A 115072-nucleotide genomic window follows, 5' to 3' on the forward strand; every position below is an offset into this window, starting at 1 on the left:
AGCGCTCGTCTGGCAGCTGCTGCTGATGATCAATCCCGGCGATGGCGATGCGGCCGGCGAGCAGTTCCGCGCCTGGCAGGAGGTCATGGCCGATGCCGACGAGGACCAGGCCGTGCCGGCGTTGCAGGATGCGATCGACTGGAAGGCCGGTTTCCACGTGCCCGAAGACGATCCGGGCACGCTGATCGACGCGCTCAACGAACTGGCCGCGCGCTACAACATCGATATCGACTGGGGCGTCGAGGATCCGACCGATGCCGCCTTCCTCGAGAGCGCCTCGCCGCATGCGCTGCTGGAAACCGCCTACGACCAGCTGCGCGTCGACGGCTACACGCTGTGGACCCGCGAAACCGGCGACGACACGGTAGCCGGCTGGTTCGCGGTCCGCGACGACGACGAAGGCATGCGCATGCTGTCGCACGCGCTGGGCATCGAGATCCGTCCCGGCGCCGGCTGAACACGCGTCGTCTTCGCACCGTCTTTCGCATCGGGTGCTAGCGTCGGCACGTCGATGCGGCACGGGAGGGTGCGATGGACATAGTGAATGGGGTGGCGCGGTCGCGCCGAAAACTGCCTGGCCTCCGGTCCGGCTGCGCCGCAGTGGCGCTGCTGGCCGCGATGCTGCCGGGCGTGGTCCTGGCGGGCGGGCCGGGCGCGAACATCGAACCGATGTCTCTGGCGCCACCGGCGTCGGCGCTCGCATCGACGGCGACGAACGACGCGCCGTGGCTGCGGCCGATCGCGCGCGACACGCCGATTTCCAGCGTCTCCGCGCTGCGGGCCGAGTACAAGCGCATCCGAGACGAGCGGCGTGCACAGCTGGAACCGGAATACGAGCGGCGCCTGCATGCGGACGGGGAGACGGCTGCCGAAGAATGGCGCGAGACCACGTTGCGCGACGTCGTCCGCCGCGATCGTCGCGACCTGCGGGCGCGCGTGAGCCGCTGACCCCGCACGGGCCGGCATTGCCGGCCCCGTTCAGCCCTTGACCGGCGCCGCCTCGGCGTCGTGCGCATCGGCGACGTCCATCGCGCCCTCCGCGTCTTCCTGCGCCTGTTCGTCGAGGTCGAGGCCGGCATCGGCGTCGTTCTCGCCAGGCTCGAGCGCCAGCTCGACCAGGATCGGGAAGTGGTCCGAACCGACAGCCGGCAGGCGTTCCATCGACACCAGCGTGAAGTGCTCGCTGTGGAACAGATGGTCGAGCGGCCAGCGCAATCCCGGCAGTTTCGCGTGGAAGGTGTTGAACATGCCGCGCCCGATGCGCGGGTCGAGCAGGCCGCTGACCTTGCGGAACAGCCGCGTCGTGCGCGACCACGCGACATCGTTGAGGTCGCCGGCGACGATGACCGGTCGCTTGGCTTCGTGGGCGGCGCGTCCCACCAGCACCAGCTCGGCGTCGCGCTCTTCCGGGATGCAGCGCGTGCAGCACCACGCGCTGGCCGTTGTCGAGTTCCAACACCGCGTGCGCGGACGGGATGTCGTCCTCGACCAGATAGCGGATTTCGGCGTCGTGGAGCGGCAGCCGCGAGTAGACGTGCATGCCGTAGAGGTTTTCGAGCGGGCAGCGGATCGCATGCGGGAGCTGGTCGCGCAAGGTCTCCAGGCGCGCTTCCCACCATGCATCGGTTTCCAGCGCGATCAGGATGTCGGGCTTGCGTTCCCGGACCAGGGCGAGCAGCGGCCCGGCATCGCGATTGGTCATCAGCACGTTGCTGGCGAGCAGCCGGACACGCGCATGGCCACGCGCGGGATCCTCGTCCTGGACTTCGACCGGATGCAGCCGGGTGTAGGGCAGGATCCACCAGGTCTGCCACAGCATGCAGCCCGCGTTGGCGGCGATGACCGCCACCGTCCACGGATCATCGACCGGATGGAACACCAGCTGCAGCACCAGCACCACCGCGGACGCGACGACCAACTGCAGGCGGGGGAAGTCGCAACCGCGGATCCACCACACGCCGCTGCGGATCGTGGGCAACAGCGTGACGATGACGAGCAGGACGGTCAGTCCGGCGAAGATCGGAGTCAACATGCGGCGAGTGGGCGACGGAAAGGCGAAAGAGTATTCAGCTTCGCACGGAATGCCGTCGTGAACGCGGGTCGCGTCACTCGCGCGGCGGCACGTCGGGCTCGTCGCGGCGACCGCCGTACCAGAGCTCGAGCGCATCGCGCGAGGTCAGCATGCCGCGACCACGGCGTGCGAACCGCAGCAGCAGGCGCAGATGGCCGAGCGGCGACAGGTGATGGAGCTTGCGGCCGGACGTGAACACCGGCGCGCGCAGGATCACGAACCGGCCCTGCGTGGCGAGCGCGCGACTCAGGGCGATGTCCTCGCCGGCATACCAGCGCTCGTCGAAGCCGCCGACCGCATCGAAGGCGACGCGCGTGCAGAACACGAAGCAGCCCGGCGCGATGCCGCGCCAGCGGAAGCCTACGCCCGCCGCCCACACGCCGAGCCGCACGTGCCACGGCGGCCGGCCTTCGAGCCGCACGGTCGCGCCGCCGCCGACGGCGCCGTCCGCCAGCGCGGCCAGCGCGGCGTCGAGCAGGCGCGCGTCGATGCGGGTGTCAGCATCGACGAACACCAGCACCTCGGCCGTCGTGGCCGCCGCACCGGCATTACGGGTCGCGGCGATGTGGCGATGCGCCACCGGCACCACGCGCGCCCCGTGCGCGGTGGCGATCGCCGCGGTGGCGTCGGTCGAGGCGTCGTCCGCGACGACGATGTCGGCAGCCAGGCCCAGCGCGGCGACGGCGGCGTGCACCGCGTCCAGGGTCGCGCCGATCCGGCGCGCCTCGTCGAACGCGGGGATCACGAACGCGAGCAGGGGCGTCGTCATGGGTGTGCGGCGGAAGACCGTCCGGGCCGACGGGATGCGCCGGGCCGGACGGGTCACCGGTTCAGCGCACCCATGCCGGCGGCCGGATAGCGCGTGCCGGCGGCGGCGTCGGGCGGGAAGATCGCATCGATGCGCGCCAGGTCGTCTTCGGTCAGATGCACGCCGAGCGCGGCGATGTTCTCGTCGAGATAGCCGATGCGCTTGGTCCCCGGGATCGGCACCAGGTCGTCGCCCTGCGCCAGCACCCAGGCGAGCGCGAGCTGGCCGGGGGTGACGTGGTAGTCCTGCGCGATCGCCTGCACCTGTTCGACCAGCGCGAGATTGCGGCCGAAGTTCTCGCCCTGGAACCGCGGCGCGTTGCGGCGGTAATCGTCGGCGTCGAAATCGTCGACGGTGCGGATGGTGCCGGTGAGAAAGCCGCGGCCGAGCGGCGAGTACGGCACGAAGCCGATGCCCAGTTCGCGGCAGGCGGCGAGCGTGCCGGTGGTCTCGGGATCGCGCGACCACAGCGAATACTCGCTCTGCAGCGCGGTGATGGGATGCACCGCATGCGCGCGGCGCAGCGTGTCCGCCGAGGCTTCCGACAGGCCGAGATAGCGGACCTTGCCCTGCTCGACCAGTCGCGCCATCGCACCGACGGTGTCCTCGATCGGCACGTTCGGATCGACGCGGTGCTGGTAGTACAGATCGATGACCTCGACCTGCAGCCGCTTCAGGCTGGCCTCGCACGCGGCGACGACGTACGCCGGGCGCCCGTCGATGCCGCGCACCTGCGGATCGGTCGGGTCGAGCTGGATGCCGAACTTCGTCGCCAGGAACACATCGTCGCGGCGGCCTTCGATCGCGCGGCCCACCAGCACTTCGTTGGTGTGCGGTCCGTACATGTCGGCGGTGTCGAGCAGGGTGATGCCCGCATCGAGCGCGTGGTGGATGACCTTGATCGACTCGGCATCGCTGTCGCGGCCGCCGTAGAACGCACTCATGCCCATGCAGCCGAGGCCGAGTGCGGAAACGCTGGGGCCATCGGGGCCGAGGGTGCGGGTCTTCATCGCGGTGTCACTCCGTCGGGAACTTCGGGCGGCCAGTCTGGCGAGGCGCGGTGTAAGCCCGCGTCGAGATCGGGCGTGTCGGCCGTCTCGGCGCCGGGCGAACGGGTGTCCGCATGGCGCGGCGGGGGTGTGCGTACCGTGGCGTCGTCAGCCCCGTCGGCGCGGCTGATCTCGTTGCGCAGCCGCGGCAGCGCCTCGGGATGGTGCGCGCCGAGGAAGGCCAGCATGCCTTCGCGCACCGCGCAGCGCAGGTCGAACAGATCGCCGGAATTGCGCGCGCTGACCAGCAGCCGCACCTCGATCGTGTGCCGGTCGGTCTCGGTGATCTGGGTCACGCAGACGCGCCCGTCCCAGCGCGGATCGGCCTCGCAGATGCGCTGCAGCTCGGCGCGGATCGCGGCGATCGGCGCGCGGTGGTCCAGCCACAGGAACGCCGTGCCCAGCAGTTGCGCGCTGGTGCGGGTCCAGTTCTGGAACGGATTGGCGATGAACCATTGCAGCGGCACCACCAGCCGGCGCTCGTCCCAGATGCGCACGACGACGTAGGTCGCGGTGATCTCCTCGATGCGACCCCATTCGCCTTCGACGATGACCACGTCGTCGAGCCGGATCGGTTGCGCGAGCGCGATCTGCAGGCCGGCGATCAGGTTGCCGAACACCGGCTGCGCGGCGACGCCCGCGACCAGGCCGATGATGCCTGCCGAGGCGAGCAGCGCGGCGCCCACCTGGCGGATCTGCGGGAAGGTCATCAGCGCCAGTGCGACGCCGACCAGCACCACCGCGCCCTGGATCACGCGGCTGATGACGCGCGTCTGCGTCTGCACGCGGCGCGCGGCGAGATTGTCTTCGACGTCGACCGGATGCTGGCGCAGGATGCGGTCTTCGATCGCACCGACCACGCGCGCGGCGAGCCAGGTCAGGCACAGGAGTCCGCCTATGCCAAGCCAGTGGCGCAGCTGGCCGGTGAGTCCGGCATCGAGCGGCGTGTAGCGCAGCGCGATCGCGAGGAACAGCAGGGGCAGCGCGATCGACGCGGGCACGGCGACGACGGTCGCGATCCGCGCGCGCAGCGACTGGTCCGCGCGCCGCGCCGCGACCCGTGCCAGGCCGCGCAGGCCCCAGTGCACGGCGATGCCGAGTACGAGGGCGACGACGAGCGGCCACGCGACGGCGGCGCTCTGGGTCCAGTCCAGGGACATGAGGACTCCGGTTGACGGCGAGAAGCGATCGATTGTGCGGTGCAGCAGGTCCAGAGTCCGTCAATGGCTGGGCGCCGTGTGCCGCGCCGCCGGTGTGGAGTCGACGCGCTCCTGCAAAACGGCGTTCCTGCGCGCCACTGCCCGCAGCGTCATCGCAGCCAGGCCGCGGCGAGCGCGACGAGCACGAGGACGATCGATGCGCCGATCCCGGCGCGTCGCAGGTGGCGATGCATCATCGAGCGGGGCTCCAGGCGAGCGGGCGGCGGACCATCGTCACACCAGCCCGAAGCGTTCGGAGTACAGCCGCTCCGACCCCACGCCGTGCCGGCGCAAGACCGGCTCGACCGCATCGGCCATGACCTCGGGACCGCAGACGTAGGCGCACCGGCGCGTGATGTCCGCCGGCAGATGACGCGCGAGCAGGTCCGCGTCGAGATGGCCGGTCTCGCCCGTCCAGCCGTCGTGGCCGGTCTCGAGCACGTGCACGACGGTCAGCGGCAGCACGCCGGCCAGCGCAGCAAGCTCGTCGCGGAACAGCACCTCGTCCCAGGCCGGGCTGCCGTAGAGCAGCAGCAGCGGCGCCGTCGCGCCGCGATCGCGCGCGGTGCGCAGCATGCTTATCATCGGCGTGATGCCGACGCCGCCGGCGAGCAGCACCGCGCCGTGTTCGGACACCTCCGGCCGGTAGGCGAACTCGCCGTAGGGCCCTTCGACGAAGGCGGTGTCGCCCGGCGCCGCGGTCGCCGCGAGCCGGCCGGTGAAATCGCCGAGCGGCTTGATCGTGAACGCCAGCGCCGCCTCGTCCGCGCTGGAGCTGATCGAGAACGGATGCTGTTGCAGGCGCCATGGCGTCGCACCGAGCGTGATCCACGCGTACTGGCCGGGCCGGAACCGCAGGCCGTCGTGGCCGCGCGGCTGCAGCGTCAGCGTGTGGCTGCCGTCGCGTTCGGTGGTCAGCGACCGCACGGTCCACGGCCGTCGCTGCAGGCGTCGGGGCCGCAGCACCCGGGTCTCGAGCACCGCGACCAGCGACGCGCCGACGACCAGCGCGAGTGCGGCCTGCTTCCACCACGGGCCGGTGTAGTGCCCGACCATCAGCGCATGGCCCAGGCCCAGCGTCACGACCAGCAACGCCAGCGCGCCGTGCAGCAGGCGCCAGTGCTCGTACGACAGGCCGAACGACAGCCGCCACAGCGACGTCGCCGCCAGCCACGTCACCGACAGCAGCACGGTCCACAGCGCCGACGCGCGCAGCCAGTCGGCGCGCGGATCCAGATAGTCGAGAAAGCGCACGTCGCCCAGCACCATCGTCAGCGGATGCGCGAACACCAGCCCCCAGCCGAGCAGGCCGGTCTGACGATGGAACTGCAGCACGTCGTCCTGGCCCAGTCCGCGCGCGACCCAGCGCTGGCGGCCCGAGGTCAGCGCCTGCGCCGCGAGCACGCCGAGCCCGAGCAGTCCGAGCATCGCGCCGGTCTCGACGAGCCGGCCGCGTGCCGCGGGCGGATCGCCGCTCAGCGCGATCGCCATCGGCAACAGCGCCATGCCGAGGTAGCCGCACAGCCACAGCGCCAGGCGCCACCAGCGGGTGTTCACGCGTCGCCGCCGGGGCGACGCGACACGGCGTGCGCACGCCGTTCGGTGCGACGGAACAGCGCGACCAGCAGCCACATGCCGACGGCCAGATACGGCAGCGCGCCCGGCACCCACATCACCAGCCCGGCCAGCTGCTGGTCGACTAGCGGATCGAGGCCGACCAGCATCGCGCGGTCGGTGTAGACCGGATACAGCAGCCGCGGCGCGAACGTCAGCAGGGCGCCGAGGAATCCCATCGGCATCATCACCGCGACCAGCGCCACCAGGCCCGAGGTCGCGCCCGCATCGGGCGCACGCAGCCGGCGCCAGACCGCGGCCCAGAACCACAGTCCCGCGAGCAGGAAGCTCGCGTGCATGGCCCAGTGCAGCGGCTCGCTGCCGAGCGCGGCGGTCGTCGCGCCGGGCAGGTGCCAGCCCCACATCACCGCGACGTGGACGATCGTCGCCGGCGTCAACGCACGCGCCAGCGCGGTCATCGGCCGATGCAGCCCACGATGCAGCGCATGCGCCGCACGCCGCGGCAGGGCCACGCTCGCGACGGCGAACGGCCGCGCGGCGAGCAGCAGCGGCGGCGCCAGCGCCAGCAGGGTCATGTGCTGGCCCATGTGCGCGCTGAGCGCGTATTCGCCGAAGGCGTCGAGCGGCCACACCATCGCCATGCTTATCGCGGCGATGCCGGCGGCGAAGGCCGCGACTTCGAGGCGGCTCACGCCACGCCCGCGGCCCGCGCGCGCCCACAGCCGCGCGACGCCCAGGGCGTACAGAGAGGTGCCCAGCAGCAGCGGCACGAGCAGCCAGGGCGAGAACGTCCACGACGTCGCCAGCGTCGGCGGGTCGCCTTCGGGCAGGACCGCGTGCGCGGCAGGCGCCAGGCAGGCGGCCAGGCCGGCCAGCAGGGCGCGGCGGAACGGGACACGGATCATGCGGCGACGGTAGCAGCGCATCGCGGGACATCGCGTCGACGGCCACGCCCGCATGCACCGCCCGTTGATGCGGGATGCGCCACACTGCGCCATCGATTTCCGGAGCTGCCGGTGTATTTCTGGCTCAAAGTCCTGCACATCCTCGCGATGACGATCTGGTTCGCCGGCCTGTTCTTCCTGCCGCGGCTGTTCGTCGCGCGGCACCGGCGCGAGCTCGATGCCGACGACGCGTTCTGGAATCCGGTCACCAACACGCTGTTCTTCTGGATCATGACGCCGGCGGCGATCGTTACGATCCTCGCGGGCATGGTGCTCATCGCCTGGAATCCGACCGGGGCGTGGCTGGTGCTCAAGCTCGTCGTCGTCGCGCTGGCGGTGCTGATGCACCTGTACTTCGGTCTGCTGCTGTACGAACTCGGCCAGGATCGCGACCGCCACGGACCGGTGTTCTACCGCGTCGTCGGCTGGGCACCGCTGGCGTTCCTGCTCGGCATCGCCGCCTTGACCGGTGCCAAGCCGGAGACCGTCGGCGATCTGCCGCCGCCGCCGACGCAACGTGCGGCCGATACCGAGCTGGTGCCGGGGCTGGAGGATGCGCCGACGCTGTGAGCCGATGGCTCGCGTCGCGCGTGCCGAGTCTTCGCCGCTGCGTTGATCCGGATTCGACGGGTGGCGCGGTGGTTCGTGTGCCTCGAAGTCCCGAACGAGCCGCCGTTGGGTCACACGCCATTCCCATGCGTCTGATCGCGCGACCGCCTTTGTAGGAGCGCGCTCGCGCGCGACCGGGCGAGCGGCCTCCGTCGCGCGGAAATCGGACATCGCAAACGTGTCGCGACGGGCCGCCGTTGTCGTTGCAGACGCGAGGTGGGGTGGCGGCGGCGTCCACCGTGCGCAACGCCAACGGCATCGCGCCCGAGCGCGCTCCTACAGGAAGCAGTGCGAGGCAGTGGATCGCGAAGCGCGTCCGCCCGATGCCGTCCTCGAATCCCGAAACGTCCGCGCCGGGATGACGCCGGCCGCTCACTCCGCCGGCGGCTTGCTGTCCTTGCCTTCCGCCAGCTCCGGGTCCTCGTCGCCGTAGACGCCGACGCCGTGGCGGAAGCTCAGCGTACCGCCGAGCCAGCCGGCCACGCCGACCAGCACCGCCATCATCGACGACGACAGCAGGCCCCAGGGCCAGACGGCCGCGACGTGGTCGGGCAGGCGCAGCCAGACGCCGAGCGCGGCCATCGCCAGCACCATCACCGCGACGATGAAGTGGTTCCACGCCGAGACGTGCCGGCGCACGACGCGGATCGACATCATGTCGATCGTGCCGAACACGCCGGCGATCAGGCCCATCGCCAGACCGGCGACGTTGAGCCAGAACGACAACTCGGCCCAGAACGGCGCCCGCAGCCACAGGAACAGCAGGTCGGTGACGACCACGACGCTGAGGAACGCGATGGGGAACGTCACCAGCATCGGATGGATCGGGTGCTTGGCGATCGCGACCACACTCTCGACGGTGTGGCTCTGCGTCTGCGGCACGGGTTGTTTCAGATCCTTGCGCATCGGGGTCTCGGTGGGGGCGAGGGCGTCGTCGCCGTCAGCAGGTGGGGAGCAGGGCGACCGGCACTGCGGTGAACACGACCGCGATCGCCGACAGCAGCGCGGTCAGCCCGGTCAGCGCGATCAGGAACAGGTCGCGCTGGGACGCGGCGCGACCGGTATCGGTAACGCGCAGACGACGCCAGCGCTGTCCTGCACGCAGGCCGAGCGCGGCGATCGCCGCCAGCGCCAGCACGGTGAGAAGCGACAGCGCCCAGGTGACCGGTTCCAGGCCGGCGACCGGCTCGCGCCAGACATCGCGCGCGCAGGCGATGCCCTGCAGGCTGTAGACCACGGTGAAGTGCAGCGCCCACACCGCGAGCGGCGCCGACACCTTCATCAGCGATGGCGCGCTGCTCACAGCCACCTCGGCAGCAGATGCAGCACCGCCAGTGTGATCACGCCCTGGCCGACGACGTAGCGCCACAGACCGGTCGCGATCCGCGGTTCCAGCGTGCGCACGCCACCGGCGCGGCCACGGTGGAGCCGCAGCGCGACGAAACCGCCGACCAGCAGCGCGACGACGACGTGCACGATGTGGAACCCGGCCAGCGTCCACACCACCGACGCATAGGCATGCTGCTGCGGCGCTGCGGTGGCGCCGGAGACAGCCACCAGCTGCAGCACGGTGAAGGCGATGCCGGCGCCGATCGCCGCCAGCGACCAGGCGATCGCCGTGCCGCGTCGCGTCGCCGCCGCGGCGCCCGGCACGCGGGTCGCCGCGAACCACGCGACCAGCAACGCCGCCAGCGCCGCCACGGCCACGGGCAGATCGGGGATCGTCGAACCCGCAGGCGGCCAGACCGGGGCACCGAGCCACAGGTAGAAATACGCGAACACCAGGGATGCGAACAGCGAGCCGTCGATCAGCAGCGACGCGACCAGCGCCCACCAGCCCGGCGCGTTGCGCGCGGAATACTGCGTCGGCAACCGCAGGCCCGGCGCGACCTCGATGTCGTCCGGCGCATCGCGATGGCCGGTGGTCCACGCCCAGCGCAGGAACAGCCCGAGCAGCGGCACCAGCATCAGCAGCGACACCCAGTACTGCGAGGCGATGAAGCCCGTCAGCAGCACCGCGATCATCAGCGCGCCGACCAGCGGCAGCCAGGTCGACTGCGAGATCCGGATCACCTGCTCGGGCTGCGCCGACTGGATGCCGGTGCCGAGCAGCTCGCGCTGGCCGTCGTGCGCTTCGCCGAGCAGGCCGTCGGTGCGGCGTGTCTCGTCGGCGATCGCCGGCCGGTCCCACAACGGATAACGGCCGTCGACGTGCGGCACCGATGCGAAGTTGTAGTTCGGTACCGGCTGCGGCAGTGCCCATTCCAGCGTGCCGGCCTGCCACGGGTTCTCGACCGCGCGACGTCCCAGGCGGAAGCACAGCGCGACGTCGATGAGGATCGCGATCATGCCGACCGCCATGACGAAGCCGGCCGCCGTCGAGAGCAGGTTGAGCCACTGCACGCCGAGTTCCATCGAGTAGGAATCGACGCGGCGCGGCATGCCCGCCAGACCGGTGATGTGCATCGGCAGGAAGGTCAGGTTGAAGCCGATGAACAGCAGCCAGAAGCCGCTGCGGCTCAACGATTCGCTGGGCATGCGCCCGCTCGCCAGCGGCAGCCAGTAATAGAGCCCGGCGAACAGCGGGAACATCAGCCCGCCGATCAGCACGTAATGCAGATGGGCGACGACGAAATGGGTGTCGTGTGCCTGCCAGTCGAACGGCACGAAAGCCAGCATGACCCCGGTCAGCCCGCCGCAGACGAACACCACGAAGAAGCCGATGATGTAGAGCATCGGCACGCGCAACCAGGGTTTGCCCGCCCACAGCGTGGCGATCCACGCGAAGATCTGGATGCCCGTCGGGATCGCCACCGCCATGCTCGCCGCGCTGAAGAACGCCAGCGCCAGCAGCGGGATGCCGACCGCGAACATATGGTGCACCCACAGCCCGAAGCTGAGGAAGCCGGTCGCGACCAGCGCCAGCACGATCCACGTGTAGCCCACGACCGGGCGCCGCGCGAAGGTCGGAATCACCATCGACACCACGCCCGCCGCCGGCAGGAAGATGATGTAGACCTCGGGATGACCGAACAGCCAGAACAGGTGCTGCCACAGCAGCGGATCGCCGCCGCGGCCGACCTCGAAGAACGCGAAGTCGAACGCGCGCTGGATCTCGAGCAGGATGCTGGCCAGGATCAGCGGCGGAAAGCCGAACGCGATCATGAAGGCCGTGACCAGCACCGCCCACGCGAACAGCGGCATGCGCCGCAGGTCCATGCCCGGCGCGCGCGTGATCAGGATCGCGACGATCAGCTCGATCGCCGCGGTGACCGCCGCGATCTCGGCGAAGGTCACGCCGATCAGCCAGAAGTCCGGGCCCATGCCGGGCGAATAGGTCTTGTCGGTCAGCGGCGTGTACATGAACCAGCCGCCCTCGGGCGCTGCGCCGAACAGGAAGCTCGAATACAGGAACAGGCCGCCGAACAGGTAGCACCACCAGCCGAAGGCCGACAGCCGCGGGAACGGCAGGTCGCGCGCGCCGATCATCTTCGGGATCAGGTACATCGCGAAGCCTTCCATGATCGGCACCGCGAACAGGAACATCATCGTCGTGCCGTGCATGGTCACGAACTGCGCGTAGCGCTGCGGATCGAGCACCTGCGCGCCCGGCCACGCCAGCTGCAGGCGGATGAACATCGACAGCAGGCCGCCGATCAGCAGGAACGCGAAGCCGGTCGCGATGAAGCGGAACGCGATCGTCGAATGGTTCACCGCGGTCAGCTGGCCGACGAGGCCGCGGCCATTGGCCCAGACGCGGTCCAGCGTCGCCAGCCGCTCGTTGTGGCGCAGATGGTCGCCCGGCGTGGGAATCGTGTGGTCGGGACCGGTGCGGCTCACAGCACATCCTCGGCGGGGGCGTGGCGCGACGGCGCGCGGCCGGCCGGCGCGTCAGTGGAAGGGGGCTCCGCGGCGGGTGGTGGCGGGCGGTCCGCGAGCCAGCCCGCGATCGCGTCGGCATCGAGCACGCGCACCGGGAACACCATGCGTGCGTGTTCGAGTCCGCAGAACTCCGCGCACTGGCCGCGCATCGGCGTGCGCTGGTCGGCGCGCAGGCGCAGCGTGTTGACCCGGCCGGGGATCGCATCGATCTTGCCGCCGAGCCGCGGGATCCAGAAGCTGTGGATGACGTCGTCGCTGGTGATGCGGTACTCGACCATCCGCCCGACGGGCACGGCCAGTTCGTCGATGCTCTCGCCGATGACCTGGCCGTCCGCGTCGAGATAGCGGAAATGCCATTGCCACTGGCGCGCGGTCACTTCGACGACCGCGTCGACATCGCTGTCGTGGCCGGTGACGCGGGCGCTGGTCAGGGTGCCGTAGACCAGCAGCGCGGCGACGACGACGGTCGGCAGCACGAACCCGCCGATGATGATCAGCCGCCGCGGCTGCCGCAGCGCACTGTCCTCGTCGCGGCGGCGCAGGGCCAGCCACAGCAGCGCGAGCACGAGCACCCACACGGCGGTGAACACGGCGGTCATCAGCCACCAGCCCTGGGCGATCGCGGCCGCGGCGGGCCCGGCCGGATTCAGCGCGGACTGCGGGCCGCCGCAGCCGGCCAGCAGCAGGGACAGGCCCGCCACCGCCAGCGCCGGCGCGCGAAGTCGAGATTGCAGCATGGTCTTGATGGTGCGACGCCCCGGTCATTCGGGCTGCACGGAACGACAGACCCGGGTGCCACGCTACCGGGCGGCGCGGGCAGGCAATGTGAATGCGTCGCCGTGTCGCAGCGCCTCCAGCACGTTCATCCCCGATCTCACGGATTGAGACGGCCGTCGGGCAGCGTGCATGGGTGAACCTGACCGAAAAACTCGCCATCCTCGCCGACGCCGCCAAGTACGACGCCTCCTGCGCGTCCAGCGGCGCGGGCAAGCGTGACTCGCGCAATACCGGCGGCATCGGCAGCACCGAGGGCATGGGCATCTGCCACTCGTACACGCCCGACGGCCGTTGCGTGTCGCTGCTGAAGATCCTGCTGACGAACTTCTGCGTCTTCGACTGCGCCTACTGCGTCAACCGCGTGTCGAGCAACGTGCGCCGCGCGCGTTTCGCGACCGAGGAAGTCGTCAAGCTGACGCTGGACTTCTACAAGCGCAACTACATCGAAGGCCTGTTCCTGTCGAGCGGCATCATCCGCAACGGCGACTACACGATGGAGCAGCTGGTCGAGGTCGCGCGCAGCCTGCGCGAAGACCACCGCTTCGGCGGCTACATCCACCTCAAGACGATTCCCGACGCCGCGCCCGAGCTGCTCGCCGCCGCGGGCCGCTACGCCGACCGGCTCAGCATCAACATCGAGCTGCCGACCGAGGCCGGCATGACCGCGCTGGCCCCGGAGAAGACCCACGCGGGCATCCATGGCGCGATGGGCGAACTCAAGTGGCGCATCGACGAAGGCAAGGAAGCGCGCAGCCGCAAGCGCACGATCTCCAATGCGGTGCGGGCCAAGATTCCCCGCTTCGCGCCCGCCGGCCAGAGCACCCAGATGATCGTCGGCGCGGACGGCGCCGACGACCGGCGCATCCTCGAAGCCAGCAACCGCATGTACGGCACCTACCGCATGCGCCGCGTCTACTACTCGGCGTTCAGCCCGATTCCCGACGCGTCGAAGACGCTGCCACTGCAGGCGCCGCCGCTGCAGCGCGAACACCGGCTCTACCAGGCCGACTGGCTGCTGCGCTTCTACGGCTTCGACGTCGACGAGATCACGCCGGACGCATCCTCGGGCGCTGCCAACGACGACGATCCCGCGCGCGGCGCCGGCATGCTCGACCTCGACATCGATCCCAAGCTCGCGTGGGCGCTGCGCAACCCGGCCAGCTTTCCGGTCGACGTCAACCGCGCGCCACGCGAACTGCTGCTGCGGGTGCCGGGCCTCGGCACCAAGACCGTCGATCGCATCCTGATCGCGCGGCCGCACGGCGCGCTGCGGCTCGACGACCTGTCGCGGCTGCGGGTGCCGCTGAAGAAGGTCATGCCCTTCGTGCAGGTGCCCGGCCACCATCCGCGCCAGCGCCTCGACGATCCGGTGCGCCTGCGCCACGAACTGGCGCCGCAACCGCGGCAGGCGAGCCTGTTCTGATGCGGCATGCGGCGGCGTCGCACCGTCCGGTGCGGGTGCGCCCGTTCCCCGGTGCGCCACCCGTTCGCCGGCAGCCGCGTCTGCGGCACGACGGCGGAGACTGCGTGCCATCCACGCATGCCGGTTCGCATGGCTGGCGCGTCGCGCCTTGCGCGATCAACGGGCGTGGCGACATGGACCACCCGGTGCACGTCGCATGAGCCTGTTCCCGCCGGCGCCGCGTGGGCAGGACACCGTTGCCGCGTCCGTCGAACCGCCCTGGGACCCGGTCGCGTGGCGCACGGCGGCACGCGCGGCGCTGTGTGCCGACATCCCGCCGGACCGCATCGACTGGACCGGGGGCGCGCAGGGCTCGCTGCTCGGTGGCCTCGACGTCCGCGCGCTGCCCGCGACCCGGCCGGCGCCGCGCGTGCCGTCGGAATTCATGGGGCTCGCCGATGCGGTGCTGTGCCATCGCGATCCAGACCGCCACGGTCTGCTGTACCGGATGCTGTGGCGGATCGCCCACGGGGAGCGCGCGCTGCTGCAGCGCATGGCCGATCCCGACGTGCACCGCGCGCGCATCCTCGCGCAGGCGATCCGTCGCGACACCCACAAGATGAAGGCCTTCGTGCGCTTCCGCGCGGTGCCGGGCGCGGACGAGCAGTACGTCGCGTGGTTCGAACCCGACCATGCCATCGTCGACCGCGTCGCGCCGTTCTTCATGCGTCGCTTCACCGGCATGCGCTGGGCGATCGTGACCCCGTACCGCACCGCGCTGTGGGACGGCAGCACGCTGGCGTTCGCGGGCGGCGGCACGCGCGCCGATGCGCCCGCCGACGACGCCAACGAGGATCTGTGGCGCACGTACTACGGCCACATCTTCAATCCCGCGCGTCTCAATCCGACGATGATGCGCAGCGAGATGCCGCAGAAGTACTGGAAGCACCTGCCCGAGGCGGCGCTGCTGCCGACGCTGATCCGCGATGCCGGCGTGCGCGTGCGCGAGATGGCCGAGCGCGAACACGAAGCGCCGCGGCGGCGTATTCCCGACGCGCCCCAGCCCGCGCCGGTCGCGGCCGGCACGCTCGAGGCGCTGCGCGAGGAGGCGCGCGACTGCCGCCGCTGTCCGTTGTGGGAGCCCGCGACCCAGACCGTGTTCGGCGAAGGTCCGTCGGATGCGCGGACGATGATCGTCGGCGAACAGCCGGGCGACGAGGAGGATCTCAGCGGCCGGCCCTTCGTCGGCCCGGCCGGGCGCCTGTTCGCGCGTGCGCTCGACGAGCTCGGCATCGCCCGCGACACGCTGTACCTGACCAATGCGGTCAAGCATTTCCGCTTCGAGCCGCGCGGCAAGCGGCGCATCCACAGCAAGCCGGGTGTCGCCCACATCAATGCCTGCAACGGCTGGCTGCAGCGCGAGATCGCGCTGGTGCGTCCGGCGCGCATCGTCTGCCTCGGTGCGTCCGCGGCGCGCGCGGTGTTCGGCCCGGGCATTCGCCTGACCGAATCGCGCGGCGTCTGGCGCACCCGCGACGACGGCATCCGTGCGTTCGCGACGGTGCATCCATCGTGGGTCCTGCGCCAGGCCGACGACGCGGCGCGCGCCGAGGCCTACGCCGGCTTCGTCGACGATCTGCGGGAACTGCTGGACGCGTGATCGGGGCGGCGCGGGTGAATCGATGCTGACGCCGACCGGGCCGTATTCACTCCGGCATCGCAGTGCGGGGCCAAGACTCCGGCCACCCCAACGCAGGAGAAGTCCGATGACCCATGCAGCCGCAACCCGTGGCCTGGTGCTGGCCCTGTCGCTCGCCGCCGCCGGTGCCGCGTCGGCGCAGACCGCGCCGGCCGCCGATGCGATGACGAGCGCCCAGGTGCGCGCCGCGCTGACCGAAGGCGGTTACACCGAGATAAGGCCGACGTCACCGACGCCAACGGCAACAAGATCGACGTGCGCCTGGACCCGGCGACCGGCCGCGTGTATCCGGAGACCGCGGGCGCGACCAATCTCGGCGAGGCCGATATCCGCGCCAAGCTGACCGCCGCGGGTTTCACCCGCATCGAGGACGTCGAGTTCGACGACGGCATGTGGAAGGCGGAAGCGGATACCGCCGAAGGCCAGCGCGTCGATCTGAAGCTGGATCCGGAAGACGGCCGCGTCGTCAGCCAGTCGCGCGACTAAGACGCGCAGGCCGGCCGCGCGCTGCGCGGATCCGGTCGCTTTGAAGCACGACGCCCGGTCCAGGCCGGGCGTCGTCGTGTCCGGGGCGCGGTGGCGGCAACGAGCGCACGTCGCCGCAGGTCGCGCCGCGCTGCCGGCAGCCGTTTGCAGCGTCAGTCGGGCGTCGGCGTGACCGCGGCCGGCGCCGCTGCCTTGACGCATGTCGCGGCATCGCGCGGCGCATCGGGTGTCGCGACGATGCAGGCCGCCGCAGCCTGCGCCCAGATCGATGCACCGCTGGCGTCCTGCGCAGACAGCGCGTCGCCGGCGTCGATCCAGCGCGCGATGTCGACGATGCGCTGACGGTCCTCCAGCGATGCGGTCGCGTCGAGCGACGCCGCGGCATTGACGAAGCTGGCCGCGAAGGCCTGGGTCGCACGCGCGTGGACGAGGTCGGGTCCGGCAATGCCGTCGGGCGCCGCGATCAGCGCCTGCAAGGCGATCGCCTCGCGCGCCTTCAGGTCGCCGGCCGAACCGATGCTGGTGCGCAGCAGCACCGTCGTGCCCAGCGCACCGATGAACATGCCGGCCAGCAGCGCCAGGATGACGGCGACCAGCAGGCCGGTGCGGGATCGTTCGGACATGGCATCAAGGTGCGGCGCAGCCGGCGCGGCCGGCGGGCGCTCAGGCTACCACCGGCGCAGGCGGCGACCGCGCGACCGGATGTCGCACGGCGCGCGCGGGATCAGCGGATCCAGCCGCGCAGTTCCTCGCGGCTCAGACGACCGTCGCCGTTCGCGTCGACGCCGCCGAATTCCGACCGCAGCGTCGGATGCGACACCGCTTCGGCGCGGTCGATGAACCCGTCGCCATCGGCGTCGAGCGCCTCGAAGTGCAGGCGGTAGGCATCGGTCTGCGCGGACGCGGGCTCGTAGGAGCGCACGATGACCTCCTGGCCGTCGGCGTCGCCGAAGGTGACCAGTCCGGTCTGGCGACCGCTGGCTGGCGAGGTGACCGGGGCGGCATCGGATTGTTCGAGCGGCGAGGTGCTGACCTGCGCGGTGGCGGCACCAGCGCCGGCGAGCGCCAGCATGGCCAGCGACAGGGACGGGAAGAAGCGGAGCGATCGGGTCATGACGGCCTCGTCGGGGTGGGAATCAGGTGCGGGCGCGCAGGCGCAGCCACGCGGTCTGCAGGGTCAGCAGCGCCGCGAGCGCGACCGCGATCCAGGCGGACGTCGCGGCACCGGGCAGCTCGGCCTGCGACTGCCGGAGGTAGACGGCGACCAGGCCCCACCAGGCGATCGCCAGATACGCGACGTTGCCGCGCATGCGCGCGTTCAGCGCCAGCAGCACCACGGCGGCGGCGACCCACAGCGCCGCGCTCCACGCGAGCATGTCGCCGCTCGGCAGCAGGCGGTAGGCGACGACGGTCTGCGCGAGATTGAGGAACGCGGCCAGCGACAGCCAGCCGGCGTGGATCGACAGCGCCAGCCAAGCGAGCCGGCGGCCCGATGCCGCGCCCGGCCGCGAGAGCTGCACCGCGCACCAGGCCAGCGCCGCCAGCGCACCGAAGATCACCAGTACGCACAGCCAGAACAGCCCGGCCGAGAACAGCGGCATCCAGATCGCCGTCAGGAAGAATCCGAGCGCGGCCGCCGGCGCGATGCGCGCCAGCGTCGCGTCGCGACGACGCGCGCCGGTGGCCTGCCAGACGGCGTAGGCCACATCGAGCAGGAAGATCAGGCCCCACACCGAAAACGCATAGCCGGCGGCGACCAGCAGCGTGGGATAGCGGTCCGAGATCGTGCCCTGGTCCGGGCCGAAGGCACCGGTCTGGGACAGCCACGCGACCAGCGGCATGGCGAGCGACAGCAGCAGGACGAGCAGGCGCATGGAGCGACTCCGAAAGCGGTGGCGATACGGGACCGGGCGCAGCGGCGCTTGCCGCGGGACGGCCGGTTGCCCGTGGAGGACGGGCGCGAGGCTAGCACCGGGGTCGTGATGGCGTGGAGTGCCGGCGGTGCACGAGCACGCGCGCTGCGGATCGCACACCGGGGACGGCCGCCACGCCTTCGCTCGGCCACCTGACGCGGGGCAGGCCGCGCCGCCACGGGCGATGCCGATGCCGCTCCGGCCCGGCGTCCGCGTGCCGGACCGACGGCCCCGCGCGAGCCGCGGCGTCCGTCTGCCGCTGCTGCGGCGTCAGGCCGCCATGCCGCCATGGCGCAGCAGCGCGGCGAGGTCCGGGTCGCGGCCGCGGAACGCGCGGAAGTTCTCGATCGCCGGCCGGCTGCCGCCGCGCGCGAGGATCTCGCTGCGGAAGCGTGCGCCGGTGTCGGCCACCTGTTCCGGCGCTTCCTCGAACGCGGCGTACGCGTCCGCGCTCAGCACTTCGGCCCATTTGTAGCTGTAGTAGCCGGCCGCATAGCCGCCGGCGAAGATGTGGCTGAACTGGTGCGGGAACCGGTGCCAGGCCGGCGTGCGGTTCACGGCGACTTCGTCACGTACGCGTTCGAGCAGTTGCAGCACGTCGTCCTGCGCGGGATCGAAGCCGGCATGCAGCTGCATGTCGAACAGCGCGAACTCGATCTGGCGCAGCGTCTGCAGGCCGCTCTGGAAATTGCGCGCCGCCAGCATCTTGTCGAAGAGCTCGCTCGGCAACGGCGCGCCGGTGTCGACGTGCGCGGTCATCGCCTGCACGCGATCCCATTCCCAGCAGAAGTTCTCCATGAACTGGCTCGGCAGTTCCACCGCGTCCCATTCCACGCCGTTGATGCCCGCGACCGGCAATTCGCCGATCGCGGTCAGCAACTGGTGCAGGCCGTGGCCCATTTCGTGGAAGAGGGTGATCACTTCGGTGTGGGTGAACGTGGCCGGCGTGCCGTCGCCGCCCTTGCCGAAGTTGCAGACCAGCTGCACCAGCGGCGTCTGGCTGCCGTCGTCGCGCTCGCGCCGGTTGCGGCAGTCGTCCATCCACGCGCCGCCGCGCTTGCCGGTGCGCGCGTAGAGGTCGAGATAGAACTGGCCGACCAGGCGGCCGTCGGCATCGACCAGGCGATGGAAGCGCACGTCCGGATGCCAGGTCGGCGCGGTGTCGGGTTCGACCCGCAGGCCGTACAGCGCCTGCACGACATCGAACAGCCCGGCGAGCACGCGGTCCTCGGTGAAGTACTGCTTCACCGTCTGCGCGGAATAGCTGTAGCGCGCCTGGCGCAGCTTGTCGCTGGCCCAGGCGATGTCCCAGGGCTCGAGCGTGTCGAGCCCCAGCGTGTCGCGCGCGAAGGCCTCGAGCTCGGCGCGGTCCTGGCGCGCGTGCGGCGTCGCGCGCGCGGCGAGGTCGCGCAGGAAGGTCTGCACCTCGTCGGGCCCGGTGGCCATCTTGGTCGCCAGCGACAGCTCGGCGTAGCTGGCGAACCCGAGCAGCGCGGCCTGCTCGGTGCGCAGCGCGAGAATGCGCGCGATCAGCGGGCCGTTGTCGAGTTCGGCGGGGCCGGACTCCGACGCGCGCAGACCGAACGCGCGGTACAGCCGCTCGCGCAGGCCGCGATCGTCGGCATAGGTCTGCACCGGCAGATAGACCGGCATCTGCAGCGTCAGCTTCCAGCCGTCGACGCCGTCCGCCTGGGCGGCGGCGCGCGCGGCCGCGACGACATCGGCGGGCAGGCCGGCGAGCTCGGTGTCGCTGGACGCGATGTAGGCGAACGCGTCGGTCGCATCGAGCACGTGTTCGGAGAACTGCGCGCCCAGCGCGGCGAGCGCCTGCTGGATCTCGGCGAAGCGCGCCTTCGCGTCGGGCTCGAGCGCCGCGCCGCCCAGGCGGAAGTCGCGCAGGGCGTTGTCGACGACGCGCCGGCGCACGACGTCCAGCCCCAGCGCGTCGGCCTGGTCGGCCAGCGCCTGGTACTGCGCGAACAGCGCCGCATCCTGGCCCAGCGCGCTGAAGAACGCGGTGACCTTCGGCAACGCCGCGTTGTAGGCCGCGCGCAGGTCGGGCGTGTTGACCACCGCGTTGAGATGGCTGACCTGGTGCCAGGCGCGCGCGAGGCGTTCGGTCGCATCCTCCAGCGGCGCGACCACGGTCTGCCAGCCGACCGGCTGCATCCGGCCGGCGACGGCGACGGCCGCTTCGGCCTCGGTCACCAGCACGTCGATCGCAGGCTGGATGTGCGCCGGTTCGATCGCATCGAAACGGGGCAGGCCGGAGAAATCGAGCAGCGGATTGGTGGCGGGGGACATGGCGGTACCGGAAAGCGGAGACGAGGCTCGATTCTAGGCGCGCGTCGCTGCATGGCGCTTGGCTGGCGGCGCAGGTGGTCCGAAACCGCGGCTGTCCGACGTCGCAACCTGCGGGCGTCCGCGCGTCGGCGCCCCGCGGATCGGCGGCCGTCGGCGGTATCGTGGCGGCCGGGCCGCCGATGGCCTGCCAGGCAGCGGTGCGGGATGCATTCGATCGAGGTCGTGCTGGTGATGCTGCTGGCGGTCGTCGCCAGCGGTTACCTGGCCCGGGTGCTGCCGCGCTGGCTGCCGTTGCCGCTGCCGGTGGTGCAGATCGCGCTCGGCGCGACCATCGCCGGCGTCTTCGGCCAGGGGGTGACCCTGGATCCGCACCTGTTTTTCGTGCTGTTCCTGCCGCCGCTGCTGTTCCTCGACGGCTGGCGCATTCCCAAGGACGGCTTGTTCCGCGACCGCCGCGTGATCCTGCAGCTGGCGCTGGGACTGGTGGTGTTCACCGTCGTCGGCGCGGGTTTCCTGATCCACTGGCTGATCCCGGTGATGCCGCTCGCGGTGGCGTTCGCGCTCGCGGCGATCCTGTCGCCGACCGATCCGGTGGCGGTGTCGTCGATCGCGGCGCGCGCGCCGATCCCCAAGCGCGTCATGCACATCCTCGAAGGCGAGTCGCTGCTCAACGACGCCTCGGGCCTGGTGTGCTTCCGCTTCGCGGTCGCCGCGGCGATGACCGGCACGTTCTCGCTGGCGTCCGCGTCGCTGACCTTCGTCTGGGTCGCGCTGGCGGGCATCGCGGTCGGCGTGGCGCTGACGATCGCGATCAACCGCGGGCATGCGCTGATCTCGCGCCTGTTCGGCGAAGAGGCCGGCACGCCGATCCTGATCAGCCTGCTGACGCCGTTCGGCGCGTATCTGATCGCCGAACAGATCGCGGCGTCGGGCATCCTCGCCGCGGTCGCGGCCGGCATCACGATGAGCTACGTCGAGCTCAGCGGCCGCGCGCTGGCGACCACGCGCGTGCAGCGCGCCGCGGTCTGGGACACGGTGCAGTTCTCGCTCAACGGCATCATCTTCGTGCTGCTCGGCGAGCAGCTGCCGTGGATCCTGCAGCGCGCGGTCGCATCGGTGCGCGAGGCCGGCCATGTCGATCCGTGGTGGCTGGCGATCTACGTCGTCGCGATCTACGCCGGCCTGTTCGCGCTGCGCTTCACGTGGGTGTGGGTGACGCTGCGCATCGGCCTGTACCGCGCGCGGGGCGCGGGCCTGCCGCCGCGCAAGCCCGAATGGCGGCTGGTCGCGGCGATGTCGCTGGCCGGTGTGCGCGGCGCGATCACCCTCGCCGGCGTGCTGACGCTGCCCCTGCTGTTGCCCGACGGCGCGCCGTTTCCGACCCGCGACCTGGCGATTTTCCTGGCCGCGGCCGTGATCATCCTCTCGCTGCTGCTCGGCAGCCTCGCGCTGCCGCGCCTGCTGCGCGACCTCGACGTGCCGGAAGCGCGCGACGACGACCGCGAACTCGACCATGCCCGGCACGAGGCCGCGGTCGCCGCCGTCGCCGCGGTCGAACGCGCGCAGCACGCGCTGCCTGCGGCGACCGCCAATCCCGATCTCTATGCCAGCGCGGCGGTGCGGGTCATGGCGCTGTACGAGGAGCGGATCAGGCGCGACGGCAGCGGCGGCGTGGACGCCGCCGAGCTGCGGCGCGCCGACGACGCCGAACGCGCCCTGCGTCTCGCCGGCATGCAGGCCGAGCGACGGCGCGTCTACGAGCTCGCGCGGCAGCGGACGATTTCGGACGAGGTCGCACGGCGGTTGGTGCGGGAGCTGGATCTGCTGGAGGCGCGGTATCGGTGAGATGTGCTTCTGCGGGTTTTCGCAGTTGCGACTGATGCTGCAATGGGCTTGCGTGTGATGCCCACTAGTTTGGGCTCCGGCTCCGGCTCCGGCTCCGGCTCCGGCTCCGGCTCCGGCTCCGGCTCCGGCTCTAGCTCCGGCTCCGGCTTTGGCTTTGGCTTTGGCTTTGGCTCCGGTTTTGATGTTGCTTTGCTTCCGGCTTTACCGAGCCGTAAAGCGAGCCGAGCACCGAAGGCTGGCGCGGCCGAAGAGGCGCCCGTGTCTGAGCGAAGCGAGTTTGGGCGCCGTGCCGCGTCAGGCGGGGAGCGGAGGGCACCGATGCGGCTTCATTGCATCGGCGAGTGTCCGGCGATAGGACTTTTTGGTTCCTTTTTGGTCCTTCAAAAAGGAACTCGCGCGCGCAAGCGGGCGAAAGCTCTGCAATTGATTTCGCTCTTTTCTTTCCCTGCTGTCGCGCGAGTCTGCTGACCCGCGAAGAACAGAGCTTCCGCGCTGTTCGCGCGGCTTACTTTTGTCTTGGCAAAAGTAAGCAAAACCGCCGTCGCCGGACACGAGCCGACGCGGCTGCGCCGCGCCGGGCCCCTGCGCTTCTCGGTCCGCGAGGCACGCAGCCCAAACTCGCTGCGCTCAGACATGGGCTGCTCTTCGGCCTCGCAGCCCTGCGATGCTCGGCTCGCTTTACGGCTCGAGAGACCAACAGCCCAAGCCCAAGCCAGAGCCAGAGCCAGAGCGCATCGAAAGGCGGAGAAGCGAGCCCCGAACGCGCAGGCGCAACGGCGAGAGCACGCAAGCGCTATGCGGATAGAAAGCGCCGACCTCAGACCCCGTGCAACAGGCGTCACCGTTCCGCGCGCGACAGAGAGATCGACACCAAGCAGTGGCCCGTTGCCACAGCGTTGCTCGCATCAGGCAACCGGGACAGAAAGCACCGCGCCATGTGCATGGGCGGCAATCCATCTGGACGAACGTAAGCCCGCCGCGCCTCAGGGCGCCGTCAACCGCTCGAGCCGGTCGAGCATCGCGAACGCGATCTCCCTCGAATCGCCGCACATGTCCGCCGCGGGACGCAGCGACGCGCAGAACGCGGGACGCTCCGGCTTGCCGAACAGGCGGCATCCGAGCCGCTCGTCGAGCTGCACGCACGGCGTGCCGGCGGGCTTGCCGTGGGGCATGCCCGGGATCGGCGAGGTGATCGACGGCGCGATGCAGCAGGCGGCGCACCCGGGGCGACAATCCATCGGCTCAGCCCGGCGGGCGGCGGGTGATCGCCAGCGCGACGAGCACGAAGCCCGCAGCGGTCAGCACCGAGAACGCGATGCCGCCGGCGGTGAAGGTCAGTTGCATCAGATCGGGCGGCAGGTGCCCGCGCAGCAGCAGCACCTGCATCAGCCAGTAGAACAGCGACGAGGCCAGCGTCGTCAGGGCGATCAGGCCGAAGCCGAGCAGCCCCAGGCGGCCGGCGGCGCCGAGCGTCGCGCGACGCTGCGCGACCAGCGCCAGGGCGATGCCGAGGCCGATCAGGGTCGGCACCAGCACGGGCAGCTGCGACAGCAGCAGGAGCACTTCGCTCGTGTCGGCGTGCATGCGGCGCTGCGCTCAGTCGGCGGTGACCAGTGACGCGTCGCGCGCGTGCAGCGCGGCGTAGATGGCGTCGGTCTGCGGGCGCACGCCGTGCCACAGGGCGAAGCTCTCGGCCGCCTGTTCGACCAGCATGCCCAGGCCGTCGATCGTCTCGTGCGCGCCATGCGCCTGTGCCCATGCCAGGAACGGCACCGCGACCTCGCCGTAGCTGAGGTCGACCGCCGCCGTGCGCATGCCGACCAGCGAGCGCGGCAGCGCCGGCAGCGCGTCGGCACGTGCGGCGGAGGTCGCGTGCACGATCAGATCGAATTCGCCGAGCTCGCCCAGCGTCTCCAGATAGCGTGGATGCACGCGACCCGGCTCGCCCAGCGCGTCGGCCAGGGCATCGGCGCGTGCCGGCGTGCGGTTGACGACGAACAGGTCCGCAACCCCGGCATCGAGCAGCGCCGGGGCGACCCCGCGCGCGGCACCGCCTGCGCCGATCAGCAGCGTGCGCCGGCCGCGCAGGTCGAGGCCGTGGCGCTCGGTCAGATCGCGCACCAGGCCGGCGCCGTCAGTGTTGTCGCCGTGCCAGTGATCGCCCTCGCGCACCAGCGTGTTGACCGCGCCGGCGCGTGTCGCCCGCTCGCTGCGCGTGTTGGCGAGCGCGAAGGCGGCTTCCTTCAGCGGCAGGGTGACGTTGGCGCCGCGACCGCCGTCGGCGGCGAACCGCGCGAGCGCGTCCGGGAACGCGTCGGCCGTCGCGTCGATGGCGGTGTAGTCGACCGCGATACCGAGCTGCGCGCCGAAGGCCGCGTGGATCCGCGGCGACAGCGAATGGGCGACCGGGTGGCCGAACACGGCATGGCGGACGGGCTGCGGCATGGGCTTCCTCGACGGTGGGCGGTGCGCCGGAACGGCGTGCGGCCAGTCTACCGGCAGCGCCGGACGCGGACGGCGGCGCGCGCGTGGAGGGGCGCTGCCGCGCATTCGGTCGGCCTGCCCGCATCGGCCGGCGCATGCGACGCCCGCGACGTGCGACGCGTTAGGGCAGCCTGCGCCCGCACAAAGATAAATACGACGCGGTGCGGCACTCATGCGCCCACCGCGTCGAAATAGTTGTATATATCGTCACAGATCCGTTGACGCGCCGGGGCAGGGGCCCGCGTCGCCGGACCGGGAAGTCGATGCCGCGGCGAAGCTTCCGCCGCATCGCACGCGCTCAATCCAGTGTCATCTCCGAGGGGAACACCGCATGTCTCGTATCCGCAGGTTCGGCGTGGGTTCGGCGTTGCTGGGGCTGGCCGCCCTGGCGGTCGCCAGCACCGTGCTTCCGTCCCGTGTCCCCGCCGCGCAGTCCGCGCTGGCGTCGGCCGGCTCCCAGGTCGCCGGCTGGTTCGGTGGCGATGCCGCCGCGACGCCGGTCGCCACTGCCGGTGGCCGTTCGCAAGCGCCTGTCGCGACGGCGCCGGCGGTTTCCGCATCGCCCGAGCGCTACATCGTCGTGTTCCAGGATCCGGCACTCGGCGCCTACCGCGGCGAGATCCAGGGCCTCGCCGCGCCGCAGCGCACGGCCAATGCGCGTGGCAAGCTGCGCCTCGACACCCGGAGTGCGGCCGCACGCAGCTACGTCGGCTACCTGCAGACCCGGCAGCGCGACATCGAGGGTGCGATGGCATTGCGCCTGGGCCGTCCGCTCGATGTCGAGCGCCGCATGCAGCACGCGGTCAACGGCATCGTCGTCGCGCTCGACGCGAACGAGGCCGCGCGCGTCGCCACGCTGCCCGAGGTCCGCTTCGTCGAGGCCTACCACGAGTATCCGCAGGACACCGACACCGGCCCGCGCCTGATCGGCGTCGAGCCCGTCTGGGCCGGCACCAATCCCGGCGCCACCGCCGCGTTCCAGGGCGAAGGCGTCGTGTTCGGCATCCTCGACTCGGGCATCAACTTCGGCGCGCCGTCGTTCGCTGCGGTCGATCCGGTCGACGGCTACCAGCACGTCAATCCGCTCGGCAGCAACACCTATCTCGGCACCTGCGCACCGGGCGAGGTCGATGCGGGCCGCTGCAACGACAAGCTGATCGGCGGCTACAACTTCGTCTGCGGGGCGCCGGGCAACACCTGCGGCCAGCCCAACATCCGCGAGGAACCCGGCTTCGGCGACACCAACGGCCACGGCAGCCACGTCGCGTCGACGGCCGCCGGCAACCGCCGCGACGTCGTGTTCCGCGGCAACGCGCGCCGGATTTCGGGTGTCGCGCCGCGCGCGAACATCGTCGCCTACGACATCTGCTACACCAACACCGCGACCGGCCAGGGCCTGTGCCCGAACGTGTCGGCGGTGGCCGCGGTCAACCAGGCGGTGGCCGACGGCATCATCGACGTCATCAACTATTCGATCGGCGGCGGCGCGCAGCCGTGGGGCGAGGCGGTGTCGCTGGCCTTCCTCGGTGCGACGGACGCGGGCATCTACATCGCCGCCTCGGCCGGCAACAGCGGCCCGGGCCCGAACACGATGGGCCACCTGGAGCCGTGGGTTGCGTCGACTGCAGCTGCCCAGCACGGCCGCGGCGCGTTCGCGCTCGCGCTCAACGTCACCGGTCCTGCGCCCGTGCCGGAACCGCTGTCGCCGCTGCTGATCAATGAAGGCACCGGCGGCGTGCCGCACGCCGCGACGATCCCGGGCACCACGCCGCTGAAGGCCAGCCCCGGCATCGACAGCGCCAACGACGCCTGCGCCGCGCTGCCGGCCGGCACGTTCCAGGGCGCGATCGCGATCGTGCGCCGCGGCACGTGTCCGTTCACCGACAAGGTCAACAACGCGGCCGCCGCCGGCGCGATCGCCGTGGTCGTCGCCAACAACGCCGAGGCGGGTCTGATCCCGTCGGTGCCGGGCACCACGGTGCCGGCCTTCGGCGTGTCGCTGTCGGAAGGCAACGCGCTGCGCGATTTCGCGAATGCGCATCCCGATGCCACCGCCGGCATCGCGTTCCCGCCGCTGGTGACGCCGAACGTCGCCGACGCGCTCGGCGCCTTCAGCTCGCGCGGTCCGGCGGGCACCTTCGATCTGGTCAAGCCGGACGTCACCGCGCCGGGCGTCAGCATCCTCGCCGTCGTTGCCGGCACCACGATCACCGGCTTCGAGAACGCGCTGGATCTCTACAACGGCACGTCGATGTCCTCGCCGCACCACGCCGGCGCGGCCGGTCTGATCCGCCAGGCGCGTCCGGGCTGGTCGGTGCCGGAGATCAAGTCGGCGCTGATGATGACCGCCACGGCCCAGGTCTTCACCGAAGACACCGTGACCCTGGCGGATCCCTTCGCACGCGGCGCCGGCCGCATCCGCGTCGACCAGGCGATCAACGCGGGCCTCGTCATGCACGAGACCGGCGCGCGCTACCTGGCGGCCGATCCGGCGCAGGGCGGCGACGTCTCGGCGCTGAACCAGCCGAGCATGGCCGACGGCAACTGCTACCGCAGCTGTACGTTCACTCGCACGTTCCGCAACCCGCACGCCACGTCGTCGAGCTGGCGCGTGCGCTTCACCGGCCTCAACGCGACGGCCAGCCCGTCGATCGTCAAGGCTGCGCCGGGCGCGAGCGTCACGGTGCGCGTGACCGTCAACAGCACGGCGATCCCGGCCGACGGCACCTGGCGCTTCGGCGAGATGGTGCTGGAGGCCAGCGGTCCGGTCCTCGGCACGCAGCGCCCGCCGCTGCACCTGCCGATCGCGGTGTCGGTGCTGCCGCCGGTGGTCCGCCTGCCCGAGGTGCTGGCGCTGTCGCTGGCCGCGGGCAGCTCGGGCACGGTCGCGGGGTCGGTCGGGAACGTCGGCGGTTCGCCGCTGATCTACTCGGTGGCCAATACCGGCACGGGCTCGCTGACGCCGGCCGACCGCAACCGCGGCGCGCTGACCAACGGCTTCCGCGCCACCTGGCGTACCGATGCGGGCGCGCCGGTCGCGGCGCTGGCCGCGGACGACTTCGTGCTGCAGGGCGAGACCCGCCTCACCTCGTTGTTCACCGAGGGCTTCGTCGTCGGCGGCTCGGCGTTGACCAGCGCCGCGTCCAGCCTCGGCTGGGCGATCTATCCAGACGCGAACGGCGTGCCGGCCGGCAATCCGGTCAACGCGGCAGCGGCGGCGGCGTGGAGCTACACCAGCCCGCTCAACGGGCCGGGGGTGCAGCTGTCGGGCAGCAACATCGGCCTCAACCTCGCGGCAGCAGGCCAGGCCGGCGTCGTACTGCCGGCGGGCCGCTACTGGCTGGCGGTGTATTCCCGTGGGCCGTACGCGACCAGCTGGGCCTGGTACGCCTCGCCGGACGGCGACGGCACCTTCGCCGCGCTGACCGTCAACGCGGCGAACACCGCCGCGGCGTGGGCGCGGGTCGCCAACTTCCCCGGCCTGTCGATGCGGGTGCAGGGCGAAGTGGCCTGTGGCGGATCCTGGATCGGCGCGGTCACGCCGTCGTCGGGCACGGTGCTGCCGGGTGCGACCCAGGCCAACCGCATCACCGCCAACACCGGCGGTCTCGCGGCAGGCCGCCATGTCGGCAACGTCTGCGTCAGCAGCAACGATCCGGCGCGGCCGAAGGCGGCCAGCCCGCTGGTGCTGACGGTGAACTGAGCCGTCGCCTCCAGATGGAAACGGAAACGCCCGGGCTGGTCCCGGGCGTTTTCCTGTCGGCGAGGCGGTTGTGTCGGTCCGTGCCGACGCACCGGCCCACGCCGGGACGCGCGCCGCGATCGGGTATCGCGCGCCACGCGCCTGTAGCCCCCAGCGCATGGTTCGCGGGTCAGGCCGCCCGCACCGCAGGTCCAGCGCCGTCACCGCGCCGCGGCGATCGCAACGCGGCCACTGCGGTCATGCTCCGCCGCGTTCGCGCAGCCATTGCGCCGCGTCGAGCGCGAAGTAGGTCAGCACGCCATCGGCGCCCGCGCGCTTGAAGCCGAGCAGCGCCTCGAGCGCGCACTTGCGCTCGTCGAGCCAGCCGTTGGCGGCGGCCGCCTTGAGCATCGCGTACTCGCCGCTGACCTGGTAGGCGAACACCGGCACGCCGAACTCGTCCTTGGCGCGGCGGACGATGTCGAGATATGGCATGCCCGGCTTGACCATGACCATGTCGGCGCCTTCGTCGAGATCCTGCGCGATCTCGCGCATCGCCTCGTCGCTGTTGCCCGGGTCCATCTGGTAGGTCGACTTGTCGGCCTTGCCCAGCGCCGACGACGAGCCCACCGCATCGCGGAACGGGCCGTAGAACGCGCTGGCGTACTTCGCCGCGTAGCTGAGGATGCGCACGTGGATGTGGCCGGCGTCCTCGAGCGCGGCGCGGATCGCGCCGATGCGGCCGTCCATCATGTCGCTGGGCGCGACGATGTCGGCGCCGGCGCGCGCGTGGCTCAACGCCTGGCGTACCAGCGCGTCGACGGTGAGGTCGTTGACGACATAGCCGCTGTCGTCGGTGAGGCCGTCCTGGCCGTGCGCGGTGTAGGGGTCGAGGGCGATGTCGGTGATGACGCCAAGTTCGGGAAAGCGCGACTTGAGGGCGCGGATCGCGCGCTGGCACAGGCCGTCGTCGTCCCACGCGGCGGCCGCGTCGAGCGACTTCGCCTCGGGGGCGGTCACCGGGAACAGCGCCAGCGCCGGAATGCGCAGCTCGCTCGCACGCTCGCCGATGCGCAGCAGCGCGTCGATGGAGACGCGCTCCACGCCCGGCATCGACGGCACCGCGGCGCGGCCCTCGGCCTCGTGGACGAAGACCGGATAGATCAGGTCGTCGGCGGTCAGCGTGGACTCGCGCATCAGGCGGCGCGAGAAGTCGTCGCGGCGCATCCGCCGCATCCGGGTATCGAGTCGGGTCATGCGCGGATTCTACGCGTGCGGCCCGGGCGGCGGCCTGCGACGCCGGGTCGCGGCGCGCGTCGACGCATTCACCACGCATCGCCCCTGTGGGCGCGTGCTCGGCGCGAGGGACGTGCGCCTTGTCGCGGCCCGCGCGCAAGGCGCGCCGGCGATCAGCCGCGACGCCGGACGGCCGCGCCCACGGCACGCCTTACTCGGCGCCGTGGACGCCGTCGATCTCCAGCGCCAGCTCGCGCCGGCAGATCGCCGCATGCAGCACGACGCGGGGCACGCGATCGCCGAACCGCGCGTCGAGCGCCTCGGCGACGATCGGCAGGTCGTCGGCGTCGCGCACGTAGACCTTGAGCCGCGAGCCGGGCCCGAAGTCCGGCGGCAGGCCGGGCTGGCGCTGGCGCGCGGACGCGATCAGCGCATCGAAGTTGGCGAAGGTCTCGTCGAGCTGCGCCAGCAGTTCGCCGTCGTGCTGCGAGGCGTGGCCGACGACGCTGGCGGTGCCCGACAGCATCAGCGGCATCGCGCTGCCGTCGGGCGGCAGCATGGCGCGCGCGAAACTCGGCGCCTGCGGGCCGTACTCGCGCGGGTAGCGGTAGGCGCTGACCTGGCGCGGATTCTCGACCGGCGTGCCGGGCGCACGCGCGGCCAGCCAGTAGATCTGGATGGTGCGCGCATCGTCGCAACGGCCGATCGCGGTCGCGGCCGGGAGGTTTGAAGGGTCGAAGCTGCCGAGCCCGCGCGCGCGGCCGACGCAGAACTGGCGGTAGCGTTCGGTGTCGCCGTCGCCGAGCGTGATCGCGTCGAGGTAGTTCCAGATCCGCAGCAGGTGCGGGTAGTCGCTGTCGCCGATGAAGCGGGTCAGCGCCCGGTAGGCGTGTTCGGCGGCGAGCAGGATGCCGCTGTGGTCGCCCTCGCCGGTGTGGCCCGCGGGCTCGTCGACTTCGATCGCGCCGAACAGCAGCTCGCCGTCGCAGGACCAGGCGATCTCGCCGTCACGTCCCGCGCTGACCGGCGCCCGCGCATGCCAGACCTCGAGCGGCGCCGGGCCGTGCGGCTGCAGCGGCACGCGCAGATAGCGCGGATCGTCGAGCGCGGGTGCCTCGCGGCCGAAGCCGAACAGCGCGAGCACGTCGTCGCGCGCGAGCAGCGTCGCCGGTGCGGCGTCGACGTATTCGACGCGCAGCTGCTGGCGGCCCGGGGCGGGTGGAACGGGAAGCGGGCGGCTCATGGCGTCTCTCCGTGCAGGGTGTCGCCGGAGAATCCGACGCCGGGTTGCCGGCGGCGCCGGCGCCAGCCGCGCCAGGCCTCGGGCGCGATCGCGAGCGCGTTGAGCGCATAGATCATGCGGAACACGTACAGCCGCCAGCGCACGGACGGATTGTCGAACACGTCGCCGGCCAGCATCGAGATCACCGCCTGTTCGATCTGCAGGTCGTTGCGCGGATCCGCGAACAGGCGCTGCATCACCGGCGTGTTGAAGCGGTGGATGAACCAGGTGAAGTGGCGCAGGCCACGACGCAGGCGCGTCTGCATGGCGCGCTGCAGCGCGGCTTCGCGCGCCGGCGTACGCAGGCTCGCATCGACGAGGGCCGCGGCCTGGCGCGCGCTGTCCATCGCCAGGAACACGCCGGACGAGAAGATCGGATCGACGAAGGTGTAGGCATCGCCGATCAGCATCCAGCCCGGCCCGGCCATGCGCCGCGAGCGGTAGGAATAATTGCCGGTCGCGTGCACCGGCGCGATGCGCGTCGCGCCCTGCATGCGCGCGTGCACGGCGGGCGACGAGGCCAGCGCATCGAGCAGCAGCGCCTCGTTGTCGCGCGGCGTGGCGCCGGTGTGGCGCTGCTTCAGGTACTCGGGCAGGCAGACCGCGCCGACGCTCATCACGTCGTCCGGCAGCGGGATCAGCCAGAACCAGCCATGCGCGAACCGCGCGATCGTGATGTTGCCGGCGTCGACGCCGGGCTGCCGAGCGACGCCGCGGAAATGGCTGAACAACGCCGCCGACTGGTGCCGCGGGTCGCGCTGCTTGAGCTTCAGTGACGAGGCGAGGAAGGTGTCGCGGCCGCTGGCGTCGAGCACGTAACGCGGCCGGTAGTGCAGCGTGCCGCCGTCGTCGGCGCGTGCCTCGACCAGCGCCGGCCGGCCGTCGTCGCCGAAACGCACCGCGGTGACGCGCGTGCGCTCGCGGGTCTCGACGCCGGCGTCGCGCGCATGGGTGAACAGCAACTGGTCGAACTGGTCGCGGCGCACGTGCACGGCGTAGTCGCTCTGCGGCGCCAGCGCCCGGGTGAAATGGAATACGTGGTGGCCGCCGGCGGCGCCGGGCATCGGAAAATCGGCGCCGGCCTTGTGCACGCCGATCGCGCGGACCTGTTCCAGCACGCCCAGCTCGTCGAGCAGCGGCATGTTCATCGGCAGCAGCGATTCGCCGATGTGGAAACGCGGGTGCGCGTCCTTTTCCAGCAGCGTCACGCGGTGGCCGGCGCGGGCGAGCAGCGTCGCCGCGGCGCTGCCGGCCGGGCCGCCGCCGATCACCACGACGTCGACCTCCACGGGCGTGGCCGCCGCGGAGGGCGGGGCGGCAGGGGCGGGCGCGGGCGTGGTGCGGCTCATCCGGTCGGGCGGTCTGGCGGGGACGGGTCTGCGGGCAGGCGCGCATGATAGCGGAACCCCGGCGGGCGCCTGCGCCGTGCGGCGCGTGCTGCAGCTTGCGTCGGCGCAGCCGATGCCGGATCGTGGCACCCCCTGCCAAGCCCTCGTGGAACACGTTCATGTCCGTACAAACCGATGCCGAGCGCGATCTGGCCCAGTTGCTGGTCGACAGCCTGAATCTCGAGGACGTGCAGCCCGCCGACATCGATCCCGAAGCGCCGCTGTTCAATGCCGGGCTGGGACTGGATTCGATCGACGCGCTGGAACTGGCGCTGGCGATCAGCAAGCAGTACGGCTTCCAGCTGCGCTCGGACAACGACGAGAACCGCCAGATCTTCGCCTCGCTGCGGGCGTTGTCGGCCCACGTCGAGCAGAACCGCACCACTTGATCCTGCTGCTGCAAGCAGTCTTCGCGCTGGCCTATGCGGCGCTGGCGCACCTGGCCAGCCTGTGGCAGCACGACGGGTACGCGCTGGCCGCGTTGCTGGTGCTGGTCGCGATGCTGCTGGTGGAGCCGCTGCTCGCCCGTCGGCCCTGGGCCTGGATCGCGCTGCCGCTTTCGCTGTGGGGCGCGTGGGCGCTGTACGCGGCCGGACACGCGGCGCTGCCGCTGCTGCTGGTGCCGGTGGTGTTCGTCGTCGCGATCGCGTGGATCTTTGCGCGCACGCTGCGGCCGGGCGTCGAGCCGCTGATCACCCGCATCGTCACCGGCATCGAAGGCGTGGGCTCGCCCGAGGCGCTGGCGCCGGATCTGCGGCGCTACACCCGCACCCTGACCGCGGTCTGGGCCGCGGTGCTGCTGGCGATGGCCGGCGCGAACCTGCTGCTGGCGATGATCGCCAGTCCCGGCGGCTTGCTGGAGAGCCTGGGGCTGCGGTCGCCCTGGCCGATCACGCGCGAGCAGTGGTCGCTGTTCGCCAACCTGCTGAACTACGGCGTGATCGGCGGTTTCTTCGGCATCGAGTTCATGGTCCGCAAGCGCCGGTTCCCCGGGCGTTACGCCGGGTTCGTCGATTTCCTGCGCAAGCTGGCGGGCCTCGGGCCCACGTTCTGGCGCGATCTGCTGCGCTGACGCGACCGGATGACGCCGGAACGGCGTTTCACGTATTTCTAACGTTATCCTAGGCGCCAGATGGAACAACCACAGGCCCACGCAGACGCCAGGGGTCCGGCGCTCGCCGGTTTCTTCCTCACGCTGCTCAATGCGTTGCAGTTCGCGTTCACCCTGCTCTGGACGGCGGGCTGGATCAGCGTGTCGCTGTGCGTGCAGCTGGTCACCGGCCGTCCCGATCTGGCGCTGCGCATGGCGCGCGCGTGCTGGGCGCCGCTGCTGCTCGATGCCGCCGGTGGCCTGACCGTCGACGGCGCCGAGGCGATCGACTGGTCGCGGCCCTACCTGGTCGTCGCCAACCACCAGTCGATCCTCGACATCTGCGTGGTGTTCCGCGCCGTGCCGGTGCCGCTGCGCTTCCTGCTGAAGGACGAAATGCGCCGGGTGCCGTTCGTGAACTGGTATGCGCAGGCGACCGGCATGCTGTTCATCACCCGCGACGACCGCCGCTCCGGGCCGCTGCTGCGGCGCCAGGCCGCCGGCGTGCTGCAGGCAGGGCAGATGCTGTGCCTGTTCCCCGAGGGCACCCGGGCCCGCGACGGGCGCCTGGCCGAGTTCAAGTCGGGTTCGTTCCAGGCCGCGATCGACGCGGGCGTCGAGGTGCTGCCGATCGCGATCCACGGCACCGGCGACGTGCTGCCGGCCGTCGGCTTCTTCTGTGCGCGCCGCGGCCCGATGCGCGCCACGATCGGCAAGCCGCTGTCGACCACCGGCTGCGTCGGCGCTGCCGGCCGCCAGACCATCGCACGCCAGGCCCACGATGCCGTCGCCGCGATGCTGGCCGGGCGCTGAGGTGTCGGGCTTCTCGATCGACGCGGACCATCCCTGCCTGCCGGGCCATTTTCCGGGCCGGCCAGTGGTGCCCGGCGTGGTGATCCTGGACCGCGTGGTGGCCGCGCTCGAGGCCGAACACGGCGCGCTCGGCGCGCTGCGGTTTCCGCAGGTCAAGTTCGTGCAGCCGCTGCTTCCCGGCACGTTCGCGTCGATCGCCCTGGACGCGATGCCCGCCGCCGACGCCCGCCGCTGGCGGTTCCGTGTCAGCGCCGACGGTGCGCTGCTCGCGAGCGGCGAGATCGTCGCGCCACCGGCGTCGCCCGCGGCATGAAGCCGCAGTGGAAGCACCGCCGCGAAGGCGGCGGGCGGCTCGCGTTGCTGCTGATGATCGGTGTGACCCGGCTGTGCGGCCGCGCGGTCGCGCGCGCGCTGCTGTATCCGGTGACGCTGTATTTCATGCTGCGCCGGGGCGACGAGCGCCGCGATTCGCGCGCCTATCTCCAGCGCGTGCTGGGCCGCCCGGCGACGTGGCGCGATGTCTGGCGGCACGTTCACACCTTCGCCGCGACGATCCTCGACCGGCTGTTTCTGCTGACCGAGAACACGCGCCGCTACGCGGTCCGCACCCAGGGGCTCGATGCGCTGCACGGCCACCTGGACGCCGGCAAGGGCGTGCTGCTGTTCGGCTCGCACCTGGGCAGTTTCGAAGTGCTGCGGGTGCTGTCGCAGCAACGGCCGAACTACGCGATCCGGGTGGTGCTCGACCGCGCCCACGGCAAGGCCCTGACCGAACTGCTGGAAGCGATCAGCCCCGAGCTCGCGGCGACCGTCATCGATGCCGGCCAGGACGGCCCGTCGGTCGCGCTGGCGATCAAGGACGCGCTCGATACCGGCGCGATGGTCGCGCTACTGGTCGACCGCGCGCAGGACGGCGGCGCGACGACCAGCGTGCCCTTCCTCGGCGCGCCGGCGCCGTTCCCGACCGCGCCGTGGCAGCTCGCGTCGGTGCTGAAGGTGCCGGTGATGCTGGCCTTCGGCCTGTACCGCGGCGGCAACCGCTACGACCTGCTGTTCGAGCCGTTCAGCGATGCCATCGCACTGCCGCGCGGCCAGCGCCGGGCCGGGGTCGACGCACTCATCGCCCGTTACGCCGCGCGACTGGAACATCATGCGCGATCCGCGCCCTACAACTGGTTCAATTTCTATGACTTCTGGACACCCGACCCCGCGCCCGGCGGCGATCTTCCGGGCGCTGCGAGCATGCCTGCACGGCCTGCTGCTGACCGGCTGCCTGGCGGCGCCGACGTGGGCCGCGACGCCGGCGACTGAGCGTGCGACGACGGCGATCGACGCGGCCGGCATCCTGCAGCGGCTGACGCGCCCGCCGCCGATGGCGACGCCGTTCGTCGAGCTGCGCGAGTCGTCGATGCTGAAGCGGCCGATGCGCCTGGCCGGCGAGTACCGCCGCCCCGACGCCGACACCCTGGTGCGCGATGTGCGCTCGCCGTACGTGGAGACGACGACGATCCGCGACGGCGAGGCGACACTGGCGCGCGAAGGCCGCGCCGCGCGCACGTTCTCGCTGTCGCGGGTGCCGGAACTCGCCGCGCTGCAGGGCAGCTTCGGCGCGCTGCTGTCGGGGGACCGCGCATTGCTCGAACGCCACTACACGCTGGACGCGGCCGGCGCCGCCGACGACTGGATGCTGACGATGACGCCGAAGGACGCGCGCAGTGCGTCGCGGCTGACCGCGGTCGTGCTGCGCGGTCGCGGCGACGAGCTGCGCTGCATCGAGACCCAGCCCGTCAAGGGCGACGCGCAACCGACCCTGCTCGGCAGCGCGGCCGCCGCCGCCGGTGCCGTCGAGACACTCGACGATGCGCTGCGCCTGTGCCGGGAGCGCGTCCGCTGATGGCAGGGGGCGCGTCGCTGCGTCCCGCGATGCGCCTCGCGCTCGCGGTGACCTGGTTGCTGGCCGTGCTGCTGGCCGGCTGGCTGACCTCGCGGCACCTGGAATTCAGCGGCGACCTGCGCAAGTTCCTGCCCGATGCGCGCACCCCGGAACAGAAACTGCTGATCGACGAGCTCGGCGAAGGGCCGGGGTCGCGGCTGCTGCTGGTGGCGCTGTCGGGCGATACGCCCGAGACCCTGGCCACGCAGTCCGACGCCCTGCGCGCGGCACTGGCTGACGATCCGCGCTTCACCGTCGTCGCCAACGGCGCCGATGCCGGCCTCGAGTCGTTTCCGCCGGCGCTGCTGCCATACCGCTACCTGCTGTCGCCGACGCTCGACACCCAGCCGCTGGACGCGGACTACCTGCGCGCGGAACTGGAGGCGCGCGTGCAGGATCTCGGCTCGCCCGCGGCCGGGCTCGTCGAGCCGCTGCTGCCGTCGGATCCGACGCTCGAGACGCTGACCCTCGCCGAGTACTGGGCGCCCGCCGCGGCGCCGCAGCGCCTGTTCGACGTGTGGTTCGACCGCGCCGGCACGCAGGCCCTGCTGCTGGTGGAAACGCGCGCGGCCGGCTTCGATCCGACCGGCCAGTTCGACGCCGTCACCGCGATCCAGGCCGCCTTCGAGACCGTGCGCGGCGACAGCACGGCGGCGCTGGAGATGACCGGCCCGGGTGCGTTCTCGGTCGAGATCGGCGGGCGGACCCAGCGCGAGGCGCAGACGATCGGCCTCGTCGACACGATCGGGCTGGTGCTGCTGCTGCTCGTCGCGTATCGCAGCTGGAAGATTCCGCTGTTCGGCGTGCTGCCGCTGGCCAGCGCCGGCGTCGCCGGCCTCGGTGCGGTCGCGCTGCTGTTTCCCGACGGCGTGCACGGCATCACCATCGCGTTCGGCTTCACCCTGATCGGCGTGGTGCAGGATTACCCGATCCACTTCTTCAGCCACCAGCGCGCCGGCCTGTCGCCATGGCAGAACGTGCGCAAGCTGTGGCCGGCGCTGTCGACCGGCGTCGTCGCGACCTGCATCGCCTATGCGACGTTCCTGTTCTCCGGCGTCGACGGGCTGCGCCAGCTGTCGGTGTTCACGATCTTCGCGCTCGGCGTCGCGGCGCTGTCGACCCGCTTCCTGTTGCCGGCCCTGATCGATCCGGCGCCGCGCGATCTCGCGACCTCGCCGCGCCTGCAGCGGCTGTGGCAGCGCATCGAAGCCTTGCCCCGGCCGACGTGGTCGCTGGCCGTCCTCGCCGCGGCGGCGCTCGCGGCGATCGTGCTGAGCCCGGGCGCGTTCTGGCAGAACGACCTGTCGAAACTGACGCCGGTGCCCGACAACGCGATGGCGCGCGACACGGCGCTGCGCGCGGAGCTCGGTGCGCCCGACGTGCGCTACGTGCTGGTCGCGCAGGCCGCGGATGCCGACGCGGCGCTGGCCTCGACATCGGCGTTGCGTCCGCAACTCGACGCGCTGGTCGCGTCCGGCGAGCTCGACGGCTACGACATGGCCGCGCGCTATCTGCCCGCCGCCGACGTGCAGCGGGCGCGCCAGGCCGCGCTGCCGGACGCGCCGACCCTGCGGCGCACGCTCGACGCCGTGCTAGCCGACTCGGCGTTCAACGCCGATGCGTTCGAGCCGTTCGCCGACGATGTCGAGACCGCACGCACTGCGCCGCTGTTGACCCGCGAGTCGCTGGCCGGCACGCCGCTGGCGTCGGCGGTGTCGGGACTGCTGCTGGTGCACGACGACGGCGCGACCGCACTGGTCTCGCTCAGCGGGCTCGACGACCCGGCCGATGTCGCCGCGCTCGCCGACGCGGCGCGCACGCCGCAGGTCGACGTGCGCCTGCTCGACATGAAGGACGCGTCCGAATCGCTGGTCGCCGAATACCGCGGCCGCGTGCTGTGGGCGATGGCGGCGGCGCTGGTGCTGCTGGTCGGCTCAGTGTGGCTCGCGCTGCGTTCGCCGTCGCGGGCCTGGCGCGTCCTGCTGCCGACACTGCTGACGCTGCTGGTGATCGTCGCGGTGCTGCGGCTGTGCGGCGTCGAGCTGACGCTGTTCCACCTGGTCGCGATGATCCTCGCCGCCGGTCTCGGCCTGGACTACGCGCTGTTCTTCGAACACGCCGGCGACGATCGCGCCGACCAGATCCGCACGCTGCATGCGGTGCTGGTCTGCAGCCTGATGACGCTGCTGGTGTTCAGCCTGCTGGCGTGGTCGTCGATTCCGGTGCTGCGCGCGATCGGCACCACCGTCGCGCTCGGCGTGGTCTGCAATTTCGTGCTGTCGCTGCTCGTCGCCCGCCATCGTGCGGCGATCGACGCCGCGCGCGCCGAGCCGGGCATCGGTGCATGAGCGCGCAGGACGCTGTCGCCATCGATCGGGCCGCGCTGATGGCGATGATCCCGCACCAGGACGCGATGTGCCTGTGGGACGCGGTCGTCGACTGGGACGCGCAGCGCGTGCAGCTGCGCAGCACCACCCATCGCGACGCCGCCCATCCCCTGCGCAGCGACGGCCGGCTGCGGGCGCTGCACCTGTGCGAGTACGGCGCCCAGGCGATGGCGGTGCACGGCGGCCTGCGCGCGCGCGACACCGGCGCCTCACCGCGCACGGGCATGCTGGTCGCCCTGCGCGGCGTGCAGCTGCATGTCGACAGGCTCGACGCGCTGACCGGCGATCTCGTCTGCACGGCCGAGGTGCTGATCGAGTCCGCCGACAGCCAGCAGTACGCATTCCGCATCGAGTGCGATGGCGTGCTGCTCGCCGAAGGCCGCGCGGCGGTGATGCTGGGCGCGGCGCAGGGCGCGCCGTAGCGGCGCAGTCGCGTCCGACCTGTTGCCGCTCCTACAAGAGACAGTCGCAACTGTTTCGCGGCAACGCCGCCAGCGCGCACGACGACCCGCGCCATCGGCCCGCTACAATTCCCGCATGACGACTTCCGACTCCAGCATGCCCACGCGGCGCGCCCTCGTGACCGGCGGCAGTGGCGACATCGGCGGCGCGATCTGCCGGCGTCTCGCTGCCGACGGCCTGCATGTGATCGTGCATGCGAACGGCAACCTGCAACGCGCCGAACACGTCGTCGCCGACATCGTCGCTGCCGGCGGCAGTGCCGAGGCGGTCGCGTTCGACGTCGCCGACGGCGACGCGACGCGTGCGGCGATCGACGTCCTGCTCGAGGGCGGCGCGATCCAGGTCGTCGTCAACAACGCCGGCATCCACGACGATGCGCCGATGGCCGGCATGTCCGATGCGCAGTGGAAGCGCGTCGTCGACGTCTCGCTGCACGGCTTCTTCCACGTGACCCAGCCGCTGCTGCTGCCGATGGCGCGCAAGCGCTGGGGCCGCATCGTCAGCGTGTCCTCGGTCGCCGCGGTCACCGGCAACCGCGGCCAGGCGAACTACGCCGCGGCCAAGGCCGGGCTGCATGGCGCGTCGAAGTCGCTGGCGCGCGAGATGGCCAGTCGCGGCATCAGCGTCAACGTCGTCGCGCCGGGCGTGATCGCCGGCAGCATGGCCGACGAGGCGTTTCCCGAGGCGATGATCAAGCAGATCGTACCGGCCGCGCGGGCCGGCACGCCGGACGAAGTCGCCGCACTGGTCGGCTTCCTGTGTTCGGAGCCGGCCGGTTACATCAACGGCCAGGTCATCGGTATCAACGGCGGCATGGGCTGACCACGCGCACTGCGCACCGGCTGCGGTTCCAGGTCGATGGCGCCAGGAGCCGACGGCGGCTGAACCGGCGGCGTGCACACCCGCTTCAGACGTCCGGCGCGATGATCGCGACGCTGTCCGCCCATCCGCCGAGGAACCCGTCATGCGCGCCGTCCGCCTGCTTTTCCTGCTGCTTCTCGCGCCGATCGTCGTCGGTTGCGCCAGTTCCCACGTCCTGACCGGCACGCCGCGCGCGCCGATCGACCCGGCGCAGGTGCGCATCTACCACGGGCCGCCGCCCGGACAATACGAGGAGATCGCGCTGCTCAACACCAGCAGCGGCGCATTCACCTACGGCGAGCAGAACAAGACCGACTCGGTGCTGCAGAAGCTGCGCACCGAAGCCGCCAAGCTCGGTGCGAACGGCGTGCTGTTCCAGGGCACTGCCGACGCCTATGGCGGCGGTGGCGTCAGCGTCGGCGGCGGCCTGGGTCGCGGCGGCGGGCGTTCGTTCTCGTCGGCCGGCGTCGGCGTCGACATCAGCCCGCGGCAGAAGTACGCCAACGGCATCGCGATCTGGGTGGCGAATCCGCCGCCGATGGACGCGCCGCAGACCCCGCCGGTGCTGCCGCCGGAGCCGTCGGTCCCCTGAGGCGACGGGCGCGTTGCACGCGAGCGAACGCGTGTTCTCGCACTCGCATGTCGATTACACGCGGCGCCTTCGGGCGCCGTGTTGCGTTGGGAGGTGTCGCGTCGTTGCACCGACCTTCCCAACGCGAGGCGGGGGGGGCGAGGTCAGGCGGCGTCCGCGTACCAGGTGCCCGACAGCGACGCGAGCCGCTGGGGATCGGCGCCGGCCAGCAACGCATCCAGGCCGAAGGCGTCGATCGCGGGATGCGCGCTGCGCGCGTGCTGCAGGATCTCCGTCGCCAGCCACTGCATCCGCGCGACGTTGTCGCCGATGCGGGCGATGAAGGCGTCGTCGTCCAGCGTGTCGCTGAGCGCACGGTTCATTTCGCGGAACCAGTCGATGCCCGACTGGTCCAGCAGCCGGGCGCCCGGCACGCCCGCATCGCCGTTGCGCCGGCCCCAGTCGCGCAGCAGCGCCTGCATCGCGTGGTTCAGCGCGCTCGCCGTCGCGAACATCGGGCGCAGGCGCCCGAGCACCGGCATGCTCGTCAGGCGCTCGGCGAAGAACAGCGGCGCCAGCAGCGACCAGTAATAGGTGTAATCCCAGATCACCTTGACCGGCATCACCTGCTCGTCGCCGAACAGCGGGTACTGGTCCTGGTAGAGGGTCAGCGTGTTCTCGTAGAACGAGAAGTACAGCTGCTGGTACAGCGCCACGTAGGGCCGGAAATCGGCACCGGCGCGATCCTTGCCGATGAGGTCGCAGATGTAGGTGTTGGAGATCGCGATGAAATCAGTGCCCGGCGAATAGAACGGATCGAGGAACAGGCCCGCTTCGCCGGTCAGCGCCCAGCGTTCGCGCGAGAACACCTGCTTGCAGCCGTAGGAGAAGTGGCGCAGGAACAGGAAGTCCTGCAGCGTGTGCTCGCTGCGGTCGAGCGTCGCGGCGACCTGCGGCTGGTGCGTGCGCAGCCAGTCCATCGCCTTGGCGTGGGTGTTCATCGTGTCCAGCGGATGCATCGCCGCATCGCAGACGATGCCCAGCGAATGCGCGCCCGACGACAGCGGGATCAGCCAGAACCAGTAGCCCGGGCCGCACATGTGGTTGGTCGAACGCCAGCGGTCGGGCGGCGTGCAACGCTGCAGCCAGGCGGCGTCCTGCGACCAGTCGTTGGGATCGACGATGCCGTCGACGCGCCACCACACCGCGTTGGCGTCGTGGGCGTTCGCGACCGCGAGGTCGAGCTTGCGCTTCAGCAGCCCGGCGCGGCCGCTGGCGTCGACCAGCCAGCGGCTGCGCAGCGTGCGCGTCTCACCGGCCTGTTCGAAGGTGACCACGTGGTCGTCGTCGCCGTCGCCGCCGAGGTCCAGCGTGCGCACCACCGCGCCATCCTCGAAGCGCACGCCGGCCGCGCGTGCCCGCTCGCCGAGGAAATTCTCGAACCGGCCGCGGTCGATCTGCCACGACGGTGTCGGCAACAGCTGACTGACGCCGAGCTCGGTGCACTGGTCGACCGCGTCGCTGCGGTCGGAAAAGAAGAAGCGGAAGCCGAACTTGCGGATCTGCTCGGTTTCCAGATGCGCTTCCAGACCCAGCGTCTTCGCCAGGTAATAGGCGCCGATCTCGACCGTCGATTCGCCGACCTTGTGCGCCGCTTCGCGGACCGGATGCGCGCGCCGCTCGATGACGGTGATCGCGCAGTCCGGCTCGCGCTGGCGCAGCTGCAGGGCGAGCGTCAGTCCGGCGAGTCCGCCGCCGAGGATCGCGACGTCGGTCCGTGTGTCGTGGCTGGCATGCATGGTCAACCCGTCCCTTGCAGATGGCGCGTGGCGGATGCCGGTTCGAGCGTGCCGTCGACATCGTCGATGACCGGCGGCCGGCGGCGCGCATTGCGATATTCGCGCACCGGGTGGCCCTGCGCCAGCAACTGCCGGCCCACGTGCAGGGTGATGTGGCGCAGGTCGTGGAACAGGCGGAAATGACTCTTGCGGAACTGCTCGTCGCTGCCCGCGCAGTGGTAGCGCGACTCGACCGGCACCGAGACCACGCCGCAGCCCAGGCGGCGAGCGGCCGAGATCAGGATCTGCGCCTCGAACACGAAGCCTTCGCCCGGGATGTCGCCCATCGCCAGCACCGACGCGGGATACAGCCGCTGGCCGCTCTGGCTGTCGACCAGCCGGTAACCGCAGGCCCATGCGATGCCCCAGTCGCCGAAATCGTTGCCGATGCGGCGGTACCACGGCTGGGTGCTGCGCTTGCGCAGCCGCGCGCCGTTGACGATGCAGTTGGGATGGCGGTTCGCGGCGTCGATCAGGCGTGGCACGTCGCTGGCGCGGTGCTGGCCGTCGCCGTCCATCGTCACGACGGCGGCGGCGCCGTGGCGCAGCGCTTCGGTGAACCCGCTGCGCAGCGCTGCACCCTTGCCCTGGCGCCGAGGATGGCGGACCACGGTCACCGGCAGCGATGCGAGGATCTCGGGCGTGCCGTCGTCGGAGCCGTCGTCGACGACGATGACGCGATCGCTGTGCGCCAGCGCGCCGGTGACGACCTCGCGGATCCGCAATGCTTCGTTGAGTGCGGGGATGACGATCGCGACGTTGCCCCGATGCAGCGGCGACAGCGCCGTCGCCTGCGCCGGGCAGCGCTGCTGCAGCGGCACCTCGCGCATCCGCGCGGCAGGCTCAGCCATGGGCGATCTCCAGCGCCAGCCGCCGGTGCGGCCCGGCGCGCAGCAGCGCACGGTCACCATCGGCGGCCAGCGCGTCGAACAGCGGCAGCATCTGCGCCATCGCGTTCGCGCTGCTGCGCGCGCCGAGCGGGCCGGGCAGGTCGACATCGCTGCCGTCGAGGAAACGCCCCTGCACGCGCGGGCCCGGGCCGTCGCGCGTCAGCACCAGTGCGCCGCCGAGCAGGCCGATGCTGTGGGTCACCGTGCCCAGCGGCCCGGTCGACTCGGTGTCGTAGCCGACCAGCAGCACGGCCTCGGCGCCGGCGTCGAGCTGCATCATCGCCTCGACCAGGCCCTGGGCGAACGTCGCGTCGTGCGCGCTGATCGCGGTCGTCGCCTCGGTGCAGCCGTTGCCGATGGTCCAGTACCCCGCGGCGGCGTTGTGCACGGAATTGTGGAACTTGGTCGGCGAGATCGCCGTCGGCTCCTGCGCCAGCGTCGCGCACATGTAATCGGTGATCGCCAGATCGCCGTGGGTCGAGGCGAAGACCGACGGCAGCGTCTTCGGGTCGCGGCCGGCGGCGCTGCAGGCCGCCAGCGCGACATCCAGCGCGACCGCGACCGAGCCCGGCGCGCGGCGGCGCTCGTTCGGTGCCAGCAGCTGCGGCGACGGCTTGGCCGGCGCGCCCTCGGGCAGGCGGCCATCGGCGACAAACGCGCGCGCGGCGGTCCAGTCCGGCAGACCGGGCGCCCAGAAGCCGACGCCGGCGATGGTGGCGGACAGGACGCTCATGCCCCGGCCTCCGCCGCCTTGCCGAACAGCAGCGTGCAGTTGTTGCCGCCGAAGCCGAACGCGTTGTTCATCGCGTAGGCGATGTCGCGCTCGGCGTTGTCGAAGCGGATCTGCGGGCCGCACGCGGGATCGCGGACAGCACTGTTGAGGATGCCCGGCAGCGTGCCGTGCTCGAGCGCGAGCAGTGCGAACACCGATTCGACGATGCCCGCGGCGCCGAGCGTGTGGCCGGTCCAGCCCTTGGTCGAACTGGCGTGCAGCGTGTCGGGAAACAGCTCCGCGACCGCGCGCGCTTCGACCGAATCGTTGGCCGGCGTCGAGGTGCCGTGCAGGCTGAGATAACCGACCGCCGCGGCGTCGATGCCGCCGCGCCCGAGCGCGCCGCGCATCGCCAGTGTCGCGCCGAGGCCTTCGGGATGCGGCGCCGACATGTGGTGCGCATCGCTGGATTCGCCGTAGCCGCGCAGCTGCAGGCCGGTCTCGCCGGGCGCGGCGCGTTCCAGCACCGCGAAGCCGCCGGCCTCGCCGAGCGACAGACCGTCGCGGTTCGCGTCGAAGGGCCGGCAGGGCTCCGTCGACACGACGCCGAGCGCGTTGAAGCCGAACAGCACGCTGCCGCACAGCGTGTCGACACCGCCGACCAGCGCGGCGTCGACGAGGCCGGCATGCAGCATGCGCGCCGCCTGCGCGAACACCTTGGTGCTGGAGGAGCAGGCCGTCGCGACTGTGATGCAGGGGCCGCGCAGACCGGTCGCGTGCTGGACGAAATCGCCGAGCGAATGCGGGGTGTGCACGATGGGACGGGCGAGATCGTCGGGGAAGCGGACGCTGCCGTCGGCCTCGGTCACCGTGCGTGCGTACGCGTCCTCGGTCGCGCCGATGCTCGAGGTCGAGGTGCCGATGACGACCGCGATGCGGTCGGCGCCGTGCGTCGCGATCGCGATCTGCAGCGCCTCCTGCACGCCGTCCTGCTGCAGCGCCAGCCAGGCGAGGCGGTTGTTGCGGCACTCCCAGCGCGACAGCGCCGACGGCAGGGCCGCATCCTCGAGACCGTCGACGCGACCGATCCAGGTCGGCAGCGGCGTGGCGCCGAAATCGTTGCGGCGCAGGCCGCCGCGGCGCGTGCGCAGCGCATCGAGCTGCGCGGCATTGCCGCGGCCGAGGGCGGTGGTCGCGGTGTACGCGCGAACCGCAATGGCCGGCATCGGGGAAAACGACTGCGATGGAGGCACAGGCTGGTCCGGAGCGGAGAGCCCGGAAGTATAGCGAGCGCTCCGTGAGGCTAGACTTCGGGCAAACCCCAGTGGAATCGCCGGCGCCGCCGGCCTGCGCCATGCCCCACACCCGCCTGCGCCATCACCTCGGAATGCTGAACGATCGCCACGCCTGGCATTCGCTGACGGTGGCGGTGACGGCCTGCGTGCTGAGTTTCGGGCTGGTCTACGCCGGCTACGTGGTGCACGTGCTGCGGGTCGCCCGCAACGCGCCGTGCGCGCCGGTCCGCGGCGATTGCGTGCTGGTGTTCGGCAAGCACGCACCGGCCGGCGTGCCGGATGCGGATTTCCAGGCCCGGCTGGCCCGCGCCGCCACGCTGTGGGCTGCGCGTCCGCCGCGCAGCCTGCTGTTGCTGGGCGGCGGCCCGCTGGGCGCCCGCACCGAGGCGGAACTCGCCCGCGAGGCGCTGTTCGGCCTCGGTGTCGCCGAGGACGCACCGCTCGTCCTGGAGGACCGTTCGCGCGACACGTGGCAGAACCTGCGCAATGCCCGCCGCCTGTTGGCGGACGTGCTGCCCGGGGAAGGGCCGCATCACGTGACTCTGCTCAGCAGCCGCTATCACCTCGCACGCTGCGCGCTGTTCGCCCGCGAACTCGGCTTCGACTGGGAACTGTGCGCCGCGGAGCCCCGCTGGTCCTGGCGGCCGGCTGCGATGTGGCAGGTGGCCGGCGAGGCGGCCTATGTGTGCTGGCTCGACATCGGCACCCGATGGGCGCGCCTGATCGGCCATCGCGGGATGCTCGAGCGCCTGCGCTGAGCGGTTGTCCGTCGGGTCACGCGAGAACGGTCGGAGATCATTGCCCCCCCATCGCGCGCGCGCGCGCTCCTACAGAAGGTACTTTGCCGGGCGGCGTCGCATCTGCGGGCGACCGGCAGGCGCGGCGCCCTTCTTGGGAGCGCTCGCGCGCGACCCGCCGGCGCACCGGCGGGCCACGGCGGATCGAGACGCAGCGGTCAGCGGCGCTGCTGCGCCGGAATGAAGACCGTTTCCACCGCTTCGGCCAACTGGTCGGGCGGCAGCAGGCCCTGGTCGAGCAGGAAGTTGTTGAACGCGCGGCGGTCGAACTTGTCGCCGAGCGCGAGTTCGGTGCGCATGCGCAGTTCGAGGATGCGTGTGTAACCGTAGAAGTAGCTCGTCGCTTGGCCCGGTGCGTTGAAGGTGTAGCGGTCGAGTTCCTGACGCGCCATCGCCGGCGACAGCATGACCTCGTCGGTCAGCACGCGACCGGCGTGTTCGCGGTCGATCATGCCGAGGTTGAGCATGGGGTCGAGCATCGCGCGCGCGGCGCGCATCAGCCGGAACTGCAGCGCGATCAGCTGGCCGTCCAGCGGTTCGTACGGCACCAGTTCGGCTTCGGCATACAGCGCCCAGCCTTCGACGTTGACCGAGTTGAACGCGAACATCGAGCGTGCCAGCGAGACGCCGCGTTCGACCATCGCGGTGAACTGCAGCTCGTGGCCGGGCCGGCCCTCGTGCGCCGACAGCGTCCAGCGCACCGCGTCGAAGTTGAAGTCGTCGTAGGCTGCGCTCTCGCCGTCGCCCCCGGGATTGCCGACCGGCAGCACGAACGTGCCCTGCTGGCCGGTATTGCCGACCAGCGGCGCGGGACGGAAATGCGGCGCGGGCTGCGCGGCCGATTCGGCGTCCGAGCCCAAGCGCATCTGCATCTCGCGCTGCGGCACGTCGACGATGTTCTCGCGTTCGATGATCGGATCGATCGCATCGATGACTTCGCGATAGCTCGCTTCCAGGCGCGCATTGGGAATCGTGTCGCGCTTGAGCGCGGCGATGACCTCGCGGTAGTCGGTCGCATCGATGCCCTTTTCCTTCGCCACCAGCGGCGCGAGCTGCTGCATCTGCGCGCGGATCTCCATGAAGGCCAGCTGCGCGCGCTGCATCAGCAGTTGCGGATCGATGTCGGTGCCGTACTGCTTGAGCCCGAACGCATAGAGTTCCGGCGGCAGGCGCGTGTCGTCGCGCGCCTTCGGCAGCACGGTGGTGCGGGTCCAGTCGGCGTAGGCGGTGATTTCCTTCGCGATCGCCTCGAGGGCAGGCTCGGCGCCCTCGATCCCGTATTCCTCGAAGAGTTTGCGGATGCCGGCGATGTAGGTGTCGGCGCTGTCGAGCGCGCGCTGCACCTCGAGCTTCGTGGGCTGCAGCAGGTCCGGGTTCGACAGGCGCTCTTCATAGCGCTGGCGGGCGAGGGTGGTGATCGGTGTGCTGCCTTCGGTGAGGCCGGCATAGCGCTGCAGGCGGGCGAGCGCATGCGCGCGCCGCTCGGGCGGCGTCTGTGTCGACAGCAGGCCGTTGATGCCGCCGAAGATCAGTTGCGGCGCATCGGTCCACGGCAGCAGGTAGCGTTCGCCGAGCGTGCTGCCCTCGATGCTCTGGTCGATGCTGGTGAGCAGGATCTGCAGGTCCTGGCGCACGTTGGCATCGCGCTCGAGTTCGAGCTGCGTCTGCAACCTGGCGCGCGCCGCGGTCATCGCGTCGCGGTAGCGACGGGCGTTGTCGGGACCGAAGTCGGCGACCTGGTCGTCGTAGCCGGGCACGCCGAAGAAGCCTGCGGATTCGGGCTGGAACGGCGCCTGGGCGTCGATCAGGATCTGCGACAGTTCGTTGCTGCGCGTCACCCAGGCCGGCGATCCGGCCTGCGGCGCGGAGGTCGCGGCCCTGGCGTCATCGGTGTGGGCGAGGGCGGCGAGGGGCGTGGCGAGGGACAGGGCGATCGCGAGGACGAGCGGTTTCATCGGCGTTCCAGGTGGCGAGGACAGGGCCCGACCCTACGCCGTCCGTGCGCAGACCGGCAATGCCGGAGGTCACGGCGCCGGCAATGCGTGCGGTTCGACCGGCGTGTCCGCCTCGGCGATGGTGATGAGTTGCGGGCGCTCGTCGTCGCCCGAAACGTACAGCAGCAATTCCCAGGTCCATGCACCCTGCCGGCGCTCGGCCGTGGCGATGAGGCGACCTGCACCGCGCGGGCCGTCGATGCCGATCAGGAGATCCGCCCGGCCCGAGCCACCGTCGTCGGTCGACGTGCTGATCGACCCCGTCGGCATGAAGCCGGCTGTGATCGGCGTGCCGAGGGTCGCGACGAGTCGAGGATGCGCGCGCGCCCGGGCCAGTGCATCCGCGTAGACGTCCGAGCGGAGCATCGAGCCGCGGATCGCGAACAGCACGATCGCGACGAACGCCGCCGCCAGCACGACGAACGTCAGGACGGTGACCGGCAGTGCCCACGTCCAGTGGCGCTGCCACCAGCCGCGCCGCGGAGGCGGCACGGAGGCAGGGCGCGGCGGCAGTGGAGGCGGAATCGCGGCCATGCGTGTGCCTCCGGCGTGCGCGGTCAGGGCGCCAGGCACCGCGCGAAGAACGCCTCGCTGGTGCGATAGCGATGCAGCGCATCACGTCCGCGCAGACCGTGCTTCGCGCCGGGATACGTCATCAGTTCGAACGGGGTGCCGGCCTGCTGCAACTGGCTCATCAGCTGCGTGGCGTTGGTGAACAGCACGTTGTCGTCGGCCATGCCGTGGATCAGCAGCAGCGCGTTGGGCCTGATGTTGTCGGCGTGGGTGAACACGCTGGCTTCGCGGTAGCCGTCGACGTTGGCCGTCGGCAGGTTCATGTAGCGCTCGGTGTAGTGCGTGTCGTAGAGCGCCCAGTCGGCGACCGGCGCGCCGGCGATGCCGCAGGCGTAGGCCTCCGGGGCCTTGGCCAGCAGCATCAGCGTCATGTAGCCGCCGTTCGACCAGCCGTTGACGGCGATACGGTCGCCGTCGACCCAGGGCTGCGACTTCAGCCAGTCGACGCCGCGGACCTGGTCGTCGACCTCCACCGTGCCCTGCTTGCCGTACAGCGCGCCGCCGAAGTCGCGGCCGCGGCGCGGCGTGCCGCGGTTGTCGAGCGAGAACACGACGTAGCCCTGCTGCGCGAGGACCTGGTGGAAGCTGGCGTCGGCGCGCCCGGGCCAGGCATTGAGCACGGTCTGCGCGGCCGGACCGCCGTAGACGAACACGACGACCGGATGCGGCTTGGTCTCATCGAAATCCGCCGGCTTGATCAGCGAGTAGTGCAACGGCGTGCGGCCGTCGGCGGCGGGCAGCGTGCCGAATTCGGTCGGCCGGTGCGCGGCGAGGAAGGGTGCATAGGGGTGATCGGGCGCGGCCAGGTCGTTCTCGACCAGGGTCGCGAGCCGGGTGCCGTCGGCGCGGTGCAGCGCGATCTGCGGCGGCGTAGTGGTGTTCGACCAGCTGTCGACGTAGACCGAGGCGTTGCGCGCGAAGCTCGCGCCGTGCATGCCCGGCTCGCGCGACAGCGCGCGCAGCGGGCCGCCGGCCAGCGGCACCGAAAACAGGCGCGACTCGGTCGGCAGCGGCGTCGGCGTGTCGCCGTCGAGCGACAGGCCGGCGCGGAAATACACCAGGCCTGCCTCGGGGTCGACGGCCAGCAGTTCGTCGACCGGCCAGTCGCCCGTGGTGAGCTGGGTCATCCGGCGCCCGTCTTCGGATGCGAGATAGAGATGCTGGAAGCCGTCGCGCTCGGACGACCACACGAAGCGCCCGTCATCGAGGAAGCGCAGGCTGTTGTGCAGCGGCACCCAGGTGCGGCTGCGCTCGGTAACCAGGGTGCGCTGCGCACCGGTGGCGAGCGTGGTCTCGATGAGTTCGAGCGTCTGCTGGTCGCGCGACTGGCGCTGGAAGGTCAGGCGCTGCGCATCGCGCCACTGCACGCGCGCGAGGTAGATGTCGGTGTTGCTGCCGAGATCGACGTCCGTGATTGCACCGCCCTGCGGCGCGACGACATGCAGGGTCACGCGCACGTTGTCGTCGCCGGCGGCGGGGTAGCGCTGCTCAACGACGTCGGTGCGATCGGGATAGACCTCGTAGCGCTTCTGCACCGGCACCGGTGATTCGTCGATGCGCGCGTAGGCGATCGCGCTGTCATCGGGCGCCCACCAGTAACCCGTGTGGCGGTCCATCTCCTCGTCGGCGACGAACTCGGCGACGCCGTTGCCGATGACGTCGCTGCCGTCGTGCGTCAGCTGGCGCGACGTGCCGTCGGCCAGGTCGATCACCCACAGGTTGCGGTCGCGGACGAAGCTGACGAAACCGCCCAGCGGCGACAGCTTGGGATCGGTCGCGAACCCCTCGCCCCGGGTCAGCTGGCGCACGGCCTCGCGGCCGGTCTTCGCCAGATCGTAGAGATACAGCTCGCCGCCGAGCGGAAACAGCAGCCGCTGCGCGTCCGGTGCCCACTGGTAATCGACGATGCCGGATTGCCCGGCAATGCGCTGGCGTTCGCGGCGCGCCTTCTCGGCATCGCTGAGCGTTTCCTCGCCCGGCAGCACGACCTTGGAATCGACCAGCATCCGCGTCTGCCCGCTGGCGATGTCGTATTCCCACAGGTCGAGCTGGTTGCGGTTGTCGTCCTTGCCGCGCAGGAATGTCACGCGCGAGCCGTCCGGTGCGACCTGCGGCTTCATCAGCGTCGGCCCCGACAGCGGCGCATCGCCGGTGATGGCTTCGAGCGTGAGACCGCCGGAGGCGGGCGGCGTGGCAGCGAGGGAAGCGGAGGTGGCGATCATCAGGGCGGCAGCGGCAAGTACGGAGCGCATGGCGGGTCCACGGGTGCGAAGGCGCCAGTGTATCGGGTGGCCCACGCGGGTCCTCGACGCGTCATCCGACGCGGACGCCGCGGCGTGTCCCGCGGTCCGGCCAGGCCCGCATGCGAGGCACCTGCGGCCGGACGGTGTGCAGCGCAGGGCCGCAGGCCACGCCCGTCGACGGCGGCAGGCACGTGGCCTGCGCACCGTCGGGGCACGGCCCCGGTTCTACGCAACCGGGGGCGTCAGCGACGGCCCTGCCCGAACAGCAGCTTCTTCTCCTCGTCGCTCATCGGCTTGCCGGCATCCGGATTGACCTGCGTCGCCAGCGCGTACGCGCGCTGCGTGGCCGGACGCGCCGCGATCGCCGCGTGCCAGCGCTGGACGTCGGGGAAGGGCGTCATGTCGATCGGGGCCTTGTCGTAGACGCCGATCCAGGGGTACGTCGCCATGTCGGCGATCGAGTAGTCGTCGCCGGCCAGGAACGCGCGGCCCTGCAGGCGGGTGTCGAGCACCTGCAGCAGGCGGTTGGCCTCGTTGGTGTAGCGCTCGATCGCGTAGTCGATCTTCTCCGGCGCATAGACGTTGAAGTGTCCGTACTGGCCGGTCATCGGGCCGAGCCCGGCGACCTGCCAGAACAGCCACTCGAAGGTCTGCATGCGCACGCGCGGATCGCCGTCGAGGAAGCGGCCGGTCTTGTCGGCGAGATACAGCAGGATCGCGCCGGATTCGAACAGCGGCACCGGATCGCCGCCATCGGCGGGTGCGTGGTCGACGATCGCCGGCATCTTGTTGTTCGGCGAGATCGCGAGGAACTCCGGCTTGAACTGGTCGCCCTTGCCGATGTTGACGGGCCGCAGGGTGTAGTCGAGCCCGGCCTCTTCAAGGAACAGCGACACCTTGTGGCCGTTCGGAGTGGGCCAGTAGTAGAAATCGATCATGGGGGGAGTCCGCCGGAAGGGAGGTCCGAGTCTAGGCGTGTCGCCGCAACCTGGCGTGGCGGCTGGACGCACGCAGCGTTGCGATGGCGGGACCTGGGACGCGGGCGTGGAAACGACGACGCCGCCCCGGAGGGCGGCGTCGAAGGACCGGTGTCGCGGTCGGTACCGCGCGACCGGCGTTACGGCGTGTCGCAGTCGAGACGATGCGTCGCTTCGGTGCCGATGCGGATGTCGGCCAGGCCCAGGGTCAGCCCGGCCGGTGCGCGCACCGCGAATGGCGTGCCGATGCGCGTCGCATCGAGGCCGGCCGCGGTCAGGCACTTCAGCGGCACGCCGGCCGTCACCCATTCGCCGCGTGGCAGCGTGCCCAGCCACGCGCCGACCGGCAGTTCGGCCTTGCAGTCGTCGCCGCAGGTCGCGTACAGCACGACGTCGCCCGATGCCGGCAGCGCATCGACGCGCAGCGTGGCCAGCAGCAGCGAATCGCCGTTGGTCTCGCGGCTGAGGTCGGACGGCGAATGCGACAGCAGTTCGGCGGTCGCGTTGCCGGTCCAGGTCAGTAGGCGCGCGCCTTCCTGGGTCTGGTAGTCGACCGCGGCGAGCGTGAGCGTGCCGTCCGGCGTCGCGACGCGCGGATGCAGCACGTCGGCGCCGCGGCCATCGGCGCCGGTGACGACCAGGCGCACGCCCGGGCCCGGCACGCCGCGCGCGAAGTAGCCCGCGCTCTTGCCGTCCTCGGCGCTGACGCCGGCTTCTTCCGGCAGCGCGGCGAGGTTGCCGTCATCGGCATAGGTCAGGCCGTGCCCGAACGCGAACAGCGGGTCGTAGCCGTCCATGCCGACGTTGTTGACGTACTGGTCGGCGCGCTTGGGCCACGAGAAGCTGAGCTTGCCCTTGAAGTCGTGCTGCGGCTGGCCGTCCGCGCCGCGCAGCAGCACGTCGGCGACACCCGCGCCTTCCGAGCCCGGCAGCCATGCGGCGACGAAGGCGTTGGCGGCATTGATCTCGCGGTTCATCCACAGCGGGCGGCCGCTGAGGAACACCGCGACGACCGGCACGCCGTCGGCGCGCAGGCGCTTGATCAGCTCCAGGTCGGCATCGTCGCCGGGCTTGTACAGCAGGTTCGGCAGGTCGCCGAGGAACTCCGCGTAGGGATCCTCACCGAAGACGACGACGGCGACGTCGGGCTTCTGCCGGTAGCGGCCGTCGACCGCGAGCTGGGCGGTGCCGCCCGCTGCCTCGACCTGGGTGCGGATGCCGTCCCAGATGCTGTCGCCGTTGGGATAGTCGGCGCGCTTGGTGCCGGTGCCCTGCCAGTTCAACGTCCAGCCGCCGGACTGCTTGCCCAGATCGTCGGCGCCGTCGCCGGCGACCAGCACGTTCTGGTCCGCGGCCAGCGGCAGCACGCCGTCCTGGTTCTTCAGCAGCACCAGCGACTCGCGCACCGCGCGTCGCGCGATCTCGCGATGCTCCGGCGCGCCGAGCAGCTCGAACTTGCCGCCGAGCGCGCGCGCCGACGGCTTGGGCGCATCGAACAGGCCCATGCGGAACTTGACCCGCAGGATGCGGCGCACGGCATCGTCGAGGCGTTCCATCGGGATCTCGCCCGACGTCACGTGCTTGACGGTGCTGTCGTAGAGCTGGCGCCAGCTGTCGGGCGCCATCGCCATGTCGAGGCCGGCGTTGAACGTCGCCGCGCAGTCGTGGGTCGTGCAGCCCGGCAACTGGCCGTGGCCGTTCCAGTCGCCGACGACGAAGCCGCCGAAGTTCATGCGGTCCTTGAGCACGTCGGTCAGCAGGGCGCGATGGCCGTGCATGCGCGCGCCGTGGACGCTGTTGAACGAGGCCATGACCGCCTGCGCGCCGGCCGCGATCGCCGGCGGATAGCCGGCGCCGTGGATGTCGCGCAGCTGCGCGTCGGTGACCTGGGTGTCGCCCTGGTCCTTGCCGCCGACGGTGCCGCCATCGCCGAGGTAATGCTTGACCGACACCATCACGTGGTGGTCGTTGAGGAACTCCGGCGAACCGGCCTTGCCCTGCATGCCTTCGACGACGGCCGGCGCGAACGCGGCGACGACATCCGGTGATTCGGAGTAGCCCTCGTACGTGCGGCCCCAGCGGTCGTCCTGCGGGACGGCGACGGTCGGAGCAAACGCCCATTCCATGCCGGTGGTGCGGGTTTCGATCGCGGTGACGCGACCGATCTCGCGCATCAGCTCGGCGTTGCGCGTCGCGCCCAGGCCGATGTTGTGCGGAAACAGCGTCGCGCCGACGATGTTGCTCTGGCCGTGCACGGCGTCGATGCCGAAGATCACCGGGATCGCCTTGCCGCCGCCGGAGGTGTCCATCGACGCCTCCCAGTAGGCGTCCGACAGCGCCAGCCACTCGGCGGGCGTCGCGTCGTAGCGGCCGCCCGGATCGGAGTTGCCGCCGGCGAGGATCGAGCCGAGACGGTACTTGCGCAGGTCTTCCGGCGTGATGTCGGCGATGTCGCCCTGCACGATCTGGCCGACCTTCTCTTCGACCGTCATCGTCGCGAGCAGGTCGTCGACCTGCTTCTCGAGCGCGGCGTCCTGCGGGAACGGCCACTCGGGCTGCGGCCACTGCGCGGGATCGACGGCGTTGGCATCGGCGGCCGTGGTCGGCGCGGCATCGGGCGTGGCCGACGCGGCGGGCGCGTTGTCGCGCGCGCAGGCGGACAGGCCGAAGACGAAGGCGGTGAGCATCGCCGGCAACAGGGCGCGACGCAGGCGGTGGGCGGGGCGGGGCGGGGCGATCATCGGCGGACTCCAGGGCGACGCGTGGCGGACGTGCGTCCAACGGGAAGCGGGCGGGCGACAACGATGACAGCGTTGTCAGCGGGCGGTTAGCATACCGGCGACCGCGCGCCGACGCTTGCTGCAGGGCATCAAGACGCGACGCCGGCGTGTGCACGGCGACTGCGCGTGCGACACCGCAATGGCGACGTCGGCCACGCCGTCGCTCTGGCAGAATGCGCGACCGAGACGACGATGGCCGGATTGAACAGCATGCGCGTGCGGATCGAGGATGTCGCAGAAGCCGCGGGCGTGTCGATGAAGACGGTCTCGCGCGTGCTCAACCACGAGCCCAACGTCGCCGAGCACACCCGCCTGGCCGTCGAGGCCGCCGTCGAGAAGCTGCAGTACCGGCCGCTAGCCTCGGCCCGGCTGCTCGCCGGGCGGCGCTCGTATCTGGTCGCGATGCTCTACGACAACCCGTCGAGCAACTACCTGATGGAAGTCGAGCTCGGCGTGCTCGACGCGTGCCAGTCGCAGCATTACAACCTGATGCTGGCCCCGGTCGACTACACGGCCAGCGACATCGTCGCCAAGGTCGAATCGATGATCGTGCAGTCGCAGCTCGACGGCGTCGTGCTGACGCCGCCGATCACCGACGACGCGACGCTGCTCGCGCGCCTCGACGAGCTCGGCGTGCCCTATGCCAGCGTGTCGGCGCAGGAGCGGCACCGGCGCATCGGCGCGGTCGTCGACGAACGCAGCGCCGCGCGCGACATGGTGCTGCACCTCGCGTCGCTCGGGCACCGGCGCATCGCCCACATCAAGGGCCATTCGGCGCACGGCGCCAGCGGCTGGCGCCTGGCCGGCTATCGCGACGGCCTGCAGCAGGCCGGCATCGACTACGACCCGACGCTGGTCGTCGCCGGCGAGTTCTTCTACGAATCGGGCTTCGACGCGACCAATGCGCTGCTCGATCTGCCGCTGCGCCCGACCGCGGTGTTCGCCGCCAACGACGACATGGCCGCCGGCGCGATCTGCGCGATCTGCGAGCGCGGCCTGTCCGTGCCGCGCGACGTGTCGGTCTGCGGCTTCGACGACATGCCCATCGCACGCCACATCTATCCCTCGCTGACGACGGTGCGCCAGCCCAGCCGCGAGATGGGCCGACTGGCCGGCCTGGAACTGCTCAAGGCGGTGCGCGACAGCAACGCAGGCGAGACGCTGGTGCTGCCCTACGCGCTCCAGATCCGGCGCTCCACGGGGCCGGTGCCGGGGTGACTGCTGGCGTCGCAGCTCAGTCCGCAGCCGCTGGGCAGTAGTTGCGGACGTACTGTGCGTGCGCGGGCAACTGCTGCAACGTCCGCGCGACCCGCTCCTGCACCTTGCCGAGGAACTGCGACAGTTCCTCGTCGCTCATCAGGTCCGCGACCGGGTGGTGGCTGCGCGGCGTCAGGCCCTGCCCGAGCATCACCTGCACCCACGAGTTCTCGGCGAACAGCTCGAAACCATCGCGGAACACGCGGCCACTGTCGCCGAACAGGGCGATGCGATGCCGCAGCGCCTCGGGCACGTCCATCGTGCGGCAGGCGCGCCAGAACGGCGTGTCGTCGCGATCGGTGACCTTGTAGTGGAGGATCACGAAGTCGCGGATCTGTTCGGTTTCCTCGCGCGACTGCCGGTTGTACTCGTCGACATCGGTCTTGCGGATGCCGCCGGTGGGGAACAGCTGCAGCAGGCGCACGATCCCGCGCTGGATCAGATGGATGCTGGTGGACTCCAGCGGTTCGAGGAAGCCGCTCGACAGGCCGATCGCGACGCAGTTGCCATGCCAGCTGCGCTCGCGTTGTCCGGGCCGGAAGCGGATCGTACGCGGATCGGTCAGGCGCTCGCCCTCGAGGGCGGCGAGCAGGGTGTCCCGTGCCTGCGCGTCATCGGTGTGGCGGCTGCTGAAGACGATGCCGTTGCCGACCCGGTGCTGCAGCGGGATTCGCCACTGCCAGCCGGCTTCGCGCGCCGTCGAGCGGGTGTAGGGCACCGCGGGGCCGACCGAGGTGGTCTGCACGGCGATCGCGCTGTCGCACAGCAGCCAGTGCGACCAGTCCTCGTAGCCGACGCCGAGCGCCTGTTCGATCAGCAGGCCGCGGAACCCGGTGCAATCGATGAACAGATCGCCTTCGATGCGCTCGCCCGACGCCAGCACCAGCGCCTCGATACGGCCTGCCTCGCGGTCGGCCTGGACCTCTGCGATCCGGCCTTCGATCCGGCGCGCGCCATGGGACTCGCTGAAGCCGCGTAGAAAGCGCGCGTACAACCCGGCATCCATGTGGAAGGCGTAATTGAGGCCGTTGTCGGGCAGGTGCGCGAAGCGGTCCTCGAGCGCGGCGCGCAGTTCCAGGCAGTAGTCGCCGTAGTCACCGGCGAGCCCGCGCGTGCGGCCCGCGCGCCAGAAGTGCTGGAATCCGGCGCTCCAGTGGTCCTTGCCGGTCGTCCCGAAGGAATGCACGTACTCCTGCCCGCGCGCGCGCCAGTCGACGAAACGGATGCCGAGCTTGAACGTGGCCTGGGTCGCGGCCATGAAGGCACGTTCGTCGATGCCGAGCGCCCGATGGAACGTGACGAGGGTCGGGATGGTCGCTTCGCCGACGCCGACGGTGGGGATCTCGTCGGATTCCACCAGCACGATGTCGAGTTGAGCGCCGAGCGTGCGCGACAGCCCGGCCGCGACCATCCAGCCCGCGGTGCCGCCGCCGGCGATGACGATCCGCCGGATCGGCGTTGTCGCTGGGTCGTGCGAAGCCGGGATGTCGTGCATGCGTGGTTTCCGTCAGCGGTTGAGACGTTGCAGCAGCCGCTGGCGCAGCCGGCGGGCGCGTGCCTCGTCCAGCGGCGACAGCAGGTTGCGCGCGGGTTCGGGCACGTGATCGGCAGTCTGTGCGCCGGGCTCGAACACGTAGTGATCGAACACGTCGCGCCAGATCGCGCGCTGCGCAGGAGGCAGGTCGCGCACCGTCATCAGCGCCAGCATCAGGGCGTTCATCGGCGTGTCCATCCAGGCCGGGGATTGCCGCCACCAGTAGTTCACCAGCACGTTGAACGGCGTCAGCCCTTCCATGTGATGCCACCACATCGACGGGATCAGCACCGCGTCACCCGGCTCCAGTTCGGCGACCTGGGCATGCTGCAGGGCTTCGGCGAAGCGTGGGAAGCGCGCGATGTCGGGCGCCGCGAAGTCCACGAGGCTGATCGGCTGGCCGGCAGGCGTCAGGTCCAGCGGGCCGATGTACAGATTCGGCAGCTGCTCGGGCGGGAACAGCGTGACCCGGCGGCGGCCCGCGACCACGCAGGCGAGATTGTCCGGGAGGTCCTGGTGCGCGGCGATCCGGGTGCGGTTGCCGATCCAGATGCTGGCGAGCGCGTCGCGTCCGCCGAGCGCGAGCACGTTGGCGTCGCGGAAGCCGGGCAGCCAGGTGTCGATCGTCGTCGACGCGACGTAGATCGCCGGCGGCGCAGGCGCGTCGAGGTAATTGACCAGGGTGCGCAGCGCCACGTCGAGCGGCACCTCTTCACGCCGGAAGTTGAAGCCCAGCAGATCGTCGCTGTAGAAGAAGCGGCCTTCGATCTCCGGTGGACCGACGGTGGCCGTGACCGGCGGTGCGCCCGGGCGCACGAAGCCGGCCAGATACGTCGCCGCGTCCACGCTGCCCGCGCGTGCGGCCTGCACCATCGGCCAATCCGTCACCAGGCCGCGCAACACGACGGGCCGGTCCGCGCGCAGCAGCGCATCGGGAATGGCATCGGCGCGGACATCGTCGCGCTCGGCGATCGCATCAGTCATGCGCATGCCTGCGATTCATGCGCTCGATGAGATCGCGCAACCGCGACAGCGAAGCCATCGCCATGTAGACCGGCTCCAGATGGCCGGCCGCATGCAGCGCGGCGACGATCTCGGGCGCGAGCGCCCGGAGACGGCTTTCGTCGATGGTGTGGAAACCGGCGAGCCGATGCTGACGCCCGTCGTCGAGGCGCACGTCCAGCGCGAACGGTTCCAGCAAGGCATGGGTCTGCAGGGACTCGGCGAATGCCGGCAGGTCCGACAAACCGTCGTGCAGCGTGGCCAGCACGGCCTGCATGCGTTGCAGGTAGTCGGTCGTTCCGCCATGCGGGAGGAACACGGGCTCGCCCGTCGACGATTGCACGCGTGGATGGTCGAGATCGACATGCAGGGTGCGGGTGGCGCCATCGACACCGACGAGGAACGGCTGTCGCTCGATCGCCAGCGGCACGTAATGGGCATCCCATCCGGTGTCGGAGAGGAAGAGATTGCGTCCCTGTTGCAGGCCGAGCAGCGCGACCGGCTGGACGCGTGCGCTCTCGACATGGAACACGATGGGGTAGTGCGCCTGCAGCTCCCGGAACTCACCGGGGAACGTCGGCGCCAGCATGACCTCGTCGCCGAGCGCGGCGGCGCGGCGGGTGTCGATGCGCAGGGCGCGATGGGTGATGGGGTCGAGCTGGACGTGACGGGTCATCGGGCCGGTCTGTCCCTGGGTACAGAAGGAGAAGCGCAGGATAGCGTCACCCGGGAAGCGCCGCCGCGTACCCGAAGGCACGCGGCGGCGTCGCGACGTCAGAAGCTGTAGCGCGCGCCGAACATGTAGCGCGGACCGGTCTGCGTCGCGAAGCGCAGCTGGTTGGTGTGCCGCGCATGCACGCGGTAGGTCTCGTCGGTGAGGTTGATCGCCTCGGCATGCAGCGAGAACTGCGGCGTGACCTGGTAGCTGATGTTGAGATCAAGCTGGCCGTAGGCCTCGGTGTAGTTCGGGTTCGGACCCTGGCCGCCGATGCCCGACAGGAACTCGTCGCGCCAGTTGTAGGCCGCACGCACCTGCCACTGGTTCTTGTCGTAGAACGCGACGACGTTGGCCGAGTCACTCAGGCCGATCATCGGGTACTGGTCGCCCAGGCTGTTGTTGTCGAACGTCAGGCCCGAATCGACCATCGTGTAGTTCGCCGCGACGCCGAAGCCGCTCGGTCCGAACATGTGCTGGACGTTGAACTCCCAGCCGTCGAGCGAATCGGAGCGCTGGTTGGCCGGCGTGTTGATGTCGAAGCCGGCGATCGGGTCCGTCTCCAGGCCGACGATGCTGCCCGTCCGCTCACCGTTGGAGTTGATGCCGGTGTAGGTGACGCCCGGGTCACCCGCGTGGTTGAGGAAGATGTAGTTGCGGATGCAGACCGCGTCCGACGATCCGCAACCATTGGCGATCGCGTTGTTCCAGTACGTGCCGCCGACCGGCGTGTGCAGCTCGAACGGCGTGTCGCGGACGATGGTGTCGCTGATGAAGTTGTCGATGTTCTTGCGGAACCAGCCCACCGACACGTAGCTCGCTTCGGCGTAGTACCACTCGAACGACAGGTCGAAGTTGGTCGACTTCAGCGGCTCGAGGCCTGGGTTGCCCTGCGAGCCGTCACCACCGTCGATACGCACGATGTTGGCCAGGCTCAGGCCGCCCTGGATCTGCTGCCAGCCCGGCCGGCCGATCGTCTGGCTGTAGCTGCCGCGCAGCACCATGTTCTCCGCGACCTGGAGGTTCAAATCGAGGCTCGGCAGGAAATGGTCGTACTCGCCGGTCTGGCTGATGAAGTCGCGCTCGCCGTCATAGACGACATTCAGCTCGTTGGCCGAATCCCAGCTGATGCCGTTGGCCACGCGCGCCAACGCGTCGGAGGTGACATCGGTTTCCTCGTAGCGGACGCCGGCGGCCACCCGGAGCGGCATCGACCAGTCGAACTCGGTGCTCCACTGCACGTAGGCGGCCCTGGACTTCTCCTCGGTGCGGAGGTCCTCGGTGAACTCCGTCGGCGCGCGGTACAGCGAATCGTCACCGGCGATCTCACCGGCGCGTTCGCGCAGGCGGGCGAAGTCGAACATCATGAAGCGGCCGGTGAAGCGGGGGTCGTTGTGACCGTCGAACGCACCGAAGTAACGCGACATGTCGTCGCCGTAGAAGATGCTGTCGTCGTAGTCGGCCGGACTGCCCACGCCGCCCCAGGTATCACGCTGCATCACCGCCGAGGCGGTGCGGTTGTTGACCTCGGTCATCGACACGCCGAAGTCGAGGTTCGAGTAGTTCTCGAACTCGAAACGGCCGCCGGCCTGGAGCTGCTCGATCTCGGATTCGTTGTAGCTGTTCTGGAACACCGAACCGGTGACCACGACATCCGAGGCTTCGATCTGATCGACGCCCGGCGGCAGGCCGATCGTCAGGACCGGGAAGTCGCCCGTGTAGTCGACCGACGTGGACGCGCGACGGAACGCGGCCGTGCCGAGCACGCCGGCCGAACCGTAGGGGCTGTCGGGGCGGGACTCCGCCGTCGAGTTGTGGTAGTCGAGCTGCAGGCTCAGCGCGTCGTTGACGTCCCAGTCGACGTTGAAGCCCGCCGATTCGAGCGTATTGCGCGTGCCCAGCTCGACGCCGCCCATCGCGATGTCGGCGTAGACCGGATTGCCGTTCTCGTCGAAGGAGACGTTGTCCTCGCCGTATTCGATCGGACCGGCGATCGGGCCGTCGGTCCACGAGCTGTCACCGGGGCCGTAGTTGAACCACACCGAGAGCTCGTTGCGCTGCTGCTGCACCTTGTTCTCGGCATAGGTGTAGTCGAGCGTCGTCCGCACGTTGTCGAGCGGCTGCCACTGGAACGTCGCCTGGCCATTGGTGCGCTGGCGCTGCACGCCGTTGACGCTGTAGCCGGTGTTCTGCGGGCGGCCGTAGATGGTGTCGGGACCCGGGCGGTTCTCGATGCGGTCGAAACCGGGTTCGCCCGCCATCGGCAGGCGGTTCCACGATGCGGTGTCGTCGCCCTGGAACATCGCCCAGCCGTCGGCCACGGAGGCCTGGCTGAAGCCGGAGTCGCGCTCCTGGTAGCTGCCGCTCAACGCGACGCCGAAGCGGCCGTCGGCCGAGGTATTGCTGAAGATGCCCGAGAGTTCGCCGGTGATCGAGCTGCCCGGATAGGTATCGGGAAGATTGTCGACCGACGTGTCGTGCACGCCCTTGAGGCCGACATTGGCACTGAAGCCCGGGTTGTCGAGCGGGCGCGCGGTCTTGACGTTGATCGTCGCGCCGATGCCGCCCGTCGGGGTCGAGGCCCGGCTGCTCTTGAAGACTTCGATTTCCGATACGGACTCCGAGGCCAGGTTGGCGAAGTCGAACGCGCGCGAGTTGGACGTGCCGCCGCCGCCGGGACCGAGGTTCGAGGCCGGCATCTGGCGGCCGTTGAGCAGCACCAGGTTGAAGTCGGGACCGACGCCGCGGACCGTGACCTTGGAGCCTTCACCGCTCGAGGTGCGGTCGATCGACACGCCGGAGATGCGCTGCAGCGACTCGGCGAGGTTGGTGTCGGGGAACTTGCCGATGTCCTCGGCGACGATGCCGTCGACGATGCCCTGCGAATCCCGCTTCAGGTTCATCGACGAGGTCAGGCTGCCACGGATGCCGGTGACGACGACGGAGTCGAGCGTCGTGGCGTCATCGCTGGATTGCGTGGCGGGCGGCGTGGTGTCGTCGACGACCTGGGCCGCGACCGGCGATCCGAGTGCAAGCAACAGGGCAGTGGTCAGGAGCCGCTTCTTCGGCGCGGCATGCAGTGTCTTCATGGATTTTCCCCTCCCAAGGAATTCTCACGAATCTGGGTACGTGCTGGCGTTCGTCCGCGAAATTGCGGATCGACGGCAGTGTTCGGCCGGCATTTGAGGCGAAGCTGACAGCGTTGTCAACCGCGCTGTGACCGGGTTATTCGGCAGTTTCGGCGTGCAGGTGCGTCAGGGTCTGGATGGTGCAATGCAGCAGTGCGGCGGACGACGGGTGGAGCGCGGAGCGACCGCCGGCGACCACGTCTGCGTGTATGGGCAGGCGCGGCGCACGGGGTGTGTTGGATCAATGCATGGCGCCGGGTCGCGGCAACGGCGCGTCGGTCGCAGCCGGCGCGCCGGCCCCCACCCGCGAGCCGCGCAAGCCGTACCAGATGATGTAGACGTAGCAGACCAGCGGAACGACGAACGCATGCTGGATGCCGATGCGGTCGGCCAGCGCGCCCTGCGCCAGCGGCACGATCGCGCCGCCGACGATGCCCATCACCAGCAGACTCGACGCCTTGCTGGTCAGCGTGCCGAGCCGCTCGATGGCGGTGGTGAAGATCGTGGGGAACATGATCGAGTTGAACAGGCCGATCGCCAACGCGCTCCACATCGCGACCTGGCCGGTCGTGGTCATCGTCACCACCAGCAGCACGCAGACCATCGCGCCGGCGAAGGCCAGCAGGCGACGCGCGTCGATGCGCGTCATCAACGCCGCGCCGATGAAGCGGCCGACCATCGCGCCACCCCAGTAGAACGCCAGGAAGCGCGAGGCCGAGGCCTCGCTGAGGCCGCCGATCTCCGGCTCGGCCATGTAGTTGATCAGGAAGCTGCCGATCGCGACCTCCGCGCCGACGTAGGCGAAGATGCCGAACACGCCCCAGCGCAGGTGCGGCTGGCGCATCGCTTCGATATACGTGTGGTGCACCGACGGCGCAGCCTCCGTGGCCTCGCGCAGCGACGGAATCCGCATCAGCAGCACGAAGCCGGCCAGCAGCAGCAGGCCGCCCGACAGCAGCAGATAGGGGATTTCGACCGAGCGTGCCTCGGCCGCGCGATAGGCGACCTGCTCGGCCGCGCCCATCGCCGCGATCTCGTCCGCACCGAGCACGGCGCCGACCAGGATCAACGGGCCGATCAGCAGCGGGAATACCGTCGTGCCCAGTGAATTCAAGGCCTGCGCCAGGTTGAGGCGGCTGTGCGAGGTCTCGGGCCGGCCGAGCAGGCTGATGTAGGGATTGGCGGCGACCTGCAGCAGGGTGATGCCGCTGGCGAGCACGAACAGCGCGGTCAGGAACACGCCGTACGACGGCAGCCGCGCCGCCGGGTAGAACATCGCGGCGCCGATCGACGCGATCACCAGACCGATGACGATGCCCGCCTTGTAGCCCACGCGCGCAACGACCGCGCCGGCCGGCATCGACATCAGGAAGTACGCACCGAAGAACGTGAACTGGATCAGCATCGTCTGCGTGTAGCTCATCGAGAACACGGCTTTGAGATGCGGGATCAGCACGTCGTTGAGGCTCGTCAGGCCGCCCCAGGTGAAGAAGATCAGGCTGACGACCGCGATCGCGGCCGGCTTCGAAAGCGTCGAGGGCTGTGCGCTCATGCGGCGCGGCGACCGGTCGGGGCGGAGATCTGTCGATGCATCTTGTGTCCTCGAAGACGGCAGACCCGAGCGGCCCAGGGGCGGACTTGTAAGCGACGCATGACAACGCTGTCAATTCGAGATGACGATCGCGCGGCGGCGATCCCGCCCGTCCGCGACAGGGCGCGATTGCCGCGGCCGGCCGCTGTTGCAGCGCAGCACGTCGTGGCGACGCCGCATCACGCGCATTCAGCGCGGTTGGCAAAGCGCGCGCCCGTCGCTACGCTCCGCGCTCCCCAAGGAACCTGCCGCCATGTCGATCGCCCCGAAGCCGCCGCGCCTGACGCCGCTGACCTACGTCATCTTCGGGTCACGCTGGCTGCAGCTGCCGTTGTATCTCGGCCTGATCGTCGCCCAGTGCGTCTACGTGTTCCTGTTCGTCAAGGAACTCACCCATCTGGTGCAGGACGCCAACACCCTGACCGAGCAGGGAATCATGCTGCTGGTGCTGGGACTCATCGACGTGGTGATGATCTCCAACCTGCTGGTGATGGTGATCGTCGGCGGCTACGAGACCTTCGTCTCCCGCCTCGGGCTGCAGAACCATCCCGACCAGCCCGAGTGGCTGAGCCACGTCAACGCCAGCGTGCTGAAGGTCAAGCTGGCGATGGCGATCATCGGCATCTCGTCGATCCACCTGCTGAAGACCTTCATCGCCGCGGGCGAGGTGGGCCTGCCGGTGTGCGGCTCGGCCGACTTCATCGCCGCGTCGGTCGCCCATGCCCAGGCCATCGCCGGCGGCCTGTCGCTGGCCGCGCCGGTGTGCACCAAGGTCACCGCGGCGGGCGTGATGTGGCAGACGATCATCCACGGCGGTTTCATCCTGTCGGCGATCGGCATCGCCTACACCGACCGGCTGATGACCGGCAGCACCGCCAAGCGCGAGCACGTCGCCCACTGACCGCGGCGCGGTCTCGTCCTGCGCGACGGGCACGCGCGTAGAATGCGGCGATGGATGTTTCGCATTTGCTCGACGGGCTCAACGCAGCCCAGCGGGAAGCCGTTTCCGCGCCCGATGGCCATTTTCTCGTACTGGCCGGCGCCGGCAGCGGCAAGACCCGGGTCCTGATCCACCGCATCGCCTGGCTCAACGAAGTCATGGGTGTGCCGACGCACGGCATTTTCGCGGTGACGTTCACCAACAAGGCCGCGGCCGAGATGCGCCATCGCGTCGACGCCCAGTTGCGGACCGGCGGTCGCGGCATGTGGATCGGCACCTTCCACGGCCTGGCGCATCGCCTGCTGCGCCTGCACTGGCAGGACGCGAAGCTGCCGGAGGGTTTCCAGATCCTCGACAGCGACGACCAGCTGCGCCTGGTCAAGCGCGTCGTGCAGCAGCTGGATCTCGACGACGCGCGCTTCCCGCCGCGGCAGATCGCGTGGTGGATCAACGAGCAGAAGGACGAAGGCCGCCGCCCCCAGCACATCCAGGCCGACGGCGACGAATGGTCCGGCGCGATGCTCAAGGCCTATGCGCTGTACCAGGAGCGGTGCGATCGTGCGGGACTCGTCGACTTCGCCGAGATCCTGCTGCGCGCGCACGAGTTGCTGCGCGACACGCCGGCGCTGCTGGCGCACTACCGCCAGCGGTTCGGCCATCTGCTGGTCGACGAGTTCCAGGACACCAACAGCATCCAGTACGCCTTCGTGCGCGTGCTGGCGGGCGATACCGGCAAGGTCTTCGTCGTCGGCGACGACGACCAGGCGATCTACGGCTGGCGCGGCGCCAAGGTCGAGAACGTGCAGCGTTTCCTGCGCGACTATCCCGGCGCGCAGACCATCCGCCTGGAGCAGAACTACCGCTCCAGCGCCAACATCCTCGGCGCGGCGAACGCGGTCATCGCCCACAATCCCGAGCGCCTCGGCAAGCAGCTGTGGACCGAGAGCGGCGATGGCGATCCGATCGATCTCTACGCCGCCTACAACGAGATCGACGAGGCGCGTTACGTCGTCGAACGCGCGCTGCAATGGGTGCGCGACGGCGGCGCCCACGGCGACGTCGCGATCCTCTACCGCAGCAATGCGCAGTCGCGGGCGATGGAAGAGCAGCTCGTCTCCGAGCAGGTGCCCTACCGCGTCTACGGCGGCGTGCGCTTCTTCGAGCGCGCCGAGATCAAGGACACGTTGGCCTACCTGCGGCTGGTGACCAATCGCGACGACGACGCCGCGTTCGAGCGCGCGGTCAACACCCCGACACGCGGCATCGGCGACCGCACGCTGGACGAAGTGCGCCGGCACGCGCGCGACCACGCGGTGTCGCTGTGGGCCGCGGCGCGTGCGGTGTCGATGGGCGATGCGCTCGCGGCACGCGCGCGCAACGCGATCGCCGGCTTCCAGACGCTGATCGACACGCTGGCCGGTGAAGTCGCGGAGTTGCCGCTCAAGGACAAGATCGACCACGTGCTGGTGCGCTCGGGCCTGCGCCTGCACTACACCAACGAATCCAAGGGCAGCGCGGATTCGCGGGTCGAGAACCTCGACGAACTGGTCTCGGTGGCGTCGCGCTTCGTGCGCGGCGACGACGAAGAAACCGCGCAGCTGACCGAACTGGTCGCGTTTCTCGCCTACGCCGCGCTGGAGGCCGGCGAAGGCCAGGCCCAGGCCGGCGAGGACGGCGTGCAGCTGATGACGCTGCACAGCGCGAAGGGTCTGGAATTCCCGCTGGTGTTCCTGGTCGGTCTGGAGGAAGGCCTGTTCCCCAACGCGCGCTCGGTCGACGAAAGCGGGCGGCTGGAGGAAGAACGCCGGCTCGCGTACGTGGGCATCACCCGCGCGCGGCAGAAGCTGGTGATCAGCTACGCCGAAGCGCGCCGCCTGCACGGCCAGGACATGCTCGGCATTCCGTCGCGGTTCCTGCGCGAGATTCCGCCGGTGCTGCTCAACGAAGTGCGGCCGCGGCAGGTCACGCGTGCGTCGTTCCCGCAGCGGCAGCGCCCGAGCTACGGCCATGCGAGCCTGGCGCCGACGACCGGCGTGCAGCTCGGCCAGACCGTCACCCATGTCAAGTTCGGCGCCGGCACCGTGACCGACATCGAAGGCGACGGCGCGCATGCACGCGTGCAGGTGAACTTCGACGAGGCCGGCAGCAAGTGGCTGGTGCTGGCCTACGCGAACCTGCAGCCGGCCTGAGCGCCGGCGCAGCGCCGCTGGTCGATCAGGGTTGATCGATCAGGCGGACGGCGGATCCGGGCGGCGCGTGCGCGATACGGCCTTCACTATGCCCAGGCCCAGCAGGACGATCACGCCGACCGCGATCCACTGCGGGGCGAGGCCCGCGAGGTGCGCACCGTAGGCGAGGCCGCCGATCAGGATCAGCATGCCGGCGATATAGAGCGAGAAAGCGGACATCGGTCGTTCCTGCGGGTGGGAAGGAGCGCGATGCTAGCGTCGCCCATGTGACGGCTGCGCCCATTCAGCTGAACGGGTCGCGACACGGCGGTCCCGATCAGTCGCGGATCTGGAAGCCCGGGTTCTCGTTGAGCGTGCCGTCGCCTTCGACCACGACCCAGCGGGTGCCGGCGCGCTCGAACAGCACCGGGACCGGATCGCGGAACAGCGGGCGGCGCACGAACCGCAGCTCCCAGCCGAAATGTTCCAGCGTGTCGATCTCGCGGGTCTGGGCGGGCGTCAGCGCCTCGCGCATCAGCGCATCGGCGGCGGCGTCGTGACGGCGGCGGTCGGGACCGGTCATAGGCAAATGCGAACGCGTAGGAGACGGGGCAGGCAGGCCGGGCCGGCACGCGCCGACTCGGGCTGAATGCGCGCCATTCTATCGCGCGCGCCCACGCGGCGCTCCGAACCGGTATTTTTGCCGGGTTCGCGCGTCGCACGTCAGCCGCAGGCTGCGCATCGCGCGTCGCTTCTTTCCACCGTCCAAGGATTCCTGCATGCCGTCCATCCATTCCCCGCGACGCCGCTCCGTCCGCATCGCGGCGCCCGTCGCCGCGCTCGTCTGGGTCGACCACGCGATGCAGGCATCGGTGCGCCTCGCCGGCGGCTGTTCCGGTTCGTTCGTTTCGCCCGACGGTCTGGTGCTGACCAATGCGCATTGCGTCGTCGGCTGCGTACAGGGCCTCTCGTCGCCCGAGCGCGACCTGCAGAACGACGGGTTCGTCGCCGATGCGCGCGCCGAGGAGCTGCAGTGCCCGGCCGAAGAGCTCAACGTGCTGCGCGCGATCACCGACGTCAGCGGGCGCCTGACCGCCGCGGCCGAGGGCAAGCAGGGCCAGGCGTATGTGGATGCGCGCAATGCCGAGAAGGGCCGCATCGAGTCGGAGTGCGTCGGCGACGACGAAGCGAAGACCCGCTGCGACGTCGTCGAGCTCTACAACGGCGGCCAGCAGCATCTCTATCGATACCACCGCTATTCCGACGTGCGCCTGGTATTCACGCCCGAGTATTCGGTCGGCTTCTTCGGCGGCGATCCCGACAATTTCAATTTCCCGCGCTACAACCTCGACGCGGCCCTGCTGCGCGCCTACGAGGACGGCAAGCCGGCGACCGTCGAGCACCACTTCACCCTCGATCCGGCGGGCGCCGAGGCCGGCGAGCTGGTCATGGTGACCGGCCATCCGGGCCGCACCCAGCGCCAGCTCACCGTCGCCCAGCTCGAAACCGTGCGTGACGTCAGCCTGCTCAACACGTTGCTGTGGCTGGCCGAGCGTCGCGCGATGCTCGGCCAGTACGGCCGCAGCAACGAGGAAGCGGCGCGCCAGGCGCAGTCGGATCTCACCTTCACCGACAACAGCTACAAGGTCGTGCGCGGCCAGTTGCAGGCCCTGCTCGACCCGGCCGTGTTCGCCGGCAAGCGCGCCGAAGAAGCGGCATTGCGCGAGGGCGTGGACGCCGCGCCTTGGAACGAGGTCGCTGCGGCCCAGGCGACGGCGCGTGAACTCGCCGTGCCGGTCATGCTGCTCGAGCAGGGTCGCGGCTTCGATTCGCGCCTGTTCGGCATCGCCCGCACGCTGGTGCGTGGCGCAGCCGAACGCGCCAAGCCCAACGACGCGCGCCTGCCCGAATACCAGGACGCGGGGCAGGGCCGTCTGCGGCAGACGCTGCTGAGCAGCGCGCCGGTGTATCCCGGGTACGAGATCGCGAAGCTGACGTGGTCGCTGACCAAGTTCCGCGAACTGCTGGGCACCGACGATCCGCTGGTGAAGTCCGTGCTCGGCACGCAGTCGCCGGCGCAGGTCGCCAAGGCACTGGTCGAAGGCTCGACACTCGCCGATGTCGCCGAGCGCGAGCGTCTGTGGACCGGCGGTGCGGCGGCGGTCGAGGCGTCCGAGGATCCCTTCATCCGTCTGGCCCGTGCCGTCGACGCTCCGGCGCGCGCCCTGCGGCAGCGGCAGGAAGCGGAGGTCACGTCGATCGAATCGCGCGCCGCCACGCAGATCGCCAAGGTGCGCTTCGACAAGCTCGGCACCACGGTCTATCCGGATGCGACGTTCACGCTGCGCCTGTCCTACGGCGATGTCGCCGGCTGGGACGAGGGCGGCAAGACCATCGCACCGTTCACCGACATGGGCGGCGTGTTCGCGCGCAACACCGGCGCCGAGCCCTACGCGCTGCCGGAGCGCTGGCTGGCGGCGGAGGACACCATCGCCAAGGCCACGCGTTTCAACTTCGTCAGCACCAACGACATCATCGGCGGCAATTCCGGCAGCCCGGTCATCAATCGCGACGCGCGCGTCATCGGCCTCGCGTTCGACGGCAACATCCATTCGCTGGGCGGCAACTTCTGGTACGACCCGCGCCTCAACCGCACGGTCTCGGTACACAGCGCAGCGATCATCGAATCGCTGAAGTCGGTCTACGGTGCCGACACGCTGGTCGGGGAACTGCTGCAGCAGTAAGCCGAGCCATGTGCGCGGCGTGACGCAGCAGGGCGCTCCGAGGTCGGGGCGCCCTTTCTTTTGGAGGAGATTCCACATCCGCCTGGCCAATCGGCGCGGATCGACGCATCGATCCCCTTGCAGGGGCGCGCTCGTGCGCGACCGGATGTCACGCATTCCGCCATCGCGCGCAGGCGCGCTCCTGCAACGGCACGCTTGCGCTGCGGACTGGAAGGGTGAAACAGGCATGATCCACGTCACCGCGCCCACACCGCAGCCGCACCAGACCGGCTCGGGGATGGCGACCGCACTCAGTCCAGCGCCACCACGCGTCCAAGGGCGGCGCTGTCGACACCAGCCTGCAGCACGCGCATGACCGCCAGCGCCTCGTCGGCGGTCACGGGTGGCGGCGCGCCGCGTCGCAGGGCATCACGGAGGCCGGCGTAGTACGCGCGATAGTCGCCGGGCGGCCTGGGCGCATCGGCCGCGGACACGCGGCCATCGGGCGCCACCTGCAGCAGGCGACCGGGGTCGGGGTCCACACCCCAGCCAAGCGCGCCGGGCACGCGGCCCGCGCGCAGCGCCGCTTCCTGCGGGTCCAGTCCCGACTTGAACCAGCTGCCGCCGCTGCCGTGCACGGCGAAGCGCAGGCCCGCACCCGGCACGAGCGCACCCGCGTGCAGCACCGCGCGCAGCCGGGGATAGCGGAGTACCACGTGGAACCAGTCGTCGACCTCCGCGCCCGCGCGCTGGATCGCGAGGTCGGCCTGCACCGCATCCGGCATGCCGAACAGCTGCAGCACCTGGTCGACGAGATGCGGCCCCAGATCCGCCCACAGCCCGGCGCCTGGGCCGGCGCGCTCCCGCCAACGGTCCGGCACGACCGGCCGGAACCGGTCGAAATGCGAATGCAGTTCCGCGACCGTGCCGAACGCGCCGCGGTCGCAGAGTGCCCGCAGCGCGAGGAAGTCGGCATCCCAGCGCCGGTTGTGGAACACGCTGACGGTGCGGCCCACCCGTCGCGACGTGGCGACGACCGCGTCGGCCTCGGCGAGGTCGACGGTGAACGGCTTGTCGACCACCACGTGGCGGCCGGCTTCGAGCGCCGCGATCGCCAACGGGGCGTGAGTCGCGTTGGGCGAGGCGATGACGACGACGTCGATGGCGTCATCGGCGAAGGCGGCTGCTGGATCGGCGAGGACCCGCACGTCCGGCAGGTCGGCCGCGACCTTGCCGGCATCGCCCGAGACCACCGTGTGCAGGTGCCAGCCGGGCGTCGCACGCAGCAGGGGCGCGTGGAAGGTCCGGCCGACGAAGCCGTAGCCGACCAGGGCGACCTGCAAGGGACCGGCGTCGCTCACGAGGTGTGCGGCATCACCACTTGAACAGCTCGAAGTAGGTCTGGGGCGGATTGTCGCCGTCGCTGTCGATGCGACCGTCGCCGTTGCGGTCGTAGAGGAAATACGCCGGGCCGCGCGAGGGCACCACGCGCACGGCGCGGAGCTGGCCCGCGACGCGGAACTCGCTGATCACGTCGCCGTTGGACTCGGTGCGCGTCGTCTCGACGGCATCGGCGGGAATGCCGTCGCCGTTCATCCCGGTGGTCGCGCAGGCGGACAGCGCGAGCAGGGCGGCAACGAGCAGCGCGGATCGGAAGCGGGTCATGGGCATCACTCCTGCGGGCGGACGTCGAGTATGCGCGCGGCCGACCGGTGGAAGCGTGGAGATCGCGAGGACGGAGGGTCGGGTTGTGCCGACCTCCGGGCGCCCGACGGCGGGGCCGGCATCGGGGCCGGTAGAATCCCCGCATGAGACGCCTCATCCTGATCGACGGGTCCTCGTACCTGTATCGCGCCTTCCACGCGCTGCCCCCGCTGACCAATGCCGGCGGTGAACCCACCGGCGCGCTGTTCGGCATCGTCAACATGCTGCGCGCGACGCTGAAAGAGGCGCCCGACTTCGCGGCGTTCGTCGTCGATGCGCCCGGCAGGACCTTCCGCGACGATCTCTACGACCAGTACAAGGCCAACCGCCCGCCGATGCCCGACGAACTGCGGGCGCAGGTCGAGCCGATGTGCACGATCGTGGAGGCCCTGGGCTTTCCGATCCTGCGCGTTCCCGGCGTCGAGGCCGACGACGTCATCGGCACGCTGGCGCTGCAGGCAGCCGACGCCGGGATCGAAGTGACGATCTCCACCGGCGACAAGGATTTCGCCCAGTTGGTGCGGCCGCGCGTGACCCTGGTCAACACGATGAGCGGTAGCCGCATGGACAGCGACGCGACCGTGGTCGACAAGTTCGGCGTCCGCGCCGACCAGATCGTCGACCTGCTCGCGCTGATGGGCGACAGCATCGACAACATCCCCGGCGTGCCGAAGTGCGGGCCCAAGACCGCGGCGAAGTGGCTCACCGAGTACGAATCGCTGGACGGGGTGATCGCGAACGCCGGCAACATCAAGGGCAAGATCGGCGAGAACCTGCGCGAAGCGCTGCACCAGCTGCCGCTGAGCCGGGAGCTCGCGACGATCAAGACCGATGTCGTGCTCGATGGCGGCCCGGAGACACTGATCCTGCGACCGCGTGCGGTCGACACGCTTCGTGTGCTGTACACGCGCTACGGCTTCGGTCAGGCGCTGAAGGATCTCGACGGCGGCAGCGGAGCGGGTGCACCGGCGACTGCCGCCATCGCGAGTCCTGCGCCACCGTCGACGCTCGATCCCGCGCTGTCGGCGCCGGGCGAGTACGAAACGGTGCTGACGCCCGACCGGCTCGACGCCTGGGTCGCGCAGCTGCAGGCCGCGGACGAATTCGCGTTCGATACCGAGACCGACGCACTCGATGCGATGCGCTCCGGCCTCGTCGGCCTGAGCTTCGCGATCGAGCCCGGCCGCGCCGCCTACATTCCCGTCGGCCACGACTATCCCGGCGCGCCGACGCAGCTCGATCGCGCACTGGTGCTCGATGCGCTGCGCGGGGTGCTGGAAGACCCTGCGAAGCGCAAGCTCGGCCAGCACGGCAAGTACGACATCCACGTGCTGCGTCGGCACGGCGTCGAGGTGCGCGGCTACGCCGACGACACGCTGCTGGAAAGCTTCGTCCTCGATGCGGGCATCGCCCGGCACGATCTCGACTCGCTGGCCAAGCGCCACCTGGGGATGGAGACGATCAAGTTCGAGGACGTCGCCGGCAAGGGCGCCAAGCAGATCTCGTTCTCGCAGGTCGCCATCGACGATGCGTCGAAGTACGCCGCCGAAGATGCCGACATCACCCTGCGGCTCCACAGGGTCATGAAGCCGCGGATCGAGGCCGATGCGGGCCTGGCGCGCGTCTACGCCGACATCGAGATGCCGCTGGTGCCGGTGCTCGCGCGCATCGAGGCCAACGGCGTGCGCGTGGATGCCGACGAACTGCGCCGGCAGAGTGCGGACCTGTCCAAGCGCATGCTCGCCGCGCAGCAGAAAGCGACCGAACTCGCCGGCCGCACCTTCAATCTCGATTCGCCCAAGCAGCTCGGCGCATTGCTGTTCGACGAGCTGAAATTGCCGGCCGTGGTGAAGACGCCCAAGGGCCAGCCGAGCACCAACGAGGAAGCGCTGGAGGCGATCGCCGACCAGCACGAACTGCCCCGCGTGATCCTCGAGTACCGCGGCCTCGCCAAGCTGCGCAGCACCTACACCGACAAGCTGCCGGAGATGATCAATCCCGACACCGGTCGGGTGCACACGAGCTACCACCAGGCGGGTGCGGCGACGGGACGGCTGTCCTCGTCGGATCCGAACCTGCAGAACATTCCGATCCGCACCGACGACGGGCGTCGCATCCGCCGCGCCTTCGTCGCGCCGCCGGGCCGCAAGCTGATCGCCTGCGACTATTCGCAGATCGAACTGCGGATCATGGCGCACCTGTCCGAGGATCCCGGCCTGGTGCGCGCGTTCGAATCCGGCGTCGACATCCACCGCGCGACCGCGGCCGAAGTCTTCGGCCGACCGCTGGACGAGGTGACCGGCAACGAGCGCCGCGCGGCGAAGGCGATCAATTTCGGCCTGATGTACGGCATGAGCGCCTTCGGTCTCGCCCGCAACCTTGGCATCGGCCGCGGCGAGGCGCAGGACTACATCGCGCTGTACTTCTCGCGGTATCCGGGCGTGCGCGACTTCATGGACCGCACGCGGCTGCAGGCACGTGAGACCGGCTATGTCGAAACCGTGTTCGGCCGGCGACTGACGCTGGACTTCATCCAGAAGGGCAACCCCTCGCAGCGCGCCGGCGCCGAGCGCGCCGCGATCAACGCGCCGATGCAGGGCACCGCGGCCGACATCATCAAGCGCGCGATGATCACGATCGACGGCTGGATCGCAGATCACTCGAACCGCGCGAAGATGATCCTGCAGGTGCACGACGAACTGGTGTTCGAGGCGGATGTGGATTTCGTCGACACGCTGCTGGCCGAGGTCGTGGCCCGGATGACCCGTGCCGGCGAACTGCGGGTGCCGCTGGTCGTCGACAGCGGCGTCGGCGACAACTGGGACGAGGCGCACTGAGCGGGCACGGGAGCGGGGCGCACTTCCTGATTGGGGGCGCCGTCTCGAGGTGGTAGGACGTGACGAGACGGCCGTGGCGCGCGCGCAAGAGGCGTCTGGGCGTCCCCTTCGTCAGCGCCGATCCGGCGGCTCAGGCAGCAGGGGCGCAGTGCGGACGACGGGCCTAAATGTGGCCTGAATCATACGGAAATTTAACTGTAATCTTCACGAACCATCCATGGTCGGAATGTTGATATAGCCCTCGACAGATGCAAGGTCTGTCGCAGATCTCTCCCTTCCCCTGGAGTGATCGAACGGAACCACATGGCTTCTCCCCGAGCCGGTTCCCTGAGCCCCGCCGGCCCCCCCTGCCTGCGGGGCTTTTTTATGCCCCGCGTTTGGCGATTCCGCGGTTTGGGCGTCTCAGACGTTCCGTCCGGGTCCGACGCGCAACAGTCGTCGGCCTGGTTCTAGTAGGAGCGCCTGCGCGAACGTGTTTCGCTGAACGCCTGTGCGCACGGGCGCGCTCCGACAGAGGTGACGCCAGGCTGGCCCCAGCGAGGCTGGCCCCACGGGCCGTTTGCAGCAGCGGCGTGGCCGACGCCAGGCGGCTGTCGGCCACGTTGCCGTCCAGCGCTAGAAGGGAGTCGGAGACGTCACCAGCAGGGGCTGGCCGGTGCCGGGATGGATAAGGGCCAGCGACGTGGCGTGCAGCAGCAGACGCGGCGCGCGGGCCTGCTGGGCCGGGTCGGCGTACAGCGCATCGCCCAGGATCGGGTGGCCGATCGCCTGCAGATGCACCCGCAACTGATGCGTTCGGCCCGTCCACGGGATCAGGGTCAACCGGCTGCAGGGCGTGCCGTCCGCCGCGTGGCCGCGCGAGCGGACCTGCCAGCGGGTCTGCGAGGGCTTGCCGGCGACCCGGTCGATCCGTTGCTTCGGGCGATTGGGCCAGTCGCTGGCCAGCGGCAGGTCGATCTCGCCCGTGTCGGCCGTCACCCAGCCGTCGACGACCGCTTCGTAGCGCTTGTCGACCCCGCGATCGGCGAAGGTGTTGCCGAGCGCGCGCTGCATCGCCTCGCCGCGCGCCAGGACGATGACGCCGGAGGTCGCCATGTCGAGCCGGTGGACGACCCGCGCGTCGGGCCAGGCGGCCTGGGCGCGGGTGGCCATGCTGTCGTGCTTGTCGGCGCCGCGCCCCGGGACCGACAGCAGGCCGCTGGGCTTGTCGAAGGCGAGCAGCCAGGCATCGGCGTGCAGCACCTGCAGGCACTCCGGCACGACGTCGGGATGCGGCGCGGCGGCATGCGGCATCGGCCGGGCTCAGGCGGCGTCGGCCAGCCAGTCGCGCGGTCGCAGGTAGTCCAGCAGCCGGGCCTCGTCGCTGCCGGCAGCGGGCGTGTAGCCGTATTCCCAGCGCACCCGCGGCGGCAGGCTCATCAGGATCGATTCGGCCCGGCCGCCGGACTGCAGGCCGAACAGCGTGCCGCGGTCGTAGACCAGGTTGAACTCGACGTAGCGGCCGCGCCGGTAGAGCTGGAATTCGCGCTCGCGCTCGCCGTAGGGCGTGTCCTTGCGTCGCGCGACGATCGGCAGGTAGGCGTCGAGGAAACCGTCGCCGACCGCGCGCAGGTAACCGAAGTCGGTGTCGAAATCGGCGTGCAGATCGTCGAAGAACAGGCCGCCGACGCCGCGGGTCTCGCCCCGGTGCCTGAGGAAGAAATAGTCGTCGCACCAGCGCTTGTGCGCGTCGTAACGGGTCTGGCCGCCGAACGGCGTGCACAGCGCGCGGGCAGTGCGGTGCCAGTGCCGCACGTCCTCGTCGACCGGATAGAACGGCGTCAGGTCGAAGCCGCCGCCGAACCACCAGGCCACTGTCTCGCCGTCGCGCATCGCGCGGAAGTGGCGGACGTTGGCGTGGGTCGTCGGCAGGTGCGGGTTGTGCGGATGGAACACCAGTGAGACGCCGACCGCGCGCCACGAGGCGCCGGCGAGTTCGGGCCGGTTGGCGCTGGCCGACGGCGGCAGCGCCGTGCCGGACACATCCGAGAACCCGATGCCCGCCTGTTCGAACACCGCGCCATCGCGCAGCACGCGGGTGCGACCGCCGCCGCCTTCGGCGCGCCGCCACGGGTCCTCGACGAACGTCGCCCGGCCGTCGGCCTGCTCGATGGCGGTGCAGATGCGGTCCTGCAGACCGGTCAGATAGTCGCGGACGCTGTCGAAATCGTTCATGCCGCCATTGTAGGCGGAGCCTCCGGCGCGGCCTTGATCCTGGTCAATGCGCCCGCTGCATCGCCGCGGTCAGGCGTGGGCGACTCGCCAGCGTTCGAGATGGTCGGCCAGTGCGGCCGCCTTCCGGCCGTAGGTGTCCGGCAGCGCCCCGTCGAAGCCGGTCAGGCCACGATTGACCCGGCGCAGGCGCACGGCCTCGTCGACATGGGCGGCGAAGTCGAGGCCGACCATGGTGTGCAGGCCGACCCGGGTCGGGCCGAAGCGCGCGATGTCGCGCCAGGCGTAGCGGGTGCTGCGGAACAGCGAGCGGATTTCCAGCCCCTCGGCGTCCAGCCGCAACCGGTTCGCGTCCGGTACCAGCGAGACCAGGGCGACCATGCCGCACAGCCCGAAGAAACCACCGCACGACCACGCGAGCAGGGGATGGCGCTCGCCGATGACGAGCGCCATCCATACGAACCCGGCCGAAATCGCCAGCAGTGCGAGCATCTTCCACGGCGAAGGCCGCAGCAGCTCGACCGCCGGCAACGGGCCGGGCGCGGTCATTTAAGCGTGCGCTCGAACAGTTCGTAGATGCGGCGGTACTGGTCGTACCACGACGCCGGGTGCTGGTAGGCGTGGCGTTCGAGCGGGTAGCTGGCCAGTTCCCACTTGTCCTTGCGCAGCTCGATCAGGCGCTGGGACATCATCACCGAGTCCTTGTAGAACACGTTGTCGTCGATCATGCCGTGCGCGATCAGCAGGTTGTCCTGCAGGCGGTCGGCGTATTCCATCGGCGAGGACTTCAGATACGCCTCGGGATCGATGTCCGGCGTGTTGAGGATGTTCGCGGTGTAGGCGTGGTTGTACTGCGACCAGTCGGTGACCGGGCGCAGCGCGGCGCCGGCCTTGAACGTGCCCGGCTCGCGGAACAGCGCCATGAAGGTCATGAAGCCGCCGTAGCTGCCGCCGTAGATGCCCACCCGATCACGATCGGCCTGGTGGTTGTCGACCAGCCAGTCGATGCCGTCGAGGTAATCCTCGAGTTCCGGGTGGCCCATCTGCCGGTAGATCGCCGTGCGCCAGTCGCGGCCGTAGCCACTGGACGCGCGGAAATCCAGGTCCAGCACGAGGTAGCCCTGCTGCACCAGCAGGTTGTGGAACATCTGCTCGCGGAAATAGTTCGGGTACCGGTCGGTCACGTTCTGCAGGTAGCCGGCGCCGTGCACGAACAGCACGACGGGATACTTGCGGCCCGGCTCGACGTTCTCCGGCGCATAGAACTTGCCCCAGACCGTGCCGGCGCCGTGCTTGGACGGAATCTGCACGTACTCGGGCTGCAGCCAGTCGTGCGCCTTGAACTCGGGCTTGCGGGTGTCGGTCAGCACGCGCACGTCGCCATCGGCAACGTTCGCGACCGCCAGCTGCGGCGGCGTGTAGCTGTCGGACGTGCGCAGCAGCAGACGGGTCTCGTCCGGCGACAGCGCGAAGTCCTCGATGCCGCCGGTCTTCGTCACTTCGGCGACGTTGCCGCCTGCCGCAGTGCAGACGTCGTAGCGGCCCGGCCACTCGCGGTTGCACAGGAAGAAGAAGCGGCTGCCGTCGCGCGACAGTACTGGCGACGAGACTTCCCAGTCGCCCGAGGTCAGCGCACGCGAGCGGCCGCCGTCATTGAGGTAGAGATGCGAATAGCCCGAGGTTTCCGACAGGAACCACAGAGTGCGGTGGTCGGGGAGCCAGCCGAATTCGTTGAAGTCCCAGTTGATCCACGCGGCGTCGGTCAGACGGTCGCGCGACTGCAGGGTGGCATTGCCGAGGTCGACGGTCGCAAGCCAGCGGTCCTTGTTGTCGACCGAATGGATCGCCAGCGCGACCTGGCGGCCGTCGTCGCTCCAGCGGATCGCACCGCCACCGCCGCCGCGGCCGTCGATCTCAAGGCGCACGGGGCGGTTGCCGTCCAGCGCGTCCTTCCCCGCGGCGCGGCGCAGGTCGGCCAGCGGGTCGGTGCCGATGCCGGGCAGGGTGCCGGTCTCGAGTTCGCGCACCGTGCCCGTGGCCAGCTCGACCAGCCACAGCGTGTGCGGCAGCGGATCGTTGCGGCCGACGCGCGTGCGCACGTCCTCGAACTCTTCGTAGCCCGATTCGGTCACGTACTTGGGCATGCGGCCTTCCTGGCCTTCCTTGCCGTCCTTCGCCTCGGTCACGACGACCACCCAGTCGCCGTTCGGCGACAGCGCGCTGCCGGCGATCTTGACGTTCTTGCCGAGGTAGACGGACGCCGGCGCACTGGTCGGGTCGGCGCGGCGCCAGGTTTCGGTCTGGGCGCGCATCGCATCGCGGCGCTCGCGTTCGGTGCGCAGGGTCTCGATCATCCGCAGCTGGCGGTCGCGCAGGTCGTCGGCCGGCGGCGGCTTGGCCGGATCGTCCTCGGCTTTCAGGCTGGTCAGCTGCGCGGTGCCGCCGCGCGCGTCCCAGCGGAACCAGTCGCTGCCGGTGCGCCAGACCAGGGCGCCGCTCTGGTTCCATTGCGGCTGCGCTTCGGTGGCCTCGGTGCGGGTGACCTGGGTCAGGCTGCCGTTGCGCAGGTCGCGAACGAAGATGTCGCCGTTGCGGACGAAGGCCGCGCGGGTGCGCGCGGCGTCGAACAGCGGCGTGCCGCCGTCGATGTCGGCGCGGTCGGCGCCCTCTACGCGGGTCGCGGTGCCGCCGTCGAGCGCCTGGGTCCAGGTGTCGCGGATCGTCGCGCCGTCGCGCTTGAGCGTGTAGAACGCGCGCTGCCCGTCCCAGCTCCACCACGCCTGTTCGACCGGCGGGCCGATCCAGTCCGGGTCGGCCATGATCCGGTCCATGGTCAAGGCCTGGGCAGGCTGCGCGAACGCAGGTGCGAGGACGAGGGGCGACACGAGGGCGCAGGACAGCACCCAGCTCAGGGACAGGCGACGGGGCATCGGCAGGCAATCCGGGGATGAAAAACCCGGCAAGGGTAGCAGCGGCGCGGTGCGGCCCGCACTGGCGAAGGTCATGGCCGGCGCGCGTGCACGGGCGGCGCGGATGCGGGACGCGTGCACGCCCCGCACCCGCGAACGGGCGTCGTCACGCGGGCGGACACCCGGCTGCGACGCCCGGTCACACCCCGGTTTCACGGCCGCGCGCGCAGAATGCGCGGCACTTCCCGCAGGACGCCATCGGCTTGGACGCACTGCTGCTGTCGCGGATCCAGTTCGGATTCGTCATCTCCTTCCACGTGCTGTTCCCGGCCTTCACGATCGGCCTGTCGAGCTGGCTGGCGTTCCTGGAATGGCGCTGGCTGCGCACGCGCGACGATGTCTGGCGCGACCTGCTGTTCTTCTGGATGCGGATCTTCGCCGTGTCGTTCGGCATGGGCGTGGTGTCGGGCATCGTCATGAGCTTCCAGTTCGGCACCAACTGGTCCGAGCTCAGCGTGCAGGCCGGCAACATCCTCGGGCCGCTGCTGAGCTACGAGGTGCTGACGGCGTTCTTCCTCGAAGCCAGCTTCCTCGGCGTGATGCTGTTCGGCTGGGGCCGGGTGTCGGAGAAGCTGCATTTCCTGTCGACCTGCCTGGTCGCGGTCGGCACGCTGATCTCCACCTTCTGGATCCTCTCGGCCAACAGCTGGCTGCACACGCCGCAGGGCTACGAGATCATCGACGGCGTGTTCCATCCGGCCAGCTGGATGGCGATCATCTTCAATCCCTCGTTCCCGTACCGCCTCGCGCACATGGTGCTGGCGGCGTTCATCACGACGTGTTTCGTCATCGGCGGCGTCAGTGCCTGGTACCTGCGCCGGGGCGTCCACGTGGATGCATCGACGCGGATGCTGAAGCTGGCCGTCGCGTTCGCGGCGATCACCGTGCCGCTGCAGATCCTCGCCGGCGACCTGCACGGGATCAATGCGCGCGAACACCAGCCGATGAAGGTCGCGGCGATGGAAGCGCACTGGGAGCACAAGCCCAAGGGCGAGGGCGTGCCGCTGGTGCTGTTCGCCGTGCCCAACGAACGCGAGGCGCGCAACGACTACGAGATCGCGATCCCGCGGCTCGGCAGCGTGATCCTGACCCATAGCCTCGACGGCGAGATCGAGCCGTTGACGGCCGTGGCCCCCGAAGACCGGCCGCCGGTCAAGCCGGTGTTCTACGCGTTCCGGATCATGGTCGGCATCGGCATGGCGATGCTGCTGCTGACCGTCGTGTCGCTGTGGGCCTGGCGCCGGCGCACGCTCTGGACCTCGCGCTGGCTGCTGGACGCCTGGCGGCTGATGGCGCCGTCCGGCTTCATCGCGGTCGTCGCGGGCTGGGTGGTCGTCGAGATCGGCCGCCAGCCCTGGGTGATCCATGGACTGCTGCGCACCGCCGACGCGGTCAGCAACGTCGACCGCAGCAGCGTCATCATCTCGTTGAGCGCGTTCGTCATCGCCTACGCGGTCGTGTTCGGCGCGGGCGGCGGCTACATCCTGAAGATGATCCGCAAGGGGCCGCAGCCGTTCGAACATCCGCCCGAGCGCGACGGCGGCGACCGTACCGCGTCGCGCCCCTTGTCGGCCGCCGAGGACGACGAGGACGCCGATGCCGACATCGATCCCGATCCGCGCATGCCGCGGCCCGGGCAGGAGGCGCCCCGCTGATGGACATGGAAACCGTATTGCCGGTGGTGTGGTTCGGCGTCATCGGCTTCGGCGTGCTGATGTACGTGCTGCTCGACGGCTTCGTGCTGGGTCTGGGCATCCTGGCGCCGTTCGCCGAGAGCGAAGGCCAGCTCGACCACATGATGAACACCGCCGCGCCGATCTGGGACGGCAACGAGACCTGGCTGGTGCTCGGCGGCGCCGGCCTGCTGGCGGCGTTTCCGCGGGCCTACGCCATCGTGCTGTCGGCGCTGTACCTGCCGGTGCTGCTGATGCTGATCGCGCTGGTGTTCCGCGGCGTCGCCTTCGAATTCCGGTTCAAGGCGCGGCGCGGCAAGCGCTTCTGGGGCATCGCGTTCGCGGTCGGCTCGATGCTGGCGGCGTTCTCGCAGGGCGTGATCCTCGGCGCGCTGGTCGAGGGCATGCCGCTGGAGGAGGGCAAGTACGTCGGCGGCGCGCTCGACTGGTTCAGTCCGTTCTCGATGCTGACCGGGGTCGCGGTGATGTTCGGTTACGCGCTGCTCGGGTCGTGCTGGCTGATCCTCAAGACCGAGGGCCGGCTGCAGCTGATCGCACGGACGCTGACGCGTCCGCTGGTGCTGGTCGTCGCCGCGTTCATGGGCCTGGTCAGCGTGCAGCTGCCGTTCCTCGACTCGCAGATCATGGCGCGCTGGTTCGAGGGCGGGAATTTCTGGTGGCTGTCGCCGGTGCCGCTGCTGGCGCTGGTCAATGCCGTGTGGCTGTGGCGCGCGGCAATGCGCGAAGGCCGCGACGCGACCCCGTTCCTGCTGACGCTGTCGTTCTTCGGCCTGGGATTCCTCGGCCTCGTGCTGGGCATCTGGCCGAACATCGTGCCGCCCGCGCTGAGCATCTGGGAGGCCGCATCGCCGCCGTCGTCACAGGGCTTCGTGCTGGTCGGCCTGATCGTGCTGCTGCCGTTGATCCTCGGTTACACGGCGTGGTCGTATCGCGTGTTCCGCGGCAAGATCGAGGAAGACGCCGGTTATCACTGAACGTGATGCGCGCCACGCGCCGTGCGCGCGATACCCAAGCATCGGCTTTTGCCGCACAATCCTGCGTGTTCCGCCGCATTTCCGGTCATGCACGCCTACGTCTACAAAAGCCAGCGCAAGGCGGACACCTACGTGTATCTCGCCACCCGTGACGACTTCGACGTCCTGCCCGCGTCGCTGCGCGCGGAACTCGGTGCGCTGCAGTTCGTGCTGGACATCGCATTGACGCCCGAACGGCGTCTCGCACGCGGTGATGCGGCGCAGGTGCGGGCCAACCTGCAGGGCCAGCGTTTCCATCTGCAGATGCCGCCGCGCGCGTCGCTCGATCCGATGACCGAGGACTGGGGCACCGATGCCTGAGTCGACGCGTCGTCCGCGCCCGGCCTGGATCGCCCTGCTGGCCGGCCTCCTGCTCACCGCCGTCGCCCTCACCGGCGGCCTCGTCGCGGCCATCGCCGGCGCGCTCGCGCAGCCGGCCTTCGCCTGGGCGCTGCGTGCCCGCCGCGGGAGCCTGCCCGGCACGCGCGAGGCGATGCGCACCGATCTGCTGTCGCTGGCGGCCGCGTGGGCCGGCGCCGTCGCGGTATCTGCGCTGCTGGTGATCTGGCCGTTGTCGGCCCTGCGCCAGGGCGGCGAACTCGCCGCGGCGCTCGCATTGAGCGTGGCCGTCGGCGTCGTCGTCATCGCGTTCTGGCGCACCTGGCCGCTGTGGCACGCGCTCGAAACCGACGGTGGCGACCTGCGCGAGCACTGGCGCGCGCTCGCCGATCGCGACACCGGCAGCTGGCACGGCGTCGGCGCGGCGGTCTGCGTGGCGGCGATCGTCGCGCTCGTACTGGTGCTGGCCTGGTTGCCGGCGACCGCCACCGGCGCGCGCCTCGTCATCGGCATCGGCGCCGCGCTCGCGTGGCCGCTGCTGCATCTGGTGCTCCAGCGCCTGCCCGCGCCGGACGCCTTGCCGGCGCAGGCGATCGAGCCCGTCGCCGATCCGGCCGCGGCGCTGTTCGACGAAGGCGACGGCGCCGATCCGCAGGTCGCACTGTACGCGGCCGCGCGCGGCGGCCGGGTCGACCGCGCGCTGGCGCTGATCGAAGCCGGCGCCGACCTGCGCGCGCTGCCGCCTGCCGACGATCGCGACCAGCGCAGCCTGCCGGTGCTGGCCGCGGTGCTGCCGGACCTGCGCCTGCTGCGCGACCTGATCGCGCGCGGGGTCGACGTCAATGCCGCGCACGCGGGCATGACTCCGCTGCTGGCCGCGACCCGCGACAGCTGGCACGGCCGCCCCGACGCGGTGATGACCCTGCTGGCGAATGGCGCCGACGCGCGCATCACCGACCACGAAGGCAATACGCCGCTGCACCTGGCCGCGCGCAGTTCCGATCCCGGCGTCGCCGCGCTGCTGCGCGACGCGGCGGCCGAGCTCGATGTCCGCAACCACGACGGGCTCACGCCGCTGGGCGTGGCCTGCGCGGCGGGCAACTGGCGGCTGGCGAAATTCCTGCTCGAACGCGGCGCCGCGCCCGAGGTCGAGGGCGGCACGCCCGCGCTGCTGGCCGCTGCCGGCGGCGACGAGGACGATCCGGCCGGCGTGCAGCTGCTGATCCGGCACAAGGCGCGCGTCGATTCCCGCGATGCCGTCCGCCGCAGCGCCCTGCATGCCGCGGCGTTCGCCGGCCACGCCGACATCGTCGCCGCGCTGCTGGCCGCGGGCGCCGACGTGCGCGGCCGCGACAACGACGGCCGCACGCCGCTGCTCGATGCCGCCCGCGGCGGCAGCCTCGCCGCGCTCGAGGCGCTGGTCGCGGCGGGCGCCGATCTCGCGGCGGTGGACATCGCCGGTCGCAATGCACTGGTGCTCGCGTGCGACGCGGAAACGCCGTCGGCGCCGCTGGTCCACCGCCTGCTGGAACTCGGCGTGCCGGCGGATGTCGCCGATGGCGAGGGCCGGCGGCCGGTCGATCGCGCGGCCGCATCGGGCCGCTGGGCGCTGGTCCGGCTGCTCGATCCCGAGTACGCATTGCCGAACAACGTGCTGTCCGACGACGACACCGAGGTGCCGGTCGACCGCGCGCCGCTGCTGCTGCTGCGCGGCAGCCTGCGCGAAGGCCGCTACGACAATCTCGACACCCTGCTGCGGCTGGTCGGCCCCGCTGACCTCGGCAGCCTGCTGCTCGACGCCGATGCGCCGCAGTCGCAGGCGCGGATCGAATGGCTGCTCGCGCGCGGCGCCGATGTCGAGGTGCGTGACGAGTCCGGCCAGACCGCCCTGACCCGTCTGTTCGACACCGGCCCGGCGGCCCTGCCGCTGATCCAGTTGCTGCTGCGCCACGGCGCCTCGCCGTCCGGCGCGGGCGGACTGGCGCGTTTCCTCGCCGCCTGCGTGCGCGACGACCAGGCCACGCGCGCGCTCGAGACCTGCGCGCTGGACCTGCTGGCGCGCGGCGCCGATCCGTTCGCACCATCGCCCGACGGCGATCCCCCGCTGTCGCTGGCGGTGCGGCTGGGCTGGTCGCGGCTGCTCGAAGGCCTGATCGGACACGGCGTCGATCTCGATGCCCGCGACGCCCGTGGCATGGCCGCGCTGCACCTGGCCGCGGCGCTGGGGCGCGATGCCGCATTGAAGTTGCTGGTCCGCCACGGTGCGTCGCCGGATGCCTGCGCGGCCGACGGGCAGACGCCGCTCGGCGTCGCACTGTCGGGCGGGCGACGCGACCTGGCCGACTGGCTGGACTGGCGCGGCTGGGCGCTGCCCAGGCGCTCGCTGCAGCCCAGCGACCTGCCGGCGGCGGCGATCGTCGGCGACGCCGGGGCGGTGCGGCGTCTGCTCGACCTCGGCTTCGACGTCGACACCGCCGATACGCAGGGCTGCACCGCGCTGCTGCGCGCGGCCGGTGGCGGGCATCGCGCGGTGGTGGATCTGCTGCTCGACCGCGGCGCCGATGCCACGCGTCCGGCGCAGTCCGGCGCGACGCCGCTGTCGGCCGCGGTCAGCATGCGCCAGGGCGAGATCGTGGATCGCCTGCTGGCCGCCGGCGGCGCGCTGGAACAGCGCCTGCCCGGCGACGTCACGGTGCTGATGCTGGCCTCGGCGCTGGGCCTGCCCGACATCTGCGCGCGCCTGCTGACCGCCGGCGCCGACATCCACGCCGGCGACGCGCAGGGCCTGACCCCGCTGCATTGCGCGGCGCTCTACGGCTTCACCTCGCGCGACCGGCCGCGGCTGCTGGCGCTGTTCGACACCCTGCTGCTGGCCGGCGCCGAGGTCGACGCGGCGGCCGCCGGTGGCGTGACGCCGCTGCTGTTGCTGCTCGGCGCGCGCGCCGAACCCGGCACGGCCTGCGACGAAGAGGTGGTGCTGGCGGCGATGGAACACCTGCTCGACGAGGGCGTCTCGCTGGAGGCGCAGGATCCGCGCGGCTTCGGTCCCCTGCACCTGTCGGCGCTGCACGGCCAGCTGCGGCTCGGCCGGCGCCTGCTGCGCGCCGGCGCCGATCCGGACCTGCGCGACACCCTCAACCGCACCCCGCGCGAGATCGCGGTGATGCGCGGCTTCATCGACGTCGCTGCCGAGTTCGCGCCGGTGCAGCCGTCGGACAGCGTGTCGATGGCGCGGTTCCTGCGCGAGCAGCGCTGAGTCCGGGCACCGCGCGCGGCCGGGTCCGGACGCGGCGATCGACGCGGTAGACGGGACGCGGCATGGGAATGCGCGGCGCGCGACACCCCGGGTGGCGGCGCCGGTTCAGTGGAAATCGCGCGAGCTCGTCTGCAGTTCGCCCAGCAGATGGCTCATGTCCGCCATGTCGCGGGCGATCAGATGCTGCACGCCGTCGACGTCTTCCCAGCGACCGCGCACGGCCAGCAGGCGCGCGCCCAGCAGCGCCTTGCGCCGGCGCAGCGCGACATGCGGCCACACCACGACGTTGATCATCCCGTGCTCGTCCTCGAGCGTGACGAACATCGTGCCGCTGGCCGTCGCCGGCCGCTGGCGCTGGGTGACGATGCCGGCGGCGTGCACACCGCGCCCGTGCGGAAGGGTGCGCAGCTGGCGGGTGTCGACGATGCGCTGGCGCTGCAGGCGCGCGCGCAGCAGCGACAGCGGATGCGCCTGCAGGGTCAGGCCGGTGGCGCGGTAATCGGACAGCACCTCTTCGCCCGCGGTCGGCGCCGGCAGCGCGATCGCGGTCTCCCCGGGACTGCCCGGCAGCAGCGGATGCCGGCGCTCGATGCCGGCCACCGCCCAGCGCGCGGCATTGCGATGGCCGGCCAGGGTCTGCAGCGCGCCGGCTTCGGCCAGGGCGCGGCGCGCCTTTTCGTCGAGGCCCGCGCGCAGCGACAGGTCGTGCACGTCGGCGAAGGGCCGCTGCGCGCGCGCGGCGACGATCGCCTGCGCCATGTCCTTCGACAGGCCGGCCACCTGGCGCAGGCCGAGGCGGATCGCCGCCTGGCCGCCATCGTCGTCGCCGCGCCGCGCATGGCCACCTTCCAGCGTGTTGTCGCCGTCGCTGCAGGTCACGTCGACCGGCCGCACGGTGATCGGCACGCGTGCGTCCTTGCCGCGGCGCGCGTCCTGCACGATCTGGCTCGGCGAATAGAAGCCCATCGGCTGCGCGTTGAGCAGCGCGCAGGCGAACGCCGCGGGTTCGTGGCGTTTGAGCCAGCAACTGATGTAGACCAGCTTGGCGAACGAGGCCGCGTGGCTCTGCGGAAACCCGTAGGAACCGAAGCCCTTGATCTGTTCGAAGATCTGGTCGATGAAGTCGGCCGCGTAGCCCTTGGCTTCCATCAGCGCACGGATGCGCGCGCGATGCGGCGCCATGTCGCCGCCCTGGCGCCAGGCGGCCATCGAACGCCGCAGGTTGTCGGCCTCGTCGGGTGCGTAGCCGGCGTGGATCACCAGTTCCATGACCTGTTCCTGGAACAGCGGGATGCCGAGGGTGCGGCCGAGGATCTCCTCGATACCGTCGGACGGATACGTCACCGGTTCCTGGCCCTGCCGCCGGCGCAGGTACGGGTGGACCATGCCGCCCTGGATCGGGCCGGGCCGCACGATCGCCACTTCGATGACCAGGTCGTAGAAGGTCGCCGGCTTCAGCCGCGGCAGCATGCTCATCTGCGCCCGCGATTCGATCTGGAACACGCCGACGGTGTCGGCCGCCTGGATCATCGCGTAGGTCGGCGGGTCGTCCGCCGGCAGCGCGGCCAGGTCGATCCGGTAGCCGCGGTGGCGCGCGACCAGGTCCACCGCCTTGCGGATGCAGGTCAGCATGCCGAGCGCCAGGCAGTCGACCTTCAGCAGCTTCATCGTCTCCAGGTCGTCCTTGTCCCACTGGATGATGGTGCGGTCGGCCATCGCCGCGTTCTCCACCGGCACCAGTGCGCTCAGTGGTTCTTCGCTGATGACGAAGCCGCCGACGTGCTGCGACAGATGCCGCGGGTGGTCGCGCAACTGGTCGGCGACGCCGAGCACGCGCGTGATCAGCGGGTTGTCGGGGTCGAAGCCGGCCTCGCGCAGGCGTTGGTCCATCGGCGTCTCGCCGTTGCCCCAGCCGTAGCATTCGGCCAGCAGCGCGACCTGGTCGGCGGGCAGGCCGAAGGCGCGGGCCACGTCGCGCACCGCGCTCTTGCCGCGGTAGCGGATGACGGTCGCGGCCAGCGCGGCGCGCTCGCGGCCGTATTTGGCGTAGACGTACTGCAGCACCTCCTCGCGCCGTTCGTGCTCGAAATCAACGTCGATGTCCGGCGGCTCGTTGCGCTCCCTCGACAGGAAGCGCGCCATCAGCAGCCGGCTCTCGGACGGATCGACGACGGTGATGCCGAGCGCGAAGCACACCGCCGAATTGGCCGACGAGCCGCGGCCCTGGCACAAAATCCCCTGCGAGGTCGCGAAGCGGACGATGTCCTCGACCGTCAGGAAAAAAGCTTCGTACCTGAGGTCCGCGATCAGGGCCAGCTCGGACTCGATCTGCCGGACCACGGCCGCCGGCGCGCCTGCGGGCCAGCGTTTGCGCATGCCGGCTTCGGTCAACGCGCGCAGCCAGGTGGTCGGCGTGTGGCCGGCCGGGACCAGCTCGTTGGGATAGTCGTAGCCGACTTCGTCGAGACGGAACGTGCAGCGGCGCGCCAGCTGCACGGCGGCGTCGAGCAGCGCGTGCGGATGGATGTTGCCCAGGGCCCGGCGCGTGCGCAGGTGGCGCTCGCCGTTGCGGAACAGGTGCGCGCCGCAGTCGGCCAGCGGCAGGTTGTGGCGGATCGCGGTCATCGTGTCCTGCAGCACGCGGCGGCGGCGCACGTCGAGGTGCACGTCGCCGGCGGCGAGCGGCGTCAGGCCGGTCTGCGCGGCGAGTGCCAGCAGTGTCGCCAGGCGGGCCTCGTCGTCGTCTTCGCGGTGCAGCTCCACCGCCAGATGCGCGCGTGCGCCGAGCAGGCCGCGCAGCCACGCGCCTTCGCCCGGATCGGGTCGGGCCGCTGGCAGCCACAGCGCGAACACGCCGGGCGCATCGTCGCCGAGGACCGCTTCGACATCCTGCCGAGTCAGCCGGTAACGGCCCTTGGGCGCGGCGCGGCGTGCGGTCGTGATCAGCCGGCACAGGCGGGTGTAGCCGGCGCGGGTCTCGACCAGCAGCACGCACTTGAGCCCGCAGACGAGGGTGAACTCGCTGCCGACGATCAGCGGCACGCCGGTGGCGCGCGAGGCTTCGAGGCCGCGGACGATGCCGGCCAGCGAGCATTCGTCGGTGATCGCCAGGGCCTCGTAGCCGCACTGGCGCGCGCGCAGGAACAGGTCTTCGGCGCTGGCCGCGCCGCGCAGGAACGAGAAGTCCGACAGGCAGTGCAGTTCCGCATACGCCGGCTGGGCGTCGGAGATCAGCACCGCGTCGTTCGCGGCCTGCAGGTCGAGCCGGCGCGCCATGTCCCAGGCGCGGGGCGCGCGGCCACCGGGGGTGTCGCGGTCCACGCCGTCGACGCTGTCGTCCCGGCTCATGCGAACCAGCCGTGCAGCATCCAGCCCGCACGCTCGCCCGGCGGTGCGAAGGCCCAGGCCCGCTGGCCCTGCGAGGTCTCCAGCACGTAGTAGTCGCGGCGCGCGTCGCCGCCGTCCCACCAGCCGCTTTCCAGCCGCTCCGGACCGGACAGGATGCGCAGCCTCGGATCGCGCAGCGGCACCGGTTGCGGCAGCAGCCACAGCGGCCGCGCCGGTCGCGGCGGCGCCGTGGCGATCGGCGCCTCGTCGCCCTGCACACGCTGCCAGGCGCGTTCGGGACGCGGATCGCCGGCCGGCGCGACGCGGTAGACGGCCTCGTCGCCCAGCCGCGCGCGCAGGCGCTCGCGCAGCTGCGGCCAGGGCAGGGCCTGCTGCGCGCGCAGATCGAACAGGTCGCGCGTGGCCGGCACGAAGGGCGGAAGCTCGCGCGCGAGCAGACGCAGCGCCACCACGGGCTTGGGAATCCGCACGCGCTCCAGGCGGTTGCGGGTCAGCTCGAACAGCATCGCCGGTTCGCGTTCCGCGGCCAGCAGGCCGACTTCGACGTCGGTGCGCGCGTCCTCGTGCTCCAGCCGCAGCACGAAGCGCTGCACGCCGCCGTCGCGGATCGACAGATAGGTGCACAGGTCGCCGAGCAGCCGGCGCAGCGGGAACAGCAGCGCGGTGTGGCTTTCGACCTCGTAGCCGAGTTCCACGCGCGCGTCGAAATGATCCGGCGGCGCGTAATGCGTCAGTGGATCCTCGGCCGTGCCGTAGAGCCGGTCGAGATGCGCGAGCACGTCGACGCCGAAGCGCCGGCGCACGCTGTCGCGCGGCAGCGCCCGCAGGCTGCGCAGGTCGCGGATCCCCATGCGGTGCAGGCGCTGGCCGGCATCGTCGGGCAGCGCCGCGCGCCGCACCGGCACCTTGTCGAGCAGGGTCTGCATCGCACCCGGATGCGACACCGACAGCCCGTCGCGCAGCCCGGCCAGCACCCGGGCCGCGCGCGGCGTCGGCGCCATCGCGATGCGGTGGACGAAGCCCAGGGCGGTGAGCTCGGCGCGCAGCCGCGCCTCGATCCGCGGCCACGGCCCCAGCAGGCTGAAGCTCGAACGCACCTCCAGCACGATGCAGCCCGGCCATTGCGCGCTGACCAGCGAGCTGTGCCGGTAGGCCCAGGCGGCGAGGAACCGCTGCCAGCGCGGTTCGGCGTCGGCGTCGTGCTCGACCATCGCGAACGTCGGCGACAGCGCGCGGGCCGCGGTCAGGCGCATGCCGGCGCGCAGCCCGGCCTGGGCCGCGGCGGGGTTGACCGCATGCAGGGTCCGCAGCTGCGCGGAACCGCCGATCAGCGCCAGCGGCGCCTCGGGGTCGGGCAGGCGCCGCAGGACGGCATCGAGCGCCAGTTGCGGCAGCAGTACGCAGGCCCACAGCATCGCCGATCCTCAGCCCGCTTCCAGCGCGAAGGCCCGGGCCGGCGCCGGACCGCCGCGGCATTTGCGCACGTGCCAGGCCGGTCGGCCCGCGGCCTCGCCGGCGTGTTCGATCCGCAGCGCCGCCGGCGAGGGATTGGCGGCGTGGCGACGGTCGCGCAGCGCGAAGCCCAGGCAGTCGCCGGTATCGCAGGCGACCTGCAGCCGGCGCAGCGCGGGCGCGTCGGCCTGCGCGGGCCAGCCGACCACGGCGGCGCAGGCGCCGCTGCGCAGGCACTGTTCGAACGCCCACAGCGCATCGCGCGGGGCAGCGTCGATGATCGCCAGACACGCCAGGTCGATGCCCGCCGCCTGCCAGGCCGGGGCATACGCCACGTAGGGCGGCGCGATCATCGCGACCGTGCCGCCGGCACCGGTCATGCGCGCCAGCGTCGGCAGCAACAGCGACAGCTCGCCGACGCCGTCGGCCGGCAGCAGCAGTTCGGTCAGCGACCGGCGCGGCCAGCCGCCCTGCGGCAGCAGCGCATCGAGCCTGGCATGGCCGGTCGGCTCGCCATCACGGCCGCTCTCCGGGCTGCGCCCGGCGTGCCACAGCGTCCGCGCGGCCAGCAGGCTGTCGAGAGCGACGACGGCACCCATGTCAGCCCTGCCGCACCAGGCCGCAGTAGACGCCTTCGATCGCGAAGTCCTGGCCCGGCTGCACGTCGATCGGGGCGTGGGCGGGATTGCGCGGCAACAGGCGCACGCTGCGCCGGTTGCGCTGCAAGCGCTTGATCGTCAGCTCGCCATCGATGCGGGCGACGACCGTCTGGCCGTCGCGCGCGTCGCCGGTGCGGTGCACGCCGACCAGATCGCCGTCGAGGATGCCGTCGTCGATCATCGAGTCGCCCTGCACCTTCAACAGGTAGTCCGGCGTCGGCGAGAACAGCCGGCGATCGAGCCACAGCTGCTGGTCGAGGCCGATGTCGGCCCCGATCGGCTGGCCCGCGGCGACCCGTCCCAGCACCGGCAGCGGCAACAGGTCGGCGTGGCCGCCCGGCAGGCGCAAGCCGCGGCGGCGACCGGGCGCCTGCGCCAGCAGGCCATCGGCGACCAGCGCCTGGACGTGTTTCTGGGCCGCGTTGCGCGACGCGAAGCCGAAAGCGGCGGCGATCTCCGCCAGGCTGGGCGCGTGGCCGGCGGCCAGTTCGCGGCGGAGAAACGCCAGCACGGCAGCACGCTGGGGTGACAGGGAATCGGACGGGGTCATGGTGTACAGTTGTACACCCCAGTCACGCAGAAGGCGAGATCGCACGCGCGGATTCAGGCCCGATGGCGCTGCCGCCGGCCTGCGACCCCGCGCGTCGCCGCAGGGATCTGCCATCCAGGTCCCGTCCGGGGGACGACCGCGTCGCAGGCGGGCCGAGATCCGCCCACGTCCCCGGGTTTGCCCTGTCTTGCCGGGCGCCGGCACGCGGCCTATCGTCGAAGGCCTCTCCATGGAAGGACCGCACATGGCCGCCCCACGCTTCTTCTGCGCGCTGCTGGCCATCGCTCTGCTGCTGCCGCTGGCCGGCCACGCACAGACCGCGCGCGAAATGCGCAAGCAGGTCGAGGGCAGCATGCTCGTGACCGGCAGCGTCGACATCGCCCGGGACGGCAGCGTCACGGCGCATGTCCTGAACCAGGCCGACAAACTGCCGCCCTACGTCGTCAGCCTGATCGCGCGCGCGGTGCCCGCGCTGCGTTTCGAACCCGTCCTCGTCGACGGCGCTCCGGTGCTGGCGCGCGCGGCGATGAGCTTGCGGCTGGTCGCCACGCCCGGCGACGACGGCAACATGCAGGTCGGGATCAAGAGCGTGCATTTCGGCGAGGAGCACGCGCCGGACGATCCGGGCGGCGTGCGTTCGATCGACATGACCCCGCCGCGCTTCCCCATGAGCATCGCCGAGATCGGCGGCAAGGGCACCGTCTACCTGCTGGTCAAGGTGGGGCGCGACGGCAGCGTCGAGGAAGCCGTGTCCGAGCAGACCAACCTGACGGCGCTGGGCAACGCGCGCGAGATGGAATCGATCCGCCGCGGGCTGGAGAAGGCCGCGATCAGCGCGGCGCAGCGCTGGACATTCGCGCCGCCGACCCGCGGCGACGGCGTGGACAATCCCTACTGGGTGGTCCGCGTGCCGGTCGACTTCCGGCTTTCCTCGGGCACGGACCTGGACGACCGCTACGGCGAGTGGGTCGGTTATGTGCCCGGTGCGCGTCACCGGCCCGCCTGGGCCGAGCCGGATCCGCCGGGTTTCAGCCCCGATACCCTGGTCGCCGGGGGCGTGCACCAGGGCCGGTCGCGCTTCCGCCTGCTGACGCCGCTCGAAGGCTGACGGGCGCTCCGCGCCGAGCACAAAAAAAGCCCCGCATCCGCGGGGCTTTTTCTTGGAAGCGCCCGGACCTCAGCGCTTCATCGACGAGAAGAACTCGTCGTTGGACTTCGTCGTCTTCATCTTGTCGAGCAGGAATTCCATCGCGGCGATCTCGTCCATCGGGTGGAGGAGCTTGCGCAGGATCCAGATGCGCTGCAGCAGGTCCGGCTCGATGAGGTAATCCTCGCGGCGGGTGCCCGACTGGTTGACGTTGATCGCCGGGTAGACGCGCTTCTCGGTGATGCGACGGTCCAGGTGCACTTCCGAGTTGCCGGTGCCCTTGAACTCTTCGTAGATCACCTTGTCCATCGCGCTGCCGGTGTCGACGAGGGCGGTGGCGATGATGGTCAGCGAACCGCCTTCCTCGACGTTGCGCGCGGCGCCGAAGAAGCGCTTCGGGCGGTGCATCGCGTTCGCGTCGACACCGCCGGTCAGGACCTTGCCCGAGCTCGGCACGACGTTGTTGTAGGCGCGGGCGAGACGGGTGATCGAGTCGAGCAGGATGACGACATCCTTCTTGTGCTCGACCAGGCGCTTGGCGCGCTCGATCACCATTTCGGCCACCTGGACATGGCGCGCGGCCGGCTCGTCGAACGTCGAGGAAATGACTTCGCCGCGCACGGTGCGCTGCATTTCGGTCACTTCTTCCGGACGCTCGTCGATGAGCAGCACGATCATGTGCACGTCGGGATGGTTGTAGGTAATGGCGCTGGCGATCTGCTGCATCATCATCGTCTTGCCCGCCTTCGGCGGCGAAACGATCAGGGCGCGCTGGCCCTTGCCCTGTGGGGCCATCAGATCGAGGATGCGGCCGGCGATGTCCTCGCTCGAGCCGTCGCCGCGCTCGAGCTTGAAGCGCTTGCGCGGGAACAGCGGGGTCAGGTTCTCGAACAGCACCTTGCCCTTGCTCGCTTCCAGCGGTTCGCCGTTGATCGTGTCGAGCACGCTCAGCGCGAAGTAGCGCTCGCCGTCCTTCGGCCAGCGGATGCGGCCCGACAGATGGTCGCCGGTGCGCAGGTTGAAGCGGCGGATCTGGCTGGGCGAGATGTAGACGTCGTCCGGGCCGGCGAGGTAGCTGGCCTCGGCTGCGCGCAGGAAGCCGTAGCCGTCGGGCAGGATCTCGAGCACGCCGTCGGCGACGACGCCTTCGCCGTAGCGGGTCAGCACCTTCAGGACCGCGAAGATCACGTCCTGCTTGCGGGCGCGGGCCACGCCTTCCTGGATGCTCAGCTGTTCGGCGACGTCGAGCAGCTTGTGCGCCGGCATCCGCTTGAGATCGCTGAGCGAATACTGCGGGAAGCCTTCGGGCACGTTCGGCGGCGGCAGGCGCGCGGCATGGTCGTTGCCGCCGTCCTGCGGCAGGCCGTCGTCGCGGCCGCCACGCGGGCGGTCCCGGCGGTTCTTGAAGCGGTCGCGACGGTTGCCGCGGTCCTGCTGGTCGTTCTGCTGGTTCTGCGGATTGTTGCCCCCGCCACCATTGTTGTTGTTGTTGTTGTGCTGGCGGGGCGGGCGCTGTTCGCCGCCCTGGCGGCCGTCGGCCTGCCCGGCATCACCGGCGTTGCCGCCCTGGTTGCCGTGGTTCTGGTTGCCGTTGCCCTGCCCACCACCGCCCTGGGGCGGTTGCGACTGCGGCTGTGCCGGTGGCGCGGCGGGCGCGCCCGATTCCTGCGGCGGCAGCTGCAATTGCGACTGGGGGGTCTCGGTGGGGCCGTCGGTCTTGGCGGCCTTGGCCACGCGCGGCTTGCGAACGCGTTTCACGGCGGTGTCGCCGGACGGCGTGCCGGTGTCGGATGTGTTGTCGGACAAGTGGAAAATCCTCGCTTGCTGCGAGCGCCCGGAGCCGGGCGGCGTGGAAAAGAGCGGAACTGGGGAGGTTCGCCAGATGGGTGCGGCGCGATGGACCCGCGCCGGATGGGCAAACCTAGCACCGGCGGTCACTGCCGGCAAGCGCCGGCGCGGCGCGATTAAGGCGGCGGTGCAGGGCGCCGTCACGATTCCACGCCGGGCGCCGCCGGGAAATCGATGCCTGCCGGACGTGTTCGCCCGACCTGCGAAAGCTGGACGGCCGCGGAAATCCCGGGCCGTCCGGTGGCGTCAGAGCGCCTTGTCGATCATCTGCGCGAGCTGGGCCTTGCCCACCGCGCCGATCTGCGTGGCCTGGACCTGACCGTCCTTGAATAGCAGCAGCATCGGGATCGAGCGCACGTGGTACTTCAATGCGATCGCCTGGTTCTGGTCGACATCGACCTTGACCACCTTGGCGCGGCCGGCGTAGTCGCCGGCCAGCTCGTCGAGGGCCGGGGCGATCATCTTGCAGGGGCCGCACCAGGGCGCCCAGAAATCCACCAGCACCGGCGCGGCGGACTGCAGCACGGTGGCGTCGAAATCGGAATCGGTGGCATGGATGACGCTGTCGGTCACGGTGGTCTCCAGAAGTGGTCGGGCACGGCAACAGTCGCCGCGCCGGGATGAATGGTAAAATGGGGGATCGGCAGCCCGAATCAAGGCTGCGCATCTGCGGGACGGCCCACACGTCCTGCCCAAGGCAGTCTGCGATGCGGATGCCGCCCACGCAAGCCGCGACCGACGCGCCGCGATTTCCGGACAGAATGCCCACGCATGAGTGACAAGCCCTTAACCGACATCACTTTTTCGACGTTCGACCTGCACCCGACGCTGCTCGCCGGCCTCGAGGATGCGGGCTTCACCCGCTGCACGCCGATCCAGGCGCTGACCCTGCCGCTGGCCCTCAACGGCCGCGACGTCGCGGGTCAGGCGCAGACCGGCACCGGCAAGACGCTGGCCTTCCTGGTCGCGGTCATCAACCGCCTCCTGTCGAAGCCGGCCCTGGCCGACCGCAAGCCCGAAGACCCGCGCGCGCTGATCCTGGCGCCGACCCGCGAGCTCGCGATCCAGATCCACAAGGACGCGGTCAAGTTCGGCAGCCAGCTGGGCCTGAAGTTCGCCCTGGTCTACGGCGGCGTCGACTACGACAAGCAGCGCCAGATCCTCACCGAGGGCGCGGACGTCATCATCGCCACTCCGGGCCGGCTGATCGACTACGTCAAGCAGCACAAGGTCGTCAGCCTGCACGCCTGCGAGATGTGCGTGCTCGACGAGGCCGACCGCATGTTCGACCTCGGCTTCATCAAGGACATCCGCTTCCTGCTGCGCCGCATGCCGGTGCGCACCGAACGCCAGACGCTGCTGTTCTCGGCGACGCTGAGCCATCGCGTGCTGGAGCTCGCTTACGAGCACATGAACGAGCCGGAGAAGCTGGTCGTCGAGAGCGAGTTCATCACCAACGCCAAGGTCCGGCAGGTGATGTACTTCCCCGCCGACGACGAGAAGATCCAGCTGCTGCTCGGCCTGCTGTCGCGCCGGGAAGGCGCGCGGACCATGGTCTTCGTCAACACCAAGGCCTTCGTCGAACGCGTCGCACGCGCGCTGGACAAGGCCGGCTACCGGGTCGGCGTGCTGTCGGGCGACGTGCCGCAGAAGAAACGCGAGAGCCTGCTGAAGAAGTTCCAGGCCGGCCAGCTGGAACTGCTGGTCGCCACCGATGTCGCCGCGCGCGGCCTGCACATCGACGGCGTCAGCCACGTCTTCAACTACGACCTGCCATTCGATGCCGAGGACTACGTCCACCGCATCGGCCGTACCGCGCGCCTCGGCGCCGAGGGCGACGCGATCAGCTTCGCCTGCGAGCGCTACGCGCAGAGCCTGCCGGACATCGAGGCCTATATCGAGCAGAAGATCCCGGTCGAACCGGTGACCTCCGAACTGCTGACCGCGCTGCCGCGGGCGCCGCGTGCCGGTGGCGACGTGGCGGATGACGAGGACGGCGAGAGCATCGGCGAGATCTTCAAGGAAGTGCGCGAAGCCCGCGCGGCGGAAGACGCCAAGCGCGGCGGTGGCCGCGGGGGCCCCGGCGGGCGTTCCGGCCCGGGCGCCTCGCGTGGCCCGCGTGCGGCAGGCAGTGGTGAAGGTCGTGGCGAGCGCGGACCGCGCAAGCCGCGACGTGCGCCCGACGAGGCGGCTGCGTCGAGCGGCGCCGATGACGCACCTGCAGCGCCCGTCGCTGCCGTGACGCCGCCGGTCATCGACGCGGCAGGTGCCGTCGCCGCGGCGACGCCGGACGAGTCGCGTCCGCCGCGCAAGCGTCGTCGTCGCCGCGGCGGCAAGAAGATCGAAGGGGCCGAAGACGCCGCGCCGTCGACCGGCGACGCCGTCACGGCCGATGTCGCCAAGCCGCGCGGCAATGGCGGCCCGGGCGGCAAGGGCCCGCGCGAGGTGCGTCCGACGCAGCGTCCGCCGTCGACGTCCCCGGCGGACAAGAGCCCGTCGCTGCTGAGCCGCATCGGCCGCGGCCTGCGCCGGCTGGTGTCGAGCGACGACAAGCGCTGACCGCAGGTCACGCGCGTTGCGAAAGGCCCCGCTCCGGCGGGGCTTTTTCGTGGGCGGTGGGGGCGGCGCCACGGATGCATCTGCCGATGCGTCGACGGATTGCGTCGGGGCGATCGCCCGGACAGGTCGATGTCGAAGGTTGCCCCCGTCACTCAGTGGCGGTCGCGACCCCCGCCACTCTTGCGCGGCTGCATCGAACCCGGGGCCGCAGGACGGCGGCATGCGTCGGGATCCCCGGCGTGACCGGGCGAGCGCTCACGGTCGGTGACGCCCCGCACCCGCGCCCGGCCGCTGACCATCGCCATCACAACGCGCGCGCTCTGCCGGTGCGCACGAAGGACCGGTCATCGCACCGCGTCCATCGTCCCGGAACGGCGCACGACCCGGGCTTGCCATGACCTTGTCGCGCGCATTCCCTGCGATACTTGCGGGCATGAGCGTCCTGCGATTCGACAATGTCAGCAAGCAGTATCCGGGCGGCCATGTCGCGCTGTCGGAAGTGAGTTTCGACGTGGCGGCCGGCGAGATGCTGTTCGTCACCGGCCACTCCGGCGCGGGCAAGAGCACGCTGCTGAAACTGATCCATCTGGCCGAGCGGCCGAGCCGCGGCGCGGTGCTGTTCGGCGAGCGCAATCTGTTGAAGGTGCGGGGCCGGCGGGTGGCGATGCACCGGCGCGACGTCGGCGTGGTGTTCCAGGATCACCGCCTGCTCGCCGACCGCAGCGTGTTCGACAACATCGCGCTGCCGCTGATCCTGCGCGGCATGCGCCGCAACGAGATCGGCAAGCGCGTGCGCAGCGTGCTCGAGCGGCTGGCGCTCGGCGCACGCGAACGCGCGCTGCCCACCCAGCTGTCGGCGGGCGAGCAGCAGCGCATCGGCATCGCCCGCGCGATCGTCGGCGAGCCGCGGCTGCTGGTCGCCGACGAACCCACCGGCAACCTCGACCCGACGCTGTCGGCCGAGATCATGGCGCTGTTCGCGGAGCTGCCCGAGCGCGGCACCAGCGTGCTGATCGCCAGCCACGACCTGGGCCTGGTCAAGCGGATGAAGCGCCGCACCCTGGTGCTGGACCACGGCACGCTGGCCGACGACATCGCCCCGGAGGACCTGGCCGATGCCTGAGCCGCTCCGCAACCAGCCCGCCGCGCGGGCGGCGTCGCCGGTCGGCACCTGGGTCGACCATCATGTCTACAGCTTCGTGGCCAGTCTCGGCCGGGTGTTCCGCAAGCCCTGGTCGACGGCGCTGACGGTCGGCGTCATGGCGGTCGCGCTGGCGTTGCCGCTCGGCCTGTGGCTGGTGCTGGCGAATGTCGCGCGGCTCGGCGGCAGCATCGACGAATCGCGTCAGATCAGCATCTTCCTGCAGCAGGACGTCGACGCCACCCGCGCCGGCGCATTGGCGGAGGAACTGCGCGGGCGCGGCGACGTCGGCGCCGTCGTCCACCGCACGCCCGACGACGGTCTGGCCGAGCTGCGCGAACGCGGCGAGTTCGGCGATGCGATCGAGGCGCTCGACGAGAACCCCCTGCCGCACGTGCTGATCCTGACCCCCGGTGGCGACGAGATGCTGCTGGCCGAATCGCTGCGCCGGCTGCCCGAGGCCGAGATCGTCCAGCACGACACGCAGTGGCGGCAGCGGCTCGACGGCTGGCTGCGCTTCGGCGGCCGCGTGGTCTGGGTGCTGGCTGCGCTGCTGGGGCTCGGCGCGCTGCTGGTCGTCGGCAATACGGTGCGGCTCGACATCCAGTCGCGGCGCGAGGAACTCGGTGTGCTGCAGCTGCTCGGCGCGACCGACGGCTTCATCCGTCGGCCGTTCCTGTATCTCGGTGCGTGGTACGGACTGGCGGCAGGCGCGGTCGCGCTGGTGTTGCTGGGCGGCGCCGGGCGCGCGCTGCAGGCACCGCTGGCGGAACTGGCGGCGAGCTATGGCGCGAGCTTCGTGCTGGAAGGCTTCGGCCCGCTCGCCGCGCTGCTGGTGCTGGCCGCGTCGACCACGCTGGGCTGGCTCGGCGCCGGCATCGTGACCGGGCATTTCCTGCGCCAGACGCGGCCCACCGAGACCTGACCGTGACCCTGCACGAGCTGCGCCACGTGACCGCCGACACACCGCGGATCATGGTCGTCGACGGGTCGAAACTCGTGCGCCGGCTGATCGGCGACGTGCTGCGGCAGGCGCTCGACGCGGTCGACGTCGTCGAGTGTTCCGGCCTCGCCGAGGCCCGCGCCGCACTCGCCGCCGGGCCGGTCGACCTGGTCAGCACCGCGCTGGTGCTGCCCGACGGCGACGGCCTGCAGCTGGCGCGCGCGGTGCGCGAGGCCGCCGGGCAGCGCTACGTGCCGGTGATCGTGGTGTCGGGCGACGCCCAGGCGCACCTCGAGGCGCGCAGTTTCACCGAGGACATCACCGATCATTTCGACAAAGCCGAGGGCCACCGCGCGCTGGCCGAATTCATCCGCGGCTACGTCCATCCGGCGGTGATCCCCGATGCGCACGTGCTCTATGTCGAGGACAGCCGCACCGTGGCGCTGGCGACCCGGCGCATGCTCGAGTCGCAGCAGATGCGCGTGACCCATGTGCTCAGCGCCGAGGACGCGATCGCCTATCTCGATGCCTACCGCGACACGCCGGCCGCGCCGGGCGCCGACCTGCTGCTGACCGACGTCTACCTGAAGGGCGAATTGAGCGGCCACGACCTGCTGCAGGCGGTCCGCCGCGATTTCGGCTACGGCAAGCGGCGCCTGCCGGTGCTGGTGATGACCGGCGACGGCAACCGCGACAACCAGATCGAACTGCTGCGCGAGGGCGCGAACGATCTGGTCGTCAAGCCCACCGAGGAGCGGCTGCTGGCGACCAAGGCGCTGTTCCAGCTGCGCCTGGCGGCGATGCACTAGCGGCTGTCGCCTCGCTCGTCGCGGTGCAGGCCCGGCCGCGATCCGCCGACGCGCTAGGCTGTCGCCTCTCCTTCTTCTCTCCGTCCTTCGATGTCCGATCGCATCAAGCTCGAGCCGTCCTGGAAAGCGCACGTCGGCGACTGGCTGCAGCGCGACGACATGCAGGCTCTGTCGGCGTTCCTGCGTGCGCGGCGCGCCGCCGGCGCGCGCATCCATCCGCCGCTGCCGCAGGTCTTCGCCGCGTTCGATGCCACGCCCTTCGACGACGTCCGCGTGGTGCTGCTCGGCCAGGATCCCTACCACGGCCCCGGCCAGGCGCATGGCCTGTCGTTCTCGGTGCGGCCCGACGTGCGCATTCCGCCGTCGCTCGACAACATGTTCAAGGAACTGCAGCGCGATGTCGGCCTGCCGCGTCCGGACCACGGCTATCTGATGCCGTGGGCGCAGCGCGGGGTGCTGCTGCTCAACGCGGTGCTGACCGTCGAGGAAGGCCAGGCCGGCGCACACCAGCGCAAGGGCTGGGAAGGCTTCACCGATCACGTCGTCGACGTGCTCAACCGCGAGCGCGAGGACCTGGTGTTCCTGCTGTGGGGCAGCTACGCGCAGGCCAAGGGCAAGGTCATCGACACGCAGCGGCATTGCGTGCTCAGGACCACGCATCCGTCGCCGCTGTCGGCACATCGCGGGTTCCTCGGCTGCAGCCATTTCTCCAAGACCAATGCCTTCCTGCGCAAGCGCGGACTGCCGCAGATCGACTGGTCGCTGCCGCCGCGCGCATCGCTGGCGTCGGACGCCTGATGCGCACCGTCGACGCCACCCGTTACGTCACGCCGCTGCGCGAAGGCGGCTCGCTGCCGGCCGTCGTCGAGGCCGACGACGACGGCATGTACGTGATGAAGTTCCGCGGCGCGGGGCAGGGCGCCAAGGCGCTGGTCGCCGAGCTGATCGCCGGCGAGTTCGCCCGCCTGCTCGCTCTGCCGATTCCGGAACTGGTGCTGATGACGCTGGATCCGGGGCTTGCCGCGACCGAGCCCGATCCGGAGATCCAGCACCTGATCCGCGCCAGCGACGGCTGCAACGTCGGACTCGACTATCTGCCGGGCGCGCTGAACTTCGATCCCGCGGTGGATCCGCCGGATGCCGATCTCGCGTCGCGCATCGTCTGGTTCGACGCCTTCGTCTGCAACGTCGACCGCACCGCGCGCAACACCAACCTGCTGGTCTGGCACCGCGCGCTGTGGCTGATCGACCACGGCGCGGCGCTGTATTTCCATCACGACTGGAGCCGTGCGCCGGCGATGGCCGCGACGCCGTTCGCGCGCATCGCCGATCACGTGCTGCTGCCCTTCGCCAGCCGCCTCGCCGAGGCCGATGCCGCGCTGGTGACGCGTATCACCGAAGCCGACATCCGCCGCATCGTCGACGTGGTGCCGGATCTGTGGCTCGACGATCCCGCCTTCGACGGCCCGGCGGCGAACCGCCAGGGCTATGTCGATTTCTTCTGTGCGCGGCTGCGGCAGCGCGCCGTCTTCGTCGAGGAGGCCCAGCGTGCACATGCCGGTCGTCTATGACTACGCGGTGATCCGCGCGGTGCCGCGGGTCGAGCGCGAGGAATTCGTCAACGTCGGCATCATCGTCTCGTGCCAGGCGCAACGGCTGCTGGTCGCCGACATCGCGCTGGATCCGGCGCGCGTGCGGGCGCTCGATCCCCACGTCGACATCGACACGCTGCGCCAGCATCTCGATGCGATCGTGCGGATCTGCCGCGGCGACGCGGACGGCGGCCCGATCGCGGCGTTGCCGGCGCGGGCGAGGTTCCACTGGCTCACCGCGCGTCGCAGCGCGATGGTCCAGGTCTCGCCGGTGCATACCGGGCGCAGCCTGTCCTGTGACGGACTGCTCGCGCGCCTGATGACGCGGATGGTGTTGCCGCCGGCGGCACCGAAGCACTGATCGCGGCGGCGCCGGGAGACGGCTTGAATTCGTGAGCGGCGTTGCCGGGCAGCCCGAGCCGTGCGTCGTGCGGGCGCGTTCCTGCGAATGCGCGGTCGGGAACGGATGCGTGGCGGATGACGTCGGCGCGCTCCCGCGCCACAGGCAATCGTACGGACGGGCGTCGTCGCGTTCGCCGCGGCCCCGGCCGGCTTCCGACCCGCGGGGACGCCAGACCGTCGCCCATAAAAAAACCCGGCAGCGCGAGCTGCCGGGCGTGTCATCCGGGAGGGGGAGGGACCCCCCGGATGTCGCGCATGCCCGAAGGCAGACGTTAGATCAGCGCTTGGTCGCCTTCGTGGCGGCCTTGGCTACCTTCTCGGCTTCGGCGCGGACGTCGGCGGTCGCGCTCTCGGCCTGCGACTTCGCGATTTCCGCGATCGCCTCGTGGGTCTTGACGGTGCGGCCCATGACTTCCTGGCCGGCACTGACCAGACGCTCGGTGTTCTCGCGGGCGATCTGCGCGCCCTTCGGCAGCAGCGACTTCAGGCCGTCGAAATCACGCACGTCGATCATTTCGTTGAAGAACGCGAACGTGGCGTTGGTGTTCTCGCTGAAGGTCGACAGCTGCAGGCCGAACACCTTTTCGGCGTTCTCCAGCGAGAGATGGTTGATCTGGGACGCGGCATCGGCGAACTGGCGCGACGCGGCGGTGAACTGCTCGTTGAACTGATACGACATGGCGGTTACCTGCGAGGTGCCGGCGGGAGGCGCCGGGTTTGTGCGGTGCAGCATAACGCAGCCATGTTGCATTGCAACATAATGCCGACGGGCGGTCGTTTCGGGTTCAGTTTCCGTTATCGATCAAACACTTGCTTGGATCGGCCGTCCGGCCCGAGGCGCGGCGCCAACGCCGGGAGGGCCCCGCGGCGGCCGGGTGTCAGCCACCCGTGTAGCGGCAGCCCGAGGTGCAGGTCTCACGGATGACGATCGCGCTCAGGCCGGGCAGGGTCGGCTTCAAGCGCTCCCAGATCCAGATCGCCAGCCGCTCGCTGGTCGGGTTCTCCAGTCCCGGAATGTCGTTGAGATAGTGATGGTCGAGCTGCGCGTACAGCGGCGCGAACGCCTGCTTGAGGTCGCCGAAATCCATGATCCAGCCGGTCTCGGGCCCCGGTTCGCCGGACACGTGCACCTCGACCTGGAACGAGTGGCCGTGCAGGCGCGCGCATTTGTGGCCGGGCGGCACGTTCGGCAGCCGGTGCGCGGCCTCGAGGGTGAAGACCTTGAAGATATCCATGCGCGCATTGTCGAGCGTGTCCGGCGCGGCGGCAATGCGCGGGTGTCGCGGGACTGACATCGTGAGCGGGCAGCCTCGACCCGCATTCGCAGACGGAGCGTCCATGTCCGATCGACCCAACCGACGCCGGCGGTGTCTACTGGCGCTTCCGCTGCTCTGTCTGACCGCCATGACGTCGCTGCCCGGCCCGACCCTGCACGCCGCCACGCCCCAGACCGCGACGCGCCCGCTGGTGATCGCCCATCGCGGTGCCAGCGCCCGGCTGCCCGAGCACACGCTGGCCGCATACCGGCGGGCGATCGACGACGGTGCGGACGTGATCGAACCCGACCTGGTGATGACCCGAGACGGCGTGCTGGTCGCGCGCCACGAGAACGAGATCGGCGGGACCACCGATGTCGCGCGCCGGGTCGAGTTCGCCGGGCATCGGCGCACGCAGCCGATCGATGGCAGTCCGGTCACCGGCTGGTTCACCGAAGACTTCACGCTGGCCGAGCTGCGGTCGCTGCGCGCGCGCGAGCCGCTGCCGGACGTGCGCAGCGTCGCGCACGACGGCGCGTACGCAGTACCCACCTTCGACGAGATTCTCGCGTTGCTGGCCGACGCCGCCGCCGACGGGCGCGTCGTCGGCCTCATGCCCGAGCTCAAGCATCCGACCCACTTCCGGGCGCTGGACCTGGCGATGGAGGCGCCGCTGCTGGCGGCGCTGGCCGGACATGCGGCCGCCGGCGGCGGCGCGGTCGTCGTGCAGTCGTTCGAGCCCACCGCGCTGCGGGAGCTGCGTGCGCAACTGGCGCCGCGCCATGGCGATGTCGAACTGCTGCAGCTGATCGGCGGCGCGGACACGCAGCCGGCCGACGTCGCCGCGCGTGGCGAGGCCTTGCGCTACCGCGACATGACGACGCCCGACGGCCTGCGCGCCATCGCGGGGTATGCGCAGTGGCTGGGGCCGCACAAGTCCGCGATCGCCCGGTTCGCTGACGACGACCGGCCGCATGCGACGACGCTGGTCGCCGATGCCCACGCGGCCGGGTTGCGGATCGCGCCCTACACCTTCCGCCCGGAAAATCCGTATCTGCCGGCGGCGTTGCGCGAGGGCCGCGCGGACGCGCGGCACGAGGCCGGCGCGATCGCCGAAATGCGCGCCTATCTCGCGCTGGGGATCGATGGTCTGTTCACCGACGACCCGGCACTCGGCCGCCGCGCCGTCGATGGCGACGCGGTGCCGTGAGCGCGCGACGGATCCGTCGCGGACGCCTGCGCGCGTAGCGCTGGCGACGCGCCCGCATCCGGACGCCACGCGGCCACGCTGTCCTGCGCGCGTCGCGCACCGCGTTGAACCGCACGACGCCGCAATCGCGCAGGCGGACGTGCCGCACCCGCGCGGTCGACATGCACTGCCACGGAGAACCGACATGCCCCGAGTCCCCTCGATCACGCTGCGCGTGCTGCCTGCCTGCGCGGCGGTCCTGCTGGCCGGTTGCGCGTCGACCGCCCAGCACGCGGGCCCGGCGCTCGCCGGCGAATACCAGCGCGGTGACATCGTCGTCCTGTTCGGTGCCGATGGCAGCACCCGCGGCAGCACCGTTCACGGCGACGAGTGGCAACGCGGCGTCTACACCGTCGACGGCGACCGCGTGCAGATCACCGACCAGTGGATGGCGGACGCGTACCGCGACACCAGTTGCGTCGGCAAGGGCACGGGCACCTACCGGTGGCGGCTCGCGGGCGACGCGCTGACCCTGGAACCGATCGATGAGCCCTGCGCCTCGCGCGCCGAGGGCGTCACCGGCGGCGCCTGGACGCGTCGCTAGGCGACGCGTGACGCCATCCGTGGGCGGTGTTGGGCCCGCAGCGGATGGCGCGGTGCAGCCGCGCGTGCGAGGGGGCGCGCGCGGCTGCCGGCCAGGTTCCGGCGTGCATCCGCTGCGCGATGCCTGCCGTATCTCTCCTCGATGCGCCCGGGCGGCACGTGGAGAATCCGACATGCACAGCAGCACGATCGTGGCACCGGCGTGCCGCCTGGCGGTCCGTGTGCCCGTGCGCGATCGCGTGCCGGGTCCGTCGTGGCGGCCGCGGTGCGCCGCGCTGGACGTGCCGTGCCGGATGCGCGTTCGCGGCATCCGGTGTGGCGCGGGGCAGGCGATCGATCGGAGATGCGCGATGCAGCGCGCGCGTCGAGGCTTGCGGCAGGCACGCATTACGGGGACCATGCGGTCCACTGTCTGCCGCGAGCCCGTGCCCCGGATGTCCGACCCCGCCGCCGAGACCCCGTTGCACGCCACGCCCGGCCTCGACAGCCTGCTGCGCGATGTCGCCGCCGGCGACCAGCGCGCGTTCGAGTCGTTGTACCGCAGCAGCGCGCCGCGCCTGATGGCGATCTGCCTGCGCGTGCTGCACGACCGTGGCGAGGCCGAAGACGTGTTGCAGGAAGTCTACGTGCGCATCTGGCACAAGGCCGCGCAGTTCGATGCCGGCAAGGCCAGCGCAATGACCTGGCTGGGCACGATCGCGCGCAACCGCGCGATTGATCGCGTGCGTTCGCGCCCGTCGAACGTGCAGCTGGCGCCGGTCGAACTCGTCGATGCGCTGCCCGACGACGGCGCCACGCCGGCCCAGGCCGGCGAGCAGGCCGACGACAACGCGCGCCTGCAGGCGTGCATGGACACGCTGGAGCCGAAGCGTCGCGGTCTGATCCGCGCCGCGTTCTTCGACGGCTCCACCTACGAGGAACTGGCGCGCCGCGCCGGCTCGCCGCTCGGCTCGGTCAAAAGCTGGATCCGTCGCGGCCTGCTGCAACTGCGGGCGTGCCTCGAACAATGAACGTCCGGGATCTCCACGACGACATGCACGCGGGCGACGAGCCGCCGAGCGCCGACGTGCTGGCCGGCGAGTACGTCGTCGGCGTGCTCGATGCCGCGCAGCGCCGCGAGGTCGAGGCGCGCATCGAGACGGATGCCGGATTCGCGCGCCTCGTCGAAGGCTGGCAGCAGCGCCTCGCGCCCTGGCTCGACGCGTACGGCGTCGCCGACGTGCCGGCGCATCTGTGGCCGCGCATCCGCAGCGATCTGGGCTGGTCGCCGGTCGAGGGCGCGCGCCGCCCCGGCGTGTGGCACAACGTCGCGGTCTGGCGTGCGGCCGCGGGGCTTGCGGCGGTCGTCGCGATCGCCGCATTGCTGGCGGACCGGGATACGGTCGATGGCCGCGACGAAGCGCCGACGCCGGTCGTCGTCGCACCCGCGCCGACGCCGGCACCCGAGCCGGTCGACACGCCACCGGCGGCGCCGCTGCCGGTCACGACACTGGCGCACGACGACGGCACGCCGGGCTGGCTGGCGTCGGTCGATCGCGACCACGGCAAGGTGCTGATGGTGCCGGTGCCGACGGCGGGCGATGCCGAAGGCCGCGTCGCGGAGCTGTGGGTGATCGCCGACGGCGCCGCGCCGGCCTCGCTCGGCATCGTTTCGAACGATCACTCGCATACCGTCGAGGTTCCCGACGCCTTGCGCGCCGCGCTGGTCGACGGCTCGCTGCTCGCGGTCACGCTCGAGCCGCAGGGCGGTGCGCCGGGCGGCGTGCCGACCGGTCCGATCATCGCCAAGGGCGACATCCGCCAGCTCTGAGGCGTTTCGCGTGTGGATCACTGCGTTGCCGTCTCGAGCGGCGCGTGTGATGCCGTGCCGCGCCGCGCTGATCGCGGTGGTTTTCCAGCGCGACGTGTCGCCTCCCGGCGCGGCGTTCCTGCGGCGCGGCGGCGCCACGCCTCGCTGGATTCCGCTCCGACCGCCGACGCTTTCGCGCGCACATGCGTCGCTCCAACGCCGTCCCGGCAGCACGCGCGGAGGCGCGTTGCCGCTGCATCCGGATCGCGCGCGGCCCCGTATCCTCTGACGCCCGTTGTCCGAGGAGCCGCTTCATGTCGTCACCGTCAGGCCCGATTCCGCCCGCCCCGTCCACGCCGCGTCGTTCGCTGCGTGCCACGGTGCTGCGCTGGTTCGATACCAGCGCGGTCGCCGACGACGGCGACGGCGATCGCATCGACTGGCTGCGTGCGACGCCGTTCATCGCGATGCATCTGGCCTGCCTCGCGGTGTTCTGGGTCGGGGTGTCGCCGGTCGCGGTGGGCGTCGCGGTGCTGCTGTACGCGGTGCGCATGTTCGCGCTGACCGGGTTCTACCACCGCTATTTCTCCCACCGGACGTTCCGCACCTCGCGCGGCGTGCAGTTCGTGTTCGCGCTGATCGGTGCGTCCTGCGTGCAGCGCGGGCCGCTGTGGTGGGCCGCGCATCACCGCCACCACCACCGCCACACCGACACCGTGCGCGATCCCCATTCGCCGACGGTGCACGGGTTCTGGTGGAGCCACATGGGCTGGTTCCTGACCCGCAACGGCTTCCGCACCGAGTGGGATCGCATTCCCGATCTCGCCAGGTTTCCGGAGCTGCGCTGGCTCGACCGCTACGACACCCTCGTGCCGGTGGTGCTCGCGGTCGCGCTGTTCGGCTTCGGCGCGCTGCTCGAGCGCGTCGCGCCTGGCCTCGGCACCAGCGGCGGGCAGATGCTGGTGTGGGGGTTCTTCATCTCCACGACGGTGCTGTTCCACGCCACGGTCACGATCAATTCGCTGTCGCACAAGTACGGCAGCCAGCGGTTCGAGACCGGCGACGACAGCCGCAACAACTTCTGGCTCGCGCTGCTGACGTTCGGCGAGGGCTGGCACAACAACCATCACTTCTTCCCCGGCACCGTGCGCCAGGGGTTCCGCTGGTGGGAGATCGACCTGACCTGGTACGGCCTGCGCGCGATGGCGCTGCTGGGCCTAGTCCGCGATCTCAAGCCGATCCCGGCCTGGGTCCACTCGAAGGCCAAGGCGTGAGCCGCCGCATCGCCGTCGTCGGCTCGGGCATCGCCGGGCTCGCCGCCGCGTGGTGGCTGTCGCGCCGGCACGACGTGGTGCTGTTCGAGGCCAACGACTACCTCGGCGGCCACACGCATACCCATGCGATCACCCATGGCGGCCGGTCGTATGCGATCGACACCGGGTTCATCGTCTTCAACCGCGCCCACTACCCGCTGCTGACCGGCCTGTTCGATCGTCTCGGGGTCGCCTCGCAGCCGACGACGATGAGTTTCTCGGTGCACAGCGATGCGAGCGGCGTGGTCTACAACGCGACCTCGCTCGACGGGCTGTTCTGCCAGCGCCGCAACCTCGTCTCGCCGCGGTTCTTCAGCATGCTGCGCGACCTGACGCGCTTCTATCGCGAGGCGCCGGCACTGCTGCAGGGCGACGACGCGGGGCCGACGCTCGGCGCGTATCTGGAGCGGCATCGTTACGGCGCGGCATTCCGCGACGAGCACATCGTGCCGATGGCGTCCGCGCTGTGGTCGTCGCCGTCGCGGCAGGTGCTGGAATTCCCGGCGCGCTATCTGGTGCAGTTCATGCACAACCACCAGATGCTGCAGCTCAGCGGGCGGCCGCCGTGGCGCGTGGTCAGCGGGGGCTCGCAGCGGTACGTCGATGCGCTGCAGCGCGCCTGGTCGGTGCGTACGCGGTTGTCGACACCGGTGCTGGGAATCGTGCGCGGCGACGCGGGCGTGACCGTGCAGACCGCCGCCGGCGCCGAGGTCTTCGACGACGTCGTGCTCGCCTGTCACAGCGACCAGGCGCTCGCGCTGCTGCACGATGCCGATGCCGACGAACGCGCGGTGCTCGGCGCGATCCGCTACCAGGACAACGACACCGTGCTGCACACCGACGCCCGCCTGCTGCCGCGCGAGCGCAAGGCCTGGGCGGCGTGGAATGCGCACGTGCCACGCGACCCGGCGGCGGCGTGCACGGTCAGCTACTGCATGAACCTGCTGCAGGGCATCGACGCGCCGGAGCCGTTCGTCGTCACCCTCAACCGCACCGAGGCGATCGATCCGGCGAAGATCCTGCGGCGCATGCGCTACGCGCATCCGGTCTACGACGCGGCGATGGTCGCGGCGCAGCAGCGCAAGCCGCAGATCCAGGGGCGTCGCCACACCTGGTTCGCGGGCGCGTACTGGGGCTGGGGCTTCCACGAGGACGGCATCCGCAGCGCGGCCGAAGTCGCGCGGGCACTGGGGGCGCTGCCGTCGGACGTGGACATCGTCGCGACGCCGGGCCTGCGACGCTCGAAGCCCGATACCTCCGGGTCCGCGCCGCGCGCGGTCGCATGAACACAATGTCCGCCCCTGCTGCCGCGCTCGCCGCTGCGCCGCGCCACAGCGCGGTGTACGAAGGCGTGGTGCGCCATCGGCGGCACGTACCGCACGCGCATGCGTTCGATTACCGCATGGCGCAGCTGTGGCTCGATCTCGACGAGGTCGACACCGTGTTCGCCTCGCGCTGGCTGTGGTCGAGCACGCGTCCGGCGATCGCGCGGTTCCGCCGGTCCGACTACCTCGGGCCGGCCGACGTGCCGCTGGCCACCGCGGTGCGCCAGCGCGTGCACGCGGCGATCGGGCGCACGCCGGCCGGACCGATCCGTCTGCTGACGCACCTGCGTTATTTCGGCCTCGCCTTCAATCCGGTGAGCTTCTACTACTGCTACCGCGCCGACGGCACGACGCTCGACTGCATCGTCGCCGAGATCACCAACACGCCCTGGCGCGAGCGCCATGCCTACGTGCTGCCGGTCGAGACCGCGAGCCGCCATGGCCGCGCGCTGCAGTGGGAGTTCGACAAGGCCTTCCACGTCTCGCCGTTCATGGCGATGGACCGCGCCTACCGCTGGCGGTTCACGCCGCCGGTCGAAGACCTGCACGTGCACATGGACGTCCTGCGCGACGGGGCGCCCGAGTTCGATGCGACGCTGACCCTGCAGCGCCGGCCACTCGACGGCGCGTCGCTGGCGCGCGTGCTGTGGCGCTATCCGGCGATGACCGCGCAGGTCGTCGCGGCGATCCACTGGCAGGCGTTGAAGCTGTGGTGCAAACGCAATCCGGTGCACGACCACCCCACCCATTCCCGGACCTCTCCATGAACCAGATCGCCGCCCATGCCGACATCCGGCCCGTCGGCGCGCTCGACCGCTGGCTGCGCGCGCGCCTGCTCGACCAGTTCGCCGCGCTCGAAGGCGGCGCCCTGCAGCTGACCGACGCGCTCGGCACCGTCACGTGCGGCCATGCCGACGCCGGCGCCGCGCCGATCCGTGTGCAGGTCGCCGATCCCGCGTTCTACCGGATGATCGCCGCCAGCGGCACGGTCGGTGCGGGCGAGGCCTACATGGACGGGCTGTGGTCGTGCGACGACCTGGTCGCGCTGGTGCGTCTGCTGGTGCGCAACCGCGCCCTGCTCGACGGCCTGGAGTCCGGGCTCGCGCGCGCGGGCGGCATGGCGTTGCGTGGCTGGAACGCGATGCGGCGCAATACCCGCACCGGCAGCCGCCGCAACATCGCCGCGCATTACGACCTCGGCAACGATTTTTTCTCGCTGTTCCTGTCGCCGGACCTGATGTATTCCTCGGCGCTGTTCACCGGCGCCGACGACACACTGGAAGCCGCGTCGACGCGCAAGCTCGACCGGATCTGCCAGACGCTGGAGCTCACGCCCGAGGATCGCGTCATCGAGATCGGTACCGGCTGGGGCGGTTTCGCGCTGCACGCGGCGACGCATTACGGCTGCCACGTCACGACGACGACGATCTCGCAGGAGCAGCACGCGCTCGCCAGCCGGCGCATCGCCGAAGCCGGGCTGCAGGACCGGGTGACGCTGCTGCTGCAGGATTACCGCGACCTGGAAGGCACGTACGACAAGCTGGTCTCGATCGAGATGATCGAGGCGATCGGCGCGCAGTATCTCGACACGTACTTCGGCAAGCTCGGCAGCCTGCTCGCACCGCATGGCGCCGCGCTGGTGCAGGCGATCACGATCGAGGACCACCGCTACGTGCAGGCGCGCGACTCGGTGGACTTCATCAAGCGCTTCATCTTCCCGGGCAGCTTCATTCCGTCGATCGCGGCGATGCTGCAGGCCAAGACCCGCGCCAGCGACCTGCAGCTCGAGCAGCTTGACGACTTCGGCCTGTCGTACGCGCGGACCCTGCAGATCTGGCGCGAACGCTTCATGGCGCGTCGCGCCGACGTGCGCGCGCAGGGCTTCGACGAACGCTTCGTGCGCATGTGGGAGTTCTACCTGGCGTACTGCGAGGGTGGTTTCCGCGAGCGCTCGATCGGCGTCGCGCAGCTGCTGCTGGGCAAACCCGGCCATCGTCGCGTCGCGACGCCGATGCTGCCCGGCCGCGTGCCGGCGCGCGGAGTGCGGTCGTGACCTGGGGCGCGCTGCTCGTGGTCTGGGCGCTGGCTGCGCTGGCGATGACCGGCGGCTGGCTGTGGCAGAAGCTCCGCGACAATGCCGGCATCGTCGACGTGATCTGGGCCTGCGGCGTCGGCGCGTCCGCGGTGCTGGTCGCCGTGCTCGGCGAGGGCGCCCTCCTGCCGCGGCTGCTGCTCGGCGGGCTCGGCGGACTGTGGGGCCTGCGCCTGGCTGCGCACCTGTGGAAGCGCGTGCGCCGCGAGGACGAGGACGGCCGCTACGCCTATCTGCGCGCGCACTGGCACGGGCACCAGGGCAAGTTCTTCCTGTTCTTCCAGTTCCAGGCGCTGCTGATCGTGCTGTTCTCGCTGCCCTTCGTCGCGGTCGCGGCGAATCCCGACTCGTCGCTGTGGCTGCTGGGCGCGGTGCTGGTGTGGCTGGTCAGCGTCGGCGGCGAATCGGTGGCCGACCGCCAGCTCGCGGATTTCCGCGCCGATCCCGGCAACAAGGGCAAGACCTGCCGCGACGGGCTGTGGGCGTACTCGCGGCATCCGAACTACTTCTTCGAATGGCTGCACTGGCTGACCTACGTCGTGCTGGCGATCGGCTCGCCGCTGCTGGGCTGGGCGTTCGCCGGGCCGGTGGTGATGTACCTGTTCCTGCGCTACGTCAGCGGCATCCCGTTCACCGAACAACAGGCGCTGCGCACGCGCGGCGACGACTACCGCGACTACCAGCGCAGCACGCCGATGCTGTTCCCCTGGTTTCCGAAATCCGATTCCAACGCTTCGACGGGACCCCAACGATGACGACGACACACGTCGAGACCGAACTCGCCCAGGACACGCCCGCCGCCGGACTGCTCGGGCTGGCCGAACGCGGCCTGGTGCCCGACGCGCTGCTGCGGCAGGGCATCCGCCGCCTGTGCGCGCAGCGCCTGTCGGAGGAGCTGCACGGCGGCGTGCAGGCGCAGTCCGCGCGCTATGCGGACCTGCTGCAGTCGCTGCGCACCAGCCCGGTCGCGATCCACACCGATGCGGCGAATGCGCAGCATTACGAACTGCCGCCGGCGTTCTTCGGGCATTGCCTCGGCGCGCGTTTCAAGTACAGCAGCTGCTACTACCCGACCGGCACCGAGACACTCGACCAGGCCGAGGACGCGATGCTGGCGCTGTACGGCGACCTCGAGCTCGGCTGCGGCTGGGGCTCGCTGACCCTGTGGATGGCCGAGCGCTACCCCAATGCGCGGATCACCGCGGTGTCGAACTCGCGCCCGCAGCGCGAGCACATCGAAATGCAGTGCCACGTGCGCGGGCTGGACAACGTCCGCGTGCTGACCTGCGACGTCAACCGGCTCGAACTCGACGCGGCCGCGTTCGACCGCTGCGTGTCGATCGAGATGTTCGAGCACATGCGCAACTACGCCCAGCTGATGAGCCGCATCGGCACCTGGCTGCGTCCGGGCGGCAAGCTGTTCGTGCACATCTTCGCCCACCGCACGCTGATGTATCCCTACGAGACCGCGGGCGAGGACAACTGGATGGGCCGGCATTTCTTCACCGGCGGTCTGATGCCGGCGGCCGACACGCTGCTGCATTTCCAGCAGGGCGACCTCGCGCTGCAGCAGCGCTGGCTGCTCGACGGCACTCATTACGAACGCACGTCGAACCAATGGCTGGCGAACCAGGATGCGAACCGCGACGCGGTGATGACGATCCTCGAGGCGGCCTACGGGCCGGCGTCGGCGAAGCTGTGGTACCAGCGCTGGCGCATGTTCTGGATGTCGTGCGCCGAACTGTTCGGCTACGACGACGGCCAGCAGTGGCTGGTCGCGCATTACCGCTTCGCACGCGATGCCTGACCGACACCACATGCTCACATCTGGAGGGTTCTCATGACCATTCGATTCCGGCGCGTCACGGCCGGCCTGATTCTCGCGGGCGTCCTCATCGGCGCGCTCGCTGCGTGCGGAGGCAACAACGTGAAGCAGATTCCACCGGTGGCGCAGGTCGACCTTCCCCGGTTCATGGGCGACTGGTACGTGATCGCGCAGATTCCCACGCGACTGGAACGCGAAGCGTTCGATTCGATCGAGAGCTATTCGCTGCGCGACGACGGCAAGATCGCCACCACGTTCCGCTACCGCGACGGCGGCTTCGACGAGAAGATCAAGACGCTGCATCCGGTGGGCACGGTGCGCGAAGGCACCAACAATGCGGTCTGGGGCATGCAGTTCATCTGGCCGATCAAGGCGGAGTACGTGATCGTCTACGTCGACGACGCCTACCAGCAGACGATCGTCGGACGCAGCAAGCGCGACTACGTGTGGCTGATGGCGCGCACGCCGTCGATCCCCGAGGCCGACTACGACGCGCAGATCGCGCGGATCGCGGCGCTGGGTTACGACATCTCGCAGATCCGCCGCGTGCCGCAGTCGGCAGCGGACGCGACGCCGGGTCGCGATCTCGGCGCGACGCCGGACAACTGAGGCCGGCGAACGCGGCCGGTGCAGGGCGCCGGTCGCGAGCAGATTGGTTCGATCCTGCGGCAGGCGATGCCTCCAGCCCGGTGTGCATTCCGAGGCGTCCCGCACCAACGGACCGGGTGCGATGGCCCTGCCCGCCACGCACTGCATGTGGTCGGGCGATGCGGCCGGTGCCCGGCCGTGCCCGTGCCGCGACATGGCGCGCCCTAGAATGCCGGCATGACCGCTCGTTCCCGTTTCCGCCACGTGTCGCGCTGGGCCTGGTGGCTGCTGGCGTATGCGAGCCTCGGCCTGGGCATCATCGGCATCTTCGTGCCCGGCCTGCCGACGACGGTCTTCGTGCTGATCGCGGCCTGGGCCGCGGCGCGCGGCTCGGAGCGCCTGCATCGCTGGCTGCTCGCGCATCCGCGCTTTGGCCCGTCGATCCGCGACTGGCAGGCGCATGGTGCGGTCAGCCGGCGCGCGAAGTGGATGGCGACCGGCACGATGCTCATCTGCGCCGCGATCCTGCTGGCGCTGATGCTGTGGATTCCCGCGCACCGCTGGTGGATGACAGCCGTGCCGATCGCCTGCATGGCCGCCGTCGCGACATGGCTGTGGTGGCGGCCCGAACCGCCGGCCTGAGGCGGGGCCGGCGTGCGTCTGGCAGCCCGGTCTCGTCCGCCCCCTGGACGAACGCGCTCGCGCGCCAC

The 115072-nt window shown here is 70.8% G+C and carries 97 protein-coding genes and 1 pseudogene (1 of these 98 running past the window's edge); 48 read left to right on the forward strand and 50 right to left on the reverse strand.

Annotation, left to right across the window (positions count from 1 at the left end; all coding sequences use genetic code 11):
• Both CJ022_RS14405 and CJ022_RS14410 read left to right on the forward strand, forming a co-directional pair.
• On the forward strand, window positions 1-457 hold the 3' portion of the coding sequence (locus tag CJ022_RS14405) for a DUF6630 family protein (protein WP_233198813.1). It extends 92 nt beyond the left edge of the window; only the last 457 of its 549 coding nucleotides appear in the window; the start codon falls outside the window, past its left edge; its stop codon occupies window positions 455-457.
• Window positions 458-600: 143 nt separating this feature from the next.
• Window positions 601-948, forward strand: a complete 348-nt coding sequence (locus CJ022_RS14410; protein ID WP_101927314.1) for a hypothetical protein — start codon at window positions 601-603, stop codon at window positions 946-948.
• A 30-nt stretch (window positions 949-978) separates the two neighbouring features.
• Here CJ022_RS14410 and CJ022_RS17820 read toward each other — a convergent pair.
• The 6 genes and pseudogenes from CJ022_RS17820 to CJ022_RS14440 form a co-directional block, all read right to left on the reverse strand.
• Window positions 979-2167: pseudogene (locus CJ022_RS17820) on the reverse strand (endonuclease/exonuclease/phosphatase family protein).
• Complete coding sequence (locus CJ022_RS14420) at window positions 2106-2828, reverse strand: glycosyltransferase (RefSeq protein WP_101927568.1); 723 nt, start codon at window positions 2826-2828, stop codon at window positions 2106-2108. The pseudogene CJ022_RS17820 and the gene CJ022_RS14420 overlap by 62 nt, the downstream one beginning before the upstream one ends.
• A 65-nt stretch (window positions 2829-2893) precedes the next feature.
• Window positions 2894-3889 carry an aldo/keto reductase gene (locus tag CJ022_RS14425; RefSeq protein ID WP_101927316.1) on the reverse strand — a complete coding sequence of 332 codons (996 nt, stop codon included), beginning with the start codon at window positions 3887-3889 and terminating at the stop codon, window positions 2894-2896.
• The gene (locus tag CJ022_RS14430; RefSeq protein WP_101927317.1) at window positions 3886-5088 is read right to left on the reverse strand and encodes a mechanosensitive ion channel family protein; all 1203 of its coding nucleotides are present in this window, start codon (window positions 5086-5088) and stop codon (window positions 3886-3888) included. Before CJ022_RS14430 ends, CJ022_RS14425 begins: the two co-directional genes overlap by 4 nt.
• A gap of 273 nt (window positions 5089-5361) precedes the next feature.
• On the reverse strand, window positions 5362-6684 hold the full coding sequence (locus tag CJ022_RS14435) for a ferredoxin reductase family protein (protein WP_199171562.1): 1323 nt from the start codon (window positions 6682-6684) through the stop codon (window positions 5362-5364).
• The gene (locus tag CJ022_RS14440) at window positions 6681-7607 is read right to left on the reverse strand and encodes a cytochrome c oxidase assembly protein (RefSeq protein ID WP_101927570.1); all 927 of its coding nucleotides are present in this window, start codon (window positions 7605-7607) and stop codon (window positions 6681-6683) included. The genes CJ022_RS14435 and CJ022_RS14440 overlap by 4 nt, the downstream gene beginning before the upstream one ends.
• A gap of 111 nt (window positions 7608-7718) precedes the next feature.
• On the opposite strand from CJ022_RS14440, the gene CJ022_RS14445 reads away from it, so the two are divergent.
• On the forward strand, window positions 7719-8216 hold the full coding sequence (locus tag CJ022_RS14445; protein WP_101927318.1) for a CopD family protein: 498 nt from the start codon (window positions 7719-7721) through the stop codon (window positions 8214-8216).
• A gap of 411 nt (window positions 8217-8627) precedes the next feature.
• Here CJ022_RS14445 and CJ022_RS14450 read toward each other — a convergent pair whose 3' ends face one another.
• Genes CJ022_RS14450 through coxB form a run of 4 tightly spaced genes read right to left on the reverse strand, consistent with a single transcriptional unit; the run spans window position 8628 to window position 12874 of the window.
• Complete coding sequence (locus tag CJ022_RS14450; RefSeq protein ID WP_101927319.1) at window positions 8628-9161, reverse strand: DUF2231 domain-containing protein; 534 nt, start codon at window positions 9159-9161, stop codon at window positions 8628-8630.
• Window positions 9162-9195: 34 nt separating this feature from the next.
• The gene (locus CJ022_RS14455; protein ID WP_101927320.1) at window positions 9196-9558 is read right to left on the reverse strand and encodes a hypothetical protein; all 363 of its coding nucleotides are present in this window, start codon (window positions 9556-9558) and stop codon (window positions 9196-9198) included.
• Window positions 9555-12095 (reverse strand): cytochrome c oxidase subunit I, encoded by a 2541-nt coding sequence (gene ctaD / locus CJ022_RS14460; RefSeq protein ID WP_101927321.1) that lies wholly within the window; start codon window positions 12093-12095, stop codon window positions 9555-9557. Before ctaD ends, CJ022_RS14455 begins: the two co-directional genes overlap by 4 nt.
• Window positions 12092-12874, reverse strand: a complete 783-nt coding sequence (gene coxB / locus CJ022_RS14465) for a cytochrome c oxidase subunit II (RefSeq protein WP_101927322.1) — start codon at window positions 12872-12874, stop codon at window positions 12092-12094. Before coxB ends, ctaD begins: the two co-directional genes overlap by 4 nt.
• 173 nt (window positions 12875-13047) lie before the next feature.
• Between coxB and CJ022_RS14470 the strand changes: the two genes are divergently transcribed.
• The 3 genes from CJ022_RS14470 to CJ022_RS17140 all read left to right on the forward strand — a co-directional run bounded on the left by CJ022_RS14470 (window position 13048) and on the right by CJ022_RS17140 (window position 16501).
• Entirely contained in the window at window positions 13048-14337 is a 1290-nt protein-coding gene (locus CJ022_RS14470; RefSeq protein WP_101927323.1) for a putative DNA modification/repair radical SAM protein, read from the forward strand.
• 196 nt (window positions 14338-14533) lie between these two features.
• Window positions 14534-15976 (forward strand): UdgX family uracil-DNA binding protein, encoded by a 1443-nt coding sequence (locus CJ022_RS14475; protein WP_101927324.1) that lies wholly within the window; start codon window positions 14534-14536, stop codon window positions 15974-15976.
• Between the two features lie 294 nt (window positions 15977-16270).
• Window positions 16271-16501 (forward strand): PepSY domain-containing protein, encoded by a 231-nt coding sequence (locus CJ022_RS17140; RefSeq protein WP_158238434.1) that lies wholly within the window; start codon window positions 16271-16273, stop codon window positions 16499-16501.
• Between the two features lie 152 nt (window positions 16502-16653).
• On the opposite strand, the gene CJ022_RS14485 is transcribed toward CJ022_RS17140, so the two are convergent.
• The 4 genes from CJ022_RS14485 to CJ022_RS14500 all read right to left on the reverse strand — a co-directional run bounded on the left by CJ022_RS14485 (window position 16654) and on the right by CJ022_RS14500 (window position 20718).
• The gene (locus tag CJ022_RS14485; protein ID WP_101927326.1) at window positions 16654-17124 is read right to left on the reverse strand and encodes a hypothetical protein; all 471 of its coding nucleotides are present in this window, start codon (window positions 17122-17124) and stop codon (window positions 16654-16656) included.
• A 101-nt stretch (window positions 17125-17225) separates the two neighbouring features.
• On the reverse strand, window positions 17226-17615 hold the full coding sequence (locus tag CJ022_RS14490; protein WP_101927571.1) for an EF-hand domain-containing protein: 390 nt from the start codon (window positions 17613-17615) through the stop codon (window positions 17226-17228).
• Between the two features lie 22 nt (window positions 17616-17637).
• Window positions 17638-18375: a hypothetical protein gene (locus CJ022_RS14495; RefSeq protein WP_101927327.1), complete on the reverse strand. Its 738-nt coding sequence runs from the start codon at window positions 18373-18375 to the stop codon at window positions 17638-17640.
• 309 nt (window positions 18376-18684) lie between these two features.
• The gene (locus tag CJ022_RS14500; protein WP_101927328.1) at window positions 18685-20718 is read right to left on the reverse strand and encodes a M3 family metallopeptidase; all 2034 of its coding nucleotides are present in this window, start codon (window positions 20716-20718) and stop codon (window positions 18685-18687) included.
• 204 nt (window positions 20719-20922) lie between these two features.
• On the opposite strand from CJ022_RS14500, the gene CJ022_RS14505 reads away from it, so the two are divergent.
• Window positions 20923-22563 carry a Na+/H+ antiporter gene (locus tag CJ022_RS14505; RefSeq protein ID WP_101927329.1) on the forward strand — a complete coding sequence of 547 codons (1641 nt, stop codon included), beginning with the start codon at window positions 20923-20925 and terminating at the stop codon, window positions 22561-22563.
• 983 nt (window positions 22564-23546) lie between these two features.
• On the opposite strand, the gene CJ022_RS14515 is transcribed toward CJ022_RS14505, so the two are convergent.
• Genes CJ022_RS14515 through aroE form a run of 3 tightly spaced genes read right to left on the reverse strand, consistent with a single transcriptional unit; the run spans window position 23547 to window position 25008 of the window.
• Window positions 23547-23801, reverse strand: a complete 255-nt coding sequence (locus CJ022_RS14515) for a YkgJ family cysteine cluster protein (protein ID WP_101927331.1) — start codon at window positions 23799-23801, stop codon at window positions 23547-23549.
• Between the two features lie 4 nt (window positions 23802-23805).
• Window positions 23806-24147 carry a hypothetical protein gene (locus CJ022_RS14520; RefSeq protein WP_101927332.1) on the reverse strand — a complete coding sequence of 114 codons (342 nt, stop codon included), beginning with the start codon at window positions 24145-24147 and terminating at the stop codon, window positions 23806-23808.
• Between the two features lie 12 nt (window positions 24148-24159).
• Window positions 24160-25008 carry a shikimate dehydrogenase gene (gene aroE / locus CJ022_RS14525; protein WP_101927333.1) on the reverse strand — a complete coding sequence of 283 codons (849 nt, stop codon included), beginning with the start codon at window positions 25006-25008 and terminating at the stop codon, window positions 24160-24162.
• A gap of 370 nt (window positions 25009-25378) precedes the next feature.
• Between aroE and CJ022_RS14530 the strand changes: the two genes are divergently transcribed.
• Window positions 25379-28750: a S8 family serine peptidase gene (locus CJ022_RS14530; protein ID WP_143704002.1), complete on the forward strand. Its 3372-nt coding sequence runs from the start codon at window positions 25379-25381 to the stop codon at window positions 28748-28750.
• A 237-nt stretch (window positions 28751-28987) separates the two neighbouring features.
• On the opposite strand, the gene hemB is transcribed toward CJ022_RS14530, so the two are convergent.
• The 3 genes from hemB to CJ022_RS14545 form a co-directional block, all read right to left on the reverse strand.
• Complete coding sequence (hemB, locus tag CJ022_RS14535; RefSeq protein WP_101927335.1) at window positions 28988-29986, reverse strand: porphobilinogen synthase; 999 nt, start codon at window positions 29984-29986, stop codon at window positions 28988-28990.
• A 190-nt stretch (window positions 29987-30176) separates the two neighbouring features.
• Window positions 30177-31208: a chorismate transformation enzyme, FkbO/Hyg5 family gene (locus tag CJ022_RS14540; protein ID WP_101927336.1), complete on the reverse strand. Its 1032-nt coding sequence runs from the start codon at window positions 31206-31208 to the stop codon at window positions 30177-30179.
• A complete protein-coding gene (locus tag CJ022_RS14545; protein WP_101927337.1) occupies window positions 31205-32596 on the reverse strand; it encodes an NAD(P)/FAD-dependent oxidoreductase in 1392 nt (463 codons plus the stop codon). Before CJ022_RS14545 ends, CJ022_RS14540 begins: the two co-directional genes overlap by 4 nt.
• Before the next feature lie 158 nt (window positions 32597-32754).
• On the opposite strand from CJ022_RS14545, the gene CJ022_RS14550 reads away from it, so the two are divergent.
• The 10 genes from CJ022_RS14550 (at window position 32755) to CJ022_RS14595 (ending at window position 40773) form a co-directional block, all read left to right on the forward strand.
• Window positions 32755-33024 carry a phosphopantetheine-binding protein gene (locus CJ022_RS14550; RefSeq protein WP_101927338.1) on the forward strand — a complete coding sequence of 90 codons (270 nt, stop codon included), beginning with the start codon at window positions 32755-32757 and terminating at the stop codon, window positions 33022-33024.
• Entirely contained in the window at window positions 33021-33707 is a 687-nt protein-coding gene (locus CJ022_RS14555; protein WP_233198815.1) for a COG4648 family protein, read from the forward strand. The genes CJ022_RS14550 and CJ022_RS14555 overlap by 4 nt, the downstream gene beginning before the upstream one ends.
• A gap of 60 nt (window positions 33708-33767) precedes the next feature.
• Window positions 33768-34538: a lysophospholipid acyltransferase family protein gene (locus CJ022_RS14560; RefSeq protein ID WP_101927339.1), complete on the forward strand. Its 771-nt coding sequence runs from the start codon at window positions 33768-33770 to the stop codon at window positions 34536-34538.
• Window position 34539: 1 nt separating this feature from the next.
• A complete protein-coding gene (locus CJ022_RS14565) occupies window positions 34540-34851 on the forward strand; it encodes a hypothetical protein (protein ID WP_233198818.1) in 312 nt (103 codons plus the stop codon).
• Window positions 34848-35849 (forward strand): LpxL/LpxP family acyltransferase, encoded by a 1002-nt coding sequence (locus tag CJ022_RS14570; protein ID WP_101927341.1) that lies wholly within the window; start codon window positions 34848-34850, stop codon window positions 35847-35849. Before CJ022_RS14565 ends, CJ022_RS14570 begins: the two co-directional genes overlap by 4 nt.
• Window positions 35773-36432, forward strand: coding sequence for a LolA-related protein (locus CJ022_RS14575; protein WP_425490784.1), 660 nt, complete (start codon window positions 35773-35775; stop codon window positions 36430-36432). Before CJ022_RS14570 ends, CJ022_RS14575 begins: the two co-directional genes overlap by 77 nt.
• A complete protein-coding gene (locus CJ022_RS14580) occupies window positions 36432-38819 on the forward strand; it encodes an MMPL family transporter (protein ID WP_425490776.1) in 2388 nt (795 codons plus the stop codon). The genes CJ022_RS14575 and CJ022_RS14580 overlap by 1 nt, the downstream gene beginning before the upstream one ends.
• A complete protein-coding gene (locus CJ022_RS14585; protein WP_101927342.1) occupies window positions 38816-39280 on the forward strand; it encodes a phosphotransferase in 465 nt (154 codons plus the stop codon). The genes CJ022_RS14580 and CJ022_RS14585 overlap by 4 nt, the downstream gene beginning before the upstream one ends.
• 115 nt (window positions 39281-39395) lie before the next feature.
• Complete coding sequence (fabG, locus tag CJ022_RS14590) at window positions 39396-40142, forward strand: 3-oxoacyl-ACP reductase FabG (RefSeq protein WP_101927343.1); 747 nt, start codon at window positions 39396-39398, stop codon at window positions 40140-40142.
• Between the two features lie 142 nt (window positions 40143-40284).
• Entirely contained in the window at window positions 40285-40773 is a 489-nt protein-coding gene (locus CJ022_RS14595; RefSeq protein ID WP_101927344.1) for a hypothetical protein, read from the forward strand.
• A gap of 143 nt (window positions 40774-40916) precedes the next feature.
• On the opposite strand, the gene CJ022_RS14600 is transcribed toward CJ022_RS14595, so the two are convergent.
• From CJ022_RS14600 to CJ022_RS14615, 4 genes are read right to left on the reverse strand one after another with little or no spacing between them, the layout of a single operon-like run.
• The gene (locus tag CJ022_RS14600; protein WP_101927345.1) at window positions 40917-42551 is read right to left on the reverse strand and encodes an NAD(P)/FAD-dependent oxidoreductase; all 1635 of its coding nucleotides are present in this window, start codon (window positions 42549-42551) and stop codon (window positions 40917-40919) included.
• Window positions 42552-42553: 2 nt separating this feature from the next.
• The gene (locus tag CJ022_RS14605; protein WP_101927346.1) at window positions 42554-43420 is read right to left on the reverse strand and encodes a glycosyltransferase family 2 protein; all 867 of its coding nucleotides are present in this window, start codon (window positions 43418-43420) and stop codon (window positions 42554-42556) included.
• 13 nt (window positions 43421-43433) lie between these two features.
• Complete coding sequence (locus CJ022_RS14610; RefSeq protein ID WP_101927347.1) at window positions 43434-44213, reverse strand: beta-ketoacyl synthase chain length factor; 780 nt, start codon at window positions 44211-44213, stop codon at window positions 43434-43436.
• Window positions 44210-45418, reverse strand: a complete 1209-nt coding sequence (locus CJ022_RS14615) for a beta-ketoacyl-[acyl-carrier-protein] synthase family protein (protein ID WP_101927348.1) — start codon at window positions 45416-45418, stop codon at window positions 44210-44212. The genes CJ022_RS14610 and CJ022_RS14615 overlap by 4 nt, the downstream gene beginning before the upstream one ends.
• A 128-nt stretch (window positions 45419-45546) precedes the next feature.
• Between CJ022_RS14615 and CJ022_RS14620 the strand changes: the two genes are divergently transcribed.
• Complete coding sequence (locus tag CJ022_RS14620; protein WP_158238435.1) at window positions 45547-46245, forward strand: YdcF family protein; 699 nt, start codon at window positions 45547-45549, stop codon at window positions 46243-46245.
• 197 nt (window positions 46246-46442) lie between these two features.
• Here the strand turns inward: CJ022_RS14620 and CJ022_RS14625 are convergent, their stop codons facing one another.
• The 5 genes from CJ022_RS14625 to CJ022_RS14645 all read right to left on the reverse strand — a co-directional run bounded on the left by CJ022_RS14625 (window position 46443) and on the right by CJ022_RS14645 (window position 54812).
• Window positions 46443-48239 carry a DUF885 domain-containing protein gene (locus CJ022_RS14625; RefSeq protein ID WP_101927350.1) on the reverse strand — a complete coding sequence of 599 codons (1797 nt, stop codon included), beginning with the start codon at window positions 48237-48239 and terminating at the stop codon, window positions 46443-46445.
• A gap of 69 nt (window positions 48240-48308) precedes the next feature.
• Window positions 48309-48770 (reverse strand): cytochrome c oxidase assembly factor Coa1 family protein, encoded by a 462-nt coding sequence (locus tag CJ022_RS14630; protein WP_158238436.1) that lies wholly within the window; start codon window positions 48768-48770, stop codon window positions 48309-48311.
• A 65-nt stretch (window positions 48771-48835) separates the two neighbouring features.
• On the reverse strand, window positions 48836-51103 hold the full coding sequence (locus CJ022_RS14635) for a S9 family peptidase (RefSeq protein ID WP_101927352.1): 2268 nt from the start codon (window positions 51101-51103) through the stop codon (window positions 48836-48838).
• Window positions 51104-51336: 233 nt separating this feature from the next.
• Entirely contained in the window at window positions 51337-52032 is a 696-nt protein-coding gene (locus CJ022_RS14640) for a glutathione binding-like protein (protein WP_101927353.1), read from the reverse strand.
• A gap of 179 nt (window positions 52033-52211) precedes the next feature.
• Complete coding sequence (locus CJ022_RS14645) at window positions 52212-54812, reverse strand: glycoside hydrolase family 3 N-terminal domain-containing protein (RefSeq protein WP_458351497.1); 2601 nt, start codon at window positions 54810-54812, stop codon at window positions 52212-52214.
• Between the two features lie 231 nt (window positions 54813-55043).
• Between CJ022_RS14645 and CJ022_RS14650 the strand changes: the two genes are divergently transcribed.
• Window positions 55044-56069 carry a LacI family DNA-binding transcriptional regulator gene (locus tag CJ022_RS14650; protein WP_233198820.1) on the forward strand — a complete coding sequence of 342 codons (1026 nt, stop codon included), beginning with the start codon at window positions 55044-55046 and terminating at the stop codon, window positions 56067-56069.
• Window positions 56070-56085: 16 nt separating this feature from the next.
• On the opposite strand, the gene CJ022_RS14655 is transcribed toward CJ022_RS14650, so the two are convergent.
• From CJ022_RS14655 to CJ022_RS14675, 5 genes are all read right to left on the reverse strand, one after another.
• Complete coding sequence (locus tag CJ022_RS14655; RefSeq protein WP_101927354.1) at window positions 56086-57603, reverse strand: tryptophan halogenase family protein; 1518 nt, start codon at window positions 57601-57603, stop codon at window positions 56086-56088.
• 12 nt (window positions 57604-57615) lie between these two features.
• The gene (locus CJ022_RS14660) at window positions 57616-58626 is read right to left on the reverse strand and encodes a cupin-like domain-containing protein (RefSeq protein ID WP_101927577.1); all 1011 of its coding nucleotides are present in this window, start codon (window positions 58624-58626) and stop codon (window positions 57616-57618) included.
• Entirely contained in the window at window positions 58619-59320 is a 702-nt protein-coding gene (locus CJ022_RS14665) for a SapC family protein (RefSeq protein WP_101927355.1), read from the reverse strand. Before CJ022_RS14665 ends, CJ022_RS14660 begins: the two co-directional genes overlap by 8 nt.
• A gap of 98 nt (window positions 59321-59418) precedes the next feature.
• A complete protein-coding gene (locus CJ022_RS14670) occupies window positions 59419-62448 on the reverse strand; it encodes a TonB-dependent receptor (RefSeq protein WP_101927356.1) in 3030 nt (1009 codons plus the stop codon).
• 280 nt (window positions 62449-62728) lie between these two features.
• Window positions 62729-64039: a sugar MFS transporter gene (locus CJ022_RS14675; protein WP_101927357.1), complete on the reverse strand. Its 1311-nt coding sequence runs from the start codon at window positions 64037-64039 to the stop codon at window positions 62729-62731.
• 292 nt (window positions 64040-64331) lie between these two features.
• Here CJ022_RS14675 and CJ022_RS14680 point away from each other — a divergent pair, with 292 nt between their 5' ends.
• On the forward strand, window positions 64332-64979 hold the full coding sequence (locus CJ022_RS14680; protein WP_101927358.1) for a TIGR00645 family protein: 648 nt from the start codon (window positions 64332-64334) through the stop codon (window positions 64977-64979).
• A 50-nt stretch (window positions 64980-65029) separates the two neighbouring features.
• A complete protein-coding gene (gene uvrD, locus CJ022_RS14685; RefSeq protein ID WP_101927359.1) occupies window positions 65030-67207 on the forward strand; it encodes a DNA helicase II in 2178 nt (725 codons plus the stop codon).
• A 39-nt stretch (window positions 67208-67246) separates the two neighbouring features.
• Here the strand turns inward: uvrD and CJ022_RS14690 are convergent, their stop codons facing one another.
• Window positions 67247-67426 (reverse strand): hypothetical protein, encoded by a 180-nt coding sequence (locus tag CJ022_RS14690; protein ID WP_101927360.1) that lies wholly within the window; start codon window positions 67424-67426, stop codon window positions 67247-67249.
• Window positions 67427-67523: 97 nt separating this feature from the next.
• Window positions 67524-67769, reverse strand: coding sequence for a hypothetical protein (locus CJ022_RS14695; protein ID WP_101927361.1), 246 nt, complete (start codon window positions 67767-67769; stop codon window positions 67524-67526).
• Window positions 67770-67965: 196 nt separating this feature from the next.
• Between CJ022_RS14695 and CJ022_RS14700 the strand changes: the two genes are divergently transcribed.
• Window positions 67966-69930: a S46 family peptidase gene (locus tag CJ022_RS14700; RefSeq protein ID WP_101927362.1), complete on the forward strand. Its 1965-nt coding sequence runs from the start codon at window positions 67966-67968 to the stop codon at window positions 69928-69930.
• A 290-nt stretch (window positions 69931-70220) separates the two neighbouring features.
• Here CJ022_RS14700 and CJ022_RS14705 read toward each other — a convergent pair whose 3' ends face one another.
• The gene (locus CJ022_RS14705) at window positions 70221-71270 is read right to left on the reverse strand and encodes an oxidoreductase (RefSeq protein WP_233198821.1); all 1050 of its coding nucleotides are present in this window, start codon (window positions 71268-71270) and stop codon (window positions 70221-70223) included.
• A gap of 13 nt (window positions 71271-71283) precedes the next feature.
• A complete protein-coding gene (locus tag CJ022_RS14710; RefSeq protein ID WP_101927363.1) occupies window positions 71284-71574 on the reverse strand; it encodes a DUF2782 domain-containing protein in 291 nt (96 codons plus the stop codon).
• Window positions 71575-71717: 143 nt separating this feature from the next.
• Between CJ022_RS14710 and polA the strand changes: the two genes are divergently transcribed.
• A complete protein-coding gene (gene polA / locus CJ022_RS14715; RefSeq protein ID WP_101927364.1) occupies window positions 71718-74450 on the forward strand; it encodes a DNA polymerase I in 2733 nt (910 codons plus the stop codon).
• Window positions 74451-75065: 615 nt separating this feature from the next.
• On the opposite strand, the gene CJ022_RS14720 is transcribed toward polA, so the two are convergent.
• The 4 genes from CJ022_RS14720 to CJ022_RS14735 form a co-directional block, all read right to left on the reverse strand.
• Complete coding sequence (locus CJ022_RS14720) at window positions 75066-75743, reverse strand: RluA family pseudouridine synthase (protein WP_199171563.1); 678 nt, start codon at window positions 75741-75743, stop codon at window positions 75066-75068.
• Window positions 75744-75752: 9 nt separating this feature from the next.
• Window positions 75753-76664: an oxygen-dependent coproporphyrinogen oxidase gene (hemF, locus tag CJ022_RS14725; RefSeq protein ID WP_101927365.1), complete on the reverse strand. Its 912-nt coding sequence runs from the start codon at window positions 76662-76664 to the stop codon at window positions 75753-75755.
• 69 nt (window positions 76665-76733) lie between these two features.
• Complete coding sequence (locus CJ022_RS14730; protein ID WP_101927366.1) at window positions 76734-77210, reverse strand: PH domain-containing protein; 477 nt, start codon at window positions 77208-77210, stop codon at window positions 76734-76736.
• On the reverse strand, window positions 77207-79591 hold the full coding sequence (locus CJ022_RS14735) for a S9 family peptidase (RefSeq protein WP_233198822.1): 2385 nt from the start codon (window positions 79589-79591) through the stop codon (window positions 77207-77209). The genes CJ022_RS14730 and CJ022_RS14735 overlap by 4 nt, the downstream gene beginning before the upstream one ends.
• A gap of 242 nt (window positions 79592-79833) precedes the next feature.
• On the opposite strand from CJ022_RS14735, the gene CJ022_RS14740 reads away from it, so the two are divergent.
• The 4 genes from CJ022_RS14740 to CJ022_RS14755 all read left to right on the forward strand — a co-directional run bounded on the left by CJ022_RS14740 (window position 79834) and on the right by CJ022_RS14755 (window position 85932).
• Window positions 79834-81285 carry a cytochrome ubiquinol oxidase subunit I gene (locus CJ022_RS14740; RefSeq protein ID WP_101927368.1) on the forward strand — a complete coding sequence of 484 codons (1452 nt, stop codon included), beginning with the start codon at window positions 79834-79836 and terminating at the stop codon, window positions 81283-81285.
• Window positions 81285-82298, forward strand: a complete 1014-nt coding sequence (gene cydB, locus CJ022_RS14745) for a cytochrome d ubiquinol oxidase subunit II (RefSeq protein ID WP_101927369.1) — start codon at window positions 81285-81287, stop codon at window positions 82296-82298. Before CJ022_RS14740 ends, cydB begins: the two co-directional genes overlap by 1 nt.
• Before the next feature lie 87 nt (window positions 82299-82385).
• The gene (locus CJ022_RS14750; protein ID WP_101927370.1) at window positions 82386-82658 is read left to right on the forward strand and encodes a YcgL domain-containing protein; all 273 of its coding nucleotides are present in this window, start codon (window positions 82386-82388) and stop codon (window positions 82656-82658) included.
• On the forward strand, window positions 82651-85932 hold the full coding sequence (locus tag CJ022_RS14755) for an ankyrin repeat domain-containing protein (RefSeq protein WP_101927371.1): 3282 nt from the start codon (window positions 82651-82653) through the stop codon (window positions 85930-85932). The genes CJ022_RS14750 and CJ022_RS14755 overlap by 8 nt, the downstream gene beginning before the upstream one ends.
• Before the next feature lie 105 nt (window positions 85933-86037).
• On the opposite strand, the gene CJ022_RS14760 is transcribed toward CJ022_RS14755, so the two are convergent.
• Genes CJ022_RS14760 through lexA form a run of 4 tightly spaced genes read right to left on the reverse strand, consistent with a single transcriptional unit; the run spans window position 86038 to window position 91941 of the window.
• On the reverse strand, window positions 86038-89280 hold the full coding sequence (locus tag CJ022_RS14760; RefSeq protein ID WP_101927372.1) for an error-prone DNA polymerase: 3243 nt from the start codon (window positions 89278-89280) through the stop codon (window positions 86038-86040).
• A complete protein-coding gene (locus CJ022_RS14765) occupies window positions 89277-90695 on the reverse strand; it encodes a Y-family DNA polymerase (protein ID WP_101927373.1) in 1419 nt (472 codons plus the stop codon). The genes CJ022_RS14760 and CJ022_RS14765 overlap by 4 nt, the downstream gene beginning before the upstream one ends.
• A 9-nt stretch (window positions 90696-90704) precedes the next feature.
• A complete protein-coding gene (imuA, locus tag CJ022_RS14770) occupies window positions 90705-91331 on the reverse strand; it encodes a translesion DNA synthesis-associated protein ImuA (RefSeq protein WP_101927374.1) in 627 nt (208 codons plus the stop codon).
• Window position 91332: 1 nt separating this feature from the next.
• A complete protein-coding gene (gene lexA / locus CJ022_RS14775; protein WP_101927375.1) occupies window positions 91333-91941 on the reverse strand; it encodes a transcriptional repressor LexA in 609 nt (202 codons plus the stop codon).
• A gap of 244 nt (window positions 91942-92185) precedes the next feature.
• Here lexA and CJ022_RS14780 point away from each other — a divergent pair, with 244 nt between their 5' ends.
• On the forward strand, window positions 92186-93049 hold the full coding sequence (locus CJ022_RS14780) for an energy transducer TonB (RefSeq protein WP_101927376.1): 864 nt from the start codon (window positions 92186-92188) through the stop codon (window positions 93047-93049).
• A gap of 69 nt (window positions 93050-93118) precedes the next feature.
• On the opposite strand, the gene rho is transcribed toward CJ022_RS14780, so the two are convergent.
• On the reverse strand, window positions 93119-94894 hold the full coding sequence (gene rho, locus CJ022_RS14785; RefSeq protein WP_101927377.1) for a transcription termination factor Rho: 1776 nt from the start codon (window positions 94892-94894) through the stop codon (window positions 93119-93121).
• A 288-nt stretch (window positions 94895-95182) separates the two neighbouring features.
• The gene (gene trxA, locus CJ022_RS14790; RefSeq protein WP_101927378.1) at window positions 95183-95509 is read right to left on the reverse strand and encodes a thioredoxin; all 327 of its coding nucleotides are present in this window, start codon (window positions 95507-95509) and stop codon (window positions 95183-95185) included.
• Between the two features lie 198 nt (window positions 95510-95707).
• On the opposite strand from trxA, the gene rhlB reads away from it, so the two are divergent.
• The 7 genes from rhlB (at window position 95708) to CJ022_RS14825 (ending at window position 102341) form a co-directional block, all read left to right on the forward strand.
• Complete coding sequence (gene rhlB / locus CJ022_RS14795) at window positions 95708-97495, forward strand: ATP-dependent RNA helicase RhlB (RefSeq protein WP_101927379.1); 1788 nt, start codon at window positions 95708-95710, stop codon at window positions 97493-97495.
• A gap of 433 nt (window positions 97496-97928) precedes the next feature.
• Window positions 97929-98618, forward strand: a complete 690-nt coding sequence (ftsE, locus tag CJ022_RS14800) for a cell division ATP-binding protein FtsE (RefSeq protein ID WP_101927380.1) — start codon at window positions 97929-97931, stop codon at window positions 98616-98618.
• On the forward strand, window positions 98611-99561 hold the full coding sequence (ftsX, locus tag CJ022_RS14805) for a permease-like cell division protein FtsX (protein WP_101927381.1): 951 nt from the start codon (window positions 98611-98613) through the stop codon (window positions 99559-99561). The genes ftsE and ftsX overlap by 8 nt, the downstream gene beginning before the upstream one ends.
• Before the next feature lie 8 nt (window positions 99562-99569).
• Entirely contained in the window at window positions 99570-100388 is an 819-nt protein-coding gene (locus tag CJ022_RS14810) for a response regulator (RefSeq protein ID WP_101927580.1), read from the forward strand.
• Window positions 100389-100478: 90 nt separating this feature from the next.
• Window positions 100479-101186, forward strand: a complete 708-nt coding sequence (gene ung / locus CJ022_RS14815) for a uracil-DNA glycosylase (RefSeq protein WP_101927382.1) — start codon at window positions 100479-100481, stop codon at window positions 101184-101186.
• Complete coding sequence (locus CJ022_RS14820) at window positions 101186-101959, forward strand: HipA family kinase (RefSeq protein ID WP_101927383.1); 774 nt, start codon at window positions 101186-101188, stop codon at window positions 101957-101959. The genes ung and CJ022_RS14820 overlap by 1 nt, the downstream gene beginning before the upstream one ends.
• Complete coding sequence (locus CJ022_RS14825) at window positions 101943-102341, forward strand: DUF3037 domain-containing protein (RefSeq protein WP_233198835.1); 399 nt, start codon at window positions 101943-101945, stop codon at window positions 102339-102341. Before CJ022_RS14820 ends, CJ022_RS14825 begins: the two co-directional genes overlap by 17 nt.
• Window positions 102342-102659: 318 nt before the next feature.
• Here CJ022_RS14825 and CJ022_RS14830 read toward each other — a convergent pair whose 3' ends face one another.
• Window positions 102660-103061 (reverse strand): phasin family protein, encoded by a 402-nt coding sequence (locus CJ022_RS14830; RefSeq protein ID WP_101927581.1) that lies wholly within the window; start codon window positions 103059-103061, stop codon window positions 102660-102662.
• Between the two features lie 199 nt (window positions 103062-103260).
• The gene (queD, locus tag CJ022_RS14835; RefSeq protein ID WP_101927582.1) at window positions 103261-103617 is read right to left on the reverse strand and encodes a 6-carboxytetrahydropterin synthase QueD; all 357 of its coding nucleotides are present in this window, start codon (window positions 103615-103617) and stop codon (window positions 103261-103263) included.
• Window positions 103618-103786: 169 nt separating this feature from the next.
• Here queD and CJ022_RS14840 point away from each other — a divergent pair, with 169 nt between their 5' ends.
• The 12 genes from CJ022_RS14840 to CJ022_RS14900 all read left to right on the forward strand — a co-directional run bounded on the left by CJ022_RS14840 (window position 103787) and on the right by CJ022_RS14900 (window position 115004).
• Complete coding sequence (locus tag CJ022_RS14840) at window positions 103787-104848, forward strand: glycerophosphodiester phosphodiesterase family protein (RefSeq protein ID WP_233198823.1); 1062 nt, start codon at window positions 103787-103789, stop codon at window positions 104846-104848.
• Between the two features lie 184 nt (window positions 104849-105032).
• Window positions 105033-105431 (forward strand): hypothetical protein, encoded by a 399-nt coding sequence (locus tag CJ022_RS14845; protein ID WP_101927386.1) that lies wholly within the window; start codon window positions 105033-105035, stop codon window positions 105429-105431.
• A 433-nt stretch (window positions 105432-105864) separates the two neighbouring features.
• The gene (locus CJ022_RS14850) at window positions 105865-106440 is read left to right on the forward strand and encodes a sigma-70 family RNA polymerase sigma factor (protein WP_101927387.1); all 576 of its coding nucleotides are present in this window, start codon (window positions 105865-105867) and stop codon (window positions 106438-106440) included.
• The gene (locus tag CJ022_RS14855) at window positions 106437-107240 is read left to right on the forward strand and encodes an anti-sigma factor (RefSeq protein ID WP_101927388.1); all 804 of its coding nucleotides are present in this window, start codon (window positions 106437-106439) and stop codon (window positions 107238-107240) included. Before CJ022_RS14850 ends, CJ022_RS14855 begins: the two co-directional genes overlap by 4 nt.
• A 293-nt stretch (window positions 107241-107533) precedes the next feature.
• Window positions 107534-108493 carry an acyl-CoA desaturase gene (locus tag CJ022_RS14865; RefSeq protein ID WP_101927390.1) on the forward strand — a complete coding sequence of 320 codons (960 nt, stop codon included), beginning with the start codon at window positions 107534-107536 and terminating at the stop codon, window positions 108491-108493.
• On the forward strand, window positions 108490-109818 hold the full coding sequence (locus tag CJ022_RS14870) for an NAD(P)/FAD-dependent oxidoreductase (RefSeq protein ID WP_199171565.1): 1329 nt from the start codon (window positions 108490-108492) through the stop codon (window positions 109816-109818). Before CJ022_RS14865 ends, CJ022_RS14870 begins: the two co-directional genes overlap by 4 nt.
• A gap of 5 nt (window positions 109819-109823) precedes the next feature.
• Window positions 109824-110624, forward strand: a complete 801-nt coding sequence (locus CJ022_RS14875; RefSeq protein ID WP_101927391.1) for a DUF1365 domain-containing protein — start codon at window positions 109824-109826, stop codon at window positions 110622-110624.
• Window positions 110621-111910, forward strand: a complete 1290-nt coding sequence (locus CJ022_RS14880; protein ID WP_101927392.1) for an SAM-dependent methyltransferase — start codon at window positions 110621-110623, stop codon at window positions 111908-111910. Before CJ022_RS14875 ends, CJ022_RS14880 begins: the two co-directional genes overlap by 4 nt.
• Window positions 111911-111954: 44 nt before the next feature.
• Window positions 111955-112704 carry a DUF1295 domain-containing protein gene (locus CJ022_RS14885; protein ID WP_101927584.1) on the forward strand — a complete coding sequence of 250 codons (750 nt, stop codon included), beginning with the start codon at window positions 111955-111957 and terminating at the stop codon, window positions 112702-112704.
• On the forward strand, window positions 112701-113756 hold the full coding sequence (locus CJ022_RS14890; RefSeq protein ID WP_101927393.1) for an SAM-dependent methyltransferase: 1056 nt from the start codon (window positions 112701-112703) through the stop codon (window positions 113754-113756). Before CJ022_RS14885 ends, CJ022_RS14890 begins: the two co-directional genes overlap by 4 nt.
• Window positions 113757-113789: 33 nt before the next feature.
• Window positions 113790-114383: a lipocalin family protein gene (locus tag CJ022_RS14895; protein WP_101927394.1), complete on the forward strand. Its 594-nt coding sequence runs from the start codon at window positions 113790-113792 to the stop codon at window positions 114381-114383.
• 216 nt (window positions 114384-114599) lie between these two features.
• Window positions 114600-115004: a YbaN family protein gene (locus CJ022_RS14900; protein WP_101927395.1), complete on the forward strand. Its 405-nt coding sequence runs from the start codon at window positions 114600-114602 to the stop codon at window positions 115002-115004.
• Window positions 115005-115072 lie beyond the last annotated feature (68 nt).

Source organism: Luteimonas rhizosphaerae (assembly GCF_002849595.1).
Taxonomy (GTDB): Bacteria; Pseudomonadota; Gammaproteobacteria; order Xanthomonadales; family Xanthomonadaceae; genus Luteimonas; species Luteimonas cellulosilyticus.

Bases quoted from the DNA above. Each gene is read 5' to 3' on its own strand.
- CJ022_RS14425 (WP_101927316.1), bottom strand. From the start codon at position 3,889: ATGAAGACCCGCACCCTCGGCCCCGATGGCCCCAGCGTTTCCGCACTC.
- CJ022_RS14430 (WP_101927317.1), bottom strand. From the start codon at position 5,088: ATGTCCCTGGACTGGACCCAGAGCGCCGCCGTCGCGTGGCCGCTCGTC.
- CJ022_RS14440 (WP_101927570.1), bottom strand. From the start codon at position 7,607: ATGATCCGTGTCCCGTTCCGCCGCGCCCTGCTGGCCGGCCTGGCCGCC.
- CJ022_RS14450 (WP_101927319.1), bottom strand. From the start codon at position 9,161: ATGCGCAAGGATCTGAAACAACCCGTGCCGCAGACGCAGAGCCACACC.
- coxB (WP_101927322.1), bottom strand. From the start codon at position 12,874: ATGCTGCAATCTCGACTTCGCGCGCCGGCGCTGGCGGTGGCGGGCCTG.
- CJ022_RS14475 (WP_101927324.1), top strand. From the start codon at position 14,534: ATGAGCCTGTTCCCGCCGGCGCCGCGTGGGCAGGACACCGTTGCCGCG.
- CJ022_RS14485 (WP_101927326.1), bottom strand. From the start codon at position 17,124: ATGTCCGAACGATCCCGCACCGGCCTGCTGGTCGCCGTCATCCTGGCG.
- CJ022_RS14490 (WP_101927571.1), bottom strand. From the start codon at position 17,615: ATGACCCGATCGCTCCGCTTCTTCCCGTCCCTGTCGCTGGCCATGCTG.
- CJ022_RS14495 (WP_101927327.1), bottom strand. From the start codon at position 18,375: ATGCGCCTGCTCGTCCTGCTGCTGTCGCTCGCCATGCCGCTGGTCGCG.
- CJ022_RS14500 (WP_101927328.1), bottom strand. From the start codon at position 20,718: ATGTCCCCCGCCACCAATCCGCTGCTCGATTTCTCCGGCCTGCCCCGT.
- CJ022_RS14505 (WP_101927329.1), top strand. From the start codon at position 20,923: ATGCATTCGATCGAGGTCGTGCTGGTGATGCTGCTGGCGGTCGTCGCC.
- CJ022_RS14515 (WP_101927331.1), bottom strand. From the start codon at position 23,801: ATGGATTGTCGCCCCGGGTGCGCCGCCTGCTGCATCGCGCCGTCGATC.
- CJ022_RS14520 (WP_101927332.1), bottom strand. From the start codon at position 24,147: ATGCACGCCGACACGAGCGAAGTGCTCCTGCTGCTGTCGCAGCTGCCC.
- aroE (WP_101927333.1), bottom strand. From the start codon at position 25,008: ATGCCGCAGCCCGTCCGCCATGCCGTGTTCGGCCACCCGGTCGCCCAT.
- CJ022_RS14530 (WP_143704002.1), top strand. From the start codon at position 25,379: ATGTCTCGTATCCGCAGGTTCGGCGTGGGTTCGGCGTTGCTGGGGCTG.
- hemB (WP_101927335.1), bottom strand. From the start codon at position 29,986: ATGACCCGACTCGATACCCGGATGCGGCGGATGCGCCGCGACGACTTC.
- CJ022_RS14540 (WP_101927336.1), bottom strand. From the start codon at position 31,208: ATGAGCCGCCCGCTTCCCGTTCCACCCGCCCCGGGCCGCCAGCAGCTG.
- CJ022_RS14545 (WP_101927337.1), bottom strand. From the start codon at position 32,596: ATGAGCCGCACCACGCCCGCGCCCGCCCCTGCCGCCCCGCCCTCCGCG.
- CJ022_RS14550 (WP_101927338.1), top strand. From the start codon at position 32,755: ATGTCCGTACAAACCGATGCCGAGCGCGATCTGGCCCAGTTGCTGGTC.
- CJ022_RS14560 (WP_101927339.1), top strand. From the start codon at position 33,768: ATGGAACAACCACAGGCCCACGCAGACGCCAGGGGTCCGGCGCTCGCC.
- CJ022_RS14570 (WP_101927341.1), top strand. From the start codon at position 34,848: ATGAAGCCGCAGTGGAAGCACCGCCGCGAAGGCGGCGGGCGGCTCGCG.
- CJ022_RS14580 (WP_425490776.1), top strand. From the start codon at position 36,432: ATGGCAGGGGGCGCGTCGCTGCGTCCCGCGATGCGCCTCGCGCTCGCG.
- CJ022_RS14585 (WP_101927342.1), top strand. From the start codon at position 38,816: ATGAGCGCGCAGGACGCTGTCGCCATCGATCGGGCCGCGCTGATGGCG.
- fabG (WP_101927343.1), top strand. From the start codon at position 39,396: ATGACGACTTCCGACTCCAGCATGCCCACGCGGCGCGCCCTCGTGACC.
- CJ022_RS14595 (WP_101927344.1), top strand. From the start codon at position 40,285: ATGCGCGCCGTCCGCCTGCTTTTCCTGCTGCTTCTCGCGCCGATCGTC.
- CJ022_RS14600 (WP_101927345.1), bottom strand. From the start codon at position 42,551: ATGCATGCCAGCCACGACACACGGACCGACGTCGCGATCCTCGGCGGC.
- CJ022_RS14605 (WP_101927346.1), bottom strand. From the start codon at position 43,420: ATGCGCGAGGTGCCGCTGCAGCAGCGCTGCCCGGCGCAGGCGACGGCG.
- CJ022_RS14610 (WP_101927347.1), bottom strand. From the start codon at position 44,213: ATGAGCGTCCTGTCCGCCACCATCGCCGGCGTCGGCTTCTGGGCGCCC.
- CJ022_RS14615 (WP_101927348.1), bottom strand. From the start codon at position 45,418: ATGCCGGCCATTGCGGTTCGCGCGTACACCGCGACCACCGCCCTCGGC.
- CJ022_RS14620 (WP_158238435.1), top strand. From the start codon at position 45,547: ATGCCCCACACCCGCCTGCGCCATCACCTCGGAATGCTGAACGATCGC.
- CJ022_RS14625 (WP_101927350.1), bottom strand. From the start codon at position 48,239: ATGAAACCGCTCGTCCTCGCGATCGCCCTGTCCCTCGCCACGCCCCTC.
- CJ022_RS14635 (WP_101927352.1), bottom strand. From the start codon at position 51,103: ATGCGCTCCGTACTTGCCGCTGCCGCCCTGATGATCGCCACCTCCGCT.
- CJ022_RS14640 (WP_101927353.1), bottom strand. From the start codon at position 52,032: ATGATCGATTTCTACTACTGGCCCACTCCGAACGGCCACAAGGTGTCG.
- CJ022_RS14645 (WP_458351497.1), bottom strand. From the start codon at position 54,812: ATGATCGCCCCGCCCCGCCCCGCCCACCGCCTGCGTCGCGCCCTGTTG.
- CJ022_RS14650 (WP_233198820.1), top strand. From the start codon at position 55,044: ATGGCCGGATTGAACAGCATGCGCGTGCGGATCGAGGATGTCGCAGAA.
- CJ022_RS14655 (WP_101927354.1), bottom strand. From the start codon at position 57,603: ATGCACGACATCCCGGCTTCGCACGACCCAGCGACAACGCCGATCCGG.
- CJ022_RS14660 (WP_101927577.1), bottom strand. From the start codon at position 58,626: ATGACTGATGCGATCGCCGAGCGCGACGATGTCCGCGCCGATGCCATT.
- CJ022_RS14665 (WP_101927355.1), bottom strand. From the start codon at position 59,320: ATGACCCGTCACGTCCAGCTCGACCCCATCACCCATCGCGCCCTGCGC.
- CJ022_RS14670 (WP_101927356.1), bottom strand. From the start codon at position 62,448: ATGAAGACACTGCATGCCGCGCCGAAGAAGCGGCTCCTGACCACTGCC.
- CJ022_RS14675 (WP_101927357.1), bottom strand. From the start codon at position 64,039: ATGAGCGCACAGCCCTCGACGCTTTCGAAGCCGGCCGCGATCGCGGTC.
- CJ022_RS14680 (WP_101927358.1), top strand. From the start codon at position 64,332: ATGTCGATCGCCCCGAAGCCGCCGCGCCTGACGCCGCTGACCTACGTC.
- uvrD (WP_101927359.1), top strand. From the start codon at position 65,030: ATGGATGTTTCGCATTTGCTCGACGGGCTCAACGCAGCCCAGCGGGAA.
- CJ022_RS14690 (WP_101927360.1), bottom strand. From the start codon at position 67,426: ATGTCCGCTTTCTCGCTCTATATCGCCGGCATGCTGATCCTGATCGGC.
- CJ022_RS14695 (WP_101927361.1), bottom strand. From the start codon at position 67,769: ATGACCGGTCCCGACCGCCGCCGTCACGACGCCGCCGCCGATGCGCTG.
- CJ022_RS14700 (WP_101927362.1), top strand. From the start codon at position 67,966: ATGCCGTCCATCCATTCCCCGCGACGCCGCTCCGTCCGCATCGCGGCG.
- CJ022_RS14710 (WP_101927363.1), bottom strand. From the start codon at position 71,574: ATGACCCGCTTCCGATCCGCGCTGCTCGTTGCCGCCCTGCTCGCGCTG.
- polA (WP_101927364.1), top strand. From the start codon at position 71,718: ATGAGACGCCTCATCCTGATCGACGGGTCCTCGTACCTGTATCGCGCC.
- CJ022_RS14720 (WP_199171563.1), bottom strand. From the start codon at position 75,743: ATGCCGCATGCCGCCGCGCCGCATCCCGACGTCGTGCCGGAGTGCCTG.
- hemF (WP_101927365.1), bottom strand. From the start codon at position 76,664: ATGAACGATTTCGACAGCGTCCGCGACTATCTGACCGGTCTGCAGGAC.
- CJ022_RS14730 (WP_101927366.1), bottom strand. From the start codon at position 77,210: ATGACCGCGCCCGGCCCGTTGCCGGCGGTCGAGCTGCTGCGGCCTTCG.
- CJ022_RS14735 (WP_233198822.1), bottom strand. From the start codon at position 79,591: ATGCCCCGTCGCCTGTCCCTGAGCTGGGTGCTGTCCTGCGCCCTCGTG.
- cydB (WP_101927369.1), top strand. From the start codon at position 81,285: ATGGACATGGAAACCGTATTGCCGGTGGTGTGGTTCGGCGTCATCGGC.
- CJ022_RS14750 (WP_101927370.1), top strand. From the start codon at position 82,386: ATGCACGCCTACGTCTACAAAAGCCAGCGCAAGGCGGACACCTACGTG.
- CJ022_RS14755 (WP_101927371.1), top strand. From the start codon at position 82,651: ATGCCTGAGTCGACGCGTCGTCCGCGCCCGGCCTGGATCGCCCTGCTG.
- CJ022_RS14760 (WP_101927372.1), bottom strand. From the start codon at position 89,280: ATGAGCCGGGACGACAGCGTCGACGGCGTGGACCGCGACACCCCCGGT.
- CJ022_RS14765 (WP_101927373.1), bottom strand. From the start codon at position 90,695: ATGCTGTGGGCCTGCGTACTGCTGCCGCAACTGGCGCTCGATGCCGTC.
- imuA (WP_101927374.1), bottom strand. From the start codon at position 91,331: ATGGGTGCCGTCGTCGCTCTCGACAGCCTGCTGGCCGCGCGGACGCTG.
- lexA (WP_101927375.1), bottom strand. From the start codon at position 91,941: ATGACCCCGTCCGATTCCCTGTCACCCCAGCGTGCTGCCGTGCTGGCG.
- CJ022_RS14780 (WP_101927376.1), top strand. From the start codon at position 92,186: ATGGCCGCCCCACGCTTCTTCTGCGCGCTGCTGGCCATCGCTCTGCTG.
- rhlB (WP_101927379.1), top strand. From the start codon at position 95,708: ATGAGTGACAAGCCCTTAACCGACATCACTTTTTCGACGTTCGACCTG.
- ftsE (WP_101927380.1), top strand. From the start codon at position 97,929: ATGAGCGTCCTGCGATTCGACAATGTCAGCAAGCAGTATCCGGGCGGC.
- ftsX (WP_101927381.1), top strand. From the start codon at position 98,611: ATGCCTGAGCCGCTCCGCAACCAGCCCGCCGCGCGGGCGGCGTCGCCG.
- ung (WP_101927382.1), top strand. From the start codon at position 100,479: ATGTCCGATCGCATCAAGCTCGAGCCGTCCTGGAAAGCGCACGTCGGC.
- CJ022_RS14820 (WP_101927383.1), top strand. From the start codon at position 101,186: ATGCGCACCGTCGACGCCACCCGTTACGTCACGCCGCTGCGCGAAGGC.
- CJ022_RS14825 (WP_233198835.1), top strand. From the start codon at position 101,943: ATGCCGGTCGTCTATGACTACGCGGTGATCCGCGCGGTGCCGCGGGTC.
- CJ022_RS14830 (WP_101927581.1), bottom strand. From the start codon at position 103,061: ATGTCGTATCAGTTCAACGAGCAGTTCACCGCCGCGTCGCGCCAGTTC.
- queD (WP_101927582.1), bottom strand. From the start codon at position 103,617: ATGGATATCTTCAAGGTCTTCACCCTCGAGGCCGCGCACCGGCTGCCG.
- CJ022_RS14840 (WP_233198823.1), top strand. From the start codon at position 103,787: ATGACGTCGCTGCCCGGCCCGACCCTGCACGCCGCCACGCCCCAGACC.
- CJ022_RS14845 (WP_101927386.1), top strand. From the start codon at position 105,033: ATGCCCCGAGTCCCCTCGATCACGCTGCGCGTGCTGCCTGCCTGCGCG.
- CJ022_RS14850 (WP_101927387.1), top strand. From the start codon at position 105,865: ATGTCCGACCCCGCCGCCGAGACCCCGTTGCACGCCACGCCCGGCCTC.
- CJ022_RS14855 (WP_101927388.1), top strand. From the start codon at position 106,437: ATGAACGTCCGGGATCTCCACGACGACATGCACGCGGGCGACGAGCCG.
- CJ022_RS14865 (WP_101927390.1), top strand. From the start codon at position 107,534: ATGTCGTCACCGTCAGGCCCGATTCCGCCCGCCCCGTCCACGCCGCGT.
- CJ022_RS14875 (WP_101927391.1), top strand. From the start codon at position 109,824: ATGTCCGCCCCTGCTGCCGCGCTCGCCGCTGCGCCGCGCCACAGCGCG.
- CJ022_RS14880 (WP_101927392.1), top strand. From the start codon at position 110,621: ATGAACCAGATCGCCGCCCATGCCGACATCCGGCCCGTCGGCGCGCTC.
- CJ022_RS14885 (WP_101927584.1), top strand. From the start codon at position 111,955: ATGACCGGCGGCTGGCTGTGGCAGAAGCTCCGCGACAATGCCGGCATC.
- CJ022_RS14890 (WP_101927393.1), top strand. From the start codon at position 112,701: ATGACGACGACACACGTCGAGACCGAACTCGCCCAGGACACGCCCGCC.
- CJ022_RS14895 (WP_101927394.1), top strand. From the start codon at position 113,790: ATGACCATTCGATTCCGGCGCGTCACGGCCGGCCTGATTCTCGCGGGC.
- CJ022_RS14900 (WP_101927395.1), top strand. From the start codon at position 114,600: ATGACCGCTCGTTCCCGTTTCCGCCACGTGTCGCGCTGGGCCTGGTGG.